The organism is Kineococcus terrestris, from assembly GCF_041020755.1.
Lineage (GTDB): Bacteria > Actinomycetota > Actinomycetes > Actinomycetales > Kineococcaceae > Kineococcus > Kineococcus terrestris.
Genome location: NZ_JBEUEI010000005.1, coordinates 1 through 113525, shown reverse-complemented (window position 1 = coordinate 113525; position 113525 = coordinate 1). Strand labels below are relative to the sequence as shown.

At 76.3% G+C, this 113525-nt stretch carries 117 protein-coding genes, 3 tRNA genes and 1 riboswitch (1 of these 121 running past the window's edge); of the genes, 45 read left to right on the top strand and 75 right to left on the bottom strand.

Annotation, left to right across the window (positions count from 1 at the left end; translation table 11 throughout):
- Nucleotides 1–20 carry the start of a DUF3159 domain-containing protein gene (locus tag AB8M62_RS05125; RefSeq protein WP_369068836.1) on the bottom strand. Its footprint begins 694 nt before the window's first position, so 20 of the gene's 714 nt are visible here — the first part of the coding sequence; it begins with the start codon at nt 18–20; its stop codon lies off the left edge, out of view.
- 190 nt (nt 21–210) lie between these two features.
- On the opposite strand from AB8M62_RS05125, the gene AB8M62_RS05120 reads away from it, so the two are divergent.
- Nucleotides 211–1050 carry a helix-turn-helix transcriptional regulator gene (locus AB8M62_RS05120; RefSeq protein ID WP_369054317.1) on the top strand — a complete coding sequence of 280 codons (840 nt, stop codon included), beginning with the start codon at nt 211–213 and terminating at the stop codon, nt 1048–1050.
- A 10-nt stretch (nt 1051–1060) separates the two neighbouring features.
- Here the strand turns inward: AB8M62_RS05120 and AB8M62_RS05115 are convergent, their stop codons facing one another.
- The 12 genes from AB8M62_RS05115 to AB8M62_RS05060 all read right to left on the bottom strand — a co-directional run bounded on the left by AB8M62_RS05115 (nt 1061) and on the right by AB8M62_RS05060 (nt 12681).
- Entirely contained in the window at nt 1061–1744 is a 684-nt protein-coding gene (locus AB8M62_RS05115; RefSeq protein ID WP_369068835.1) for a hypothetical protein, read from the bottom strand.
- Complete coding sequence (locus tag AB8M62_RS05110; RefSeq protein ID WP_369054314.1) at nt 1723–2070, bottom strand: VOC family protein; 348 nt, start codon at nt 2068–2070, stop codon at nt 1723–1725. The genes AB8M62_RS05115 and AB8M62_RS05110 overlap by 22 nt, the downstream gene beginning before the upstream one ends.
- 73 nt (nt 2071–2143) lie before the next feature.
- Nucleotides 2144–4582 carry an MMPL family transporter gene (locus AB8M62_RS05105; protein WP_369068834.1) on the bottom strand — a complete coding sequence of 813 codons (2439 nt, stop codon included), beginning with the start codon at nt 4580–4582 and terminating at the stop codon, nt 2144–2146.
- A 1-nt stretch (nt 4583) separates the two neighbouring features.
- Nucleotides 4584–5246: a TetR/AcrR family transcriptional regulator gene (locus AB8M62_RS05100; RefSeq protein WP_369068833.1), complete on the bottom strand. Its 663-nt coding sequence runs from the start codon at nt 5244–5246 to the stop codon at nt 4584–4586.
- Between the two features lie 61 nt (nt 5247–5307).
- A complete protein-coding gene (gene nadE / locus AB8M62_RS05095) occupies nt 5308–6129 on the bottom strand; it encodes an NAD(+) synthase (RefSeq protein WP_369068832.1) in 822 nt (273 codons plus the stop codon).
- A gap of 57 nt (nt 6130–6186) precedes the next feature.
- A complete protein-coding gene (locus tag AB8M62_RS05090; RefSeq protein WP_369054309.1) occupies nt 6187–7947 on the bottom strand; it encodes an acetyl/propionyl/methylcrotonyl-CoA carboxylase subunit alpha in 1761 nt (586 codons plus the stop codon).
- Nucleotides 7944–8168: an acyl-CoA carboxylase epsilon subunit gene (locus AB8M62_RS05085; RefSeq protein WP_369068831.1), complete on the bottom strand. Its 225-nt coding sequence runs from the start codon at nt 8166–8168 to the stop codon at nt 7944–7946. Before AB8M62_RS05085 ends, AB8M62_RS05090 begins: the two co-directional genes overlap by 4 nt.
- Nucleotides 8165–9514 carry a carboxyl transferase domain-containing protein gene (locus tag AB8M62_RS05080; RefSeq protein WP_369068830.1) on the bottom strand — a complete coding sequence of 450 codons (1350 nt, stop codon included), beginning with the start codon at nt 9512–9514 and terminating at the stop codon, nt 8165–8167. Before AB8M62_RS05080 ends, AB8M62_RS05085 begins: the two co-directional genes overlap by 4 nt.
- A complete protein-coding gene (locus tag AB8M62_RS05075) occupies nt 9511–10410 on the bottom strand; it encodes a 5-oxoprolinase subunit C family protein (protein ID WP_369068829.1) in 900 nt (299 codons plus the stop codon). Before AB8M62_RS05075 ends, AB8M62_RS05080 begins: the two co-directional genes overlap by 4 nt.
- A complete protein-coding gene (locus AB8M62_RS05070) occupies nt 10407–11069 on the bottom strand; it encodes a 5-oxoprolinase subunit B family protein (protein ID WP_369068827.1) in 663 nt (220 codons plus the stop codon). The genes AB8M62_RS05075 and AB8M62_RS05070 overlap by 4 nt, the downstream gene beginning before the upstream one ends.
- Nucleotides 11066–11875, bottom strand: a complete 810-nt coding sequence (locus AB8M62_RS05065) for a putative hydro-lyase (protein ID WP_369068826.1) — start codon at nt 11873–11875, stop codon at nt 11066–11068. The genes AB8M62_RS05070 and AB8M62_RS05065 overlap by 4 nt, the downstream gene beginning before the upstream one ends.
- Nucleotides 11876–11985: 110 nt before the next feature.
- Entirely contained in the window at nt 11986–12681 is a 696-nt protein-coding gene (locus AB8M62_RS05060; RefSeq protein ID WP_369054300.1) for a GntR family transcriptional regulator, read from the bottom strand.
- Between the two features lie 102 nt (nt 12682–12783).
- Here AB8M62_RS05060 and AB8M62_RS05055 point away from each other — a divergent pair, with 102 nt between their 5' ends.
- The 3 genes from AB8M62_RS05055 to AB8M62_RS05045 are packed head-to-tail and all read left to right on the top strand — an operon-like array spanning nt 12784 to nt 16174.
- Nucleotides 12784–14160, top strand: a complete 1377-nt coding sequence (locus AB8M62_RS05055) for a PA0049 C-terminal domain-containing protein (protein WP_369068824.1) — start codon at nt 12784–12786, stop codon at nt 14158–14160.
- Nucleotides 14157–15401, top strand: coding sequence for an NRAMP family divalent metal transporter (locus tag AB8M62_RS05050; RefSeq protein WP_373694851.1), 1245 nt, complete (start codon nt 14157–14159; stop codon nt 15399–15401). The genes AB8M62_RS05055 and AB8M62_RS05050 overlap by 4 nt, the downstream gene beginning before the upstream one ends.
- Before the next feature lie 2 nt (nt 15402–15403).
- Nucleotides 15404–16174: a LamB/YcsF family protein gene (locus tag AB8M62_RS05045; RefSeq protein ID WP_369068823.1), complete on the top strand. Its 771-nt coding sequence runs from the start codon at nt 15404–15406 to the stop codon at nt 16172–16174.
- Nucleotides 16175–16177: 3 nt separating this feature from the next.
- Here AB8M62_RS05045 and AB8M62_RS05040 read toward each other — a convergent pair whose 3' ends face one another.
- On the bottom strand, nt 16178–18874 hold the full coding sequence (locus tag AB8M62_RS05040; protein ID WP_369068822.1) for a putative bifunctional diguanylate cyclase/phosphodiesterase: 2697 nt from the start codon (nt 18872–18874) through the stop codon (nt 16178–16180).
- A gap of 67 nt (nt 18875–18941) precedes the next feature.
- The gene (locus AB8M62_RS05035) at nt 18942–19580 is read right to left on the bottom strand and encodes a CAP domain-containing protein (RefSeq protein ID WP_369068821.1); all 639 of its coding nucleotides are present in this window, start codon (nt 19578–19580) and stop codon (nt 18942–18944) included.
- Nucleotides 19581–19786: 206 nt separating this feature from the next.
- Here AB8M62_RS05035 and AB8M62_RS05030 point away from each other — a divergent pair, with 206 nt between their 5' ends.
- Nucleotides 19787–20971, top strand: a complete 1185-nt coding sequence (locus tag AB8M62_RS05030; RefSeq protein WP_369068820.1) for an asparaginase — start codon at nt 19787–19789, stop codon at nt 20969–20971.
- A 41-nt stretch (nt 20972–21012) separates the two neighbouring features.
- Here the strand turns inward: AB8M62_RS05030 and AB8M62_RS05025 are convergent, their stop codons facing one another.
- The 9 genes from AB8M62_RS05025 to AB8M62_RS04985 form a co-directional block, all read right to left on the bottom strand.
- Complete coding sequence (locus AB8M62_RS05025; RefSeq protein WP_369068818.1) at nt 21013–22014, bottom strand: acetylxylan esterase; 1002 nt, start codon at nt 22012–22014, stop codon at nt 21013–21015.
- On the bottom strand, nt 22014–24065 hold the full coding sequence (locus tag AB8M62_RS05020) for a beta-galactosidase (protein ID WP_369068817.1): 2052 nt from the start codon (nt 24063–24065) through the stop codon (nt 22014–22016). Before AB8M62_RS05020 ends, AB8M62_RS05025 begins: the two co-directional genes overlap by 1 nt.
- A 6-nt stretch (nt 24066–24071) precedes the next feature.
- A complete protein-coding gene (locus AB8M62_RS05015; protein ID WP_369068816.1) occupies nt 24072–24797 on the bottom strand; it encodes a hypothetical protein in 726 nt (241 codons plus the stop codon).
- Between the two features lies 1 nt (nt 24798).
- Nucleotides 24799–26424 carry an ABC transporter substrate-binding protein gene (locus AB8M62_RS05010; RefSeq protein WP_369068815.1) on the bottom strand — a complete coding sequence of 542 codons (1626 nt, stop codon included), beginning with the start codon at nt 26422–26424 and terminating at the stop codon, nt 24799–24801.
- 46 nt (nt 26425–26470) lie between these two features.
- Nucleotides 26471–27340 carry a carbohydrate ABC transporter permease gene (locus AB8M62_RS05005; protein ID WP_369068886.1) on the bottom strand — a complete coding sequence of 290 codons (870 nt, stop codon included), beginning with the start codon at nt 27338–27340 and terminating at the stop codon, nt 26471–26473.
- Nucleotides 27341–27390: 50 nt separating this feature from the next.
- Nucleotides 27391–28374, bottom strand: a complete 984-nt coding sequence (locus AB8M62_RS05000) for an ABC transporter permease (RefSeq protein ID WP_373694850.1) — start codon at nt 28372–28374, stop codon at nt 27391–27393.
- 240 nt (nt 28375–28614) lie between these two features.
- Nucleotides 28615–30582, bottom strand: coding sequence for an alpha-glucuronidase (locus tag AB8M62_RS04995; RefSeq protein WP_369068814.1), 1968 nt, complete (start codon nt 30580–30582; stop codon nt 28615–28617).
- Nucleotides 30583–30654: 72 nt separating this feature from the next.
- The gene (locus AB8M62_RS04990; RefSeq protein ID WP_373694855.1) at nt 30655–31647 is read right to left on the bottom strand and encodes a LacI family DNA-binding transcriptional regulator; all 993 of its coding nucleotides are present in this window, start codon (nt 31645–31647) and stop codon (nt 30655–30657) included.
- Between the two features lie 56 nt (nt 31648–31703).
- Complete coding sequence (locus AB8M62_RS04985) at nt 31704–34040, bottom strand: beta-xylosidase/alpha-l-arabinosidase (protein WP_369054283.1); 2337 nt, start codon at nt 34038–34040, stop codon at nt 31704–31706.
- A 252-nt stretch (nt 34041–34292) separates the two neighbouring features.
- Here AB8M62_RS04985 and AB8M62_RS04980 point away from each other — a divergent pair, with 252 nt between their 5' ends.
- A complete protein-coding gene (locus AB8M62_RS04980) occupies nt 34293–35015 on the top strand; it encodes a hypothetical protein (RefSeq protein WP_369068812.1) in 723 nt (240 codons plus the stop codon).
- 42 nt (nt 35016–35057) lie between these two features.
- Here AB8M62_RS04980 and AB8M62_RS04975 read toward each other — a convergent pair whose 3' ends face one another.
- Together AB8M62_RS04975 and AB8M62_RS04970 are read right to left on the bottom strand one after the other, a co-directional pair.
- Nucleotides 35058–35246, bottom strand: coding sequence for a hypothetical protein (locus AB8M62_RS04975; protein ID WP_369054280.1), 189 nt, complete (start codon nt 35244–35246; stop codon nt 35058–35060).
- A 109-nt stretch (nt 35247–35355) separates the two neighbouring features.
- Nucleotides 35356–35874, bottom strand: a complete 519-nt coding sequence (locus AB8M62_RS04970) for a GNAT family N-acetyltransferase (RefSeq protein WP_369054279.1) — start codon at nt 35872–35874, stop codon at nt 35356–35358.
- Nucleotides 35875–35990: 116 nt separating this feature from the next.
- Here AB8M62_RS04970 and AB8M62_RS04965 point away from each other — a divergent pair, with 116 nt between their 5' ends.
- The 3 genes from AB8M62_RS04965 to AB8M62_RS04955 all read left to right on the top strand — a co-directional run bounded on the left by AB8M62_RS04965 (nt 35991) and on the right by AB8M62_RS04955 (nt 38535).
- A complete protein-coding gene (locus AB8M62_RS04965) occupies nt 35991–37049 on the top strand; it encodes a dihydroxyacetone kinase subunit DhaK (protein ID WP_369054277.1) in 1059 nt (352 codons plus the stop codon).
- A gap of 5 nt (nt 37050–37054) precedes the next feature.
- Nucleotides 37055–37801: a DAK2 domain-containing protein gene (locus tag AB8M62_RS04960; protein WP_369054276.1), complete on the top strand. Its 747-nt coding sequence runs from the start codon at nt 37055–37057 to the stop codon at nt 37799–37801.
- 104 nt (nt 37802–37905) lie between these two features.
- Nucleotides 37906–38535, top strand: coding sequence for a YceI family protein (locus AB8M62_RS04955; protein WP_369054275.1), 630 nt, complete (start codon nt 37906–37908; stop codon nt 38533–38535).
- Here the strand turns inward: AB8M62_RS04955 and AB8M62_RS04950 are convergent.
- A complete protein-coding gene (locus AB8M62_RS04950; protein WP_369068811.1) occupies nt 38525–39697 on the bottom strand; it encodes a lycopene cyclase family protein in 1173 nt (390 codons plus the stop codon). The two genes, AB8M62_RS04955 and AB8M62_RS04950, sit on opposite strands and share 11 nt — an antisense overlap.
- Nucleotides 39698–39818: 121 nt before the next feature.
- Between AB8M62_RS04950 and mscL the strand changes: the two genes are divergently transcribed.
- The gene (gene mscL / locus AB8M62_RS04945) at nt 39819–40283 is read left to right on the top strand and encodes a large conductance mechanosensitive channel protein MscL (RefSeq protein WP_369054273.1); all 465 of its coding nucleotides are present in this window, start codon (nt 39819–39821) and stop codon (nt 40281–40283) included.
- On the opposite strand, the gene AB8M62_RS04940 is transcribed toward mscL, so the two are convergent.
- The 3 genes from AB8M62_RS04940 to AB8M62_RS04930 all read right to left on the bottom strand — a co-directional run bounded on the left by AB8M62_RS04940 (nt 40192) and on the right by AB8M62_RS04930 (nt 45229).
- Entirely contained in the window at nt 40192–42546 is a 2355-nt protein-coding gene (locus tag AB8M62_RS04940) for a putative bifunctional diguanylate cyclase/phosphodiesterase (RefSeq protein WP_369054272.1), read from the bottom strand. The two genes, mscL and AB8M62_RS04940, sit on opposite strands and share 92 nt — an antisense overlap.
- Before the next feature lie 114 nt (nt 42547–42660).
- On the bottom strand, nt 42661–44349 hold the full coding sequence (locus AB8M62_RS04935; protein WP_369054271.1) for a P-loop domain-containing protein: 1689 nt from the start codon (nt 44347–44349) through the stop codon (nt 42661–42663).
- A gap of 52 nt (nt 44350–44401) precedes the next feature.
- Nucleotides 44402–45229, bottom strand: coding sequence for an NAD(P)H-binding protein (locus AB8M62_RS04930; protein ID WP_369054269.1), 828 nt, complete (start codon nt 45227–45229; stop codon nt 44402–44404).
- A gap of 77 nt (nt 45230–45306) precedes the next feature.
- Between AB8M62_RS04930 and AB8M62_RS04925 the strand changes: the two genes are divergently transcribed.
- From AB8M62_RS04925 to AB8M62_RS04915, 3 genes are all read left to right on the top strand, one after another.
- Nucleotides 45307–46449 (top strand): alpha/beta fold hydrolase, encoded by a 1143-nt coding sequence (locus AB8M62_RS04925; protein WP_369054268.1) that lies wholly within the window; start codon nt 45307–45309, stop codon nt 46447–46449.
- Nucleotides 46450–46547: 98 nt separating this feature from the next.
- Nucleotides 46548–47207 carry a DUF305 domain-containing protein gene (locus tag AB8M62_RS04920; RefSeq protein ID WP_369054267.1) on the top strand — a complete coding sequence of 220 codons (660 nt, stop codon included), beginning with the start codon at nt 46548–46550 and terminating at the stop codon, nt 47205–47207.
- Between the two features lie 114 nt (nt 47208–47321).
- Nucleotides 47322–47903 (top strand): DUF4328 domain-containing protein, encoded by a 582-nt coding sequence (locus AB8M62_RS04915; protein WP_369054266.1) that lies wholly within the window; start codon nt 47322–47324, stop codon nt 47901–47903.
- Between the two features lie 24 nt (nt 47904–47927).
- Here AB8M62_RS04915 and AB8M62_RS04910 read toward each other — a convergent pair whose 3' ends face one another.
- The 5 genes from AB8M62_RS04910 to AB8M62_RS04890 form a co-directional block, all read right to left on the bottom strand.
- Nucleotides 47928–48899, bottom strand: a complete 972-nt coding sequence (locus AB8M62_RS04910; RefSeq protein ID WP_369068810.1) for an amidoligase family protein — start codon at nt 48897–48899, stop codon at nt 47928–47930.
- Nucleotides 48900–48913: 14 nt separating this feature from the next.
- Nucleotides 48914–49591, bottom strand: coding sequence for a hypothetical protein (locus tag AB8M62_RS04905; protein WP_369068809.1), 678 nt, complete (start codon nt 49589–49591; stop codon nt 48914–48916).
- 125 nt (nt 49592–49716) lie between these two features.
- On the bottom strand, nt 49717–50469 hold the full coding sequence (locus tag AB8M62_RS04900; protein WP_369054262.1) for a hypothetical protein: 753 nt from the start codon (nt 50467–50469) through the stop codon (nt 49717–49719).
- The gene (locus tag AB8M62_RS04895; protein WP_369068808.1) at nt 50466–50975 is read right to left on the bottom strand and encodes a SigE family RNA polymerase sigma factor; all 510 of its coding nucleotides are present in this window, start codon (nt 50973–50975) and stop codon (nt 50466–50468) included. Before AB8M62_RS04895 ends, AB8M62_RS04900 begins: the two co-directional genes overlap by 4 nt.
- 80 nt (nt 50976–51055) lie before the next feature.
- Complete coding sequence (locus AB8M62_RS04890) at nt 51056–51562, bottom strand: MarR family winged helix-turn-helix transcriptional regulator (RefSeq protein WP_369068807.1); 507 nt, start codon at nt 51560–51562, stop codon at nt 51056–51058.
- 69 nt (nt 51563–51631) lie between these two features.
- Between AB8M62_RS04890 and AB8M62_RS04885 the strand changes: the two genes are divergently transcribed.
- The gene (locus tag AB8M62_RS04885) at nt 51632–52384 is read left to right on the top strand and encodes an NAD(P)-dependent oxidoreductase (RefSeq protein ID WP_369068806.1); all 753 of its coding nucleotides are present in this window, start codon (nt 51632–51634) and stop codon (nt 52382–52384) included.
- Between the two features lie 124 nt (nt 52385–52508).
- A complete protein-coding gene (locus tag AB8M62_RS04880; protein ID WP_369068805.1) occupies nt 52509–53972 on the top strand; it encodes a protein adenylyltransferase SelO in 1464 nt (487 codons plus the stop codon).
- A gap of 7 nt (nt 53973–53979) precedes the next feature.
- On the opposite strand, the gene AB8M62_RS04875 is transcribed toward AB8M62_RS04880, so the two are convergent.
- The 5 genes from AB8M62_RS04875 to AB8M62_RS04855 form a co-directional block, all read right to left on the bottom strand.
- Complete coding sequence (locus tag AB8M62_RS04875) at nt 53980–54426, bottom strand: PPOX class F420-dependent oxidoreductase (RefSeq protein WP_373694849.1); 447 nt, start codon at nt 54424–54426, stop codon at nt 53980–53982.
- 122 nt (nt 54427–54548) lie between these two features.
- Nucleotides 54549–55307 (bottom strand): AAA family ATPase, encoded by a 759-nt coding sequence (locus tag AB8M62_RS04870; RefSeq protein WP_369068804.1) that lies wholly within the window; start codon nt 55305–55307, stop codon nt 54549–54551.
- Nucleotides 55308–55493: 186 nt separating this feature from the next.
- On the bottom strand, nt 55494–55913 hold the full coding sequence (locus AB8M62_RS04865) for an arsenate-mycothiol transferase ArsC (RefSeq protein WP_369054257.1): 420 nt from the start codon (nt 55911–55913) through the stop codon (nt 55494–55496).
- Between the two features lie 35 nt (nt 55914–55948).
- Complete coding sequence (locus tag AB8M62_RS04860) at nt 55949–56446, bottom strand: GNAT family N-acetyltransferase (protein ID WP_369054339.1); 498 nt, start codon at nt 56444–56446, stop codon at nt 55949–55951.
- Between the two features lie 29 nt (nt 56447–56475).
- Nucleotides 56476–56844, bottom strand: a complete 369-nt coding sequence (locus tag AB8M62_RS04855) for a metalloregulator ArsR/SmtB family transcription factor (RefSeq protein ID WP_369068803.1) — start codon at nt 56842–56844, stop codon at nt 56476–56478.
- A 103-nt stretch (nt 56845–56947) separates the two neighbouring features.
- On the opposite strand from AB8M62_RS04855, the gene arsB reads away from it, so the two are divergent.
- The 3 genes from arsB to AB8M62_RS04840 are packed head-to-tail and all read left to right on the top strand — an operon-like array spanning nt 56948 to nt 59917.
- Nucleotides 56948–58060 carry an ACR3 family arsenite efflux transporter gene (gene arsB, locus AB8M62_RS04850; RefSeq protein ID WP_369068802.1) on the top strand — a complete coding sequence of 371 codons (1113 nt, stop codon included), beginning with the start codon at nt 56948–56950 and terminating at the stop codon, nt 58058–58060.
- Nucleotides 58061–58074: 14 nt separating this feature from the next.
- Nucleotides 58075–59466: an FAD-dependent oxidoreductase gene (locus AB8M62_RS04845; protein WP_369068801.1), complete on the top strand. Its 1392-nt coding sequence runs from the start codon at nt 58075–58077 to the stop codon at nt 59464–59466.
- Between the two features lie 28 nt (nt 59467–59494).
- Entirely contained in the window at nt 59495–59917 is a 423-nt protein-coding gene (locus AB8M62_RS04840) for an arsenate reductase ArsC (RefSeq protein ID WP_369054251.1), read from the top strand.
- Nucleotides 59918–59998: 81 nt separating this feature from the next.
- Here AB8M62_RS04840 and AB8M62_RS04835 read toward each other — a convergent pair whose 3' ends face one another.
- Nucleotides 59999–60472, bottom strand: coding sequence for a hypothetical protein (locus tag AB8M62_RS04835; protein WP_369054250.1), 474 nt, complete (start codon nt 60470–60472; stop codon nt 59999–60001).
- Nucleotides 60469–61092 carry an RNA polymerase sigma factor gene (locus tag AB8M62_RS04830; RefSeq protein WP_369054249.1) on the bottom strand — a complete coding sequence of 208 codons (624 nt, stop codon included), beginning with the start codon at nt 61090–61092 and terminating at the stop codon, nt 60469–60471. The genes AB8M62_RS04835 and AB8M62_RS04830 overlap by 4 nt, the downstream gene beginning before the upstream one ends.
- Nucleotides 61093–61349: 257 nt before the next feature.
- Between AB8M62_RS04830 and AB8M62_RS04825 the strand changes: the two genes are divergently transcribed.
- From AB8M62_RS04825 to AB8M62_RS04800, 6 genes are all read left to right on the top strand, one after another.
- Entirely contained in the window at nt 61350–61835 is a 486-nt protein-coding gene (locus tag AB8M62_RS04825; protein WP_369054247.1) for an Asp23/Gls24 family envelope stress response protein, read from the top strand.
- Nucleotides 61832–62191, top strand: coding sequence for an Asp23/Gls24 family envelope stress response protein (locus tag AB8M62_RS04820; RefSeq protein ID WP_369068800.1), 360 nt, complete (start codon nt 61832–61834; stop codon nt 62189–62191). Before AB8M62_RS04825 ends, AB8M62_RS04820 begins: the two co-directional genes overlap by 4 nt.
- Before the next feature lie 67 nt (nt 62192–62258).
- A complete protein-coding gene (locus AB8M62_RS04815) occupies nt 62259–62438 on the top strand; it encodes a DUF2273 domain-containing protein (RefSeq protein ID WP_369054245.1) in 180 nt (59 codons plus the stop codon).
- Complete coding sequence (locus tag AB8M62_RS04810; protein ID WP_369054244.1) at nt 62431–62847, top strand: Asp23/Gls24 family envelope stress response protein; 417 nt, start codon at nt 62431–62433, stop codon at nt 62845–62847. The genes AB8M62_RS04815 and AB8M62_RS04810 overlap by 8 nt, the downstream gene beginning before the upstream one ends.
- Nucleotides 62844–63461: a DUF6286 domain-containing protein gene (locus AB8M62_RS04805; protein WP_369054243.1), complete on the top strand. Its 618-nt coding sequence runs from the start codon at nt 62844–62846 to the stop codon at nt 63459–63461. The genes AB8M62_RS04810 and AB8M62_RS04805 overlap by 4 nt, the downstream gene beginning before the upstream one ends.
- Complete coding sequence (locus tag AB8M62_RS04800; RefSeq protein ID WP_369054241.1) at nt 63458–64036, top strand: hypothetical protein; 579 nt, start codon at nt 63458–63460, stop codon at nt 64034–64036. Before AB8M62_RS04805 ends, AB8M62_RS04800 begins: the two co-directional genes overlap by 4 nt.
- Nucleotides 64037–64153: 117 nt before the next feature.
- Here AB8M62_RS04800 and AB8M62_RS04795 read toward each other — a convergent pair.
- Nucleotides 64154–64237 (bottom strand) — tRNA-Leu (locus AB8M62_RS04795).
- A gap of 142 nt (nt 64238–64379) precedes the next feature.
- On the opposite strand from AB8M62_RS04795, the gene AB8M62_RS04790 reads away from it, so the two are divergent.
- From AB8M62_RS04790 to pknB, 6 genes are read left to right on the top strand one after another with little or no spacing between them, the layout of a single operon-like run.
- A complete protein-coding gene (locus tag AB8M62_RS04790) occupies nt 64380–65084 on the top strand; it encodes an FHA domain-containing protein (RefSeq protein WP_369054239.1) in 705 nt (234 codons plus the stop codon).
- 7 nt (nt 65085–65091) lie between these two features.
- Entirely contained in the window at nt 65092–65583 is a 492-nt protein-coding gene (locus AB8M62_RS04785) for an FHA domain-containing protein FhaB/FipA (RefSeq protein WP_369054238.1), read from the top strand.
- 2 nt (nt 65584–65585) lie between these two features.
- Nucleotides 65586–66983, top strand: a complete 1398-nt coding sequence (locus AB8M62_RS04780; RefSeq protein WP_369068799.1) for a Stp1/IreP family PP2C-type Ser/Thr phosphatase — start codon at nt 65586–65588, stop codon at nt 66981–66983.
- Nucleotides 66983–68359 (top strand): FtsW/RodA/SpoVE family cell cycle protein, encoded by a 1377-nt coding sequence (locus AB8M62_RS04775; protein WP_369054235.1) that lies wholly within the window; start codon nt 66983–66985, stop codon nt 68357–68359. Before AB8M62_RS04780 ends, AB8M62_RS04775 begins: the two co-directional genes overlap by 1 nt.
- The gene (locus AB8M62_RS04770; RefSeq protein WP_369054234.1) at nt 68356–69816 is read left to right on the top strand and encodes a peptidoglycan D,D-transpeptidase FtsI family protein; all 1461 of its coding nucleotides are present in this window, start codon (nt 68356–68358) and stop codon (nt 69814–69816) included. Before AB8M62_RS04775 ends, AB8M62_RS04770 begins: the two co-directional genes overlap by 4 nt.
- A 19-nt stretch (nt 69817–69835) precedes the next feature.
- Nucleotides 69836–71884: a Stk1 family PASTA domain-containing Ser/Thr kinase gene (gene pknB, locus AB8M62_RS04765; protein WP_369054233.1), complete on the top strand. Its 2049-nt coding sequence runs from the start codon at nt 69836–69838 to the stop codon at nt 71882–71884.
- A 25-nt stretch (nt 71885–71909) separates the two neighbouring features.
- Here pknB and AB8M62_RS04760 read toward each other — a convergent pair whose 3' ends face one another.
- On the bottom strand, nt 71910–72119 hold the full coding sequence (locus AB8M62_RS04760; protein WP_369068798.1) for a hypothetical protein: 210 nt from the start codon (nt 72117–72119) through the stop codon (nt 71910–71912).
- A gap of 62 nt (nt 72120–72181) precedes the next feature.
- Between AB8M62_RS04760 and AB8M62_RS04755 the strand changes: the two genes are divergently transcribed.
- The 3 genes from AB8M62_RS04755 to AB8M62_RS04745 all read left to right on the top strand — a co-directional run bounded on the left by AB8M62_RS04755 (nt 72182) and on the right by AB8M62_RS04745 (nt 74222).
- A complete protein-coding gene (locus AB8M62_RS04755) occupies nt 72182–73039 on the top strand; it encodes a metallophosphoesterase family protein (protein ID WP_369054230.1) in 858 nt (285 codons plus the stop codon).
- 97 nt (nt 73040–73136) lie between these two features.
- Complete coding sequence (locus tag AB8M62_RS04750; RefSeq protein ID WP_369068797.1) at nt 73137–73541, top strand: hypothetical protein; 405 nt, start codon at nt 73137–73139, stop codon at nt 73539–73541.
- A gap of 87 nt (nt 73542–73628) precedes the next feature.
- Nucleotides 73629–74222, top strand: a complete 594-nt coding sequence (locus AB8M62_RS04745) for a GNAT family N-acetyltransferase (RefSeq protein ID WP_369068796.1) — start codon at nt 73629–73631, stop codon at nt 74220–74222.
- Between the two features lie 20 nt (nt 74223–74242).
- Here AB8M62_RS04745 and AB8M62_RS04740 read toward each other — a convergent pair whose 3' ends face one another.
- From AB8M62_RS04740 to AB8M62_RS04730, 3 genes are all read right to left on the bottom strand, one after another.
- Complete coding sequence (locus AB8M62_RS04740) at nt 74243–74791, bottom strand: GNAT family N-acetyltransferase (protein WP_369054226.1); 549 nt, start codon at nt 74789–74791, stop codon at nt 74243–74245.
- 61 nt (nt 74792–74852) lie between these two features.
- Nucleotides 74853–76706 carry a putative bifunctional diguanylate cyclase/phosphodiesterase gene (locus AB8M62_RS04735; RefSeq protein WP_369068795.1) on the bottom strand — a complete coding sequence of 618 codons (1854 nt, stop codon included), beginning with the start codon at nt 76704–76706 and terminating at the stop codon, nt 74853–74855.
- A gap of 146 nt (nt 76707–76852) precedes the next feature.
- Nucleotides 76853–77716: an NAD(P)H-binding protein gene (locus tag AB8M62_RS04730; RefSeq protein WP_369068794.1), complete on the bottom strand. Its 864-nt coding sequence runs from the start codon at nt 77714–77716 to the stop codon at nt 76853–76855.
- Between the two features lie 99 nt (nt 77717–77815).
- Here AB8M62_RS04730 and AB8M62_RS04725 point away from each other — a divergent pair, with 99 nt between their 5' ends.
- Nucleotides 77816–78556, top strand: coding sequence for a TetR/AcrR family transcriptional regulator (locus AB8M62_RS04725; protein WP_369068793.1), 741 nt, complete (start codon nt 77816–77818; stop codon nt 78554–78556).
- Between the two features lie 27 nt (nt 78557–78583).
- Here the strand turns inward: AB8M62_RS04725 and cut are convergent, their stop codons facing one another.
- The 6 genes from cut to AB8M62_RS04695 all read right to left on the bottom strand — a co-directional run bounded on the left by cut (nt 78584) and on the right by AB8M62_RS04695 (nt 83486).
- On the bottom strand, nt 78584–79495 hold the full coding sequence (gene cut / locus AB8M62_RS04720; protein WP_369068885.1) for a cutinase: 912 nt from the start codon (nt 79493–79495) through the stop codon (nt 78584–78586).
- Nucleotides 79496–79643: 148 nt separating this feature from the next.
- Nucleotides 79644–80084 carry a DoxX family protein gene (locus AB8M62_RS04715; protein ID WP_369068792.1) on the bottom strand — a complete coding sequence of 147 codons (441 nt, stop codon included), beginning with the start codon at nt 80082–80084 and terminating at the stop codon, nt 79644–79646.
- The gene (locus AB8M62_RS04710) at nt 80081–80503 is read right to left on the bottom strand and encodes an organic hydroperoxide resistance protein (RefSeq protein ID WP_369068791.1); all 423 of its coding nucleotides are present in this window, start codon (nt 80501–80503) and stop codon (nt 80081–80083) included. Before AB8M62_RS04710 ends, AB8M62_RS04715 begins: the two co-directional genes overlap by 4 nt.
- Before the next feature lie 127 nt (nt 80504–80630).
- A complete protein-coding gene (locus tag AB8M62_RS04705) occupies nt 80631–81947 on the bottom strand; it encodes an LLM class flavin-dependent oxidoreductase (RefSeq protein WP_369054218.1) in 1317 nt (438 codons plus the stop codon).
- Entirely contained in the window at nt 81947–83344 is a 1398-nt protein-coding gene (locus AB8M62_RS04700) for an O-acetylhomoserine aminocarboxypropyltransferase/cysteine synthase family protein (RefSeq protein ID WP_369068790.1), read from the bottom strand. Before AB8M62_RS04700 ends, AB8M62_RS04705 begins: the two co-directional genes overlap by 1 nt.
- Before the next feature lie 46 nt (nt 83345–83390).
- Complete coding sequence (locus AB8M62_RS04695) at nt 83391–83486, bottom strand: putative leader peptide (protein WP_369054215.1); 96 nt, start codon at nt 83484–83486, stop codon at nt 83391–83393.
- 5 nt (nt 83487–83491) lie between these two features.
- Nucleotides 83492–83581: riboswitch (SAM riboswitch) on the bottom strand.
- A 131-nt stretch (nt 83582–83712) separates the two neighbouring features.
- On the opposite strand from AB8M62_RS04695, the gene AB8M62_RS04690 reads away from it, so the two are divergent.
- Nucleotides 83713–84168, top strand: a complete 456-nt coding sequence (locus AB8M62_RS04690) for a hypothetical protein (RefSeq protein ID WP_369068789.1) — start codon at nt 83713–83715, stop codon at nt 84166–84168.
- Nucleotides 84165–84476 carry a MarR family winged helix-turn-helix transcriptional regulator gene (locus tag AB8M62_RS04685; protein WP_369054212.1) on the top strand — a complete coding sequence of 104 codons (312 nt, stop codon included), beginning with the start codon at nt 84165–84167 and terminating at the stop codon, nt 84474–84476. Before AB8M62_RS04690 ends, AB8M62_RS04685 begins: the two co-directional genes overlap by 4 nt.
- A 22-nt stretch (nt 84477–84498) precedes the next feature.
- Here AB8M62_RS04685 and AB8M62_RS04680 read toward each other — a convergent pair whose 3' ends face one another.
- The 4 genes from AB8M62_RS04680 to AB8M62_RS04665 form a co-directional block, all read right to left on the bottom strand.
- On the bottom strand, nt 84499–85131 hold the full coding sequence (locus AB8M62_RS04680) for an FMN-dependent NADH-azoreductase (protein WP_369068788.1): 633 nt from the start codon (nt 85129–85131) through the stop codon (nt 84499–84501).
- 56 nt (nt 85132–85187) lie between these two features.
- The gene (locus tag AB8M62_RS04675) at nt 85188–86345 is read right to left on the bottom strand and encodes a baeRF2 domain-containing protein (protein ID WP_369068787.1); all 1158 of its coding nucleotides are present in this window, start codon (nt 86343–86345) and stop codon (nt 85188–85190) included.
- A gap of 103 nt (nt 86346–86448) precedes the next feature.
- Nucleotides 86449–86847 (bottom strand): YchJ family protein, encoded by a 399-nt coding sequence (locus AB8M62_RS04670; RefSeq protein WP_369054207.1) that lies wholly within the window; start codon nt 86845–86847, stop codon nt 86449–86451.
- Nucleotides 86848–86867: 20 nt separating this feature from the next.
- Nucleotides 86868–87830 carry a LacI family DNA-binding transcriptional regulator gene (locus tag AB8M62_RS04665; RefSeq protein WP_369054206.1) on the bottom strand — a complete coding sequence of 321 codons (963 nt, stop codon included), beginning with the start codon at nt 87828–87830 and terminating at the stop codon, nt 86868–86870.
- A gap of 137 nt (nt 87831–87967) precedes the next feature.
- On the opposite strand from AB8M62_RS04665, the gene AB8M62_RS04660 reads away from it, so the two are divergent.
- Complete coding sequence (locus AB8M62_RS04660) at nt 87968–88975, top strand: Gfo/Idh/MocA family protein (protein ID WP_369068786.1); 1008 nt, start codon at nt 87968–87970, stop codon at nt 88973–88975.
- A 167-nt stretch (nt 88976–89142) separates the two neighbouring features.
- Here the strand turns inward: AB8M62_RS04660 and AB8M62_RS04655 are convergent, their stop codons facing one another.
- The 5 genes from AB8M62_RS04655 to AB8M62_RS04635 form a co-directional block, all read right to left on the bottom strand.
- A complete protein-coding gene (locus AB8M62_RS04655) occupies nt 89143–90684 on the bottom strand; it encodes an LCP family protein (protein ID WP_369054204.1) in 1542 nt (513 codons plus the stop codon).
- 101 nt (nt 90685–90785) lie between these two features.
- Nucleotides 90786–91358, bottom strand: a complete 573-nt coding sequence (locus AB8M62_RS04650; RefSeq protein ID WP_369068785.1) for a DUF4190 domain-containing protein — start codon at nt 91356–91358, stop codon at nt 90786–90788.
- A gap of 89 nt (nt 91359–91447) precedes the next feature.
- Nucleotides 91448–91609: a hypothetical protein gene (locus AB8M62_RS04645; RefSeq protein WP_369054201.1), complete on the bottom strand. Its 162-nt coding sequence runs from the start codon at nt 91607–91609 to the stop codon at nt 91448–91450.
- Nucleotides 91610–91620: 11 nt separating this feature from the next.
- Entirely contained in the window at nt 91621–92319 is a 699-nt protein-coding gene (locus AB8M62_RS04640) for a class E sortase (protein WP_369068784.1), read from the bottom strand.
- 11 nt (nt 92320–92330) lie between these two features.
- Nucleotides 92331–93080, bottom strand: coding sequence for a DUF881 domain-containing protein (locus AB8M62_RS04635; RefSeq protein WP_369054198.1), 750 nt, complete (start codon nt 93078–93080; stop codon nt 92331–92333).
- A gap of 190 nt (nt 93081–93270) precedes the next feature.
- Between AB8M62_RS04635 and AB8M62_RS04630 the strand changes: the two genes are divergently transcribed.
- Together AB8M62_RS04630 and AB8M62_RS04625 are read left to right on the top strand one after the other, a co-directional pair.
- Nucleotides 93271–93642, top strand: a complete 372-nt coding sequence (locus AB8M62_RS04630; protein ID WP_369054197.1) for a cell division protein CrgA — start codon at nt 93271–93273, stop codon at nt 93640–93642.
- Nucleotides 93643–93803: 161 nt separating this feature from the next.
- Entirely contained in the window at nt 93804–94781 is a 978-nt protein-coding gene (locus tag AB8M62_RS04625; RefSeq protein ID WP_369068783.1) for a hypothetical protein, read from the top strand.
- 126 nt (nt 94782–94907) lie between these two features.
- On the opposite strand, the gene AB8M62_RS04620 is transcribed toward AB8M62_RS04625, so the two are convergent.
- Nucleotides 94908–95624, bottom strand: coding sequence for a rhomboid family intramembrane serine protease (locus AB8M62_RS04620; RefSeq protein ID WP_369068782.1), 717 nt, complete (start codon nt 95622–95624; stop codon nt 94908–94910).
- 177 nt (nt 95625–95801) lie between these two features.
- Nucleotides 95802–96335 (bottom strand): peptidylprolyl isomerase, encoded by a 534-nt coding sequence (locus tag AB8M62_RS04615; RefSeq protein ID WP_369068781.1) that lies wholly within the window; start codon nt 96333–96335, stop codon nt 95802–95804.
- A 202-nt stretch (nt 96336–96537) separates the two neighbouring features.
- On the opposite strand from AB8M62_RS04615, the gene AB8M62_RS04610 reads away from it, so the two are divergent.
- Nucleotides 96538–97512 (top strand): hypothetical protein, encoded by a 975-nt coding sequence (locus tag AB8M62_RS04610; protein ID WP_369068780.1) that lies wholly within the window; start codon nt 96538–96540, stop codon nt 97510–97512.
- Nucleotides 97513–97577: 65 nt separating this feature from the next.
- On the opposite strand, the gene AB8M62_RS04605 is transcribed toward AB8M62_RS04610, so the two are convergent.
- From AB8M62_RS04605 to dnaA, 11 genes are all read right to left on the bottom strand, one after another.
- A tRNA-Ala gene (locus tag AB8M62_RS04605) sits at nt 97578–97650 on the bottom strand.
- A 42-nt stretch (nt 97651–97692) separates the two neighbouring features.
- A complete protein-coding gene (locus AB8M62_RS04600) occupies nt 97693–97809 on the bottom strand; it encodes a DLW-39 family protein (protein WP_369054191.1) in 117 nt (38 codons plus the stop codon).
- Nucleotides 97810–97833: 24 nt separating this feature from the next.
- Nucleotides 97834–97907 (bottom strand) — tRNA-Ile (locus tag AB8M62_RS04595).
- An 83-nt stretch (nt 97908–97990) separates the two neighbouring features.
- Nucleotides 97991–98473 carry a DUF3566 domain-containing protein gene (locus tag AB8M62_RS04590; RefSeq protein WP_369054190.1) on the bottom strand — a complete coding sequence of 161 codons (483 nt, stop codon included), beginning with the start codon at nt 98471–98473 and terminating at the stop codon, nt 97991–97993.
- Complete coding sequence (gene gyrA / locus AB8M62_RS04585) at nt 98470–101262, bottom strand: DNA gyrase subunit A (RefSeq protein WP_369068779.1); 2793 nt, start codon at nt 101260–101262, stop codon at nt 98470–98472. Before gyrA ends, AB8M62_RS04590 begins: the two co-directional genes overlap by 4 nt.
- Nucleotides 101263–101340: 78 nt before the next feature.
- Complete coding sequence (gene gyrB / locus AB8M62_RS04580; RefSeq protein WP_373694848.1) at nt 101341–103449, bottom strand: DNA topoisomerase (ATP-hydrolyzing) subunit B; 2109 nt, start codon at nt 103447–103449, stop codon at nt 101341–101343.
- Between the two features lie 261 nt (nt 103450–103710).
- Entirely contained in the window at nt 103711–104418 is a 708-nt protein-coding gene (locus AB8M62_RS04575) for a DciA family protein (protein WP_369068778.1), read from the bottom strand.
- Nucleotides 104408–105583 (bottom strand): DNA replication/repair protein RecF, encoded by a 1176-nt coding sequence (gene recF / locus AB8M62_RS04570; protein ID WP_369068777.1) that lies wholly within the window; start codon nt 105581–105583, stop codon nt 104408–104410. The genes AB8M62_RS04575 and recF overlap by 11 nt, the downstream gene beginning before the upstream one ends.
- 7 nt (nt 105584–105590) lie before the next feature.
- Nucleotides 105591–106502 (bottom strand): phosphogluconate dehydrogenase (NAD(+)-dependent, decarboxylating), encoded by a 912-nt coding sequence (gnd, locus tag AB8M62_RS04565; protein WP_369068776.1) that lies wholly within the window; start codon nt 106500–106502, stop codon nt 105591–105593.
- A gap of 119 nt (nt 106503–106621) precedes the next feature.
- Nucleotides 106622–107749 carry a DNA polymerase III subunit beta gene (gene dnaN, locus AB8M62_RS04560; RefSeq protein ID WP_369054184.1) on the bottom strand — a complete coding sequence of 376 codons (1128 nt, stop codon included), beginning with the start codon at nt 107747–107749 and terminating at the stop codon, nt 106622–106624.
- Between the two features lie 816 nt (nt 107750–108565).
- Nucleotides 108566–110146 carry a chromosomal replication initiator protein DnaA gene (gene dnaA / locus AB8M62_RS04555; RefSeq protein WP_369068775.1) on the bottom strand — a complete coding sequence of 527 codons (1581 nt, stop codon included), beginning with the start codon at nt 110144–110146 and terminating at the stop codon, nt 108566–108568.
- 331 nt (nt 110147–110477) lie between these two features.
- Here dnaA and rpmH point away from each other — a divergent pair, with 331 nt between their 5' ends.
- The 5 genes from rpmH (at nt 110478) to AB8M62_RS04530 (ending at nt 113207) form a co-directional block, all read left to right on the top strand.
- Complete coding sequence (rpmH, locus tag AB8M62_RS04550) at nt 110478–110615, top strand: 50S ribosomal protein L34 (RefSeq protein ID WP_369054182.1); 138 nt, start codon at nt 110478–110480, stop codon at nt 110613–110615.
- Between the two features lie 15 nt (nt 110616–110630).
- The gene (rnpA, locus tag AB8M62_RS04545; RefSeq protein ID WP_369068773.1) at nt 110631–111035 is read left to right on the top strand and encodes a ribonuclease P protein component; all 405 of its coding nucleotides are present in this window, start codon (nt 110631–110633) and stop codon (nt 111033–111035) included.
- Nucleotides 111032–111361 (top strand): membrane protein insertion efficiency factor YidD, encoded by a 330-nt coding sequence (yidD, locus tag AB8M62_RS04540; protein ID WP_369068772.1) that lies wholly within the window; start codon nt 111032–111034, stop codon nt 111359–111361. Before rnpA ends, yidD begins: the two co-directional genes overlap by 4 nt.
- A 153-nt stretch (nt 111362–111514) precedes the next feature.
- Entirely contained in the window at nt 111515–112510 is a 996-nt protein-coding gene (gene yidC, locus AB8M62_RS04535; RefSeq protein WP_369054176.1) for a membrane protein insertase YidC, read from the top strand.
- A 154-nt stretch (nt 112511–112664) separates the two neighbouring features.
- Nucleotides 112665–113207: a Jag family protein gene (locus AB8M62_RS04530; RefSeq protein ID WP_369054335.1), complete on the top strand. Its 543-nt coding sequence runs from the start codon at nt 112665–112667 to the stop codon at nt 113205–113207.
- The last annotated feature ends 318 nt before the right edge of the window (nt 113208–113525 follow it).

Sequence of the window (113525 nt, the reverse complement as noted above, 5' to 3'; positions counted from 1 at the left end):
GGGGGTGCGGGGTGGTTCACGGTTCCTCCTCGGTGGGGTCGTGCCACCACCCTCGGCCGGTCCGCCGGGCGCAACCAGGACCTGCCGGTCCGTGCCTGCGCGGTCCCCCCGTCGGGTTGCGCGCGCCCGGAAGGGGGGATCGACGGGCCGTGGCTCGCGGGCGCACCCGCGCGGTAGGAACGAGGGGACCGAGGGAGAGGGAGGGTTCCGGTGATCGACAGAGCGGGACTGGCGGGTTTCCTGCGCCACCGCCGGCAGTCCGTGCAGCCCGAGGACGTCGGCCTGCCGCGCGGGCAGCGGCGCCGCACCGCCGGGCTGCGCCGCGAGGAGGTCGCGGCGCTGTGCCACATGTCCACCGACTACTACGCGCGGCTGGAGCGCGAGCGCGGGCCGCAGCCGTCCGAGCAGATGGTCGCCTCCATCGCGCAGGGCCTGCACCTGTCGCTGGACGAGCGCGACCACCTGTTCCGCCTCGCCGGGCACCAGCCGCCGGCGCGCGGTGCGGCCAGCGAGCACGTCAGCCCCGGCCTGCTGCGGATCCTCGACCGGCTGACGGACACGCCCGCCGAGGTGGTCAGCGAACTGGGCGAGACGCTGCGGCAGACCCCGCTCGGGGTGGCGCTGACCGGGGACGCCACCCGGTGGACGGGCCCGGAGCGCAGCCTGGGCTACCGGTGGTTCACCGACCCGGCCAGCCGGGAGCGGTACCGGCCCGAGGACCACGCGTACCTGTCGCGCCTGTACGCCTCGCACCTGCGCCAGGTGGTCGCGCTGCGCGGGCCCGGTTCGCGCGCGGCGCGGCTGGCGGAACTGGCGCTGGCGCGCAGCGAGGAGCTGCGGCGCCTGTGGGAGACGCACGAGGTGGGCCTGCGACCCGGCGAGCTGAAGCACTTCGTGCACCCCGAGGTCGGGGCGCTGGAGCTGCACTGCCAGACGCTGCTGGACCCCGAGCAGTCGCACCGCCTGCTCGTCTACACCGCCGTCCCCGGCAGCGAGAGCCACGAGAAGCTGCAGCTGCTGTCCGTCGTGGGGGCCCAGGTCCTCGCCTGAGCGGGCGGGTTCACCGCGTCCCGGTGCCGCGCAGGCCGAGCGCGGCGGCGACCCGCTGCTCCAGGTCCTGCTCGCCCCGGTCCACGTCAACCTCGAGGGACTGCAGGCCGAGGCGCGCGACGTCCCCGCGCAGCAGGTCGGTGAACAGGCGGTCCCGCTCCAGCAGGTTCTCCAGGGCGCGCGGCGGGTCGGACGTCCGCCCCGCGATCTCCCACAGGCCGCCGCGGGAGGTGAACGCCGCCCGCCGGAACCGCGGGGTCGGCAGCAGCCACACCGCCTGCCGCGGACCGCTCAGCAGCGGTGCGACGAGGTCCGGGAGAACCCGGAAACCCTCCACCAGCACGGGCCGGTCCGCCGGCAGCGCCAGCAGGTCCTCCACCAGCAGGTCGAACGCCTCGCCGCGGAACCAGCCGAACGTCTCCAGCATCACCTCGGGGCTGCGGTGCACCCAGCGCTCGTCGCGGTCCACCGCCGCGAACGCGTGCAGCGCGGGACACCGCTGCGGCGGGCAGCGGCGGACGTGGTCGGCCATCGACTCGTCGGTGCTGTAGGTGCGCAGGCCGTACCGCGCGGCCAGGTGCCGGGCGGTGGTCGACTTCCCCGCGCCGCTGCCGCCGCCCAGCCAGCGGACGTGCCGCAGGGCAGCCGCTCCCCCGCGGTGGACGGCGGGACTCAGGCGGGCTTGACCACGCACCACTCGTTGCCCTCCGGGTCCAGCAGCACCTGGAAGGAGCCGGCCCGGTCGTGGTGCACCTCCCCCACCCGGCGCGCGCCCAGAGCTTCTGCCCGGACCGCGGCCGCCTCGACGTCCTGCACCCGCACGTCCAGGTGCACGCGGTTCTTCACCGTCTTGGCCTCCGGCACCCTCTGGAAGGACAGCTGCGTCCACCCCGGGGGCACGACGTACCACCACGCCTCATCACGCTCGACCGGCTCCCCGCCGAGGACCCGCGCCCAGAAGGCGGCCAGCACCGACGGCTGCGCGCAGTCGACGACGACCTCGTCGATGCTCCCGATCACGCGTCTGAAACTAGTCCGACGAGCACGCGGGAGCACAGCGGCACGGCGCTGCGTGGACACCGTGCTCGACGGGTCACCGGCTGCCGGTGACGACCTCCTCGTGCCCGTCGCCGTGCTCCGGCGAGGACGGCTCGCCCTGCGCGCCGGCGCGGGCGAGGGCGCGCTCCAGCGAGGCGCCCTCCACGTCCACGTCGGGCAGCAGCCGGTCCAGCCAGCGCGGCAGCCACCACGCGGAGCGGCCCAGCAGGTGCATCACCGCGGGGATCAGGAGCAGCCGGACGACGAAGGCGTCGGCGAGGACGCCGAACGCCAACCCGAAGCCCACGGAACGGATGATCACCGAGTTGGACCCGATGAAACCGCTGAACACCGAGACCATGATGATCGCGGCGGCGACGACGACGCGGCGCCCGGCCCGCAGCCCGGTGGTGACGGCCTGGCGCGCCGGTTCCCCGTGCGCGTACGCCTCGCGCATCCCCGAGACGAGGAACAGCTGGTAGTCCATCGCCAGGCCGAACAGGATCCCGACGACGATGGTGGGCAGGAAGCTCAGCACGGGGCCGGGCGTGCTGACGCCGAAGACGTCGCTGAGCCAGCCCCACTGGAACACCGCGGTGATGGCGCCGAAGGTGGCGAACAGCGACAGGACGAACCCGAGGGTCGCCGTCAGCGGCACCAGCAGCGAGCGGAACACCACCACGAGGATGAGCAGGGACAGGCCGACGACGAGGGCGAGGTAGCCCGGCAGGGCGTCGGCGAGCTGCTCGGAGACGTCGATGTTGCCGCTGGCGCTGCCGGCGACCCCGACGGTCGCCTCGCCGGTGGTGGTCGCCAGCGGGGTCAGATCGCGCAGGTCGCGGACGAGCTGCTCGGTGGAGACGCTGGTCGGTCCTTCCTCGGGCACCACCTGGAGGGCCAGCAGCCGCCCGTCGGCGGAGAAGCCGATCGGCGCGACGGCGGCGACGTCGGGCTGGGCGGCGACGGACTCGACGACGCTGACCTGCTCGGCCAGCTGCTCGGCCTCGGCCACCGGCTCGGCCAGGTCGGCGACCACCAGCAGCGGCCCGTTGGCGCCCTCCCCGAAGTACCGGGCGGTCAGGTCGAAGGCCTGGTACTGCGTGGACTCGCGCGCCTCGGCGGAACCGTCGGGCAGCCCGAGCCGCATGGACAGCGCCGGGACGGCGACGACACCGAGCACGACCACGCCCAGCACGAGGGTCAGCGCCGCGCGCGCGGTGCTCGTGGGCCCGGCGAGCAGCCCGGCACCGCGCGCCGCCGCGCCGGCCGGGACGGCCCGGTGCTTGGGCGGGCCGTCACGGTGCTCGCGCTCGCGCCGGTTCAGCACCCGCAGGCCGAGCACGGACAGCACGGCCGGGGTGAACGTCACGGCCATCGCGACGGCGACCAGGACGCAGAGGGCGCCGACGGTGCCCATGAGGCCGAGGAACCCGATGCCGGTGACGTTGAGCGCGGCGAGGGCGATGACCACGGTGAGGCCGGCGAAGACGACGGCGTTGCCCGAGGTGCCGGTGGCCAGGGCGATCGAGTCGACCAGGCCCGTCCCGCCGCGCAGCTGCGCCCGGTGCCGGTTGATGATGAAGAGGGAGTAGTCGATCCCGACGGCCAGGCCGAGCATGACGCCCAGCACCGGGGTGATCGAGAGCATGTCGACGACCCCGGACAGCGACAGCGCCGCGGTGACGCCGACACCGACGCCGACGACCGCCGAGACCAAGGGCACGACGGCGCCGAGCAGGGTGCGCAGGACGACCACCAGCGCGATCGCGGCGACCAGCAGGCCCAGCGCCTCCCCGGGACCGAAGATCTCCGGCGTCGTCTGCACGATCTCGTTGGACAGCTCCACCTGGACGCCGGGGATCGCGGCGTCCTCGAACTCGGCGGCCACGGCCTCCTTGACCTCGGCCGCCACCTCCTGGACCGGCTCGGTGAACTGCACGACGCCGAGGGCGGTGCTGCCGTCGGCCGAGACCTGGCGCACGCCCTCGGCGGCCTCCAGCAGCCGGGTGCCGAGGTCGACCTGCTCCGCCTGCGCCTCGAGCTGCGCGCGCTCGGCGACGAGCGCAACCGGCGCGGCGTCGAGCTGGGCGCGCGCGGCCTCGATCTGCTGCTGGGCGCCGGCGAGCTGGGCGGCCTGCTGCTCGCGCTGCGCCTCCGTCGCGAACGGGTCGACGGTGCCGCTGACGCCGTCCTGCTCGGCCACCCGGGCCAGCAGGTCGGTGACGGCGGCGCGCTGCTCGTCGGTCAGCGGGGCGCCGTCCTCGGCGTGGAAGACGACGGTGCCGCTGCCGCCGCTGGCGTCGGGGAACTCCTCGGACAGCTGGTCGGCGACGCGGGCGGTGGCGGTGCCGGGCAGGGACACCTGCGAGGACAGCGTGCCGCCGAGGGTGAGGAAGCCGGTGACGCCGAGGGCGAGCAGCAGCAGCCACACGCCGATCACGGAGCGCGGCCGGTGGGCCGCGGCCCGTCCGAGCCGGTGGAGGAATCGGGCCATCTCAGGCGCCTTCCGTCGAGGGGGAGGTCGTGCGGGCGGTGCGCTGCGGGGCCGCGAAACCGCGCCGCAGGCTGGTGAACAGGTGGTCCAGGAGCTCGTCCCAGCGCCGGCGCGCGGCGAGCCCGCGCCCGCCGCCGGTCTCCCGGAGCCAGGCGGCGGCGAGCACGGACAGGCCGTTGAGGACGGTGGTGGTCAGCAGCACGGCGTCGAGGTCGCCCAGCTCGGGGTGGCGCTCGCGCAGCTGGCGGGCCACCGGGTCGGCCACGTGCCGCATCGCCCGCTGCTGGAGCCGCTCCTGGTGGTCGGCCCCGTCCGGCCCCGTGGTCATGCGCGCGAAGCGCACGACCACCGCCAGGAGGTCGGCGCCCCGCAGGGAGGCCTCGAGGTCGTCCAGGGGGTCCCCGGCGGGGGCGGTGGTGCGCACGACGGCCTCGACGGAGGCGATGGCCGCGTGGAGCTCCGCCTCCAGGCAGGCCACCACGACCTCCTCGAGGGAGGAGAAGTGGTTGAACAGGGTGCGCCGGGCCACGTCGGCGCGCGCCGCGAGGTCGTCGGCGGACAGCCCGGCGGGGCCGCGCTCCTCCAGGAGGTCCTTGGCCGCGGCCAGGATCGCCGCGCGGTGCCGGGCCTTCGCCGCGGCACGGCGGTCAGGTGGATCGCTCACCCGACGAGTATGCACTCAGTGCAAGCTTGCCTCGAGTGCACGTAGTGCGGAGGGCGCCGGCCTACCGCCACCAGTCGTCGCGCACCGAGGCCGGGAGCCGGCGCTTGTGCGCCGTGGCCCGGTAGCGGGCCTCGATCGCCTCGGCGACCTCGTCGCTCACGTCGCCGCCCTCGAGGTAGGCGTCGATGTCGGCGTAGCGCAGGCCGAGGTTCGCCTCGTCGGTCTGACCGGGCTGGTCGTCGAGCAGGTCGGCGGTGGGCGCCTTCTCGTAGAGCCGGGCGGGCGCCCCGAGGTGCTCGAGGAGCTGCCGGCCCTGCCGCTTCGTCAGCCCGGCGAGGGGGACGAGGTCCACGCCGCCGTCACCGTGCTTGGTGAAGAACCCGGTGACCGCCTCGGCCGCGTGGTCGGTGCCGACCACCAGCAGGCCCTGCTCACCGGCCACGGCGTACTGCGCCACCATCCGCGCCCGCGCCTTGACGTTGCCCTTGGCGAAGTCGCTCAGCGGCTCCCCGGTGGCCGAGCTCACGTCGCGCACGACGCCGTCGACACCGTGCTCGACGTTCACGGTGAGCCCCTCGTCCGCGGCGATGAAGCGCAGCGCGAGCTGGGCGTCCTCCTCGTCGGCCTGGACGCGGTACGGCATCCGCACCGTGACGAACCGGGCGGGAGCGCCCTCCGCGCGCACCGCCTCCACCGCCAGCTGGCACAACCGCCCGGCGAGCGTGGAGTCCTGGCCGCCGCTGACGGCGAGCAGGTAGCCGGTCGCGCCCGTCGCCGCCAGGTAGTCGCGCAGGAACGTCACGCGCCGCGCGACCTCGGCCGCGGGGTCGATGACGGGGACGACGCCGAGCTCGTCGGCGATGGCTCGCTGCTGTGGACGCACGGCAGCAGCATCCCAGCCGTCACGTCCCGCACCACCGGGCGGGCCGGACCGCGGGGCTCACTCCAGCACGAGCAGCGGCGCGCCCTGGGCGACGGCGGCGCCGGCCTCCACCCGCACGGCGCGCACCGTCCCGGCGCGGGGGGCGGTGACGGGGTTCTCCATCTTCATCGCCTCCAGCACCACGAGCAGGTCCCCCTGCTCGACGGTGGAACCCTCCTCGACGGCGACGCGCACGACGGTGCCGTCCATCGGCGCGGGCACCGCACCGGGTTCCGCGTCCGGTGCGGCACCACCGGCCGATCGACGGCGTCCGCGCGCGCGGGCGGGTGCGGCGGGCGCCGTCAGCTCCTCGGCGGGCAGGGTGACGGTGACGCGGCGGCCGTCGACCTCCAGCACGAGGGTGCGCCGCTCCCCCGCCGGCCCGGGCGCGACGGGTTCCTGCGGCTCGCCGCCCCCGCGGCCGGACCACTCGGTCTCGATCCACCGCGTGTGGACGGTGAACTCCCCGTCCGCGGCGGTGAAGGCCGGGTCCTCGACGACGGCGCGGTGGAACGGCAGGACGGTGGGCACGCCCTCGACCTCGAACTCGGCCAGCGCCCGGCGCGCGCGGGCCAGCGCCTGCTCGCGGGTGGCGCCGGTGACGACGAGCTTGGCCAGCAGGGAGTCGAAACCCCCGCCGACGGGGTTGCCGCGCCGCACTCCGGAGTCCACCCGCACCCCCGGCCCACCGGGCGGGTCCCAGCGGGTGACGGTCCCGGGGGCGGGCAGGAAACCGCGCGCGGGGTCCTCGGCGTTGAGCCGGAACTCGACCGCGTGGGCGCGGGGTTCCGGGTCGTCGGCCACGGACAGCGGGTGCCCCTGGGCGATCCGGAACTGCTCGGCGACGAGGTCGACCCCGTAGGCCTCCTCGGTGACGGGGTGCTCGACCTGCAGGCGGGTGTTCACCTCCAGGAACGTCGTCGTGCCGTCCTCGCCGACGAGGAACTCCACCGTCCCGGCGCCGCGGTAGCCGGCGGCCCGGCACACGTCGCGGGCGGCGGTGGTGATGCGCTCGCGCTGCTCGTCGGACAGGAACGGGGCGGGGGCCTCCTCGACGAGCTTCTGGAACCGCCGCTGCAGCGAGCAGTCGCGGGTTCCGACGACGGCGACGGTCCCGTGGTCGTCGGCCAGGACCTGCGCCTCGACGTGCCGGGGGCGGTCCAGCCAGCGCTCCACGAAGCACTCCCCGCGCCCGAACGCGGCGACCGCCTCGCGGGTGGCGGAGGCGAACAGCTCGGGGACCTCCTCCAGGGTGCGGGCGACCTTCAAGCCGCGGCCGCCGCCGCCGTGGGCGGCCTTCACCGCGACGGGCAGGCCGTGCTCGCGGGCGAACTCCAGGACCTCCTCGACGTCGGCGACGGGTTCGGCGGTCCCGGGCACCAGCGGCGCACCGGCCTCGCGGGCCAGGCGGCGCGCGGACACCTTGTCGCCCAGCAGCCGGATCGCCTCCGGCGGCGGGCCGATCCACGTCAGCCCGGCGTCGAGGACGGCCTGCGCGAACTCGGCGTTCTCGGACAGGAACCCGTACCCGGGGTGCACGGCGTCCGCGCCGGCGCGGCGGGCGACGTCGAGGAGCTTGCCCGCGTCCAGGTACGTCTCGGCGGCCGTGCTGCCGCCGAGGGCGAACGCCTCGTCGGCGGCGGCCACGTGCGGGGAGTCCGCGTCGGGGTCGGCGTAGACGGCGACCCCGGCGATGCCGGCGTCGCGGGCGCCGCGCAGCACGCGCAGGGCGATCTCGCCGCGGTTGGCGACGAGCACCTTCTCGATGCGGGTGGTCACCGCGGGTCCTCCTCGGGGTCGGCGGACGGTGCGTCGGCGGGCGGTGCGTCGGCGGGCGGGAACGGGGCGCGCAGCAGGTCCGCCGGGGCGCCCCAGCCGTCGCGGTGCGCGGGGCGGGCCGGCGCGGGTGCGGGGGTCGCGGAACGCAGCGCGTCGACGGCCGCGACCACCGCGGCGAGCTCGGCGGGGGTCGGGTGCCCGGTGACGCGCCAGCCGCTCACAGCGGCAGGTTCCCGTGCCGGCGGGCCGGCTGCGAGCCGGTGACCCGTTCCAGCAGCCGCAGCGCCGCCGCCAGCCGGGCGCGGGTGGCGGCCGGCTCGACGACGCCGTCCAGCTCGCCGCGCCCGGCCGCGCGGGCCGGACCCGCCTCCTCGCGCGCGGCCCGCAGCGCAGCCAGCCACTCCTCGTCAACGGCGTCCTGGGGTGCGGCCGCGACCTCGTCGCGGTCGGCGACCAGCGCGCGCGGCCAGGCCAGCACGAGGTCGGCCCCGGCGTGCCGGGAGGCCAGCGCGACCCGGGCGGGCCCGGAGGCGCGGCCGGTGACGACGGTGAGCAGCGGGGTGGTGGCCTCCGCGCACGCGTACAGCAGCTGCGCCAGCGCGAGGGTCGGCGCCTGCGGGTCGTCCTCGCCGGCGGGCACGGCGCCGGCGGTGTCGACGAGCGTCAGCACGGGCAGCCCGAACGCGTCGCACCAGCGCACGAACCGGGCGGCCTTCGCGGCGGCCGCCGTGTCCAGGGCGCCGCCGCGCACGGCCGGCTGCGGGGCGACGACGCCGAGGCTGCGGCCGTCCAGGCGGGTCAGGCCCGTGACCAGGTGCGGGGCGTGGGCGGCGCGCAGCTCCAGCAACGCCGGCGCCCCCTCCTCCGGCTCGTCCGCCAGGCGGGCCACGACCTCGCGCACGTCGTACGGCGCCCCGGGCTCCTCCGGCAGCAGGGCCGCCAGGTCGGGGTCCTCCTCCGCGGGGTCGGGGACGGGGTCCGGCAGCCGGGGCGCGGTGGCGCGGTTGTTGCTCGGCAGGTGCGCCAGCAGGTCGCGGACGAACTCCCCCGCCGCGGCCGGGTCCTCGGCCACGTGCGCGAAGCGGCCCGTCACCTCCGCGTGCAGGCCGGTGCCGCCGAGCTCGTCCCCCTCCCGCGGCAGACCTGAGACCACCTGCACCGCAGCGGGTTCCGCGAGCGCCGACCGGGCGCCGCGGACGGCGACGACGACGTCGGCCAGCGGCAGCAGGAGCGCGGCGGCCCCGTCGGCGGCGCCGAGGACGACGGCGACCTGCGGCACGACCCCGGACAGGGCGACACCGGTGCGGGCGGCCTCCCCGAGCGCGCGCGCGTCGACGGCCGCGCCGTCGGGCACGACGGTGACCAGCGGCCGGCCGGTGCGGGCGGCCAGGGCGCGCACCCGCCCGCCGGGGTCCTCGCCCAGCACCGCGAGGCAGACGTCGCGGCCGTCGACGGCGCCCCACCCGCCCGCCGAGCCCTCGACGACGGGGGTGGCGGCGCCGTCGTCGAACAGGCCGGCCGCGAACCCGCGGACGGCGTCGGGGACGGGGTTCTCGGTCGTGCTCACGGCGCGGGCACCTCCGGGGCGGGGACGGGGCGGAAGCGCAGGGACTGCCCGGGGCGGACCTGCGCGAGGCGGTCGACGTCGGCGTCGCGCACGACCCCGACGACGGGGTAGCCGCCGGTGACGGGGTGGTCGGGACCGAACAGCACGGGCTGCCCGCTGGGCGGGACCTGCAGGGAGCCGACGGCGACGCCCTCGGAGGGCAGTTCCTCCTCGCGGCGCCGGCGCAGGCCGGGCTGGCCGTCGGGGCGCTCCAGGCGCAGGCCCACGCGGTCGGAGGCGGGGGTGACGGTCCACGTGCCGGTGAACAGGACGCCCGGGTCGGTGAACCAGTCGTGGCGGGGGCCGGGCACGACGCCCACGGCGACGGTGCCGGTGGCGGGCCCGGCCACGGGGGCGGTGCGCAGGCGGGGACGGCCGGCGGGGGCGGGGCCGACGGGCAGCCGGTCGCCGGCGGCGAGGGGGTCCGGTCCGAGGCCGGCGAGGGTGTCGCGGCTGCGCGAGCCGAGGACCGGCTCGACGGCGACCCCGCCGCGCACGGCGACGTAGGCGCGCAGGCCGGTCGGCGCCTGCCCCAGCTGCAGGACCTGCCCGGCGCCCAGGACCAGGACGGAGGCGTGCGGGGCGGGGCGCCCGTCGACGGTGACGGGGACGGGCGCTCCGGTCACCGCGACGACGAGGGGGCCCTCGGCGCGGACCTCCAGCCCGCCGAGGAGGACCTCCAGCCCGGCGCGCTCCGGCGGGTTCGCGACCAGGCGGTTCGCCAGCGCGAGCGCGGCGCGGTCGGCGGCGCCGGCGACGCCCACGCCGTAGCGGAACGCCCCGGCCCGGCCGCGGTCCTGCACGGTGGTCAGCGGGCCGGGCGCCAGCACCTCCAGCCCGGCCCCCAGGGCGCTCACGCGTCCTCCTCGCGGACGAACCGGACGCCGGTGCCCGGCCGCAGCAGCGCCGGGGGTTCGGCGTCGACGTCCCACAGGACGGCCGCGGTGGTGCCGATGACCTGCCAGCCGCCGGGCGAGCGGCGCGGGTAGACGGCGCTGTACCCGTCGGCGAGGGCGACGGCCCCGGCGGGCACGGCGGTGCGCGACTGCGCCCGGCGGGGCACGTTCAGGCGCCCGTCGGGGCTGCGCAGGTAGCCGAAACCCGGGGCGAACCCGACGAAGGCGCACTCCCACGTCGTCCCGGTGTGCTGGGCGACGACGTCCTCGGGGCTCGTGCCCAGCAGGGCGGCCACGTCGGCCAGGTCCTCGCCGTCGTAGCGCACCGGGACGGTGACGACGTCGGCGGACGCGGCGAACGCGGCCTCGTCGGCGGCGGGCGGGGAGGCCCAGCGGCGCAGCACCTCGCGGGCCACCGCGCTCGCGTCCGCGCCCGGCCGCAGGGTGACGAGCACGGTGCGGGCGGCGGGCAGGACGTCTTCGACGCCGGTGGGCGGGTCCTCGGTGAGCTCGCGCGCGAAGCGGGGCGCGCGCCGGGCACCGGCGTCGTCGGGCGCCTCCAGCAGCCAGGCGCGGTCGCCGGCGGGCAGCAGGCGGGGCGCACCCGCGGCGGGGCTCACGTGGGCGATCCGAGCTGGTGGGCGCTGTCGGGCACGTCGGTGACGAGCATGTGCCCGGGGGCGTGCGTGATGGCGAACGGCACCCCGGAGGCCGTCACGGCGGCCTGCGGCGTGACCCCGCACGCCCAGAACACCGGCACGTCGCCGGGTGCGAACTCGACCGCGTCGCCGAAGTCCGGCGCGTCCAGCGACCCGGCGAGCAGCGCGCCCGGATCGCCGACGTGGACGGGGGCGCCGTGCACGGCGGGCACCCGCGCGGTGACCTCGACGGCCGTGGCGACCAGGTGCGCGGGCACCGGGCGCATCGAGACCACGAGCGGGCCGTGCACGCGCCCGGCCGGGCGGCACGGGCGGTTCGTCACGTACATGGGCACGTTGCGGCCCTGCTCGACGTGCCGCAGCGGGACGCCCGCGGCGGCCAGCGCCGTCTCGAACGTGAAGCTGCACCCGATCGAGAAGGCCACCAGGTCGTCGCGCCAGTGCTCGCGCACGTCGGTGGGCTCACCGGCCAGCCGCCCGTCGCGCCACACGCGGTACCGGGGCAGGTCGGTGCGCAGGTCCGCGCCGGGGGCCAGCGCCGTCGTCGTCGCACCGGGTTCCGTGACGTCCAGGACGGGGCACGAGCGCGGGTTGCGCTGGGTGAACAGCAGGACGTCCCACGCCCACTCGCGGGGGACGGCGACGAGGTTCGTCTGCGTGAACCCCGGCGACCAACCGGCCGTGGGGACCGCCGTGCCGGCGCGGAAGGCCGCGCGGGCGGCGGCGGGCGGGGTGCCCGCGGGGGTCGTGCGCTGCGTGGCGGTCACGGGGCCTCCGTCGCTCCGGTCGTCTCGTTCCGGTCCACTGGTGCGCAGCACTGTAGAGATCGTTCAACGATCTGTCTGCCCCCGCGGGCCGGGGTCGCGGGCGCCGCCGGTCAGCCGTGCGCGGCGAGCAGCTGCGCCTCGGCCCGGTCCAGGTAGGCGGCCAGCAGCCGACCGGCCCGGCCGCGCTCACCCGCCTCCAGGTGCTCGGCCAGGCGCGCGTTGTCCTCCAGGTAGGGCTCGTGGAACGGGCGCGGGTCGCCCGCGGCGGCGAACGCCAGCCGCAGCTCGGCCAGCAGGTGGCGCATGCTCTCGTCCATCCGCGGGCTGCCCGCCAGCGCGACCACGGCGGAGTGGAAGCGGCTGTTGGCACCGGCCACACCGTGCCAGTCCCCCGCGGCCGCGGCGGCCCGACCCTCCTCGACGGCGGTGCGGACCCGTTGCAGCGCAGCGGGGTCGTGCGGTCCGTCGATCGCGGCGAACTCCAGCACGCGGCGGAAGCGGTACACGTCGGCCACGTCGGCGGCCGACAGGGTGCGCACCGACACCCCGCGGTGCAGCTCGTGCTGCAGCAGCCCCTCGCGGGCCAGCAGGCGGAACGCCTCGCGCAGCGTGTTGCGCGAGACGCCCAGGGAGGTGCTGGTCGCGTCCTCGGGCAGGCGCGTGCCGGGCACGAGCGCGCCGTCGGCGACCAGGTCGCGCAGCGCCTCGGCGACCCGGTCCGCGCCCCCGCCGCCGGCCAGCGCGCGGCCCGCGCGGCTCAGCGGCCCCTGCAACCGGTCGACGTCGTCTCGGGGTCGGGCGGTCACCGGCGAAACATAGCTGCAACGCCGGAACCGTTGCCAGGTCGTTCAACAACTGGCTAGCGTCGGCGCCCGTCCGCTCCCCCGAGACCCCTTGGTGAGGTCGTCGTGGCCCTTCCCCGCTCCCCCCGCCGTCGCGCCGCCGTCCTCGGCGCCTGCGCCACCGCCCTCGTCGCCGGGGGCCTGGCCACCCCCTCCGCCGCCGCACCCGGCGCCTCCACCGGGTCCCCGCCGGACCCGGCACCCGTCTCGCCGTGCGCGGACCCCGCCGCGGTCCTCACCGTCGAGGAGTCCCGGCTCGGCCTGCCGCTGCCCGGCGGCGGTGAACCGGCCTCCCAGCGGTTCGTCCGCGCCGCCGGGTTCGAGGGCCTCGTGGCGGACTTCACCGAGCGCCTGTGCGCCGCCGGCAGCGCGCAGGAGGCCGGCGACCTCGTCCGCGCCTCCGGGCAGGAGCTGTGGGACACCGCGGTCGCCCGCGCCCAGGGCCGCGTCGAGTCCGGCACGATCGACCGCTACGACGACCGGCCCCTGTACTGGGCCCGCACGGCCATGAGCGCCGCGGTGCGCTCGCTGGACGCCGGGTGGATCGAGAACCCCCTGCAGCGGCAGGGCCTGCTGCACCTGCTGGACCGCACCAGCCGCGGGATCTCCTCGGTGAGCTGGTCGGACGAGGAGCCGGACGCGACCCGCGTGGTGATCAGCGGTTTCGACACCTACAGCCTGGACTCCAGCCTGCGGAACTCCAACCCCTCCGGGGCCAGCGCGCTGCAGCTGGACGGGCGCACGGTCGACACCCCCGAGGGCCCGGTGACCGTCGAGGCCGTCGTCCTGCCCGTGAACTACACCGACTTCGACCAGGGCGTCGTCGAGGACGCGTTCGGCCCGGTGCTGCGCACCGGCGAGGAGCGCGCCGACATGATCATGACGATCAGCCAGACCGGCCGCGGGCGGATGGACGTGGAGCAGTGGGCCGCCAACGCCCGCGGCGGCTCACCCGACAACAACCGGAACCAGCAGTTCGGGCCCGTCTCGCGGCCCTCGCACTGGCCGCAGCCGTTCGACTCCCCCGAGTGGATCGAGACGACCCTGCCGTACGAGGCGATGATCGCCGCGGGCACCGGACCGTGGCCCGTGCAGCTGAACGACGGCATCTGCGAGTGGCCCGCCGGCACCTGGCCCGACCCGGCCGCGCTCGTGTGCGCGGACGACCCCTCGCCGGGCAGCACCGCCGGCTCCGGCCCCGGCGGCAGCTACCTGTCCAACGAGAGCATGTACCGCTCGAACCGGCTGCGGACCGGCCTGCAGGCGTGGGACGTGCCCGGCGGGCACCTGCACGTCTCGGCGCTGGAGTACCCCGCGGACGAGTCCGTCCTGACCGACCCGGCGTTCGAGGCCGACCGCGCCGCCGTCGTGGACCAGACCGTCGCGCTCGTCACCGCCGCCGGTGCCGCCGTGCGCGCCGACCGTCCCGGGAGCGCCTCGTGAGCACCCCGACCGGCCCGGCCGGCGCTGCCGCGGGCGCCGAGAGCGCCGTCGACCAGCGGCGCCGCACGCGCCGCACGCTGCTGGGCGCCATGTTCCTCATGGCGACCAGCGCCATCGGCCCGGGGTTCATCACCCAGACGACGACGTTCACCGCGCAGCTGGGCGCCGCGTTCGCCTTCGCGATCGTCGTCAGCATCCTCGTCGACATCGCGCTGCAGCTGAACGTGTGGCGCGTCATCGGCGTCTCGGGGATGCGCGCGCAGGAGCTCGGCAACCGGATCCTGCCCGGTGTCGGGTGGGCGCTGACGGCCCTCGTCGTCCTCGGCGGCCTGGTCTTCAACGTCGGGAACGTCGCCGGCGCCGGGCTGGGGCTGAACGCGATGGTCGGCCTGGACCCGCGCTGGGGCGCGGGGATCTCCGCCGTGCTGGCCATCGGCATCTTCCTCAGCCGCGCCGCGGGCGCCGCGCTGGACCGCATCGTCGTCGTGCTCGGCCTGGTGATGATCGCCATGACGACGTACGTGGCGGTCGTCTCCCGCCCGCCCGTGGGCGAGGCGCTGCGCAACGTCGTGCTGCCCGAGCAGATCGACGCCCTGGCCATCACCACCATCATCGGCGGCACCGTCGGCGGGTACATCACCTACGCCGGCGCGCACCGCCTGCTGGACTCCGGCACCACCGGCCCGGAGAACGTCGGCGCCATCACCCGCAGCTCCGTGACCGGCATCGTCATCACGGCCGTGATGCGCGCCGTGCTGTTCCTGGCGATCCTCGGGGTCGTCGCCGGCGGGGTGTCGCTGGCCACGGAGAACCCCGCGGCCACCGCGTTCGAGGCCGCGGCCGGCGAGGCGGGCCTGCGGGTGTTCGGCGTGGTGCTGTGGGCGGCGGCCCTCACCTCCGTCATCGGCGCCTCGTACACGTCGGTCAGCTTCCTCACCACCTCCCGCACGTCCGTGCGCACGCGGAACCTGCTGACGGTGGCGTTCATCGTCGTGTGCGCGGGGTTCTTCCTCGTCGCCGGCGCGGCCCCCGCGCAGCTGCTGGTGTTCGCCGGCGCGTTCAACGGCGTCGTCCTGCCGCTGGGCCTGGTGGTCGTCCTGTGGGTGGCGCTGCGCCGGCGCGACCTGCTGGGCGGGTACCGCTACCCGCGCTGGCTCGTCACCGCCGGTCTGCTGGCCTGGCTCGTCGCCCTGTTCCTGGCCTACCGCTCGCTGGCCACCCTGCCGACCCTGTGGAGCTGACCGTGACCACGACCGACGCCACCGTGGACCTGAACTCCGACCTCGGGGAGAGCTTCAGCCGCTGGACGCTCGGCGACGACGAGGCGCTGCTCGGCGTGGTCACCAGCGCCAACGTCGCCTGCGGGTTCCACGCCGGCGACCCGACGGTGCTGCGCCGCACGTGCGAGCTGGCCGCCGAGCGCGGTGTCGTCGTCGGCGCCCAGGTCGGCTACCGCGACCTGCCCGGCTTCGGGCGGCGGTTCATCGACGCCGACCCGGCCGAGCTGACCAACGACGTCCTGTACCAGCTGGGCGCCCTGGCGGCGTTCGCCCGCGTCGCCGGCACCCGCGTCGCCTACCTGAAGCCGCACGGCGCCCTCTACAACGCGATCGTGCACCACGAGGAGCAGGCCGCCGCCGTCGTCGAGGCCGTGCGCCTGTGGGACCCCGCGCTGCCCGTCCTGGGGCTGCCGGGCTCGCGGTTCCTCGCGCTGGCCGGCGAGGCGGGGCTGACCACGCGCACCGAGGCGTTCGCCGACCGCGCCTACACCCCGGCCGGGACCCTCGTGTCCCGCCGCGAACCCGGCGCGGTCCTGCACGACGCCGACGAGATCGCCCGCCGCTGCGTGCGGATGGCCACCGCCGGGGAGGTCGAGGCCGTCGACGGCGGCGTCGTCGCCGTCCACGCCGCCTCGATCTGCGTGCACGGCGACACCCCCGGCGCGGTCGCCATCGCCCGGCGGGTGCGCGAGGAGCTGACCGCGGCGGGCGTGCGGATCGCGCCGTTCGCCTGAGGATCAGCCGGCGGTGGAGGCGTGCCGGTCGCCCGCGGGCAGCGCGCCCGGCGCGGGCAGCGCCGCCACCTCCGCCGCCGGCAGCGGCCGGGAGAACAGGTACCCCTGCGCCGCGTCGCAGCCCAGCGAGCGCAGCCACACCAGCTGCTCCGGCTCCTCCACGCCCTCGGCGACCACGCGCAGCCCGAACGTGTGCGCGGCGTGCACGACGAGGGCCACCAGGTCGCGGCAGCCGGGGTCGTCGGAGGCCGTGAAGCTGCGGTCCACCTTCAGCGTGTCCGCCGGGGTCGTGGACAGCTGGCCGATCGACGTCCAGCCGGTGCCGAAGTCGTCGATCGACACCTCCACGCCCCGCGCGCGCAGCGCCCGCAGGTGCTCCAGCGCCAGCGGGCCGTCCACGAGCACCGTCTCGGTGATCTCCAGGACGAGCGCGGACGGCGGCAGGCCGGACGCGGCCAGCGCGGCGTCCACGTCGTCGAGCAGCCGCGGGTCCACCAGGTGGCGGCCGGAGACGTTGACCGCCACCGTCGGCTCGGCCGCGCCCCAGGAGGCCGGCCGGTCCGCGCGCCAGCGCGCCAGCTGCGCGGTCGCCTCCCGCAGCACCCACCGGCCCAGGTCGCACACCAGCGACGACGCCTCGGCGGCAGCCACGAACACGTCCGGCGGGACGCGCCCGACGCCGGGGCGGTCCCAGCGGGCGAGCGCCTCGTAGCCCAGCAGCCGCCCGTCGGCGACGGCGACGACCGGCTGGTAGTGCAGGGACAGCTCCCCGCGCGCCAGGCCCGCGCGCAGCGCGTCCTCCAGGTCGCTGCGGGCGGCCAGCTCCGCGCGCAGGTCGTCGTCGAAGACCTCCACGCGCCCGCGGCCGCGGGCCTTGGCCCGGTACACGGCGGTGTCGGCCTCGGCGAGCAGGACGTCGCCCGCGTCGTCGCCGGTACCGCCGTCGCGGCTGACGGCGACACCGACGGACGCGCCGACCCGGGCGGTACCCGGGCCCGCACCGGGCGGCAGGGGGACGGGGCGGCGGACGGCGTCGATGATCCGCTGCCCGAGGTCCACGAGCCCGCCGACGTCCCCGACGTCCTCGGCGACGACGACGAACTCGTCGCCGCCGAGGCGGCCGACCACGTCCCCGGCGCGCACGACCTCGCGCAGGCGGGCGGCCACCGCGCGCAGCACCTCGTCGCCGGCGGCGTGCCCGGAGGTGTCGTTGACGGCCTTGAACCCGTCGAGGTCGATGAAGAGCAGGCCGACCGCGGCGCCGCGGCGCGCCGAGCGGTGCAGCGCCGACTGCAGCAGCCGGACCGCCGCCGCCCGGTTCGGCAGACCCGTCAGGGCGTCGTGGGCGGCCTGGTGGGCGAGCTCGCCCTGCAGCTGCTCGCGCTGCTGCACCGCGCGCACGAGCTGCTGCACGGAGGTGTGGACGACCTCCCCGAGCGGGCCGGGAGCGGGTTCGTCGCGCACGGCGCCGGCCAGGTCGCCGCGGGCGAGGGCGTCGGCCTGCTCGCGCACCTGCTGCAGACCGGCCGCCGCCCCGGCCAGGGTGGCGGCCGCGGTCCGCACCTCGCGCGGGCCGCCGCGCGGCACGTCGACGAGCTGCCCCTCGCCGACCCGGCTGGCCGCGTCCGCCAGCCGCCGCAGCGAGCGGGACAGCCAGCGCCCCTGCGCCAGCGCCGCGGCCAGCGCGCCGGCGAGGACGAGCAGGCACAGCACGACGGTCGTGCTCACCCGGCGGGCGGCCTCGCGGCGCTCGGCCTCGATGGCGGCCTCGGCGGCGTCGACGGCCTCGCCCAGCAGGGCGGACAGGTCGCGGTCGCGCGCGCCGCTGGCGTTGCGCAGGCGCAGCAGCTCCGGGCCGCTCAGCGAGCCCGGCACGAGCGACTCCCGGTGCAGCGCCTCGGTGAGCTGACGCGCCTGCGGGCTGCTCGTGGCCTCGTACCAGGCGACCCGCTGCCGCGCCCCGGACAGGGGCGGAACACCGGTGATCATGCTCTCGTAGGCGCCGATGGCGTACTCGGCGCGGCGGCGCACCCGCACCTGCTCGTCACCGGTGAGCACGCGGGCCGTGAACGTCGTCGGCAGCGCGCGGCTGGCGTGCTGGGTGAGCCCGGCGACGACGACGACGTCGCTGACGGCCAGGGCGCTGTCCTCGCTGAGGCCCGCGGCGGTCGTGCGGGCCAGCAGCCGGTCCTCGACCTCCGAGAGCCACTCCGACAGTTCCAGGTAGCGGTCGGCCAGGGCCGCCGTGCTGGCGGTGCCCTGGTCGGCCGCCGAGCGGGCGGTCGCCAGCTTCACCTGCGTCAGGCGGGCCGTGACGGAGGCGGCCGAGGTGGCGGGCACGGCGGACAGGACCAGGTCGGTGGCCTCCCGCGTCGAGCGCACCTCCTTCTCGGCCTGCCGGTTCAGCGGCCCGCGCTCCTCGCCGAACGCGCCGATGTCGAAGGAGGAGGGGTCGCGGGTGGCGCTGCGCGTCAGCGTCGGCAGCAGCTCGCCGTCCACGGCGCGGCGCAGCTCGTCCAGCTCGGCGCCGGCGCGCATGAGCTCGACGGCCTCACCGGTGGCGTGCAGCTCCGCGACGCGGTCGGCGACGGTCGTGGTGGCGACGGCGCTGGTGGCGAGCAGGGGCACGACGACGAGGGCGGCCAGGTGCTGCCACACCGGGCGGCCCCCCAGGCGCCTCCACGCGCTCCCCGTCGTCACCGTGCGTTCATCGACGCAGGGGTGCAGGAGGTTGAGCGTCCACGGGGGTGATCCAGCGGCGCTGCCGTCAGCGGTCGGCGACCTCGCGGGTCGCGCGGCGCAGGGCGGGCGCGGGCGCCCAGGCGGTGGGAGCCGCGGCGGCGGCGGGCTCGGGTGCGGGGGCCGGGGCGGCGCCGCGCGGCGGGGCGACGGCACCGGCGGGGAGCTTGAACACCTGCACGACCCACAGGCGCCCGTCACCGCCGCGCACGGCGCCGACGCCGAGCTGGGTGACGTCCTCGCGCAGCAGGTTGGCGCGGTGGCCGGGCGAGGCGTGGAACGCGGCGTCGAGCTGCTCGGCGTCCGCGCCGACGCCGACGTTCTCGGCGACCAGCGACCAGCCGGTCAGCTGCCGGCCGAGGTCGGGGTTGTGCTCCAGCCGCCCGGCGGCGGCCATCCGGAACGCCCAGTCGGTCGCGACGCGGTCGGTCTCCGGCGACTGGCCCAGCGGTGCCAGGCCCTCGGCTGCGCGGGCGTCGTTGACGAGGTCGATCGTGCGGGCGGCGGCCGCGCCGTCACCGGTCAGCGCCGCCGGGGACGCCGCTGCGGGCCGCGCGTCGACGGCCGTGCCCGCACCGAGCGCTCCGGCGGCCGCGGCGACGAGCGCGGCGACGGCGAGCGCGCGGCGGGTGCGGGTGGGGCGGGCGGTGGGGCGGGCGGGGCTCATCGGGGCGGTCCTCGGGTCCGGGGGCGCTGACCCCCTGTCCCTCGGCCGCCTCCCCGGGCGCCTGTAGCCCATCCGGGTGAAGGAGTGCGCGCAGCGGTGCTTCACCCACAGCGGCGAATACCGCCCACGGTGGACGTCCGGGTTCTGAAACGCGCGGGAAACTCGGGCATCACACCGCTGTGACACTGAGTCGTTACACAGCTCCCATGCAGCGCAAGCACAAGACCACGGTCGCCGTCGCCGCCTCCCTCAGCGGTGTCCTGATCGCCGGTGGCCTGGCCGCCTCGTCCTCGGCAGCAACGGGCGCCAGCCCTGAACCGGTCGTCACGACGGCTCCCCCGCTCGCCGCCGACGGCGACCTGCCCAACGTGGTGGTCCTCGACGGTGGCGGGACCATCACCTCGACGGCGGTCGGCCGGGCCGAGTACACCGAGTACGGCGGGGACGGCCTGGAGAGCATCCAGGACGTCATCGACCGCATCGAGCCGGAGATCTCCCAGGTCGCCGACCTGCGGGTCGTCGACGGAGCCATCCCCGGTTCCTCGGCGTCCACCACGCAGCGGCAGCTGTACGACATGACGCTCCAGCTGGACGGGATCCTGGCCGACGACTCGGTCGACGCCGTCGTGGTGAACACCGGGACGAACATCATGGAGGAGATCGCCTACTGGGCCGATCTCACCGTCCAGAGCGAGAAGCCCGTCGTGTTCACCGGGTCGATGCGCCAGTCGAACACCTTCTCCTTCGACGGCGAGGCCAACCTCTTCAACGCGATCCGGGTCGCCGCCAGCGGGAAGACCACCTGCTTCGGCACCGTCGTGCACATGAACGACGAGTTCGTCGGCGCCCGCGAGATGACGAAGACGGACGCGTGGCGCACCGACACCTTCTCCGGCGGGCGGTACGGGGCGCTCGGCACCGTCGACGGCCGTCACATCCGCGCGGTCCACGCCCCGGCCCGGGTGCTCGACTGCGGCACCGACGAGTGGACCACGCCGTTCGACCTGTCCACCGTCGCCTTCGAGGACCTGGCGCAGGTCGAGATCGTAATGTCCTACGTCGAGGCGGACGCCACCCCCGTCACCGCTCTCGCCGAGGCGGGGGTCGACGGGATCGTCACGGCCGGGCACGGTGCCGGTGGCATCTCCACCGAGCAGTCGGCTGCGCGGTCCGCCGCCGTCGAGCAGGGCGTCGTCTTTGCGACGACCACCCGCACGGGTTCCGGTGCGATCTACCCGAGCGACCCTGCGACCCCCGGCGTGGTCGCCGCTTACGACCTGACGCCGCAGAAGGCCCGTGTCCTCCTGCAGCTGGCCCTCACCTTCACGGACGACCCGCAGCAGGTCCAGCAGTGGTTCGACACCATCGGTTCGCCCGAGTTCGGGGGCTGAGCGATCGGGTCCCCGCCGTCACAGACTTCGGGACCCGGCGCTCACCCCGCCCGCGGCGCCGGGACCGTCGTCCCCAGGCACTCGGCCAGCGCGGCCAGCGTGCGCGCGACGCCCTGGGTGCCGCCGCCCTCGTGCCCGTTGTACGGGTACACCTCGATCTGCTTGGGCCCGGCGTAGTGGTGGTGCGCGGCGAACACCGTGGACGGCGGGCAGACCGCGTCCATGAGCCCCGTGGTGAACCAGGCGGGGGCGCTGGCGCGCGCGGCGAAGTTCACGCCGTCGAAGTGCGACAGCGTGCGGAACACCTGCTCGACGTGCTCGCGGTTCCCCGACAGGTACCGGGCGATCTCGGCGTACGGCTGGGCGTCGGTGATCTCGCTGGCGCGCCGGTAGTGGCACAGGAAGGGCACGTCGGCGACGACGCCGGCCAGGTCGTCGGCCAGGCCGGCGACGGCGAGCGCGAGACCACCGCCCTGGCTGCCGCCGGTGACGGCCACGCGGGCGGGGTCCACGAGCGGGTGGGTGCGCACGGCGTCGACGGCGCGGACGGCGTCGGTGATGAGCCGCCGCAGGTAGTGCTTCTCCGGCGACTCGACGCCGCGGGTGAGGAAACCGGGCGTGGAGGGGCCGGTGCCGCCGGAGTCGAGGTCGGGGGTGACGGCCCGGTGCTGCCCACCGCCGCCCTGCCCGCGGCTGTCCATGACCAGGTGCACGTACCCGGCCGCGGAGGGCACCAGGTTGATCCACGGCTCGCCGCGCCCGCCGCCGTAGCCGATGTACTGCACGACGGCCGGGGCGGGTCCCCGCGTGCCGCGGGGCACGAGCAGCCAGCCGGCGATCGGCTGGCCGGCGAACCCGGGGAAGCGGACGTCGTGGACGTCGACGGTGCGCAGGCCGACGTCGACGCGCTCGCCGGTGAGCTCCGCGGGGCGGGTGCGGGCGTCGGCGAGGGTGGCGCGCCAGAACTCGTCGAAGCCGTCGGGTTCCTCCCGCGGCGGGGCGTACTCCCGCAGCCGGTCCAGCGGCCAGTCCACGAACGCCATCAGCGCACCTCTCCGTCCCGCGGGCGGGGTTCCGACCTCACGACGACCACGTCGGCCGGCGCGAGCGCGAGGACGCTACCGGCCCGCACGGCGCGGCCGTCCAGCAGGGACAGCCCGTCGCGGTCGGCGACGACCTCGACCGGCTCGCTGCCGTGGTGCAGCAGGAACAGGTAGCTGGCGTCGTCGCGGTGCCGCTCGACGGCCTCCAGGCCGGGCACCCCGCCGTACGGGGAGGAGATCCCCGCCTCGGCGAGCACCCGCGCGACGACCCAGGCGCAGCCGTCGGCGTCCAGGTCGGTGGCGACGTACCAGGCGGACCCGTCGCCGACGGCGTGGCGCGTCAGCGCGGGCGTGCCGGCGTAGAAGTCGGAGGTGTAGGTGCCGACGACCTCGGCGCCGCGCGCCTGCAGCACCTCGAACACCAGCGAGGAGTCCAGGGGCTCGCGGCCGTCGACGGCGATCCCGTTGCGCTCCTCGGCCGGCAGCGCGTCGGTCTCCAGGACCCGCACGCCCAGCAGGTCCGCGAGGAACCCGGGCACGTCGGCCAGCGGCGCGTTGTCGTCCTCGTCGTTGCGCCCGGCCAGGTAGCCGGTGAGCAGGCGGCCGCCGCGGCGGACGAACTCCTCCAGCCGCGCGGGCAGGTCGCCCTCGACGACGTGCAGCAGCGGGGCGACGACGACGTCGTAGCCGGCCAGGTCGGTGTCCACGGGCACGACGTCGACGCCCGCGCCGGCGGCCTGCAGCGCGGCGTACCAGCGGCGCACCACGTCGACGTACTTCACCAGGCGGGAGGGGCCGTCGGACATCTCCACGGCCCACCAGCTGTCCCAGTCGAACAGCAGGGCGACGCGGTGGTCGGCGCGGGCGCCGGTGATCTCCCCGCGCAGGGCCTCCAGCTCGGCGCCGAGGGCGGCGACCTCGCGGAAGACGCGGGTGTCGTCGCGGCCGGAGTGGTCCAGGACGGCGCCGTGGTACTTCTCCGAGGCGCCGCGGTTCTGCCGCCACTGGAAGAACAGGACGGCGTCGGCGCCGTGGGCGACGGCCTGCCAGCTCCACAGCCGCATCACACCGGGCCGCTTGACGGGGTTGACCCCGCGCGAGGCGGTGACGCTGGGGGTCTGCTCCATGACCCAGAACGGCTCGCCCCCCTTCAGGCCCCTCATCAGGTCGTGGGCCAGCGCCACGCGGTCCTGCGAGCGGGCGTCCGGCGGGTAGTTGTCCCACGAGGCGAAGTCCAGGTGCGGGGCCCAGCGGTGGTAGTCCAGCGGGCGGAACAGGCCCATCATGTTCGTGGTGACGGGCTTGCCGCTGCTGTACCGCTCGACGGCCTCCTTCTCGGCGAGGTAGGAGGCGATCATGCTGTCGGTGGTGAAGCGGCGGTAGTCCAGGGTGGTGCCCTGGAAGGCGGTGTGGTCGGGGCCGTTCCAGTGCTCGCTGATGGCGCTGGGCGGCACGACCTCCTCGAAGTCGGTGTAGGTGTGCGACCAGAACGTCGCGTTCCACGCCTCGTTCAGCCGCTCCAGCGTGCCGTACCGCTCGCGCAGCCAGACGCGGAACGCGGCGGCGCAGTGCTCGCAGTAGCAGGCGCCGCCCTCGCCGCCGTACTCGTTGCCCACGTGCCAGGCGACGACGTTGTCCCAGTCGCCGTAGCGCTGGGCGATCCGCTCGGCCAGCGCGACGGCGTGCCGGCGGAAGGACGGGGAGTTCGGGCAGTGGTTGTGCCGCTGCCCGTACAGGTGCCGCCGGCCGTGGAAGTCGACGCGGGTGACGTCCGGGTGGGCGCGCGCCAGCCACGGCGGCTGGGCACCGGTGGCGGTGGCCAGGACGACGTCCTTGCCGGCGTCGCGCAGCATCCCCATGATCCGGTCGAAGCGCTCGAAGTCGTAGCGGTCCGGCGCCGGCTGCAGCAGCGCCCAGTCGAAGACGCCGACGGTGAGGGTGTCGACACCGGCCCGGTCGAACAGGGCCAGGTCCTCCTCCCACACCTCCTCCGGCCACTGCTCCGGGTTGTAGTCGCCGCCGTAGCGGATCTTCGGGGCGGGGCGGGTCACGGTGGTTCAGGCTCCTGCGGGGACGGCGGGCTCGGCGCCCTCGGGGTTCTCGGTGTGCTCAGTGTGCCCGGTGTGCTCGGCGCGCACGGCCCGGCGGGCGGGCCCGGCGGCGGCCGCGACGACCTGCGCGGCGACCGCCAGCAGGCCGACCGCGGCCCACGAGCCCACGGTGACGCTGACCGCGACCAGGACGGCGCCGACGGCCAGCAGGACCAGGGTCAGGCCGGGGAAGCGGACGGCGACGTGGACGGCGAGGCGGGCCGCGTCGCGGGTGCGGAAGCTGAACGCGGTGACCAGCACGAGCATCACCGCCGCCCACAGGAGCACGCCCGCGGCGACGACGAGCCCGAGCGGGCCGGTGCCGCCGGTGGGGTCCAGCGCCCGCCCGGCCAGCAGGGCGGTGACGACGGCGACGGCCGGCACCCAGAAGGCGAGGACGTCGCGGGCGTCGGAGACCCAGCGGCGGCGGAACTCCCTCCCGACCGCCGGGTCGTCCCCGGCGGTCAGGAGGGTGCCGCAGTGCAGCGCGGCGGCCAGCGCCGGCCCCACGGGCAGGGCGGCCAGCGCGTACAGGGGCGCGTTGGAGACGTCCGGCACCAGCGCGGCGGCCACCAGCCCCGACGGGACCAGGGCGGCGGTCGTCCAGAACTGCAGGACGACCGTGGCCCAGACCCGCTCGCAGGCGCGGAACAGCCACCCGCTGCCGAACTCCCGGCGCGCGCCCCCGTTCACGTCAGACCCTCTCCGCGGCCTGGTTGACCATGTCCAGGTAGCGGCTCATGCCGCGACCCTCCAGCTCCTGGACGAAGGCGTCGTACTGCGCCACGTCGCGCTGGCCGAGGGCGAACTGCAGCTCGCCCTGCGCCACGTAGTCCTTCAGCGGGGTGGCCAGCAGGGTGACCTGCTCGCGCTCGACGGCGGTGTAGGGGTGCGGCGGGACCGGCTCGACCTGCTCCTTGGACGCCATCGCCTCCTGCCAGGCGACCTCCTCCTCGTTCATCATCGAGCGCAGCAGCTCGGTGGTGCCGCCGTAGGAGAAGTTGCCGCCCATGAACCCGTACTCGGTCTGCAGGTCCTTCGTGCCCTCGGGGTTGAGGTCGAGGTAGCTGACCTCGGGGGTCAGGCGGCGGGTGCCGTCGGCGTCCTTGGTGAAGGTGGTGCCCTCGACGCCCCACTTGGCGAACTCGCGGCCCTCGTCGCTGTACCAGAGCCAGTCGACGAACTGCACGAGCGCCTGGAAGTCGTCGCGCTCGGCGGCCGCCGCGGAGATCATGATGCCGTTCTCCAGGCGGGTGCCGCCCACGAGGTTGCCCGCCGGGCCGGCCGGGAGCACGATCTTGCGGATCTCGTAGGTGCCGGCGCCCAGGCTGGAGTCCATGGCCGCGCGGTGCTTGGGCGGGTCCTGGGAGTTGCCGCTGATGGCGAACGACTGGCCGGTGTAGAGCTTCTGCGTGGCCTGGTCGTCGGTCTGGGTGAAGCTCTCCGGGTCCATGAGCCCCTCGGCCACCAGGCCGTTGAGGTAGGCGACGAAGTCCTCGTGCTCGGGGGTCGCGGCGGCGAACTGGAAGGTGTCGCCGTCGTGGACGATGCCCTCGCCGTAGCCCCAGCCGGACACCGTGCCGTGGCCGGTGCCGACCTGGTTGAGGAAGTTCTGCCCCTCGTAGCGGTCGGAGAAGGGGATGACGTCCGGGTAGGCGGCCTTGAGGGCGCGCAGCGCGTCGGCGAACTCGTCCCACGTGGTGGGCTCGGGGATGCCGTTCTCCTCCAGCAGGTCGGTGCGCATGAGGATCGTGTAGTCGGGCCACAGGTTCTCGTGCAGGCCGGGCAGCACGTAGTACTTGCCGTCGTCCTGCAGGAGGGTCTCCAGCTCGGTCTCCATGCCCCACTCCTGCACCTTCTGCCGGTAGTGCGGCATGAGGTCGGTGTAGTCGCTGACCGCGAGCACCACGCCGGAGGCGACGAACGGGGCCTCCTCGCCCGGGTAGGTCTTGGGGATGATGACCGGGGCGTCGCCCGCGCTGACGACGAGGCTGCGCTTCTGCGGGTAGTCGCTCATCGGGACGATGGTGGCCTCGAGCGACACGTTGGTCGTCTCGGACAGCGCCGACCAGAACAGCCAGTCCGGGTTGAACGGGTAGTTCGGGTGGTCGCTGAACAGCGTGGTGAAGGTCAGCGGCTCGGTCGCGCGGAAGGTCTGGCCGACGTCGTAGCCCTCCATCGCGCCCTTGGTCTTGTCGCTGACGTCCTCGCCGGCGTCGCCGCCGCCGCAGGCCGCCAGGGCGCCGACGCTGCCGGCGGCGGCCAGGCCCAGCAGGGTCTGGCGGCGGGTGGGGCCGTGCACGGCGTGGTGGGTGCTCACGGGTGTCCTCCGGTTCGTCGTCGAACGGGTCGTGGGGGTGCTGGGGTCACTGCTTCACGGAGCCGAGCATCACGCCCGACACGAAGTACTTCTGGATGAAGGGGTAGACCATGACGATCGGCAGCACGGTGAGGACCATCGTCACCGACTGGATGTTCGCCGCGACCTGCCCGGCGCTCTCGGTGGTGGCCTGCATGGACGTCGACGTCGTGACGCCGGCGATCATGTTGCGCAGGTAGATCGTCACGGGGAACATGTCCGCGCGGTCCAGGTACAGGAACGCCTGGAACCAGGCGTTCCAGTGGGTCACCGCGTAGAAGAGCGTCATGGTGGCCAGGACGGCCTTGCTCAGCGGCAGGACGATGCGCAGCAGGATGCCGTAGGTGTTCAGGCCGTCCACCGCGGCGGCCTCCTCCAGCTCCTCGGGCATCGCCTCGAAGAACGTCTTCATCACCAGCAGGTTGAAGACGCTGACCGCGTTGGGCAGCACGATCGCCCAGATGGTGTTGTTCAGCCCCAGCGAGGTGACGAGCACGTAGTTGGGGATGAGCCCGCCGTTGAAGAACATCGTGAAGACGGCGAACGTGATGAAGAAGGTGCGGCCCTTGAGGTGCCGGCGGCTGACGGCGTAGGCGAAGCACGTCGTGAGGAACATCGAGATCGCCGTGCCGACGACGGTGTAGAGCACCGTGTTGGCGTAGCCGCGCCAGAAGGCGCGGTCGCCCATGACGACCTCGTAGGTCTGCAGGTTGAAGCCGCGCGGGACGACGTTGACCTGCCCGGCGTTGATCGCGGCCTCGCTGGACAGCGACTGGGCGAGGATGTTGACGAACGGGTACATCGTCACCACGACCACGAGGGACAGGACGACGACGTTGACCACCCGGAAGGCGCGGTAGCCGCGGGAGTCCTTGATGGTGGACGCCGGGACCGCGCGGACGTCGCTGAGGTCGACCGTCGGCGCGCTCACCACAGGCTCGATCCGACGATGCGGCGCGACAGGGCGTTCGCCGACAGGACGAGGAACAGACCGATCAGCGACTCGAACAGGCCGATGGCCGTGGCGTAGCTGAAGCTATTCGACTCCAGCCCGACCCGGTACAGGTAGGTGCTGATGACGTCCGCCGTGGGGTAGGTGAGGGGGTTGTAGAGGAGGAGGACCTTCTCGAACCCGATGGACAGGAACGTGCCGATGTTCAGGACGAGCAGCACGATGATCGTGGGCGCGAGGCCGGGCAGGGTGATGTGCCAGGTCTGCTTCCAGCGGTTGGCGCCGTCGATGCGCGCGGCCTCGTACAGCGACTCGTCGATGGTCGTCAGGGCGGCGAGGTAGAGGATCGCGCCCCAGCCCATCGTCTGCCACACGTCGGAGGCGACGTAGATGGTGCGGAACCAGTCCGGGTCCTGGATGAAGGGGATCGGGCCGGCGCCGAACAGGCCGATGACCTGGTTGGCGGTGCCGCGCAGGGAGACGAACTGCAGCACCATGCCGGCGATGATGACGATCGACATGAAGTGCGGCAGGTAGGACGCCGTCTGGACGAACTTCTTGAACTTCTTGCTGCGCAGCTCGTTGAGCAGCAGCGCGAAGACGATCGGCAGCGGGAAGCCGATGAGGAGCGTCAGGGTGCCGAGGACGAGCGTGTTCTGGAAGACGTTCCAGAAGGTCGGGTCGTCGATGAAGAGCTGGACGTAGTCCAGCCCGACCCACTCCTCGCCGAAGACGCTGCCGCCGGGCACGAACCGCCGGAAGGCGATGACGTTGCCGAGCATGGGCAGGTACTTGAAGACCACGAACCACGCCACGGGCAGCAGCAGCAGCGAGTACAGCCGCCAGTCCCGGGCGACGGCCCGCCGCCACGTGGGGCGCGGGGCTCCGGAGCCCTTGGGGGGTACGCCCACCGCGGGGACGGGCGCCTGGCCTGACGGCTGGCCGGTCGGGGCGTGCACCGCCAACGTCCTCACCTCCCTGTGAGTCGCTCGAAAGTTTCGGTGTCGGCATCGACACTTTCTAGGCGGGGACTCTAGGCACCTCCCCGCGGACACGTCAAGACACTGTCCAGCTCGCTGGACAGTGGTTGAGCGTCGGCACACCCAGCGCCGGGCGGACCGCCTCCCGGGGGCCGGACGCGCGACAGCGGGCCGTCCGTGCGTCCGGGCGGCCCGCTGCGGGCTGTCGGGGGTGGGCCGTCAGAAGATGCGGCGCCCGTGCGCGTCCGGCGCGCCGCTGGCGCGGTGGAAGTACGTCGTGATGCGGTCGCACCACTCCTGCGCCGAGCGCACCTGCTCGGCCAGCCGCGTCCGCACCTCCTGGGCCGTCCGCTCGTCCACGCGGTCGGCGACCTCCTCCCAGCGCGCCGCCCGCCGGCGCACGTCCTCCACCCCCGCGAAGTGCGTGTCGTAGATGCGCTGCACGAGCGTCTCGCCCGTGGACAGGCGGTGCCCGTAGCCGACGTGGTGGAAGAAGAGCAGCAGCTCCTCCGGGCACGTCGCGAGGTCCTCGTAGCGGGCCGCGTGGGCCGGCGGGTACTGCCCCGCGTACCCCGTGCCCGTGGCGACCGTGCGGTCCACGCCCACGCCGTCGCGGTCGGCGAAGTGGTAGGTGCCCCAAGCGGTGTACTCGTAGCCCTCCACGTCCGGGCCGTAGTGGTGGTGCGGGCTGACCATCCAGCCCACCCCCAGCGGGGCCGTGAGGTCCTCGTACGTGCGCCAGGAACCGGCCACGACGTCGTGGACGCCCGCCAGCAGCTCCTCGTCGTCGCCGAAGGTGGCGCGCGACCACTCGCCGAGCAGGGCGTCGGGGTCCAGCCGCGGGTCCCACGCCAGCCGGCCGAACGCGAACAGGTTCGCCTGCGCCAGCGGGTGGCCCGTCCAGCACCAGGAGTCGCCCACGTTGGAGACGGCCACCACGCCGCCGCGCGCGCAGTCGGCCACGGTGCGCGGCTCGCTCGTGCCCTCGCCGAAGTCGAAGCGCAGGACCTCCGACCACTGCGGCGCCAGGTAGCAGACGTGCTGCTGCTGGCCCGTGTACTCCTGCGTGACCTGGAACTCCACGGCCGTCGTGGTCTCCCGCAGCGCCCCCAGCAGCGGGGACACCGGCTCGCGCACCTGGAAGTCCATCGGGCCGTTCTTCACCTGCAGCACGACGTTGTCGTCGAAGCGGCCGTCGAGCGGGACGAAGTGGTCGTGGGCGGCGCGGGCGCGGTCGGTGCTGCGGTCGCGCCAGTCCTGGCGGTGGTCGTAGACGAAGCAGCGCCACAGCACCGTGCCGCTGTGCGGGGCCAGGGCGCGGGCCAGGACGTTCGCGCCGTCGGCGTGGTCGCGCCCGTACGCGTGCGGTCCGGGGCGGCCCTCGGAGTCGGCCTTGACGAGGAACCCGCCCAGGTCGGGCACCGCCCGGTACAGGCGGTCGGCGGTCTCGCGCCAGAACGCCGCGACGCGCTCGTCCAGCGGGTCGGCGACGTCCAGGCCGCCGAGGGAGATCGGGGAGCTGAAGTCGACGCTGAGCCACACCCGCACGCCGAAGGAGCGCGCCAGGTCCGCCACCCGCGCCACGTCGGGCAGGTGCTCGTCGACCAGCCCGCGCTCGGCGTCGTGCACGTTGACGTTGTTCAGGGCCCAGGCGTTCAGGCCGACGGAGGCCATCAGCCGCAGGAACCCCCGCACGCGCGTGAGGTCCTCCACGACGCGCCCGTCGCGGAACAGGACCGAGTCGCCCGCGTAGCCGCGCTCGACGCTGCCCATCACCCCGTCGGCGGTCATGTTGTCCCACGAGTCGAGCATCCGCAGGTCCACCGCGGGGTCCTCCACGGTGCCGTCCAGGACGTCGGGCACGACGAGCGCGCGGTAGAACCCGTGCAGCAGACCGGCTCCGTCCGGGGCGCGGACCACCCGGTCCGCGCCGTCGTGGTGGACGGCGAAACCCCCGGGGCGCAGACCGTCCGGGGCGCCGGCGGTGGTGAACAGCCAGCGCGGCGCGTCCGCGGCGGGCTCGCCCAGGCCGAGCTCGGCGCGCAGCGAGGCCACCTCGTCGAGCACCGTCGCGCCGGCCGGCCCGCCGCCGTCGACCTCGACGCGGGCGGCGGCCAGGTGCCGCCCGCGCGCGGCGGGCAGCCAGCAGGGGTGGGTGTCGGGGAACCAGGGCTGCGGGGTCGGCACGGGGTGACCTCCCGGTCGGGGTGGGTGGGTGTTCGGGGCGCGCGGGAGCCTCGGCGCGCCCGCGCGGGCGCGTCAGGGACGCGCGGGGGCGCTGGTGCTGCCGCGCACGACCAGGTGCACGGCCAGGTCCATCCGCAGGACGGGCGGCTGCTCGCCCTCGGCCAGGGCGAGGACGAGCTTGGTGGCGGCGTCGGCCATCTCCAGCAGCGGCTGGTGCACGGTCGTCAGGCCGGGGATGATCCAGTCGGCCACGGGCAGGTCGTCGTAGCCGACGACCGAGAGGTCGTGCGGCACCGACAGGCCCAGCTCGTGCGCGGCCCGGTACACGCCGATCGCCTGCAGGTCGTTGCCGGCGAACACGGCGCTCGGGCGGTCCGGGCGCGACAGCAGCTCGCGGCCGTGGGCGTGACCGCTCTCGACGGAGAAGTCGCCCCAGCGCACGAGGTCGGCGCCCAGCCCGGCGTGGGCCAGGGCGTCGCGGTGCCCGGCCACGCGGGCGCGGCTGGGCACCGTGTCCCGCGGGCCGCCGACCACGGCGATCCGCCGGTGCCCCAGCTCCACGAGGTGCCGGGTGGCCATGAGGCCGCCGTCGAAGTTCGCCGACCCGATCGAGGGGGCGCCCCCCTCGTCGTCGCCCGCGGGGTCCACGACGACGTAGGGGATGCCGCGGGCCTCCAGCTGCGTGCGCTGGTCGGGCTCCAGGTCGGAGAACACCATGATGACGCCGGTGGGCCGGCGGGCCAGGACGCTGTCCAGCCACTCCTGGCGCGGGGTGCGCCCGACGCTGCACTCGGACAGGACCACCTCGACGCCCTGCGCCGAGGCGGCCCCCTCCACCCCGCGCACCACCTGCAGCGCCCAGGGGTTGCCCAGGGAGTTGAACACCAGGTCCAGCAGCCGCGGCCCGGAGCGGGCCCCCGTGCGACGGCGCTGGTAGCCGTGCTCGGAGATCAGCTGCTCGATCCGGGCCCGCGTGCCGGGCGAGACGTCCTTGCGGCCGTTGAGGACCTTGCTGACGGTGGGCACCGACACGCCCGCGGCCTCGGCGAGCTGGGCGATCGTCATGCGCGGCACGGCGACCACCCCCTCCGGCGCGACGCGCTGGCCGAGGTGGCCAGCGGTCACGACACCTCCACGGGAGTGTCCATCACCCGCTCGTGCCCGACGACGCGGGCGGACCCGACGAGGGTGAAGGACGCGGTCAGCGGGGTGTCGCCCGCCGAGGCGCCCGCGTGGACGTCGATCCGGCCGGGCTCGACGACGCGGCGGTAGCGCGCGTCCACGAGCGCCGTGCGGTCGGCGTGCACGGTGAACGTCACGCGGCGCGACTGGCCGGGCTCGAGGTCGACGCGGGTGAACCCGGTCAGCCAGCGCACCGGGCGCACGACGGTCGCCACCGGGTCCGACAGGTACAGCTGGGGGACGGCGGTGCCGGCGCGCCCGCCGGTGTTCGTCACCGTGAGGGAGACGGTGACCGCCCCGTCGACGGGCACCTCCTCGGCGCCCAGCTGCAGGTCGCCGTAGGAGAACTCCGTGTAGGTCAGGCCGTGGCCGAAGCAGAACGCCGGCTCGCTGCGCAGCGAGCTGACGCCGGCGGCGTCCGTGCCGAGCTTGGGCTGCAGGTACGTGCCCGGGTGCGGGGCGTCCTGCGCGGGCACCTGCACGGGCAGGCGCCCGGAGGGGGCCACGCGACCGGACAGGACGCCGGCCAGCGCGGGCCCGCCCTCCTCGCCGGGCATGAACGCCTGCAGGACGGCGCCCGCGGCGTCGGCCGCTGCGCCCAGCGCGTAGGGGCGGCCGGAGACGACGACGAGGACGCTGGGCGTCCCGGCGCGCTGCGCGGCCTCCTGCACGGCCGCCACCAGGTCGGCCTGCACGCCGGGCAGGCGCAGGTCCTCCACGTCGCAGCCCTCGCCGGAGGTGCCGGCGCCGAACAGGCCCGCCTCGTCGCCGACGGCCAGCACGACGAGGTCGGCGCGCGCGGCGGCCTCCTGCGCGGCGGCGAAACCGCTGCGGTCGTCCCCGCGCACGGTGCAGCCGGCGACGTGCTCGACCTCGGCGCCCGGCAGCTCGGCGCGCAGCGCGTCCAGCAGCGTGGGCGCCTCGACGCCCAGGCCGAGCTCGGGGCGCTCCTTGAGCACGTGGTTGGGGAAGGAGTAGCAGCCGAAGAACGTCGAGGCGTCGTGCGCGGCGGGCCCGACGAGGGCGATGCGGCGCACGTCCTGCGCCAGCGGCAGCGTCCCGGACTCGTTGCGCAGCAGCACGACCGAGCGCTCGGCGATCCGGCGGGCGATGGCGCGGCGGTCGGGGGCGTCCAGGTCGGGCACGACGGCCGGGGGCTCCTCCTCCGCGTGCGCGTCGAGCAGGCCCAGCTCGCCCTTCTGCCGCAGGACGCGGCGCACCGCGCGGTCCACGAGCGCCTCGTCGACGGCGCCGGAGCGCACCAGCTCGGCCAGCGGCTCGCCGTAGGACTCCGTCTGCGGCAGCTCGACGTCCACGCCGGCGCGCAGCGCGAGCGCCGCGGCCTCGCCCTCGGTGGCGGCCACGCCGTGCGAGCGCTGCAGGAACGGCACGCCCCAGTAGTCGGAGACGACGACGCCCTCGAAGCCCCACTCCCCGCGCAGCAGCTCGGTCAGCAGCCACTCGTCGGCCGCGGAGGGCACGCCGTCCACGTCGGAGTAGGAGTGCATGACCGAGCGGGCGCCGCCGTCGCGCAGGGCGCGCTCGAACGGGGGCAGGACGACGTCGAGCAGTTCGCGCCGGCCCATCGAGACGGGGCCGTGGTTGCGGGCGCCGCGGGAGGCGGAGTACCCGGCGAAGTGCTTGAGGGTGGCGACGACCCCGGCGGACTCCAGCCCGGCGACGTAGGCGGTGGCCAGCTCGGCGACCAGGTGCGGGTCCTCGCCGAGGGTCTCCTCCACGCGGCCCCAGCGGTAGTCGCGCACGACGTCCAGGACGGGGGCCAGGCCCTGGTGCACGCCCAGGGCGGCCATGTCGGCGCCGACGGCGGCGGCCATCTCGCGCACCAGCTCGGCGTCGAAGGCGGCGGCCCAGGCCAGCGGCACGGGGTGGATGGTGGCCCGGAAGGCGGTCAGCCCGGCCAGGCACTCCTCGTGGGCGATGGCGGGCACGCCCAGGCGGGTGCGGGTGCGCAGGAAGCGCTGGTGCTCGCGCAGCAGGGCGACGCCCTCGGCGGGTTCGACCGGGCGCGTGCCGAAGGTGCGGGTCAGGTGGCCCAGGCCGTCGCGGGCGATGTTCTCGTAGGTGGCGCCGACGGTGAACTCGTCCTGGCCGGGGGCCACGTTGGCGCCGTCGGCGTCGCGCAGCCAGACGCTGCCGAGCTGGCCCAGCTTCTCCTCCAGCGTCATCGCCGCGAGCAGCTTCTCGACGCGCTCGGACAGCGGGAGGGCGGGGTCCTGCCACTCGTGGTCGTGCAGCGGCGGTGCGGGCAGGGACATCTGCGTCCTCCGGGTCGGCGGTCGGACCCGGCGGGGGCGTCGCGGTGAGGCGTGCCGGGCCCGGCCCACGCTAGGGGGTCCCGACATTTGCGGTCAACGACCCGAAAGTTTCGAGCAGGGGTCCGCGGTGGCCCCCGCGGCCGCCGCGGTCTCCCACCTGGCACCGGTGCTCACCACAGCCGCGGCACAGCCGGGTGGCCGAGACCTGGTGCCCGGTGCCGGCGAGGGTCCGGCGCGGGAGGAGGGACGGACGTGAGGACGAGGACGAGGCGCGTGGCGGCGGGGGCGACCGGGCTGGCGGCCGCCGGCGGGCTGGCCCTGCTGCTCAGCGGGCCCGTGGCCGCGGCCACGGAGGTGGACGACCGGGTCACGGAGCGGGTCGGCGCCATCAGGCAGGCGCTGACCGGGCTCGTGGACGAGGGGACGATCACCGATGAGCAGGCCGGCGAGGTGGCCGACGCGCTGGCCGGCTCGGACGCGCTGGGCCCGGGCGGGCACGGTGGGCACGGCGGCCCCGGCGGGTTCGGCGGGCCGGGCGGGTTCGGCGGTCCCGGCGGCCTGGACGCGGCGGCGGAGGCGCTCGGGCTGGACGCCGACGAGCTGCGCACGGCGCTGGCGCAGGACGGGGCGACCCTCGCGGGCGTGGCCGAGGCGCAGGGCGTGGACCGGCAGGAGCTGGTCGACGCCCTGGTGGCCGCCGGCCGCGAGCGCCTGCAGCGGGCGGTGGACGACGGCCGGCTGACGCAGGAGGAGGCCGACGAGCGCGCGGACGAGCTGGCGGAGCGGGTCGGCGAGCTCGTGGACCGCGAGCTGCCGGAGCGGCCCGGCGGTCGCGGCGGCCCGGGCGGATGGGGCGGTGGCCCAGTACCCGGCGACGCACCGGAGGAGGCACCGGAGGAGGCACCGGAGGACGCGTCCGTCGACGCACCGGCGGGCGCTCCGCAGGGGTCGGCGCAGACGTCCAGCGCCGCCTGAGACCGCGCGCGTCCCGGCCCGCGACGGGCCGGGACGGGCGCCTCAGCGCAGGTGGCCGGTGGTGGAGACGCGCAGGTGACCCGTGGTGGTCGTCGTCGTGGTGGTCGTCTTGACGACCTTCGTGGTGGTGCTGGTGGCCGCGGAGGCGGAGGCGGCGGGGGCGAGGGCGGCGGCGCCCGTGAGCAGGGCCCCGCTGACGATGAGGGCGGTGAGGGCGCGGGGCGTGGACACGGGGGACTCCTCCGGCGATCCGGTCGCTGTCTGCGACGCTGGGTGACTGACAACCCGAGCATCGGCGCAGGTCACAGCCGCCTTGAGGACGAAGTTCAAAGCTGAACGGTTACTGTGAGTGAAGGGCCAGGTCGAGGACCATCTCGACCTCCTCCCGCGAGGGGTCCAGCAGGTAGGGCACCCGCACGCCCGTCGCGGTGAAGCCGCGCCGGGCGTACCAGCGCCGCGCCCGCTCGTTGTCCTCGTGCACGTGCAGGTGCACCCGCGACCAGCCGCGCTCGCGGGCGCGCGCCAGCTCGGCGTCCAGGAGGGCGTCCGCGGTGCCCGCCGCGCGGCCGCGGTGGGCGGGGTCGACGAACACCGAGACCACGAACAGGCGGCCGTCGTCCTGGACGACGGTGCCGACCATCCCCACCCAGCGCCCCGTCGTCAGCTCCGTCGCGGCGGTCGCGTGGTTGCCCGGCGCCTGCCAGCGGGCGGCCCGGGCGCGCCACTCCGCGTCGCCGTAGGCGGCGGCGCGCTCGAGGCGGTCGCCGAAGGCGTGGGGGGTGTCGGCGAGCATCCGCAGGCGCAGGTCGCGCAGCTCGCGCCAGTGCTGCGCCCCGATCGTCACCAGCCGCACCGCCACCCCCGCGAGGCTACGCGGCGCGGTGCGCCGGTGGAGGTGCGGGCGCGGGCGCCGCGTGCCAGGCTCGGGGCGCTGCCCGAGGACGAGCAGCGCCCCGACCGCGAGGGGGTCCGCCCGTGAGCGTCACCAGCACGCACCGCAGCCCGCCGCGCGACGTGCCCGGTCGCCGGCAGTTCCTCAACGACCGCGACAGCTTCGTCCACGAGGCGCTGGAGGGCTTCGCCCTCGCCCACCGCGACCTCGTCTCCCTCAGCTCCGACCCGGACTTCCTGCTGCGCGCCCCGGCGGGACGCAGGCCCGGCAAGACGGCGCTCGTGGCCGGTGGCGGCGCCGGCCACGAACCCCTGCACACGGGTTTCGTCGGTGCCGGAATGCTCGACGCCGCGGTGCCGGGGCGGGTGTTCACGAGCCCCACGGCGCTGCAGGTCGCGGCGGCCACGCGCGCCGCGCACACCGGCGCCGGAGTCGTGCACGTGGTGAAGAACTACACCGGCGACGTCCTGAACTTCCGGATCGCCGCCGAGATCGCCCACGACGACGGCGTCGACGTCGAGCAGGTGCTCGTCGCCGACGACCTGGCCACCGACCCGGCGGTGACGGGGCTGGACTCCGGCCCCGGCCGGCGCGGCACGACGGCCGTCCTCGTCGTCGAGAAGGTCTGCGGCGCAGCGGCGGAGGCCGGCGCGCCGCTGGCCGACGTGGCCGCGCTGGGGCGGCGCGTCGCGGCCCGCGCGCGCAGCCTGTCCCTGGCGCTGAGCGCTCCCACGCACCCCGGGGAGCGCTGGCCGTCGTTCGACCTGCCGGCCGACGAGGTGGAGTTCGGCGTCGGCATCCACGGCGAGCGCGGCGTCGACCGGCGCCCGTTCGCGCCCGCCGCCGACCTCGTCGAGCAGTTGGTCGCACCCGTCGCGGACGCCGTGGAGGTCTCCCGCGGCGACGCGGTGCTGCTCGTCGTCGACGGCCTCGGTTCCACGCACCCCCTCGAACTGTCCCTCGCCTACCGGGAGGTGGTCCGCGTGCTCGACCGGCGCGGTGTCAGCGTCGCCCGCTCCTACCTGGGTTCCCCCGTCACGGCCCTCGACACGGCCGGGTTGTCGGTGGCCCTGGTACCGGCCGACGACGAGCTGGTGCGCCTGTGGGACGCCCCCGTGCGCACCCCGGCCTGGACGAGGTGAGGGCGGTGGACGAGCGGGGCGGGACCCCGGCGCGGACCCCTGCCGGCACCGCCGCGGGCACGACCGCGCGCGCGCCGGACGGGCTGGCGCTGCTGGAGGACGGCCGCGAGGTCGAGCCGCTGCGCGGGCCGCGCACGGCGGACCTGGACGGGCGGCGGACGCGGGCCTGGTGGCGGGGTTTCTCCGAGCAGGTGCGCTCGCGCGCCGACGAGCTGACGGAGCTGGACCGGCTGTCCGGCGACGGCGACTTCGGGCACAACCTCTCGGCGGCGGTGCGCAGCGCCGACGAGCGGATCCGCCAGGGCCGCCCGTACACCGCGGGCGGGGTGTTCGAGGCGGTGTCGCTGGGGTTCCTCGACACGGGCGGGACGAGCGGGCCGCTGCTGGGCATGTGGTTCCGCGAGTTCGCGCGCGAGTGCGGGGAGAGCGCGAGCGCGCAGGACCTGGCGCGCGCGGCCCGCGCGGGGCTGGACTGCGTGCAGCGCCTGGGCGGGGCGCAGCCGGGCGACAAGACGATGGTCGACGCGATGGACCCGGCGGCGCGGGCGCTGGAGGACGCGGCGCACGCGGGCGTGCCGGCGGTCTCGGCGCTGAGCGCGGCCTACCGGGCGGCGGCGGACGGGGTGCGCGGCACGCAGGCCTCGCGCGCGACGCGGGGCCGGGCCAGCTACGTGGGGGAGGCGGCCCGCGGGGTCGTGGACCCGGGCGCGCTGGTGGTGGCGTGGTTCTTCGAGCGGGGCACGGTGGTCTGACGCCGTCCGGGTGAGCCCCCGGGAATGCTTGCAGCTTCAAGTTGTTCACCTGTACCGTCAGGTCAGCACTTGAAGCTGCAAGCACTTCTCCCCGGAGGTCCCCCGTGTCCTGGTTCAGCCGCAGCAAGAGCTCCGCCCCCGCCGACGGCGCCACCGGCACCGCCGTGCTCGAGCGCACCGCGCCCGCCCTGCCCGCCGTCCCCGGCTGGCGCGCCGGCACGTGGACGATCGACGCCTCGCACTCGGAGGTGTCCTTCACCGTGCGGCACATGGCCGTCAGCAAGGTCCGCGGCCGCTTCGGCGCCGTGGCCGGCGAGCTCGTCACCGCCGAGGACGCGGCCGCCTCCACCGTGCGCGCCACCATCGACGTCACGAGCGTCACAACCTTCAACGAGCAGCGCGACGCCCACCTGCGCACGAACGACTTCTTCTCCGCCGAGGAGTTCCCCGAGGCCGTCTTCACCTCCACCGGCCTCACCCACGACGGCGAGGACTTCCGCCTGTCCGGCGACCTGACCCTCAAGGGCGTCACCCGCCCCGTCGTCCTGACCGTCGAGGTCTCCGGCCTCGGCCCCGACGCCTACGGCGGCACCCGGATCGGGTTCTCCGCCACCGGCCGGATCAACCGCCGCGACTTCGGCCTGGAGTTCGACGCCCGCCTGGACAACGGCGGGCTCGTCGTCGCCAACGAGGTCGACCTGCAGCTCGACGTCGAGGCCGTCCTCAGCGCCTGAGCGCGCGCCGGCGGCCCAGCTCGGCCACCGCCCCCAGCATCGGGACCCGCGGCGACGACGCCATGAGGCGCACGTCGTCCGCGGGTCCCGTCGCGCCGTCCAGGAACCCCAGCACCCGCTGCACCGGGTTGCGCTCGAACAGCCGCCACAGCACCGCCGCCCCGTCCAGGCGCCCCGAGGCGATCCCCGCCAGCAGCACCGCGTCCATCAGCAGGTGCCGGCGCCCGTGCGGGCGCGGCGGCACCGGCGGCGCCCCGGCCGCCACCCGGGCCGCCAACGCGTCGGCCTGCCGCTGCAGGACGCTGAACGCGTACCCCGTCGAGGGGCGCACCGCCCCCGCCGCCGCGCCGAAGCGCACCACCCCCGGCACGTCCGAGCCGGGGAACGAGGCGTCGGTCATCGGGATGACCCCGTGCTCGGTGCCCAGCACCTCCAGCGCGCCGAACCCCGCGCGCTCCGTCCACGCGTCCAGCCGCTCGCGGTACTGCGCGCCGGTCAGCAGGCCGGCGGAGAACTCCGTGTACTCCACCAGCGCCTCGCGCTCGGAGGTCGGCAGCACGTAGCCGAACGCCACCCCGCCCGCCGGCTGCGGGACGCGGAAGTCCATCAGCGTCACCGCGCCCGGGTCGAACACCGGCCGCGCCGCGCGCACCCGGTGCCCCAGGAAGTGCTGCAGCAGCGTCGTGGTGCCCGGCGCCCGCGGCAGCGGCACCGGCCGCGTGTCCAGCACCGCGCGCGCCAGCGGCCCACCGACCCCCACCCGCACCCCGCCCGGCGCGGGCACCAGCTCGTCCACGACGGCCTCCACGAGCGGCACCCCCGCCGCCGCCAGCCGCGCGCGGACCGCGCGCTCCACGTCGGTCGAGCGCAGCATCCGGTAGCGCCAGCCGCCCAGGTCCAGGTGCAGCACCGCCCCGCCGGGCGCGACGACCCGCAGCCGCGACCAGCGCGCCGCCACCAGCGGCCCGAACGGGCCCGGCCCGGCGTCCGGGCCCGCGCCCGGCCCCCACGTGCACCACGTGCGCTCCTGCGTGCGCGCCGCCGAGGACGCCGGGGCCTCCCACACCGCGAACCGGGCGCCGGTGCCCGCCAGCCGGTGCGCCAGCGACGCCCCCGCCGCCCCGAGGCCGACGACGGCGAGGTCCAGCGGCGCGTCGCTCACCCGGGCAGCATGCCCCGCCCGCACCGGCCCGGTGCGCGGCCCCCCGCGGGGGCTCTCCCCGCGGGCACCGCACCGCCCCTAGGCTCGCGATCACCACCGACCGCTCGAGCAGGGGGCCACCGTGTCGCTCGTCAAGGGTTTCCGGGACTTCGTCCTGCGGGGCAACGTCATCGACCTCGCCGTCGCCGTCGTCATCGGCACGGCGTTCACCGCCGTCGTCACCTCGGTCGTCGAGGGGCTGGTCAACCCGGTCATCGCCGCCGTCGGCGGCGCGCCCGACCTGGACGGCACGTGGGTGCTGACCCTGCGCACCCTGGAGGACGGCACCCGCGTCGGCCTGCAGCTCGGCACGGTCGTCGGCGCCGTCCTGAACTTCCTCGTCGTCGCCGCGGTCGTCTACTTCCTCATCGTCACGCCGGTGAACCGGCTCCTGTCGCTGCGCAAGGCCGGGGCGGTCGAGGAGCCGAAGGCCCCCGGCGAGGACGTCCTGCTGCTCACCGAGATCCGCGACCTGCTGGCCGAGCGGTCGGGACGCTCGACGCCGACGACGGGGACGCGGGCGCCGGATGACCCAGCAGCCGGCTGAACTCCGCCGCGGGCACCGGCCGCCCGTGCAGCCAGCCCTGCGACTCGTCGGCGCCCAGCACGTACAGGCGGTCGAACGTCGCCGCGTCCTCGGTGCCCTCCACCACCACGCGCAGGCCCAGCCGGTGCGCCAGCTCCACGGTGGCGTGCACCACCTGGGTGGTGCGCGGCTCCGAGAGCAGGCGCGTGGTGAACGCGCGGTCCAGCTTCAGCTCCGCCGCCGGCAGGTCCGTCAGGTACGCCAGCGAGGAGTAGCCCGTGCCGTAGTCGTCGATGCTCAGCTGCACCCCGCGCGCGGTCAGCGCGTGCGCGACGGCCAGCGCCACCCCGGGGTCGGCCATGAGGGCCGTCTCGGTCACCTCCAGCACCAGCCGGGACGGGTCGAAGCCCGAGGCGGCCAGCACCTCGTCGACGAGGTCCAGCAGCGCCGGCGAGGCCAGCGTGGACGCCGACAGGTTCACCGACACCCGCAGCGGCCGCCCCTCCACCGACCAGCCGGCGGCGTCGCGCACGGCCGTGGTCAGCACCACGCGGGTCAGGGCGTCCATCAGCCCGTGCTCCTCGACGAGGTCCAGGAACGCCGGCGGCGGCAGCGTCCCGCGCTCGGGGTGCCGCCAGCGCACCAGCGCCTCCGCGCCCACCACCACGCCGTCCGGGACGGTGACCTGCGGCTGGTGGACGACGACCAGCTCGCCCACGTCCCGCGCGCCCCGGCCCCCCGAGCCGGCCGGGTCGAGCAGCGCGCGCAGGTCGGCCAGCAGGGCCGCGCGGTCGCGCAGCCGCTCGTCCACGGCCCGGTCGAACACCTCCACACCGGTGGCCGCGGACGGGCCCGAGCGCGTCTTGACGCTGTACATGGCCGCGTCCGCGCGGCGCAGCAGGTCGTCGGCGTCCAGCGGCCCGGGGCCCGCGGTGGCGACGCCGACGCTCAGGCCGACGCCGGAGGCCACGTCGTAGCGGGCGCCGGCCACCGCCACCCGCGCGAGGACGGCCTCGCGCACGCGCCGCGCCACCGCGACGGCCGCCGCGTCGTCCAGGCCCGGCAGCAGGACCGCGAACTCGTCCCCGCCGAGGCGCGCCAGCAGCCCCCGGCGCGGCAGCGCCTCCCCCGCCGCGGCCACCACCAGGCGCAGCAGCTCGTCGCCGCGCTCGTGGCCCCAGCGGTCGTTGACCTCCTTGAAGCGGTCCACGTCCGCGACCAGCAGCGCGGCGCCCTCCCGGGCGTCCAGGTCCTCCAGGCGCTGCACGAGGGCGCGCCGGTTCGGCACGCCCGTCAGGTCGTCGGTCAGCGCTTGGTGGCGCGACTCGGCCAGCAGCGCCGTCTCGTGCACGAGGTGCCCCACGCGCAGCGCCACCCCCAGCACGGCCAGACCCGCCAGGACGGTGGGCGTCACGCCGCTGGAGGTGGTGAGGCCGGCCAGGACCAGGACCACGATCGCCGCGAACAGGACGGCGATGGCCCCGGCGGTGGGCACCTCCGCGCGCGCCGGCACCGGCACGACGCCCGGCGCGCTCGCGCCCGTCACCGCCAGCGCCAGCAGCGCCAGCGCCCACACCGCCTGCAGCGGCGTCCCGCCCACGGGGTCGCGCGAGCCCAGCAGCAGCACCGCGGCGGTCAGCGCCACCAGGACGGCCGTGACGGCCCACGTGCGCAGGTCGCGCTGCAGGCCGCCGATGACCGCGACCGTCACGGCGGTGCCCACGAGCACGACCAGCCCGCCGAGCAGCCCCGCCCACGCCAGGAGCTGCGGCAGCGACCAGGCGGCCTGCGCGGAGCCCGACCACCGCACGGCGAGCACGCCGACGGCGCTCAGGGTCAGCACGGCGCTCATCCCGTTGACCCAGTCACCGCTGTCGGAGGTGTACGTCCGCAACGGGTTCCAGCGCACCAGGCCCTGGTAGAGGAACGGCACGGCCGCCAGCGCCGACAGCCGCGGCGCCAGGTCCAGCCAGGTCGCGAGCGGACCCGCGGCGCCCGCGGCGCTCAGCAGGTCCCCGGTCAGGCCCAGCAGCGCGCCGGCGGCCAGGACGCCGGCGCCACCGGCGATCCAGCCCCACACGTGCCGCTCGGCGGGGCGCAGCAGCGCGGTGCGGCGCAGCTGCGCCCACGCCGTGCCCTGCACGACGAACAGCAGGGCACCGGCCGCGCGGGCGTCCAGGCCGGGCGCGAGGGCGCCGGCCGCGGCGAGGGCACCCGCCAGCAGCACCGCGGCCAGGGCGCGCGGCACCACGGGGGCGGGGGTCGCCGGGGGCCGCACGTGCACGTCACAGCTCTCGGCGCGCGGAGCAGCGGGGTGGAGGCGGCGCGCCGGCCGGGCGGGCGGTTTCACCCGCCCGCGCGCGGAGCGGGCCCGGCCCGGCCGCCGTTCGGGTGAGCGTCAGCCCACCGCGCGCACCCGCAGGGCCCGCAGCCGGTCCAGGGCGGCGGCGACCTCGTGCCGGCGGGGCACCGCCACGTCGGCGGTGGCGCCCTCCAGCCAGCCGAACGGCGGGTCGGCGGCCAGGTCGGCCTCCAGCAGGTCCAGCGCCCGGGCCAGGGTGCGCCGCCCGTCCAGGTGGCCGGCGGAGACCATCCGCGCCAGGGCGTGCCCGGCGCCGGTGACCTGCGCGGCGTCGGTGAACTGGCGCACCGCGCGCACGTCCACCTCGTGCTCGCCCAGCAGGAGGGTGTCGGTGCCGCGCGCGCCCACCCGGCGCCGGCCGCGGGCGGTGGCGTCCACCGAGCGCGGGTCGGGCACCCGGTGGCGCACGGCGGGGAACGACCCGGCCTCCGCGACGCGGCCCGTGGGCGTGCGCGCCACCTCGCGGGCGCGGTCGGTGACGTCGGCGCAGGTGAACTCCCGCATCGCCAGCACCCGGTCGGCCACGTCGAGGAAGTCGCCCGAGGCGCCCACGACGAGGACCGTCGAGACGCCGTGGTCGGCGTGCAGGGAGCGCACGAGGTCCACGAACGGGTTCAGCGGCTCGGCGGACTTGGCGACCAGGGCCTGCATGCGCGCGTCGCGGACCATGAGGTTCGTCGCCGCCGTGTCCTCGTCCACCAGCAGCAGCCGGCTGCCGGCCTCCAGCGCCTCGACGACGGCGGCGGCCTGCGACGTCGACCCGGAGGCGTCGGGGGTGCTGAAGTCGCGCGGGTCCAGCCCGCCGGGCAGGCCGGTGACGAAGGCGCCCACGTCCACGCGGGTCACCGCGCGCCCGTCCTCGGCGCGGACCGCCACCGCGTCGGCGCGGGTGACGACGAGCTCGCGCCCGTCGCCGGGCACGTGGTCGTGGACCCCGGCCTCCAGGGCGCGCAGCAGCGTGGACTTGCCGTGGAACCCGCCGCCGACGACGACCGTGACCCCCGCGGCGATCCCCGCGCCCGTGGTGCGGCCGCGGTGCGGCAGGTCGACGGCCACGCGCACGGAGTCCGGGGAGGCGAAGGGGACGGCGTCCAGGGCGGGCCGGTCGTCGACGCCGCTGCGGCGGGGCAGGACGGCGCCGTCGGCGACGAACGCGACCAGGCCCCTCGGCTCCAGGGCGGCGCGCAGGGCGCCGGCGTCCTCCACGGCGTCCGCGAACGCGGTCACCTCCGCGGCGTCGTGGGCGGCCAGCAGCAGGCGGGCGGCGACGAGGGCGGGCAGCTCGCCGGTCAGCTCGTGCGCGGCGGTGCGCCCGTCGATCCGCCGGCGCGGGCCCGGCAGGTGGTAGCCGCAGCGCAGGACGACGGCGCCGTCGGCGGCGACCTCGCAGCTGGTGCGCTGCAGCACCTCCTGGCCGCCGGCGTCGACGCGGAACGTGCGCCCGTGCCGGGCGGCGGCGCGCGCCAGGAAGGAGGCCGTGGCGCGCCGGCGCGGCTCGGTGCCCAGGCCCACCGCGGCCAGCCCGCTCGCGGCCGCGTCCACCCGCACCTCCAGGCGGCTCGGCGGGGCGAACGGGTCGGCCTGCGCGCGCAGCAGCCGGACGGTCGCGCCCGGCGCCAGCGGGTAGGTGGCGCTCAGCGACCGGTACCGCGCGTAGGGGGCGCCGTGCAGGCGGTGCAGGTCGTCGGCGAGGTCGCCGGCGGGGTGGGGGTCCGGGCGGGGCACGCGCCGACCCTACGAGCCGGGCGGGCGGGCGCGTGCCGGCAGCGGGCCGGTGTCAGCGGCGGGCCAGCAGCTCTCGCAGGCTCGTCGCCGGGCGGCCCGTCAGCCGCGGCACCACGTCCGAGACGGCCTCCAGCTCGCCGTTCGCGATCGCCGTGTACGTGCTCACCCAGCCGTCGACCTCCCAGCGCGGCGCGCCCGAGGACGCCCGCGAGGCGTACGCCTCCTCGACGGTCTCCTCCACGTACGTCACCTCCCCACCGGTGGCGCGGCCGATCTCGGCGGCCACCTCGGCGAGCGTCAGCGCCTGCGGGCCCGTCACGTCGTACGTGCGGCCGGAGTGCTCCTCGTCCAGCAGCGCCGCCACCGCCACGTCGGCCACGTCGTCGCGGGCGACCGCCGCGACCCGCCCCGAGCCCGCCGGCCCGCGCAGCGCGCCGTCCACGACGAACTCCGGCAGCACGTTCAGGTAGAAGGAGTTCCGCAGCACCGTCGTCTCCAGCCGGCTGGCCGCCAGCAGCTCCTCCGTGGCGGCGTGGTCGCGGCCGAAGGTGAACGTGCAGTCCGGCGCCGCCGACTGGAACGAGGTGTAGACGACGCGGCGCACCCCCGCCTCGGCCGCCGCCTCCACCGCGCTGCGGTGCAGCGCGACCCGGTCGGCGTCCTCGGAGGCCGAGACGAGCAGCAGCACGTCCACCCCGTCGAACGCGTGCCGCAGCGCCCCGCCGTCGCCGTACCGCGCCACCCGCACGTCCGCCGGCAGGTCCGGCGCCCGCGAGGGGTCGCGCACCACGAGGCGCTGCGCCACCCCGGCCGCGGCCAGCCGCCGCGCCACCCGCCCGCCGACCGCGCCCGTCGCACCCGTGATCCCGATGAGTCCCACCCGGCCACCCTGGCACCGCGGCGAGCACCCCGAAACCCGGTGGACCGCCCCGGGCGAGCGCTGCGAGGGTCGTCGCCGTGGCAACCGTGGAGCACGTCGTCCCCGTCGCCGAGGGCGTCGACCTGTGGGTCGAGGAGCGCGGCGACCCGGCCGCCCCCGTCGTCCTGCTGGTCATGGGCGCCAACGCCAGCGGCCTGACGTGGCCCGAGGAGCTCGTGGACCGCCTCGCCCGCCGGTACCGCGTCGTGCGCTACGACCACCGCGACACCGGCCGCTCCAGCCGCGCGTTCGACGAGCGCCCCTACGCGCTGCGCGACCTCGCCGGCGACGCCGTGCGGGTCCTGGACGCCCTCGGCGTCGAGCGCGCGCACGTCGTGGGCATGTCGATGGGCGGTGTCCTCGTGCAGCTGCTGCTGCTCGACGCGCCGCAGCGGCTGCGCAGCGCCACCGTGTTCGCCACCGCCGCCCTCGGCGCGGGCCTGGCGGACACCACCGGTGCCGGGGAGCTGCCCGGCCCCGCACCGGAACTGCTCCAGCTGTGGCAGGAGCTGGGCGCCGAGCGCGACGAGGACGCCGAGCTCGCGTGGCGGGTGGAGCACTGGCGCGTCCTCAACGGCCCGGACGCCCCGTTCGACCCCGAGGAGTTCCGCGAGCTGGAACGGCGGGTCGCCGCCCACAGCGGCACGTGGCGCTCGCCCACCGCGCACGCGCTCGCCGACCCGTCCGGTCTCGAGCGCGGCGCGGAACTGGCCGCCGTGGGCGTCCCGGTGCTCGTCGTCGAGGCGCCCGCCGACCCCGTCAACCCGCCCCCGCACGCCCGCCACCTGGCCGAGGTCGTCGGCTCCGCGCGGCTGGTGACGGTGCCCGGGATGGGCCACGCCCTGCCCCGCAGCGTCCTCGGGCCGCTGGCCGACGCGCTGGAGGAGCACGTCGACGCGGTGGAGGCGGGGGACCGTCCCGTCGCCAGCGCCGGCCCGTACCGCGACGTGTCGTCCGGGCCGCGAACCTTCGTCCCTGTGGAGGAGGTCGCCGGTGCCCTGCGCCCGCTGGGCGACGGGAAGGCCGACGAGCTGCGCCGCACGCTCGACGAGCACGTCGACACGGACGTCGAGGATCCGTTCGAGCGGCACGCCGCCCTGGAACGCGGAGGTCTTGGCGACGAGGGCGACGAGGGCGACGAGGCGGCAGCACCCGAGCCACCGCACCACCGCGCGCGCTGAGCGCCGGGGGCCTCGCGGCGCCGACGGGCGCCCGAGTTCGACCCGTGCCTACGGTGGGGCCACGAGCCGGACACCCGCGACGCACCACGGAGGCGCCCGTGCCCACCCGTCCCACCCCCGCCCGCCTGGCCGCCGTCGCCGCGGCCGCCGTCCTCGGCCTCGCCGCCTGCGGGGACGGCACCGCGGACACCGCGAGCACCCCGCCCCCGGCCGCGGCCCCGGCGGACAGCCCCACCGAGCAGCCCGGCGGCGGCGCGACCGTGGACGCCGAGCACGGCGACGCGGACGTCGAGTTCGCCCAGGCGATGCTGGTCCACCACGAGGGCGCGGTCGAGATGGCGCAACTGGCGCCCAGCCGCACCGAGGACCCCGAGGTCCTGGACCTCGCCTCCCGCATCGAGGCGGCGCAGCAGCCGGAGATGGAGCTGATGCGCGGCTGGCTGCAGGCCTGGGGCGCGGAGACGGGCGGCACCGACCCGCACGGCGCGCACGGGGGCGGCTCCTCGACGGACCACTCCTCGATGCCGGGGATGATGACGCCGGAGCAGATGACGCAGCTGCGCGAGGCCAGCGGCGCCGAGTTCGACCGGATGTTCCTGGAGATGATGGTCGAGCACCACGAGGGTGCGGTGGAGATGGCCGAGACCCAGCTGCGGGAGGGCACGAACCCGCAGGCGCTCGTGCTGGCCGAGGAGATCGGCACCTCGCAGACCGCCGAGATCGAGGAGATGCGGCAGCTGCTGGCGGCGCGGGGCTGACGGCCGGTGAGCGGAGCACCGCAGGACGACCCCTGGACCCTGCCCGCGGCACCGGGCGGACCCGGCGACCGGGGCCTCGGACCCCCTCCCGGGGAACGCCCGCCCCCGGCACCTGTGCGCCTGCGTCCCGTGCGGGCCCTCGGCACGGCCGCCGTCGCGGTGGCGGGGTTCGTCACCGTCGGCGAGGGGGCCTCGGCGCTGACCGCCGCCGGGTACGACGCGGCGCGGTTCCCCACCACCTACGACGTCGTCACCGGCCTGACGGGGCTCGCGTGGGTCGTCTCCTTCGTCGTGACGTGCTTGTGGCTGTCGCGGGTGCGCCGCAACGCGGAGGAACTGTCACCGACGCATCCCCACGTCCGCGCCCGCGCGTGGGTGTGGTGGGGGTGGCTGGTCCCCGTCGTCTCGTTCTGGTTCCCGTACCAGGTGGTGCGCGACGCCGCGGCCGCCTCTGCGGTCGGCTCGCCCGGACGCGCGGCGCCGCGTCCGCCGCTGACCGCCTGGTGGACGACGTGGCTGACCGGTTCCGTCCTGACGTACACCGCCTCGCAGATCACCGCTCCGCTCACCGGTACGGGGTCCTCGACCGCCGGGGCCGTCCTGCACCTGCTGGCGTTCGCCGCCTTCGCGGTGTCCCTCCTCGTCTGGGCCCGGGTGGTGCGCGCGGTGGTCGCCTCGCAGGAGGACACCCGCTGAGACCGCGGTGACATCCCGGCCGTCTCAGCCGGCCGGGAACTCCAGCAGCCGCACCAGGTCCGCGAACGCCTCCGCGATCGCGGCGCCGTCGGCGGAACCCGCCAGCACCCGCACCTCCAGCGTGTCCGGGCCGGGGCGCACGCCCAGCACCCGGGTGAGGTTCACGTCGCTGAACTTCGTCACCGCGGTGCGAGCGGCCGCCGCGCGCAGCGACGGCCAGTCCGGCCAGTCGCGGCGGGCGAGTTCCACCAGGTCCGGCGGCAGCGGGGCGAGCCGGCGGCAGCGCGGGTTCGTGCCGAACGCCCGCCGCAGCTCCTCGCGGTGCTCGTCGAACAACCGCACGACGCGGCGGAACGCGGCGACGTCGCGGAACGGTGCCGCGTCCAGGTGCACGTGGACGGCGGCCTCGGCGGGCACCGTGAAACCCGCCGCGCGGGCCGGGGCCAGCAGGGCCTCCAGCGCCGCGGCGTGGTCGGCGACCAGCGGCGGGGTGATGACCTCGCAGGGCCGTTCCCGCTCCCCCGGCAGCGGCGCGGCCATCGCCACGCTCGCCCCGGCCGCGTCGTCGAGGCGGTGCACGTCCCCGACCCGCCGCACCCGCGTCCCGAACAGCGCCGCGGCGCCGTCCAGCACCGACCCGATCCCCTCCGCCGGGTCGGCGTGGCGCTGCACCAGGCGCAGCAGGCGCGCGTCGTCGCTGACGACCCGGTACCAGCCCGGGCGCGGTGCGGCGGTGGCGTCCAGGTCGTCGACGATCGTGCTGTCGTCGACCAGCGTGCAGACGAGTTCCCCGGAACCCCCCCGCACCTCGAACCCCGGGGTGAGGTTCCAGAACGCCCGCACCCCGGGGACGGCGGAACCCTCGGTGTCGACGTGGAAGACGCGCTGGACGCCGCCGCCCGCGCGGGCGGCCAGCTCGCGGGCGAGGTCGAGCCGGCTGGACCCGCGGGGCGCCAGCAGCTCGACCTCGAAACCGGCGCGCGGCAACGGTTCCACCGGTGGCGGTCCCGTCAGGAGGTGGTCCCGGGAGCGGGCAGGCCGCCGCCGGAGAGCAGCCGCAGCCCCGCGGTGACCTTCGCCTCGTACGGCTCGACCTGCCACTCCGCGCCCAGCGCCACCGCGTCGTCGTACGTGTACCCGGCGGCGAAGAACGCGTCGACGGCGGCGGGCTCGTCCAGCGACGGAGCCGGCGCGGCGCTGCCCGGGGCGATCGGCGGCTCGTCCCCGGCGAGCAGCACCTGTCCCGCGGCGACCTTCGCCTCGTACGGCTCGACCTTCCACTCCGCGCCCAGCGCCACCGCGTCGTCGTACGTGTACCCGGCGGTGAAGAACGCGTCCACGGCCGCGTCCTCCCCCGTCAGCGCAGAACCCGGCGCCGGGGCGGCGCTGCCGGGGGCGATCGGCAGGGAACCGCCCGCCAGGAGGTCGCGCCCGCCCAGCACCTTGGCCTCGAAGCTGTCGACCTCCCAGGCCGCGGCCAGCGCGACCGCGTCGTCGTAGGTGTACCCGGCGCCGAAGAACGCGTCGAGCGCCGCGTCGTCGACCGTCACGGGTCCCGCGACGACGTCCCCGGCGGGTTCCACGGCCGGCGCGGGGACGGTGGCGGGGGTGCCGGCCGAGGCGGCCCAGGCGCTGCCGCCGGCCAGGACGGCGCCGCCCACCAGCAGGGTCGTGGTCAGGGCCCGCACGCGGCGCCCGGCCGTAGCCGGGGTCGGGCTCGGGGAGGAGTTCCGCGGTCGCTGATCGCTCATGCCCCGGGAGACGTCGCGGAGCCCGGTCGCGTTGCCCGGCGCGGCGACGGACCCGCGGGAGTTCACGAGCACGGGCGCGGAGGGACCACGGGCAGGACCTCCCCGGCCAGCAGCCGGCTGCCCGCCTCCACCTGCGCGTCCCACGTGTCGAGGTCCCACCGCGCGGCCAGGTCCTCCGCGTCGGCGGGCGAGTACCCGCACGCGGTGAACGCGTTGAGCTCCCAGCCGGGGGAGGTGCGCGGCAGTTCCGGGCTCGGGCTGACCGGCAGCGTGCGGCCGGCCAGCAGGTCCTCACCGCCGAGGACCTTGGCCTCGGCAGCGTCCACGTTCCAGACCTCCCCCAGCCGAACGGCGTCGTCGTAGACGTAGCCGGCGCCGAACCAGGCGGCCAGCTCGGGCGAGCCGCTCGCCGTCAGCTCCCGCACCGACTGCTCGCGCAGCTGGTCCTCCTGCTCCCGGGTCAGCCGTTCCGCGGCGGCCGCGACACCCGCCGCGCGCTCGGCGCGGTCACCGGGCGCCGGTTCCCGGGCGGGTCCCTCCGAGGGCGCCGGCGACGTCGACGACGTGGACGGCGCGGGCGCCGCCACCAGCCCGTCGCCGCGCCCGTCGCGGCCACCGCCCCAGCCGCCCGCGGCACCGGCGACCACCGCCCCCGCCGCGGCGACGGCGACGGGAGCGGTCACCAGCGCGCGCCGGCGCCGCAGCCGGCGGCGGCCGCCCCGCAGCACCGCGGGCGTCAGACCGTCCGGCGCCCGCACCTCCTCCACGGCCGCCGCCAGGTCCTGCCGCAACCGCTGCTCGAACGTCTCGTTCACCTGCTCATCTCCCCCTCGCGCCGCTGCCCGGCCTCGCGCTCCTCCACCAGCTCGCGCAGCCGCGCCAGCCCCTTGGACGCCTGGCTCTTGACGGTGCCGCGCGAGACGTCCAGCTCCTCCGCGATGCGCTCCTCCGACCAGTCCTCGTAGTAGCGCAGCACGATCACCGCGCGCTGCCGCGGCGGCAGCCGGCGCAGGTGCGCCAGCAGGTCCTCGCGCTGCGCCCGGTGGACGCTGCCGTCGCCGACGGCGACGTCGTGGTGGTCGGCCAGCGGCACCTGCCGCGGCCGGCGGCTGCGCCACCGCCACCGGTCGGTGACGGCCCGGGACATGGCGGTGCGCACGTACGCCGGCGGGTCCTGCACCGTCCGCCAGCGCGGGTACAGGCGCTCCAGGACGTCCTGCAGCAGGTCCTCGGCCTCGGCGCGGTCACCCGTCAGCAGCACCGCGGTCCGCAGGAGCCGCCCGCCCCAGGCGGTGACGAACTCCTCGAACGACCCCTCCACCGCTCCCCCTGTCGCCGGCTCCCCCCGGGAGACGTCGTGCGGCCCGTGCGGGTTGCCCCGTCCACCCGTCCGGCCGCGCCTCAGCGCTCGCGCCAGTCCCACGCGGACTCGTCGGTCAGCCGGCCCCGGCTCGCGCCGACGACCTTGAGCAGGAGGCCGTTCAGCTGGGCGCTCTCGGTGTCGCTGAGCCCCGCGTCCGCCAGGTCGTTGCTCCCGGTCGCCACCGCCCACGCCGCTCGCAGCGCGGCGCGACCGTCCTCGGTGATCCGCACCGGGTTGCGGCGCCCCCGCGCGCGGTCGCCGGTGCGGGCGAGCAGCCCGCGCCGCTCGAGCCCGTCGAGCAGGGCGGCGATGCTCTGCGGGCGCAGGTGCACCGCGCGGGCCAGGTCGGCCTGGGACATCTCCCCGGTGGTCTCGAGCTGGGCGAGCACCCCGAAGTTGACCGGGTTCAGCTCGTGGACGGCCAGGCGCTCGGACAGGCGCTGCCCCAGGAAGCGCGCCGCTCGCACGACGTTCCACGTCACGATCCGGTCCAGCTCGGCTCCCGTGAGCGCGGTGCGGTCCGTCGGGGCGGGGTGCTCGTCCACGCGGCCATGGTCCCAGCGAGGACCGCCGTGGGACTTGCAGAAAACTGTTGGTCGAGTGAGGGTGGTGGGGTGGCCACCACGCAGCACGACGCCCGCCCGGAGCCGCGCCACGACCGGTTGCTGGTCCTGGGCGCCAACGGCCCCACCGGCCGGCAGGTCGTGCGCCAGGCCCTGGCCCGCGGTCACCGCGTGCGGGCGCTGACCCGCCACCCCGGGACCTTCCCGCTGCGGCACGAGCGGCTCGACGTCCTCGCCGGCGACGCCACCGCCGAGGGCGTCCTCGACGCGGCCGTCGCCGGTGCCGACGCGGTGGTCTGCACCATCGGCACCTCCTTCACCCGCCGTCCGGTGAGCGTGTACTCGGCCAGCGCGCGCCTGCTCGTCCAGGCGATGCGCCAGTACCGCCGGCGGCGCCTGGTCGTGGTCACCTCCGCAGGACTGACCCCCTCGCGCCCCCCGGACCGCAGCACGGTGACCGGCGCCGCGCGGAGCGCGGCGGGCAAGGCGTTCCGTGCCGTGGTGCGCGACCACGTCGGCAGGACCGTCTACGACGACATGGCCGCGATGGAGGCGCGGGTGCGCGCCAGCGACCTGGACTGGACGATCGTGCGCCCGCCGGGCCTGACCGACCAGGCGGGCCTCGGGTACACGGTGCGGGAGGGCGAGGTCGAGGGCGCGCTGTGCTCGCGCGAGGACCTGGCGGCGATGCTGCTGGACCAGCTCGAGGACGACCGCTTCCTGCGGACGGTGGCCGCGGTCGCCACACCGGGCCTGCGGGTCAGCGCCCGGCACATGCTCTGGCACGAGGTGCTCAAGCGCTGAGCGTGCGCCGGCGCGACGCGCGGGACCGCGGCACGTCGAGCTCGTCGGTGACCCTGCGGTGCCGGGCACCCGGGCCGCGCTGGCGGGTTCGCCACCCGTCCACGCCCCGCCTAGCCTGGACGGGGTGAGCGTCGCCCCCGGTACGACCACCGCCTTCTCCGACCGGTTCGCCCGTGAGCTGCCGGAGATGGCGGTCCCCTGGCAGGGCGCCGAGGTCCCCGACCCGCGGCTGCTCGTCCTCGACGAGGACGTGGCCGCCGAGCTGGGCCTCGACCCCGCCTGGCTGCGCAGCCCCGAGGGTCTGCAGGTGCTCGTGGGCCGGGCGGTGCCCGAGGGCGCGACCCCCGTGGCGCAGGCCTACTCCGGGCACCAGTTCGGCGGGTTCTCCCCCCGCCTGGGCGACGGGCGCGCGCTGCTCGTCGGGGAGCTGACCGACGCCCGCGGCCGGCTGCGCGACCTGCACCTGAAGGGGTCCGGGCGCACGCCGTTCTCCCGCGGCGGGGACGGGCTGGCCGCCGTCGGGCCGATGCTGCGCGAGCACCTGGTCAGCCGCGCCGTGCACGCCCTCGGCATCCCCACCACCCGGTCGCTGGCCGTCGTCGCGACCGGCGCGACCGTGCAGCGGGAGGTGCCGCTGCCGGGCGCGGTCCTCGCCCGCACCGCCGCCTCGCACCTGCGGGTCGGCAGCGTCCAGTACGCGCGCGCCACGGGGGACGCCGGCCTGCTGCGGCGGGTCGCCGACCACGCGATCGCCCGCCACCACCCGGCCGCGGCCGGCGCCGAGCACCCGTACCTGGCGCTGTTCGGGGCGGTCGTGGCCGTCCAGGCGGAGCTGGTGGCGCGCTGGATGCTCGTCGGGTTCGTCCACGGGGTGCTCAACACGGACAACACGACGCTGTCCGGGGAGACGATCGACTACGGCCCCTGCGCGTTCCTCGACGCCTACGACCCCGCCACCGTCTACAGCTCCATCGACCACGGCGGCCGCTACGCCTACGGCAACCAGCCCGCCGCCGTGCAGTGGAACCTCGCCCGGCTGGCGGAGGCGCTGCTGCCGCTGTTCGCCGAGGACGAGGAGGAGGCCGTGCGGCTGGCCGTCGGCGTGCTCGACGGGTTCGGCGCGCGCTACGGCACCGCCTGGTCGAGCGGCGCGCGCACCAAGCTGGGGCTGCGCGCCGACGTGGACCTCGCCACCGCCGGGACGCTGGCCGCCGACCTGTTCGAGCTGCTGCGCGCCGCGAGCGCGGACCTCACCGGCAGCTTCCGGGCGCTGGGCCCCGCCGCCCGCGGCGACGAGAGCGCCCTGCGGCTGCTGGTGCCCGACGCGGCGGCCCTCGACGCCTGGCTGGCGCGCTGGCGGGCGCTGGGCCCGGACGCGGCCGCCGCCGAGCGCGCCAACCCCGTCTACGTGCCGCGCAACCACCTCGTCGAGGAGGCCCTGGACGCCGCGACCGCCGGGGACCTCGACCCGTTCGAGCGGCTGCTGGACGTGGTGAGCTCCCCGTTCACCGAGCGCCCCGGCCTGGAGCGCTACGCGCAGCCGGCGCCCGCCGGCGCCGGCCCGCACGTCACGTTCTGCGGGACGTGAGCCGCGCTCAGGCGGGCAGCTGCCCGTACACGTGGGCGACGGGCAGGCGCACCACGCGGCGGCGGTCGGCGACCATCGCGCGCCGGTAGTCGTCCCAGTCGGGGTGCTCGCCGGCGATCGCCCGGTACAGGTCCACGAGCTCGGCGACGGCCTCGTCGTCCTCGCGCTCGGCGACCGGCGACAGCTCGGCGTCGCCCTCCACGACCGTCCAGGACCAGAAGTCGCCGGACGTCACGTGCAGGCTGGCGCGCGGGTCGCGCTCGAGGTTGCGCGACTTGGCGCGGTCGGCCGTCACCGAGACCCGGACCAGCTCGCGCTCCGGGTCGAAGACGTACGTGATGTTCGACAGCTGGGGGCGGCCGTCGCGCTTGAGCGTGGTCAGCACCCCGTTCCGCGTCGTCGTCAGCAGGTGCAGCAGGCGGGTGCGGCGCTCGTCCGCCGTCGGCGTGTCCACGCCGGGAGCAACCCCGCGGTCGCCCGCTCGCTTCCCGCCCCTCCTCCTCCTGCCGTGATCATGGATGGTCGAGCTCTCACCCATCCGTGATCACCGTGATCCCGCGGGGTTTCCCAGCAGGATCACGACGGTGGCAGGACGCGGCGCAGGTACCGCTCGGGCGCGTCGAGGAAGAAGCGCCAGTGGTGCACGACGTCCAGGTCCTCCCACTCCGCGCGGTGGATCCCGTCCTCGTCGAGCTGCAGCACCAGCGCGCCGGGGAGCGCGGTCAGCAGCGGCGAGTGCGTCGCGCACAGCACCTGCGTCCCGCGCCGGGCCGTCGCGGCCAGCGTGCCCGCGAGCGCCAGGTGGTTGCGGAACGACATCGCCGACTCCGGCTCGTCCAGCAGGACGATCCCGGCCGAGCCCGTCCAACGCTGCGTGGCGAGGACCTCGGTGAACTGCTCGCCGTGGCTGAGGCGGTGCAGCGGGTGCGGGGCGGGCGGGCCGTCGCCGCGGGCGCCCGCGTCCTCCAGGTAGGTGACGAACCGGTGGGCGGTCTCGGCGCGCAGGAAGAACCCCTGCCGGCCGCGGCCACCGGCGCCGCGGACCACGCGCAGCACCTCCGCCAGGCCGGAGCGGTCGGACCCGCGACCGCGGTCGGCGCCGGCGCGGTGGGCGGTGGACCCGCCCTCGGGCGGGATGCCGAGCAGCTCGGCGACGGCCTCCACGAGGGTCGACTTGCCGGCACCGTTCTCCCCGACGAGGAACGTCACCCCGGCGGGCAGGTCGAGACCGTGCGCGAGCAGGTGCGCGACGGCCGGGACGGTGGCGGGCCAGACGTCCGGGTCGACGACCGCGTCCGGGCGCCGCTCGACGCGTCGCACCGCCCGCCCGTCCACGAGCCCAGTCTGCGGGTCCGGCCGGCGGACACGGTCCGGCGGGAGGCGGCCGGCGCTGGACGCCGGCGTCGTCACCGGCCGAGCACCCGCACCCCTCCCCCGTCGTGATCACGGAAGGTCGAGTCCTCGACCCTCCGTGATCAACGTGATCTTGCTGGTAGACCTTGCAAGATCACGGAGGGAGCGTCAGGAGGTCAGGCGCCCGTGCAGCTCCGCGACGCGGGCGGCGATGTCGTCGCGGACCAGGCGCATCCGCTCGACGCCCTCGATGCCGCGCGCGGACGGCTCGTCGGTCTCCCACACCTCCACGGGGGTGCCGTCGACGGGCTCGACGCGGGCCTCGTCGCCGAGGACGACGACGAGGTCGGCGGCGCGCACGTCGTCGTCGGTCAGCTGCCGGGTGCGCTCCTCGCCGATGTCGACGCCGACCTCGCGCAGCACGTCCACGGACAGCGCGTTGAGGGCGCTGCCGGCGCGGGTGCCGGCGGAGGACACCTCGACGGGGCGGTCGGGGTGGGCGGCGACGGCGGCGCGCATCAGGCCGGCGGCCATCTGGGACTTGCCGCCGTTCTTGACGCAGACGAACAGGACGCGGGGGGCGGTCATCAGGCTCCTCGGGATCTCGGGCGGGGGCAGGGGGTTCAGTTCCCGGCGACGCTGCTGCGCCGCTCGAGCAGGACGGTGTCGCGCCAGGTGCCGGCCAGGGGGCCGGCGCCCGCGCGGGCGACGCGCTCGCGGGTGCCGACGACGCGGAACCCGGCCGCGGCGTGCAGGGCGAGGCTGGCGGAGTTCTCGCGGAACACCGAGCACTGCAGCGTCCAGACACCGGCGGCCTCGGTGGAGGCGACGAGCGCGTCCAGGAGCAGGCGGCCGACGCCGCGACCGCGGGCGGCGGCCGCCACGTACACGGAGTGCTCGACGACCCCGGCGTAGACGGGGCGGGACGAGACCGGGGAGACGGCGGCCCAGCCCAGCAGCCCGCCGGCACCGGCCGCCCGGGCGACGAGGCGGTGCGCCGGCAGCTTGCCCGCGTCGAACTCCGCCCAGCTGGCGGCGGGCGCGGTCTCGAAGGTGGCGTGGCCGGTGGCGATGCCCTCGGCGTGCACGGCCCGCACGTCCGGCCAGTCGGCCGCGGTCATCGGCGCGACGACCACCGGCGCGGCGGGTTTCACCGCCGGACGGCGGCGGGGGTGGCGAGGACCGCCGCCAGGGCGTCGAGCGCCTGCGGCACCACGGCGTAGTACGCCCACACGCCGCGCTTGTCGCGGGTCAGCAGCCCGGCCTCGACGAGCACCTTCAGGTGGTGCGAGACGGTCGGCTGGCTCAGGCCGAGGGGTCCGGTCAGGTCGCACACGCACGCCTCGCCGCCCTCGTGCGCGGCGACCAGCGACAGCAGCCGCAGCCGGGCCGGGTCGGCGACGGCCTTGAGCGTGCGGGCCAGGCGCACCGCGTCCTCGGCGCCCAGCGGCTCGCGCGTCAGCGGCGCGCAGCAGGCGAGCTCCGCGGACGGGACGAGGGGGAGCGTCGAGGTGGGCACGCGACCAGTGTGCCCCAGGCATCGACCGGTGTCGATGTTGACAGCCGTCGACGCCTCCTGCCACGGTTGTCCATCGACAGTCGTCGATGAGAGGGAACACCCGATGAGCGACCTGGTCGCCGAGAACTCCCGTGGTGGTGCCGAGACCCCGGTGCTGGCGAGGCTGCCGGTGCTGGACCGGTTCCTGCCCGTGTGGATCGTCCTGGCGATGGTCGCCGGGCTCCTGCTGGGCCGGCTCGTGCCCGGCCTGGACGCGGCGCTCAGCGCCGTGGAGGTCGGGAACGTCAGCGTGCCCATCGCGGTCGGCCTGCTGCTGATGATGTACCCGGTGCTGGCGAAGGTCCGGTACTCCGAGACCGGCCGCGTGACCTCCGACCGCCGCCTGCTGGTCACCTCCCTCGTCCTGAACTGGGTGGCCGGGCCCGCGCTGATGTTCGCCCTGGCGTGGCTGCTGCTGCCCGACCAGCCCGAGCACCGCACCGGCCTGGTCATCGTCGGCCTGGCCCGCTGCATCGCCATGGTCCTCATCTGGAACGACCTGTCCTGCGGCGACCGGGAGGCCGCCGCCGTGCTGGTCGCCCTGAACTCGGTGTTCCAGGTGGTCGCGTTCGCCGCCCTCGGCTGGTTCTACCTGCAGGTCCTGCCCGCCTGGCTGGGGCTGCCCACCACCAGCGCCGACTTCTCGGTCGGCGCGATCGTCGTGTCCGTCCTGGTGTTCCTCGGGATCCCCCTGCTGGCGGGTTTCCTCACCCGCACGCTGGGCGAGCGCGCCAGGGGCCGCACCTGGTACGAGGAGCGGTTCCTGCCGAGGATCGGGCCGGTCGCCCTCTACGGGCTGCTGTTCACCGTCGTGCTGCTGTTCGCCCTGCAGGGCGACGCCATCACCTCCCAGCCGGGCGACGTCGCCCGCACCGCCCTGCCGCTGCTGGCCTACTTCGTCCTCGTGTTCGGCCTGTCGTTCGTCACGGGCCGCGCCCTCGGCATGACCTACGCGAAGACCGCGACGCTGTCGTTCACCGCGGCCGGCAACAACTTCGAGCTCGCGATCGCCGTGGCCATCGGCACCTTCGGCGTCACCTCCGGGCAGGCCCTGGCCGGGGTCGTCGGCCCCCTCATCGAGGTGCCCGTCCTCGTGGGGTTGGTCTACGTCTCCCTGTGGGCCGCCCGCCGGTTCTTCCCGGGCGACCCCACCGTCCCCGCCGGCCGCGTCCGCTGAACCAGGAGAACCCGATGACCACCTCCCACGACGGCCTGCCCGTCGTCGTCGTCGGCGCCGGGCCCGTCGGCCTGGCCGCCGCCGCGCACCTGCTCGAGCACGGCCTGGAACCCCTCGTGCTGGAGGCCGGCGACGAGGTCGGCGCCGCGGTGCGCGCCTGGGGGCACGTCCAGCTGTTCTCGCCGTGGCGCTACGACGTCGACGCCGCCGCCGCCCGGCTGCTGGCACCGACAGGCTGGGAGCACCCGAAGCCCACGGGTCTGCCCACCGGGGCCGAGCTGGTCGAGCGGTACCTGGCGCCGCTGGCCGCCACCGCGCAGCTCGCCCCGCGGATCCGCACCGGCGCCCGCGTCGTGGCGGTCAGCCGGGTCGGGTCGGACAAGACCCACGGACGAGGTCGCGGGGAGCGGCCGTTCCTCGTGCGGGTGCGGGACCGCGACGGCGGCGTGAGCGACCTTCACGCCCGCGCCGTCGTCGACGCCTCCGGGACGTGGGAGCAGCGCAACCCGCTGGGCGTCTCGGGCCTGCCGGCGGTCGGCGAGGCCGAGGCCGCGCCCTTCCTGGCCGGGCCGCTGCCCGACGTGCTGGGCGTCGACCGGGAGCGCTTCGCCGGGCGCCGCGTCCTCGTCGTCGGAGCCGGGCACTCGGCGACCAACACCCTGCTGCACCTGGTCGCCCTGGCCGACGAGGTGCCCGGCACCCGCGTCGTCTGGGCGGTGCGCGGCAGTTCCGCCGAGCGCAGCTTCGGCGGTGGGGACCGCGACGGCCTGCCCGCGCGCGGCGCGCTGGGAGCCCGGCTGCGCGAGGCGGTGGAGACCGGGCGCGTCGACCTGCGCACCGGGTCCGAGGTCGGCGCGCTGGAACCCGGCGACCGCGAGGTCACCGTGGTGGCCGCGACCCCCCGCGGTGAGGAGCGGCTCGTCGTGGACGTCGTCGTGGCCGCCACGGGTTTCCGGCCGGACCTCGGGGTGCTGCGGGAACTGCGGCTCGACCTGGACCCCGGCGTGGAGGCCCCCACCCGCCTGGCACCCCTGATCGACCCGGAGTTCCACTCCTGCGGCACCGTGCCCCCGCACGGCGCCGACGTCCTGGCGCACCCCGAGCCGGGGTTCTTCGTCGTGGGGATGAAGAGCTACGGCCGCGCCCCGACGTTCCTGCTGGCCACCGGCTACGAGCAGGTGCGCTCCGTCGCCGCCCACCTCGCCGGTGACGCCGAGGCCGCGGCCGACGTGCGCCTGGACCTGCCCGCGACCGGGGTGTGCGCCAGCGCGGCCCCCGCGGTCGCCGCCCACGGCAGCGCTGAGGTCGACCGCTCCGGCGACGGTTCCTGCTGCGGCGCCGGCGCTCCCCAGCCGGTCGGGTTCCCGACCGGCCTCCCGCACGGCCGCTATGGCGGCGGCCGGTGAACCCGTCCCGAAGCCCCAGGAGGACCCCGTGACCGAGACCAGCAAGCCCAGCGTCCTCTTCGTCTGCGTGCACAACGCCGGGCGCTCGCAGATGGCCGCCGGGTTCGCGACCGCCCTGTCCGGCGGCGCCGTGGAGGTCCGCTCCGCGGGCTCGCTGCCCGCCGAGGCGATCAACCCCGTCGCCGTGCAGGCCATGGCCGAGGTCGGCATCGACATCACCGGCCAGCAGCCGAAGGTCCTCACCCCCGAGGCGGTGCGGGCCTCCGACGCGGTCGTCACCATGGGTTGCGGCGACGCCTGCCCGTTCTACCCGGGCAAGCGCTACGAGGACTGGGCGCTGACCGATCCCGCCGGGCAGGGCATCGAGGTCGTCCGGCAGGTGCGCGACGAGGTCCGCGCACGCGTCGAGGCGCTGCTGGCCGACCTGCTGCTCGGCCCCCGGACGTCCTGACGCCTCCCGGAGTGGAGCGGGACCGTCCCCGCGCGGCCCGCGGACGACGGTTCGGCTCCACTCCCCGCGGCGGTCGGCGGCTCAGCGCAGGTCGCGCACGTCGGCGACGACGTCCCCGACGTGCACGTGCACGTCCACGGCGTCCGGGACGGGGCTCAGCTCGCCCAGCAGCTCCTCCAGGCGCCGCACGACGACGGCCCGCACGGTGCGCGCGGCCGTCGGCAGGTGCGCGCCGAACAGCACGGCCACCTCGACCGTCACCCCGTCGAGGGCGTCGGTGGCGTCGGTGGCGCAGGTGATGCGCCGCGCGGCCGTGTCGGGCAGCGCGTCCACCGCCTGCCGCAGCCGCAGGACGACGACGTCGGCGGCGACGACGAACTCACCGAGCTCGTGGCGCCCGCGCACCGGCGCGGAGGGCCGGAAGGCGCGGCGGGCGCGTTCCAGCACACCGGCGCGGGCCGTCGTCCAGCCGGCCGGGGTGTGCACGCGCAGGGAGCGGGCGGCGGCGGCCAGGACGTCCTCGCCCGGCAGCGCGCCCGCAGGTCGGTCGTTCACCGCCACTCCTCCAGTGCCTGCGCCAGGGTGGCCCGGCCCCGCTCCAGCAGCCCCCGCACGGAGGTCGTGGTCGTGCCGAGCACCCGGGCGATCTCGTCGTAGCGCAGCTCCTCCACCTCGCGCAGGAGCCAGGCCGCGCGCTGCCGCGGGGGCAGCAGCTGCAGGGCCAGGTCGAGCGCCTCGCGCAGCGCGACCTCGACGCTCTCGCGCTCGGGGTCGGCCCGCAGGTCGCGCACCCGGTCTACCACGTCGTCGAGGTCCACGTGGGGTCGAGAACCCGAGGCCGGCCACTTGCGCGAGCGCGCGTAGACGGCGTGCCGGGTGATGGTGAACAGCCAGGTCCGCAGGGAGGAGTCGCCGCGGAACGACGGCAACCCCTTCCACGCGGACAGGAACACGTCCTGCACGCAGTCGTCCACGTCGCCGGGGTCGTCCAGGAGCCGGTAGGCGTAGCGGTGCAGGGCCGGGCCGTGCCGGTCGACGACCGCCGCGAAGGCGTCGCGGTCGCCCAGGGCGGCGCGGCGGGCGAGGACCTCGTCGGTGGGCTCGTCGGAGGAGCCGGGGTGCGCCGGGGCGCGCTGCTGGTCGCCGACGTCGTCGTCGGTCACGGGGTCGGACATCGCGGGCTGCTCCACGGTGCGTGAGGACCTGCGCGGGCACCGCCGCGCGCCGGGCTCCGACCTGCTGATCGTGCCGGCCGATCGGACCACGGCGCCCGGTGCCCCGCACCCGGAGGGAGCGCTCTCTCACGTCACGGGAGTGTGATGAGCGTCACAGGGTCGCGGCCGTGACGAACCGGTGGTCACGCGCTCCACCACTTCAGCGAACGGAACACCAGCGGTCACCGACCGCACCGCTCGCACCGGACGGAGGAGCCATGACCGAGCAGAACACCACCACCCGGCCCACCACCGCGGGCACCAGCACGAGCACCGCCGTGGCCCGCACCGGCGCCACCCCGGGCTCGCTGAGCAGCGACCACGGCACCACCTCGATCGCCGACACCGTCGTCTCGAAGATCGCCGGCATCGCGGCGCGCGACGTCTCCGGCGTCTTCGCCCTCGGCGGCGGCGCCGCCCGCGCCGTCGGCGCCATCCGCGAGCGCATCCCCGGCGGCCGCGTCAACCACGCGCAGGGCGTCGCGGTCGAGGTCGGCGAGCGCCAGGCCGCCGTCGACGTCGAGCTGATCGCCGAGTACGGCGTCGCCATCGCCGACCTGGCCTCCTCGGTGCGCCGCAACATCATCACCAGCGTCGAGCGGATGACCGGGCTGGAGGTCACCGAGGTCAACATCGAGGTCTCGGACGTCCACCTGCCCGAGGACGACGCCGACGACGAGCCCAAGACCGTCCGGGTCCAGTGACCCCCCCTGCCGACGCGGACGCCGGCCGCGACGCCGGCGTCCTGGAGCGGCTGGCGGACGACCTGGCGGGAGCCGTCCTCGCCGTCCCCGGCGTCGTCCGGCTGCACGCCGGCGCGCTGGGGGAGGTGGCGACCTACCTGCCCGGGCGGCGCGTGACCGGCGTCCGCCTGCCCGACGCGGCCCTGCGCGGCGCGGGACCCGGTGGCCCGCCCGTGGAGGTGCACGTCGTCCTGGGGCTGGACGCCCCGGTGCGCGAGGTGGCCCGCGACGTCCACGCGGCGGCGGCCGCCGTGCTCGCCGCCGCCGCCGTGCCCGCCCCCGTGGCCGTCCACGTCGAGGACGTCGCCGCCGCTTGACCCGCGCCCCTCCCGGGCGCACCCACGGCGCCCGCACCGGGCGCCCCGGACGGAAGGACCAGAGGACATGTCCTCCTCGACCGCCGGCCTGCTGGCCGGCCTGCTCCTCGCCCTCGTGGCCGCCGTCGGCGGCTTCGGCTGGCTGCTGCTGGCGCTGCTGTTCGGCGCCGTCGGCTACGCCGTGGGCGCCCACCTGGAGGGCCGCGTCGACCTCGCGGCGCTCGTGCCCGGCCGCGGCCGTGGCTGAGACCGCGGTCGCGACGGCGCCGGAGCAGCGCGGCCGGCTCGTCGTCCACGACCGCGTCGTGCAGCGCATCGCCGAGGCCGCCGCGGCCGGCGTGCCCGGCACCACCCGCACCGGCGGCACCGGCTCCGGCGGTGCCGGGGCCCGCGTCGCCGGGGCCCTGGACACCGTGCTCGGGCGCGCATACCCGTCCGTGGACTGCACGGTCGCCGGGCACCGGGCCCGGCTGCGGGTGCAGGTGGCGGCCGTGTGGCCGCACCCCGCGGCGCAGGTCGCCGCCGCCGTGCGCGACGCCGTGCGCGACGCCGTCACCGCCCTCGCCGCCACGACCGTCGACGCCGTCGAGGTGACCGTCGCGACGTACGTGACCGCCGAGCGGGCGGGCACGACCGGCACGAGGAGGGTCCAGTGAGCCAGCTCGACAGCACCAGCACCACCACCGGTGCCGCCGGTCGCGGCGAGCGCCTGCAGGACGCCGGCCGGCCCACCGGGGCCGGGCGGATCGGGGTCCTCGGGCCCGTCCTGGCGCTCCTCCTGCTCGCCGTCGCGGCCGTCCTGGCCCGCGAGGCGCTCGTGACCTGGGGCACCGTCGGCGGGCAGCCGTGGGTCCCCGCGGCCGTGGACGCCGCCGACGGCCTGGCGCCCAGCCCGGCCCTGGCCGCCGTCGGGGTCGTCCTCGTCCTGGTGGGGCTGTGGGTCCTGGCGACGGGCTTCGCCCGCCGCTCCCGCAAGGCGGTCGCGGTCACCTCCGCGCCCGGCGTGCACGTCACCACCCGCGACGTCGCCCGCCTGGCCTCCGGCGCCGCCCGCTCCGTCGACGGCGTCCTGTCCGCCAGCTCCTCCGCGAGCCGGCGCGCCGTCACCGTGACGGTCGACGCCACCAGCGAGGACGTGCGCACCCGCGTCGAGGACGCCGTGCGCACCGGGCTGCGCTCCCTCGACCCCCAGCCGCGGGTGCGGGTCGCCGTCCGCGCCCCCGCCACCGACCGCTCCGCCCAGGAGCCCAGCCAGGAGGTGCCCGCGTGAGCCGCAAGGTCCTCGGCCTGGACCGCCTCGTCGCGGTCCTGCTCGGCCTCGTCCTCGTCGCCGCCGGCGCCGCGGCCGTCGCCTGGTACGCCGGGTGGCTGGCGCAGCTGCTGCCCGGCACGCCCGAGCGCCTCAGCACCGGCCCGGTCGCCGACGCCGTGGCCGCCGGCTGGTTCGCCGGCGCCTGCGCCGCCGCCGCCGTCGTCCTCGCGCTCCTGGCGCTGTGGTGGCTGATCGCCCACGTGCCGCGCCGCGGCGCGCCGGCGGTGTCCCTGCCCGGCTCGCGCGACGGCGACCGGCTCGTGCTGGAGGCCGACGCCCCCGCCGACGCGGCCGCCGAGGCGCTGGCCGCCGCCCCCGGCGTGCGCTCCGCCTCCGGCCGCACGGTCGTCGACCGCGGCCGCCTGGTCGTGGAGCTGCGCGCCGTCGTCGAGCCCAGCGCCGACCTGGAGGAGGTCGGCCGCGCCGCCGACGAGGTCAGCCGCCAGCTGCGCACCGTCGTCGGCCGCGGCGACGTGGCCGGGCGGGTGCGCCTGTCGGTGGCCCGCGGCGACCGCACCGCCCGCGTGCGCTGAGGCCCCGGCCCGCAGCGCCCCCGCGCGCTGTGGAGGTCCGGCGCGAACCCCTCCCCCGGACCTCCACAGCTCCAGCACGACGAAGGCCCCGGTCGACTCGACCGGGGCCTTCTCCTGTGCGCGAGGGGGGAGTTGAACCCCCACGCCCTTTCGGGCACACGGACCTGAACCGTGCGCGTCTGCCTATTCCGCCACTCGCGCAGACATCGAGAACCGTACCAGGCCCGCGGGGCTGCCCGTGACGCGCCCGGTCGCGCACGGCGGGCGGGCGGCGAGGGCGCCGATACGATGCCGTGGCCGGGACCGCCGGTACCGCAGGGACGACCGCACGGGGGGAGGCGGCGTGGGAGTGCTCGACCGCTTCGAGCGGGGCGTCGAACGCGCCGTCAACGGCGTCTTCGCGCGCGCCTTCCGCAGCGAGGTCCAGCCCGTCGAGGTCGCCAGCGCCCTGCGCCGGGAGCTGGACGACCGCGCGGCCGTCCTGGCCCGCGGGCGCACCCTGGTCCCCAACAGCTTCGTCGTGGAGCTCGGCCCCACCGACCACGAGAAGATCGCCAGCTGGCAGGACACCCTGGCCGACGAGCTCGTCGTCGCCGTCACCCAGCACGCCGAGAAGCAGCGCTACTCCTTCGTCGGCCCCGTGCGGGTCTCCTTCCACGAGGCCGAGGACCTGGAGACCGGCGTCTTCCGCGTCCTCAGCTCCACCGTCAAGGGCCGCGTCGCGCCCGCCTCCCCGCGCACCACCCCGGCCGGGCGCCCGCGCCTGGAGGTCGACGGCCGCAGCTACGTCCTCAACGAGGCCGTCACCGTCGTCGGCCGCGGCTCCGACGCCGACGTCGTCGTCGACGACCCGGGCGTCTCCCGCCGGCACGCCGAGGTCCGCGTCAGCGCCCAGGGCGCCCGCCTGGTCGACCTCGGCTCCACCAACGGCAGCTTCGTCGACGGCGAGCGCGTCTCCTCCACCGACCTGCACGACGGCGCGAGCGTGACCGTCGGGCGCACGCGGCTCGTCTTCCGCTCCGGCCGCCACGACGAGAGCTGGACCTGACCGGCCCGTGAGCGAACTCACCCTCACCGCGCTGCGGCTCGGCCTGCTGGTCGCGCTGTGGGTCTTCGTGCTCGCCGTGGTCGGCGTCCTGCGCACCGACCTGCTCGGCACCCGCGTCACCGCCCGCCGGACCTCCCGGCCCCGCCCCGCGGCCGCTCGCGCCCCCGCCGAGGCGGCGCCCGAGCCCGCCGAGCCGCCGCGCCCGCGCGCGACCCTCGTCGTCGTCGAGGGCTCCCTGCGCGGCACGAGCATCACGCTGGGCGCGGCCCCCGTCCTCATCGGGCGCGGCGCCGACTGCACCCTCGTCCTCGACGACGAGTACGCCTCCACCCGCCACGTGCGGATCACCGCCGACCCCACCGCGGGCGGCTTCGTCGTGGAGGACCTGCAGTCCACCAACGGCAGCTACCTCGGCCGCGCGCGGCTGACCACCCCGACCCCCTTCGAGCCCGGCACGCCGCTGCGCATCGGCAAGACCGTGCTCGAGCTGCGGAGGTAGCCGTGGCGATCGCCCTGCGCTACGCCGCCCGCTCCGACGTCGGCCTCGTGCGCACCACCAACCAGGACTCCGGCTACGCCGGCCCCCACCTGCTCGTCGTCGCCGACGGCATGGGCGGGCACGCCGGCGGCGACGTCGCCTCCTCCCTGGCCGTGGGCGAGCTGGCCGTCCTCGACGGGGAGTCGCACGGCAGCGACGACGCCGCCGACCACCTGCACGAGGCGCTGGAGGCCGCCAACGAGCAGCTGCGCCGCCGGGTGGAGTCCGAGCCGGAGCTGGCCGGGATGGGCACGACCGTCACCGCGGTCCTGCGGGCCGGCAACCGCCTCGTCCTGGCCCACATCGGCGACTCGCGCGGCTACATGCTGCGCGACGGGCGGCTGGTGCAGCTGACCCGCGACCACAGCTACGTGCAGACGCTCGTCGACGAGGGCCGCATCACGCCCGAGGAGGCCGAGCACCACCCCCAGCGCTCGATGATCATGCGGGTGCTCACCGGCCGCGCCGACGACGAGGCCGACGTGTCCGTGCGCGAGGCCCGCCCCGGCGACCGCTACCTGCTGTGCTCGGACGGCCTGTCCGGCGTCGTCAGCCACGACACCCTCACCGCCACCCTCGCCGCCGGCGACACCCCCGAGGCCACCTGCGAGCGCCTCGTGGACCTGGCCCTGCGCGGCGGCGGCCCCGACAACGTCTCCTGCGTCGTCGCCGACGTCGTCGAGCTCGGCGGCGGCACCCCGCCCTCGACGACCCCGCAGGTGGTGGGCGCGGCCGCGTTCCACCGCCCGCGCCGATCCAGCGCCACCGGCACCCCCGCCGCCCGCGCCGCCGCCCTGCGCGGCGAGCAGGGCGACGGCGCCGACGACGAGGAGGACGACGCAGCCCGCGCCGCCGAGGGGGCCGGTTCGCGACGGCGCCGGCGACGGCGCTGGATCGCCGGCCCGCTCGTGCTGCTCCTGCTGCTGGGCGCGGGCGCGTACGGGGTGTGGGACTGGAGCCAGCGGCAGTGGTTCGTCGGCGCCGACGCCGGGCAGGTGGCGCTGTACCGGGGGCTGACGCAGGACGTGGGCCCGGTGACGACGTCGTCGGTGGTGGAGCTGACCGGCGTCGCGCTGGCCGACCTGCCGCCCACCTACCGCCGGCAGGTGCAGAACCGGATCAGCGCCGTGGACCGGGCGGGCGCCGAGCGCACCGTGGCGAACCTGCGCGAGATCGCGGTCGCGTGCCGGGCGGCGGCCGCCCGGGTGGCGACCCCCGCGCCCACGGCCTCCCCGGCGGCCGGCGCCGCGACGGACCCGGCGCCGGCCGCGTCGCCCGGCGGGTCCCCCACCACCTCGCCCACCGCCCCACCCACGTCCACCACCGACGAGCCGACCGCCGAGTGCGGGGGGAGCAGCTGATGGCGACCGTGCTGCCCGTGTACCCGCGCACCCGGCGCGGCGCCGAGCTGGTGCTCGTGCTGCTGGCGCTGGCGATCTCCACCGGCGCGTGGGCCGTCGTCGGCCTGACCGCCGACGGCGCGCTGCCGCCGAACATGCTCGTGCACGCCGGGGTGCTCGGCGGCCTGGCCGTCGGCCTGCACCTGGTCCTGCGCTGGCGGGCCAAGTACGCCGACCCGGTGCTGCTGCCGGTGGCCACGCTGCTCAACGGCCTGGGCCTGGTGATGATCCACCGCCTGGACGGGGCGACGTCGGGCGCCGCGCAGGCGCCGCGGCAGTTCGTCTGGTCCGCGCTGGGCGTGCTCGCGGCCGCGGCCGTCCTGGTGCTGGTGCGCGACCACCGGGTGCTGCGCCGCTACACGTTCACCGCGATGGTCGCCGGCCTCGTCCTGCTGCTGCTGCCGCTGCTGCCGGGCCTGGGGCGCACCATCAACGGCGCCCGGATCTGGGTGGGGATCGGCCCGCTGTCCTTCCAGCCCGGTGAGCTGGCCAAGATCGTGCTGGCGGTGTTCTTCGCCGGGTACCTCGTCGTGCACCGCGACGCGCTGTCCCTGACCGGCCCGAAGCTGCTGTTCCTGCGGCTGCCGCGCGCCCGCGACCTCGGCCCGATCCTGCTGGCCTGGCTGGCCAGCGTCGGCGTCCTGGTCCTGCAGCGCGACCTGGGCACCTCGCTGCTGTTCTTCGGGCTGTTCGTCGCCGTCCTCTACGTCGCCACCGAGCGGGTCAGCTGGATCGTGCTGGGCCTGGGCCTGTTCGCCGCCGGCGCGCTGTTCGCCGCCTCGGCGTTCTCCCACGTGCAGCAGCGCGTGGACATCTGGCTGCACCCCTTCGACCCGGACAACACCGACCGCAGCTACCAGCTCGTGCAGGGCCTGTACGGGATGGCCAACGGCGGGCTGACGGGCACCGGCCTGGACCGCGGGCGCCCCGACATCGTGCCGTTCGCCAACTCCGACTTCATCTACTCCTCCTTCGGCGAGGAGCTGGGCCTGGTGGGCCTGTTCGCGGTGCTGCTGCTGTACGCGGTGCTGGTGCAGCGCGGGCTGCGCTCGGCGATCGGCGTGCGCGACGGGTTCGGCAAGCTGCTGGCCGCGGGCCTGTCGTTCTCGGTGGCGCTGCAGGTCTTCGTCGTCGTCGGCGGCGTCACCCGCGTCATCCCGCTGACGGGCCTGACGATGCCGTTCCTGGCCGCCGGCGGGTCCTCCCTGGTGTCCAACTGGATCGTCGTGGCGCTGCTGCTGCGGGTCTCCGACCTGGCCCGCCGCCCCGCCGAGGAGGTCCGCAACGGCCCCGAGGCCGGGGACACCGGCGTCACCCAGGTGGTGAGGCTCGGGTGAACCGCCCCCTGCGCCGCCTGTCGGCCGTCGTCGCGTTCCTCTTCTTCGCGCTGTTCGCCTCCACGACGTGGATCCAGTTCGTGCGCGCCGACGAGCTGAACGCCATGCCCGGCAACTCCCGGCAGCTGTACGCGGAGTTCGGCCGCGAGCGCGGCGCGATCCTCGTCGGGGAGAACCAGCCGATCGCCACGAGCACCGAGGTCGACGACGCGTACGAGTTCCAGCGCGAGTACTCCGACGGGGAGCTGTACGCGCACGCCGCCGGGTACTACTCCGTCGTGTACGGCACCTCCGGCATCGAGCGCGCCGCCAACGACGTGCTCTCCGGCACGGCCGACCGGCTCTTCTACCGCAACATGGCCGACCTGCTGACCGGCGCCGAGCCGGTCGGGGCGAACGTGCGGCTGACGCTGGACCCGGCCGTGCAGCGCGCCGCGTACGACGCCCTCGACGGCCGGCGCGGCGCGGTCGTCGCGCTGGAGCCGTCCACCGGCGACGTGCTGGCGATGGTCTCCAGCCCCAGCTACGACCCCAACCGGCTGGCCACCCACGACGGCGCCGCGGCCCGCGAGGCGTGGACCTCGCTGCTGGCCGACGAGGCCGACCCGCTGGTCAACCGCGCCATCGCCGGCGACCTGTACCCGCCGGGCTCGACGTTCAAGGTCGTCACCGCCGCCGCGGCCCTGGAGAGCGGCGACTACGACACCGCCTCCCAGCTGACCGGCAGCGCCCGCCTGGAGCTGCCGCAGACCAGCGCGACCATCGGCAACTCCGACGGCGGCGCGTGCGGGGCCGGGGACGTCGTCTCGCTCGCCGACGCCATGCGGATCTCCTGCAACACGGCCTTCGCCCAGCTGGGCCTGGACCTGGGCCAGGACGCGCTGCGCGAGCAGGCCGAGGCGTTCGGCTTCGGGCAGGACCTGTCGATCCCGCTGGGGGTCACCCCCAGCAGCTTCCCCGCCGACCTGAACCCCCCGCAGCTCGCGCAGTCCGCCATCGGCCAGTTCGAGGTGCGCGTCACGCCGCTGCAGGTGGCGATGGTCTCCGCCGCGATCGCCAACGACGGGGTGCTCGTGCAGCCCAACCTCGTCGCCGAGGTGCGCGCCGGGGACGGCACGTTCGACGTCATCGACGCCCCCTCCCCCCGCGAGCTCGGCCGCGCGGTCAGCTCCGAGACGGCGCGGGAGCTGACGGAGGTCATGCGCGGTGTCGTGGAGAGCGGGACGGGCACGCGGGCGCAGATCCCCGGCGTGGACGTGGCCGGCAAGACCGGCACCGCGCAGGCCGGCGAGGGCGCCGCGCCCTACGCCTGGTTCACCTCCTTCGCCTCGGCCGGGGACCGCGAGGTGGCCGTCGCCGTGGTGATCGACAACGGCGGGTCCTCCGAGAGCGCCTACGGTGGACGGCTGGCGGCCCCGGTGGCGCAGCAGGTGATGAGGGCGGCACTGGGTGTCTGAGGGACGGGGAGAGGACGACGTGACCGACGGCAACGGCCTGGACGGCCCGCAGGACGCGCCGCGCGTGCTCGGCGGGCGCTACGAGGTGGGCAGCCTCCTGGGCCGCGGCGGCATGGCCGAGGTGCACGTGGCCCACGACCGGCGCCTCGGGCGGACGGTCGCGGTCAAGCTGCTGCGCGCCGACCTGGCCCGCGACCCGTCCTTCCAGGCGCGCTTCCGCCGCGAGGCGCAGTCCGCGGCGTCGCTGAACCACTCCTCGATCGTCGCCGTGTACGACACGGGCGCCGACGCGGCCGTCCAGCCCGGCGGCGGCGAGCTGCAGCTGCCGTGGATCGTCATGGAGTACGTCGAGGGCCGCACGCTGCGCGACGTGCTGCGCACCGACCACCCGCTGCCGCTGACCGACGCCCTGTCGGTCACCGAGGGCGTGCTCGGGGCGCTGGAGTACAGCCACCGGATGGGCATCGTCCACCGCGACATCAAGCCCGCCAACGTGATGATCACCCCGGCGGGCGAGGTGAAGGTCATGGACTTCGGCATCGCCCGCGCCGTGTCCGACTCCTCCGCCACGCTGACGCAGACGTCGGCGGTCATGGGCACCGCCCAGTACCTGTCGCCCGAGCAGGCGCGCGGGGAGCAGGTCGACGCCCGCAGCGACCTGTACTCCACCGGCTGCATGCTCTACGAGGTCCTCACCGGCCGGCCCCCCTTCACCGGCGACGCCCCCGTCGCCGTGGCCTACCAGCACGTCAGCGAGCAGCCGAAGCCGCCGAGCGCGCTGGAGCCGTCGGTTCCGCCGGCCGTGGACGCCGTCGTGCTGATGGCGCTGTCCAAGGAGCGCGACAACCGCTACCAGACGGCCGCCGACTTCGCCGACGACCTGCGCCGGGCCGTGGAGGGGCGCCCGCTGCGCGGGGCCTCGATCGCCGCCGGGGCCGCGGGCGCCGCGGGGCTGGCCGCGCCGACCGTCGCCACCCAGGTCGTGCCGCCCGCCCCCGCGCCCAGCACCCCCACCTCCGCGATGCCGGTCGTCACGGGCGCGAGCGCCGACCCGGCCCCGCGCGGCGGCGCCGCGGTCGCCACCGACCCCGACGACGAGGACGAGCGCCGCCGGCGCTGGCCGTGGGTGCTGCTCGTCCTCGCCCTCGTCCTCGGGGTGGGCGCGGCGGGCTGGTCGCTGCTGGGCGACGGCTCCGGCGGGAACGAGCCGACGGCCACGCAGTCGCCCACGACGGCCGACGTGCCGGTGCTCGTGGGGCAGAGCCGCGAGGAGGCCGAGGCCGCGCTGGACGAGGCCGGGCTCGTGGGCGAGTTCCGCGACGTCGCCGACGACGCCGTGCCCGCCGGGCAGGTGCAGTCCACCAACCCGGAGGCCGGGACCCCCGTCGAGCTCGGCGGCACCGTCGTCGTCAACGTCTCCACCGGGCCGGCCGCCGTGGAGGTGCCCGACGTCACCGGGCAGACGCAGTCGGAGGCGCGGGCGACGCTGGCCGCGGCCGGCCTCAGCGGCGGTGACGCGGAGCAGACCGACGAGTCGCCCTCGGCGAGCGCGGGCACCGTCGTGCGCACCGACCCGGCCGTCGGGGCGTCCGTGGCGCGCGGGACGGCCGTGGACCTGTTCGTCGCCAGCGGCCAGGTGACCGTGCCGGACGTGGCGGGCCAGACCGAGGACGCGGCCACCGCGGCCCTCAACGACCTCGGCCTGCAGGCGAACGTCGAGCGCGCGACGACCGGCGGCGCCGAGCCGGGCACCGTCGTCAGCCAGAGCGTGTCCGCGGGCAGCTCCGTGGACGTGGGCAGCCGCGTCGACCTCGTCGTGGAGGCGGAGCCGGAGCCGGAGCCCACCCAGACCGAGACGTCCAGCCCGACGTCCTCGCCCACGTCGTCGCCCACCGCGACCGGCGGGAACGGCGGCGGGGACGGCGGGGACGGCGGTGACGGCGGCGGGGACGGCGACACCGCCGCGGCCGGCAGCGGGGGCAGCGGTGCCGGGAACGGGAACGGCGGCGGCAACGGGAACGGCCGCGGGAACGGGGCGTCGAACGGCGGGGGCCGCGGGGACGGCTGAGCCGTCCCCGGCGCGCCCCGGGCCGTCAGTCGGTGGCCGGGGGCACGTCGCCGCCCCCGTCGCCACCCCCGTCGCCGCCCAGGCCGACCTCGCGGCGCTCGTGCTCGACGCGCTGCTCCAGCTCGTCGTCGCTGGGCCGGGCGGGGGCCTTCGCGTGCTCCTGGCGGTCGCGCGGGGCGGCGATCTCCGGGTCGATGACGTCGTCGAGGGTCGGCTGGTCGGGCTGCTCGCTCATGCGCCCACGCTAGGCACCGGCAACTCCGGGCGCAGGTCGGCGGCCTCGGGCACGATCACCGCGTGAGCGCGCGCCTGCTGCACCTGTCCGACACCCACCTGCTCGCCGACGCGGGACTGCACCAGGGGGCCGTCGACACGACGGCGGCCCTGGGCGACGTCCTCGCCGGGCTGGCCGGGCTGGGCGACCTGGACGCCGTCGTCGTCTCCGGCGACGTCTCCGAGGACGGCACGCCCGCCTCCTACGCGGCCGTGCGCGCCCTGGTGGAGGGCTTCGCGCGCCCGCGCGGTGCGGCCGTGGTGTGGGCGGTCGGCAACCACGACGTGCGCGCGCCGTTCGCCGCCGGGCTGCTGGACCGGCCCGGGCACGACCCGGACGAGCCGGTGGACGTCGTCGTGGACGCGGGCGGGCTGCGCGTGGTGTCGCTGGACACCTCGGTGCCCGGTGCCGGGTACGGCGAGCTGCGGCCCGCCCAGCTGGAGCGCCTCGCGGACCTGCTGCGCGGGGCCGCCCCGCGCGGGACGGTCGTCGTGCACCACCACCCGGTGCTGCCGGCCCCGACGGTGCTGCACGAGGCGCTGCGCCTGCAGCGCCCGCACGAGCTGCTGGACGTCGTGCGGGGCACGGACGTGCGGGTGCTGCTCAGCGGGCACTACCACCACCCGTACGTCGCCGCGCTGGACGGCGTGACGGCCGTGGTCGCGCCGGCGGTCGCCAACCGCACCGACGTCCTCGTGACGGCGGGGCGGGAGCGGGCCGTGCGCGGCAGCGGCGCCTGCGTGGTGGACCTCGCCGACGACGGGACCGTGCGGGTGACCGTGCTGACGGTGCCGCGGCCGGGGGACGGGGAGGTCGTCGTGGACCTCGACGAGGAGGCGGTGCGCGGCATCGCGGCCGCCGCGGGGGTCCCGGCGCGCTGAGCGCCGGCGGGTCCACACCCGCACCCGCCGCGCGCGGCGCGGCCGGGGTGTGGACGGGCGGGCCGCCGGGTCGGGCCCGGCCACCAGGGTCGGCGTCGTGACGAGCTCCCCGCTGACCCCCGCCCCGATCCGCGCCGCCACCGCCGCGCGCTGGCGCGCCCTGCTGGCCGACGCCGACCCGCCCGCCGGGTACGAGTTGTGGCTGGTGCTGCCGGACGCCGACGGCCACCCGTCACCCGTGGTCCTCGCGCTGGAGGGCCTGCCGGACGCCCACGACGACCGGTTCCTGGACCAGGTGGCGCAGCTGGCCGCGCGGGTGGTGGCCGAGGAGGGGACCGGGACCGGCCGCTGCGCGGCGGCGCTCGTGCGGCCCGCCCCGGCCGGGGTGCGGGCGGCCGACGTCGGGTGGGCGGACGGGCTGCTGCGGGCCGCGCGGCGCCACGGGCTGCGCCTGGCCGGGGTGGACCTGGTCGCGGGGCGCGCGGTCGTCCCGCTCGTGTGAGCCACCTCTGTCCACAGGTGTCGTCCACAAGCGGTGGACAACGCCTGTGGGCGCCGGGTGTCCGGGCCGTCGGGCAGGCTGCCCGCCGTGACGAGCCCTCCCGCCGGCGCTCCCGCCGGGTCCCCCGCCGGTCCGCCCGCCCGCGTCGAGACGGAGCGGCTGCTGCTGACGGCCCCCGTCGAGGCCGACCTGGCGGAGCTGCACGCCCTGCACGCCGACCCGGGGGTGTGGCGGCACCTGCCCTCGGGCCGGCACACGACGCCGGAGCAGACGCGGGCGCTGGTGGACGGCTACCGCGCCGACTGGGCCGCGCACGGCCTGGGGCCGTGGACGGTCCGCCCCCGCGGCGGCGGGCCGGTGCTCGGGATGGGCGGGTGCTCGCTGCGGCACGGCCTGGCGTGGAACGTGTACTACCGCCTGGCGCCGGCCGCGTGGGGCCGCGGCTACGCCCAGGAGGTCGTGGCGCAGGCGCGGCGGTGGGCGGCGCGGCTGCGTCCGGAGCTGCCCGTCGTGGCGTACCTGCTGGAGCACAACGAGGGGTCCCGGCGCGCCGCCGAGCGCGCCGGCCTGGTCCTGGTGCACCGCGGTCCGGACGCCGGCAACCCCGACCCGGCCGCGGTGCGTCTCGTGTACGCCGACCGGCCGGTGGACGCGGCGCTGCTGGCCGCCTTCACCGCGTAGACCGCGGCGCGAGCGCGGGATCAGCGCACCAGCTCGCCCGCCAGCACGGAGCCGATCCACCCGTCGCGGCGCTCGCCGCGGTGGTCCAGCAGGCCGCGCACGGTGCCCTCCACCCGCACCCCGCACGCCCGCGCCGTCCGGCGCGAGGCCTCGTTGCCGACCAGGGCGCGCCAGTGCACGCCCGTCAACCCGGCCTCGTCGAACGCCCACACCAGCAGCAGGCGCAGCGCGCGGACGCCGACGCCCCGCCCGCGCGCCCACGGGGCGAGGCCGTAGCCGACCTCCGCCCACCCGGCGCCCTCCAGGCGCAGGTCCACCGACCCGGCGAAGCGGCCGCCCACCTCGACGGCCAGGGCCAGCGCCCGGCCCGCGCCGTGGTCGGCGCGCACGGCCGCCAGGTAGTCGCGGGCCTGCTGCGGGCCGTAGGGGACCGGGACGGGCACCCAGCGCTGCGTGACCGGGTCGCTCCCCTGCGCCAGGACGCCGTCCAGGTCGGCGTCGCGGTGCCGGCGCAGCAGCACGTCCCCGTCGGTCAGGAGCGGGTCGGCGGGCAGCGGCGGGGTGTCCACCGGCCCAGTCCACCGGGGCGGGCGGGCGCCGTCCACCGGGTTCCCGGCCGCGCCGCCGCGCTCACCCGCGCCAGCGCGCGGTGAGCTCCTCGCCCGGCTGCGGCCGCCCGCAGTGGAAGCCCTGCAGGTAGTGGCAGCCGGCCTCGGCGGCCCCGCGCGCCTGCTCGGGGGTCTCCACGCCCTCGGCGATGACGCGCAGGTCCAGGCTGTCGGCGACGGTCACCACGGCCTCGACGAGGGCGCGGCGGCGCGGGTCGTGGCCGATGCCGGCGACGAGGCTCTTGTCGATCTTGGCCATCCGCACCGGCAGCTCCACCAGCCGGGACAGGGACGACCAGCCGGTGCCGAAGTCGTCCACCGACAGCGGGTGCCCGCGGTGCTGCTGCTCGTGCAGGCTGGGCAGGACGTCCGGGTCGATGAAGCTGGACTCCAGCAGCTCCAGGCCCAGGTGCTGCGGCTGCAGGCCGTGCGCGCGCACCGCCGCGGCCAGGGAGGACGTCAGGCCCGGGTCGGCCAGCTCGCGCGCGGTGAGGTTGACGTAGGCCGTCCCCGGCGCCCGCGCCCCCAGCTCGTCGCGCCAGCGGGCCATCTGGGCGCAGGTCCGCTCGACGACCCAGCGCCCGATGCCCACGACCAGGCCGCTGCCGACGGCCAGGTCGACGAACTCCGCGGCGGGCAGCAGCCCGTACCGGGGGTGCTGCCAGCGCAGCAGCGCCTCGACGGCGTGCACGGTGCCGTCGGGGGCGGTGATGGGCTGGAAGTGCACCCGCAGCTGCTCATGCGGCAGCGCCTGCGCCAGCTGGCGCTCCAGCTGCCGGGCCGAGCGCGCCGGGCGCGGGGCGCCCGGGCCGCCGGTCGCGGGACCGGTGGCGCGCGGGTCGAGCGCGACGTCCCCGCCGCGCTGCTGCTTGACCCGGTACATGGCGCTGTCGGCGTCGGCGAGCAGGTCGTCGGCGCTGACGTGGTCGCCGGTGACGGCCACGCCGATGCTGGCGGAGACCACCAGGTCCAGCTCGCCCAGGCGCACCGGCCGGGACAGGGCGCGGCGCAGCCGGGTGACGACCGCCCGCACCTGCTCGCCGGCGCCGCCGTCCTCCTCGCGGGGCAGGTCCTCGCAGACGACGACGAACTCGTCGCCGGCCAGGCGCGCGAGGGTGTCCTGCGCGCGCAGCGCGGCGCCCATGCGGGTGGCGAGCGTGGCCAGCACCCGGTCGCCCGCGGCGTGGCCGAAGGTGTCGTTGACGGCCTTGAAGCGGTCGAGGTCGACGAACAGGACGGCCACGGCCCGCCGGTGGCGGCGGGCCGCGCACAGGGCGTGCTCGAGGCGGTCGAAGAGCAGGACGCGGTTGGGCAGCCCCGTCAGCGCGTCGTGGGTGCTGCGGTGCTCCAGCTCGGCCCGCGCGCGGCGGGCCTCGTCGCGGTCGGCGGCCATGACGACGTAGGAGACGGCCAGGTGCGCGAGCAGCCGCACCCACTGCAGCTCCTCGGTCCGCCAGGTGCCGGCCTCGCGCCGGTACAGGTCCAGCGCGCCCCACACCCGCCCGCGGCTGACGAGGGGGACGGCGACCACGGAGCGGAACCCCGCCTCCAGCGCGCGCTCGACGAACTCCGGCCACGCGGTCTGCACGGGGTCGCGCAGGTCGTCGACGACGACCTCCACCTCGAACAGCAGCGAGTCGTGGCAGGGGCCCTCCTGCATCAGCTCCTGCAGGCGCTCGGCCCGCTCGACCGCGGCGCGGCTGCCGTGGACGAAGCGCAGCAGCCCGCCGTCGTTGACCATCACGCCGACGCCGTCGCCGGCCAGGTGCTCGGCGGTGACGTCGACGAGGCGGGCCAGCAGCTGCTCGGGTCCGAGGTCCCCGCTGGCCGACCGCGCGAGCGCGGCCACGGCGCTGACGAGCGCCTCGTGCCTCACCGGCGCACCGCGCGCGGTGGCCGGGAGGGGTGTCGACGTGTCACCGGGTGCTCCCGCCGTCGGGGAGGCCACCGCTTGGACCTGCGGCGAGGTTAGGGGACGGCGCGTCCGCGCGCAGCGGAACGGTGGGCGGGCGCGGGGCCCGCTCAGCCGGCGGGGACGGGCGTCCCGGCCAGCTGCTCGCGCGCGGTGCGGGGCTCGCGGCCCAGCAGCTCGCCCAGGGCCGGGTCGACGCCGGCGAAGAAGCCCCGCTCGGCGGCCAGGTAGAGGCCGAGGGTGAACCGGGCGACGGGCTCGGGGCGGCCGGCGGCCACCTGGTCGGCGACCCAGCGCCCGGGCTCGACGACCTCCAGCTCGACGTCGCGGCCGGACAGCTCGGCGGCGGTCGCCGCGAGCTGGGCGAACGTGGGCGCCTCGCGGGCGGTGAGGGTGAGCGGGCCGTCGGGGGCGGCGCCGGAGGCGAGGAGGAGCGCGGCGGCCTCGGCGGCGTCCTCGCGCGCGGTCCAGGAGACCGGCCCGTCGGCGGGGACGACGATCCGGCCGCTCTCGCGCCAGGGACCCAGCAGCCAGCCGAGGCTGTGGGCGTAGAAGCCGTTGCGCAGGGACGTCCACGGCAGGCCGGAGGCGGCGAGCAGCTCCTCGGTGGCGGCGTGGTCGCGGCCGGGGCCGAAGGGCGTGCCCGGGTGGGCGCCCTGGTGGCTGGTGTAGAGGACCCGGCCGACGCCCGCGGCGGTGGCCGCCTCGACGGCGGCGCGGTGCAGGGCGACGGCGTCGGCGGCCGGGTCGCTGGCGGAGACGAGCAGCAGCTGCTCGGCGCCGGCGAAGGCCGCGGGCAGGGAGGCGGGGTCGGCGTAGTCGGCGCGGCGGACCCGCACGCCCCGGTCGGCGAGGTGCTGCGCCCGGGCGGGGTCGCGCACGGCGACCGCGAGGCGCTCGGCGGGCAGGCGCTGGAGCAGGTGCTCGGTGGTGGCCCCGTTGAGGGCCCCGGTGGCCCCGGTGATGACGATCACGGTCGTCCCTCCGTCGTCGTGGTACCAGCGTTATCGCTGGTGTGGTTTCGACGGTAACGGTGTGAACCACTGGTAGCAAGAGCGAGGTACCGTTGGAACGTGACGAGCGCACCGGACCGCGGCGACCACCGGACGGCGATCGTGGAGTCGGCATCGCACCTGCTGCGCGACGGAGGACCGGCCGCCGTCACCACCCGCGCGGTCGCGGAGGCCGCCGGGGTGCAGCCACCGGCGATCTACCGCCTGTTCGGGGACAAGGACGGCCTGCTGGAGGCGGTGGCCGAGCACGTGACGGCCGCCCACGCCGCCGCCAAGGCCGAGGTCGTGCGCGGGGCCGCCGCCGCGGACGTCGACCCCGTCGACGACCTGCGCGCCGGCTGGCGGGCCCAGGTCGAGTTCGGCCTGGCCAACCCCAGCGTCTTCCTGCTGCTCAGCCACCCCGAGCGGGCGCACCGCTCCCCCGCCGCGCGCCGCGGGCTGGACGTGCTGCGCGCGCGCGTGCACCGGCTGGCCGCGGCCGGGCGGCTGCGGGTGGGCGAGGCGCGCGCCGTCGCCCTCGTGCACGCCGCCGGCACCGGCACCGTCCTGACCCTGCTGGCCGCGCCCGCCGGCGAGCGCGACCCCGCGCTGGCCGAGGACGCCCTGGAGGCGGTGCTGCGCCAGGTCCTCGCCGACGCGCCCGCGGACGCCGGCGCGGACAGCGGCGCGGGCGGTGGCCCGGACGCGGTGACGACGGCGGCGGTCGCCCTGCGCGCGGCGGCGCCCGGCCTGGCGGCGCTCACCGCCGGTGAGCGCCACCTGCTCGGCGAGTGGCTGGACCGGGTCGTCGACGCCCGGTGAGGCCGCTCCGGACCGGCCGCCCGCGCCTCAGCAGCTGAGGACGCGCTCCCAGCCGCCCTCGACCTGGCGCAGCGAGACGACGTTGAAGCTGCTGGTGTAGCCGAGGCTGTCGCGCGTGCCGCGGGCGTAGGCGCGGCCGAGGACGTCCACGGCCCGGTCGGCGGCGACGTGGTCGCGGGTGCTGTCGCGCACGCAGGTGGGCGCCGGCGTGGGCGTCGGCGTCGGGCCGGGCGTCGGGGTGGTGGGGGTGCCGGCGGCGCGCACCAGGCCGGCGGCGAAGCGCGCGCCGTCGGTCGTGGAGCCGTTGCTGGCGTAGCTGAGGTGCCCGCCGGTGCCGGTCTTGGGGGCGCTGCCGCACACGCTGTCGCTGCTGTTGCAGTAGTCCTTCGACTTCGGCCCGTAGGTGGCGCTGGCGGTGGCGATGGTGCGCCCGCCGATGCCCAGGGGGTTGCCGAAGACGACGACGGCGGCCACGCGGCCGGACAGCTCCGCGGGCACCGGGGTGCCGGTGGTGGTGCCGGTGCGGATGCCGACGGCGATGTCGGTGACGGTGGCGCCCTGGGAGTAGCCGCCGAGGACGAAGACGGTGGACGGGCAGGCCGCGGCGACCTCGCGCACGCGCGCGCTCATCGCGGTGGCGCCGGGCCCGGCGCTGGTCTGGGAGGAGTTGGCGGCGTAGTCCACGGCGTGCGAGGTGACGGTCCGGTCGGACAGCTCGCTGGTCAGCGCCCGCACGAACGGCCCGCCCGTGATGCCCAGGCCGGGCGTCTCGCCGGTGCCGCGGGCGAAGACGACCTCGACGTCCGAGCACGCGGTCGGGGCCGCGGCGGCCGGTGCGGCGGCGGCCAGCAGAGCACCGCCGGTGACGGCGGCGGCCAGGCCGGCCGCGAGCGCGGGCAGGCGGCGGGACGGGCGGGCAGGACGGGACGGGGCACGCAGCACGGGGTCACCCTCTCGACGGCGAGCGGTGACGACGGGCGTCCCGGTGGGAGCCGTGCCGCTCGGGCGGCGCTCATCGTGCCGACCGCCGCGCCCGCGGCGCAACCACTCCGCGTGACTCGCCGGTGACGAGCGGGTGACGGGAGCGTCAGCGCTCGCGGGCCGCGCGCCGCTCGCGCCAGGTGCCCCACGCGCGCGTCGACCACAGCGCCCACAGCACGAGGACGGGCTGCCCGGCCAGCCGCACGGCGCGGGCCGTGTCGGTGTCCAGGCCGAAGGCGTCGGTGCCGGTGAGGTACTGCGAGACGTTGCCGGGGAAGACCGCGACGAAGAACGCGGCCACGACGGCGCCGGTGACGGCGCGCGCGGGCTGGCGGTGGACGAGGAGCAGGGCCGCGCCGAGGGCGATCTCGACGACCCCGGAGGCGACGACGACGAGGTCGGCGTCCAGCGGCAGCCACGGCGGCACCTGCGCCTGGAACTCCTCGCGCAGGGTCGTCAGGTGGCCGGTGCCCGCGCCGAGCAGGGCGACGCCGAGGGCGACCTGCGCCACGCGGCGCAGGGCACCGCCGAGCGTCCGGCCGCTCACGCCGTGACCGTCTCCAGCACCACCGGCACGTTGCCGCGGGTGGCGTTCGAGTAGGGGCACACCTGGTGCGCGGCCTCGACGAGCTGCTCGGCCTCGGCCTGGCCGATCCCGCCGAGCTCGACGTGCAGGGCGGCCTGCAGGCCGTAGCCGCCGTCGCCGTCGGGACCGATGCCGACCTCGGCGGTGACGGCGGAGTCGGTGAACGTCACGCCCCGCCGGCGGGCGACGCCCTTGAGAGCGCTGTGGAAGCAGGCGGCCCAGCCGGCGGCGAACAGCTGCTCGGGGTTGGTCGCGCCGCCGGGGCCGCCCATCTCGCGCGGGACGGCGAGGTCGACCTCGAGCAGGCCGTCGGAGCTGCGGGCGCGGCCGTCGCGGCCCTCCCCGGTGGCGGTGGCGACGGCGGTGTAGACGGCGGGCACGGGAGGACCTCCGGACGTGGGGGACGGAACCGTCGTCGTACCACCGGGGCCGCGGCGGCGCGAGGCGGTCGCCGGGGCGTCCCCGCGCGGGCGACCCGTGCCGGTGCGGGGTCCCGGCGGCCGCTCCTCAGAAGTCGAAGAGGTTCTCCCGCAGCCCCCCGCGCCCGAACGACGTGCGCAGCAGCCCGCGCCGGCGCAGGACGGGCACGAGGTCGTCGAGGAAGCGGTGCACGGTCACCGGGTGCAGGTCCCCGGACAGCAGGAACCCGTCGTTGTCCGCGTCCTCGCCGAACTCCTCCACGAGGTCGGCGAACTCCTCGGCCGTGCCGACCAGGCCGGAGCGGTCGGCGAGCCGGCCCTTGCGGGCCTTGCGGGCCAGCAGCTCGCGCAGGGGCGCGTCCGGGTCGGCGCCCGCGCGCAGCCCCGCGATCGTGCCGCGCGAGACGTGGTCGGCGAAGACGTCGTCGCGCAGCGGCTCGTCCAGCGGCAGCGCCGTCAGGTCCGTCTCCAGGTCGCTGGACCAGGCCAGCGCCACCGCGCGCAGGACGTCCTCGCCTGGCGCGCGGGAGGCCGCCACGACCCGGTCGGCCTCCTCGGCGCTGGCGACCAGCTCAGGTTTCACGACGAACAGGACCCGCACGTCGCCGGCCTTGCGCCCGGCCTCGGCGGCTGCGGCCAGCACGCGGGCGCGGTAGGCGCGCACGCTCGCCACGTCCAGGGGCGCGAGCGCCAGCTGCACGTCCGAGCGGGACCCGGCGAACGCCAGCCCGCGCGGTGAGCCGCCCGGGGAGACGACGACGGGCTCGCCCAGCGACTCGAACGGCAGCGCGTTGAGGGGCCCGTCGAGGCGGAAGTGCTCCCCGCGGTGCTCCAGGGCGCGGATGCGGCCGCCGTCGGCGAAGCGGCCCGTGGCGGCGTCGGCGACGAGGGCGCCGTCGTCCCAGCTGCGCCACAGCTCGCGGACCACGTCGATCCACTCGGTCGCGCGGTCGTAGGCGACGCCGTGCGGGACGGGTTCCAGGCCGACGTGGCGGGCCGAGCCGGAGTCGGTGACGAGGTTGATCCCGAACCGGCCCGCGGACAGGTGCTGGAGGGTGGCGGCCTGCCGGGCCGCCAGGTACGGCGGGGTGATCCCGGCGTTGACGGTCGGGACGACGCCGATGTGCCGGGTCGCGGCGAACAGGTACGGCGCCAGCAGCAGCGGGTCGTGCTTGGGACCGCCGTAGGCGGCGCGCACCCGCAGGTCGAGCGTGCGCGGGTCGCCCAGCGAGACGGCGTCCTCGCACACGACGAGGTCCAGACCGGCCTGCTCCAGCTCCTGCACGGCCCGCACGTACAGGTCCGGGCGCGTCCAGTCGTCGCCCCAGCCGTGGTGGGGGTGGCCCCAGCCCTGCGGGCCGAAGCCGCGGGAGAAGAACCAGCCCAGGTGCTGCAGCCGCGCCATCAGAGGACCCCCGCCGCCACGAGGGCGGGCACCGCGGCGCCCACCGGCCCCGGCGTCGGCGCCACCTCGGAACCGGCCACCGCGTTCCGCACCGCGTCCAGCGCCAGGCGCAGGTCCGCCAGCAGGTCCTCCGGCTCCTCCAGCCCGATCGACAGGCGCAGCAGGCCCGGCCAGATGCCGGCGGCCGCGCGCTCGGCCGGGCTGCGGTGCGCGTGCGAGGTCGAGGCCGGGTGCAGGACGAGGGAGCGCACGTCGCCCAGGTGCGACATGCGGGTGAACAGCCGCACGGCGTCGACGAAGGCGCGCGCGCCGGCCTCCCCGCCGGCCACCGTCACGCCGAACACCGACCCGGCGCCGCGCGGCAGGTAGCGCTGCGCGAGCGCGTGGGAGGGGCTGGAGGCCAGGCCGGCGTGGTCGACGGCGACGACCTCCGGCTGCTGCTCCAGCCAGCGCGCCAGCGTCAGCGCGGTGGCCACGTGCCGGGACACCCGCAGCGACAGCGTCTCCAGGCCCTGCTGGAGCAGGAACGCGTTGACGGGCGACAGCGTCGGGCCCAGCCGGGCGGCGACGACCTGCCGCACGTGCTCGGCGTAGGCGCGCGGGCCGTACCGGTCCACCCAGCTGCGCCCGGACGAGCGGTCCACCAGGTGCGGGTAGCGCCCGCCGGCCGCCCAGTCGAAGCCCTCCCCCACCACGACGGCGCCGCCGAGGGCGGCGCCGTGCCCGGCGAGGAACTTGCTGGCCGAGTGCACGACGACGTCCGCGCCGTGCTCCAGCGGGCGCAGCAGGTACGGGGTGGCCAGCGTGTTGTCGACGACGACGGGGATCCCGTGCGCGTGGGCGAGGTCGGCCACCGCGCGCAGGTCGGGCACGTCGTTCTTGGGGTTGGGGATCGACTCCAGGAACACCGCGCGCGTCGTGGGCCGCAGCAGGCGGCGCCAGGCGTCCAGGTCGGTGCCGCCGTCGGCGGCGGTCGGCACGAAGTCGACCGCGACGCCCATCCGCGCGAAGTTCTCGCGGAACAGCCCGCGCGAGCCCTCGTAGACGCTGGCCGCGGACAGCAGGTGGTCGCCGGCGCCGAGCAGGCCCAGCAGGGCGACGGTGACGGCGGCCTGGCCGCTGCCGACGAGCAGCGCGTCGCGCCCGCCCTCCAGGCGGGCGACCCGCCGCTCGACCGCGGTCAGGGTCGGGTTGGCCAGGCGCGAGTAGACGTAGCCGTCGTCGTCACCGGCGAAGCGGGCGCGGGCGTCCTCGAAGTCGCGGAAGACGAACCCGGCGGTCAGGTGGACGGGCGGGATCCGGGCGCCGTGGACGTCGTCGGGCTCGGCACCGGCGTGGACCTGCTCGGTGGCGAAGCCCCACGGGCGCGGAGCGGGCTGGTCGGGGCGTGCGGGCATGACGAGACCTCTCGGGGTGCGCGGCGGGGACGGGACGGGGGCCTGGTCAGGCCCGACAGGTCCCGCCGGCCGTGCGCACGAGGTCGACGTGCCGGCGCCGCGTCAGGGGCGCGCCGGTGGCCGGGGGCGTGGTGCTCTCCACGGTGTCCTCCATCGGTCTTGGCGGAAGCACCGGTCCCCGGGGGGCGGTTGCTGCGGCGTCGTCGAGCCAAGTCTCTCGGCCGCTCTGGATGGGAACGTCCAGGAGACGACGTGGCGTCACCGCTTGTCAACCGCTTCACGCGGACTCACCCGGACGGCGCAGCACCCGGTGGTTTCCACCTGCTCAACGGTTGCCACCGCGGAAAACACCTGCGATGGTTGCCAGCATGGAAAGCATCGACCGCACCCCCGACGCCGCCGAGGCCCGCGCCGCGCTCGCCGACGTCCAGCGGGCCCAGCGCGCCGTGCGCGACACCCCCTGGCCCACGTGGATCTACCCCGTCAACGCGCTGCTGCTCGGGGCCATGGCGGCGACCGCGCTGCTCCGGGACGACCGCAACCCCGTCTTCCTGGCGATCGGCCTCACCGTGCTGGGCGTCAACGTCGCCGCCGGGTACCGGATGGGCACCCCCTGGACCGTGCCCACCAGCCGGCTGTTCGTCGCCCTCGTCCTCGCCTCCGGCGCGTGCGTCCTGGCCGCCCTCGTCGTCGCCGACGCGACCACCGCGGCCTGGCCCGTCCTCGCCCTCGCCGTCGCGGCCGCCGCCTGCTACCTCGTCGCCGGTGTCGTGCACCGCCGCACCACCGGGCGCCCCCGCGCGAGCACGGGCGGGACCGCGTGAGCGCGGCGCTGGACCCCGTCATCCACCCCGCGCACCGCCTGCGCATCTGCGCCCTGCTCGCGGCCGGCACCACGCTGGAGCTGTCGGTGGTCAAGGAGCACCTCGACCTCAGCCCGTCGGCGCTGAGCAAGCAGGTCGCCGCCCTCGTCGAGGCCGGGTACGTCGGCCAGAGCCGGCACGGCGGCGACTCGCGGCGGGTCTGGCTGTCCCTGACCCGCCGGGGCCAGCGGGCCTACCGCGACCACGTCGCCGCGCTGCAGGAGATCGTCGCCGCGAGCGCGGTCGACGTCCCCGCCGAGCCGCGCTGACGCCGCCGGCCCGGCGGCCGCCTCAGAGGGTCGCGCCCAGCTCCGCCAGGCGCTCGCGGGCCGCCGCGAACTCCCCGTCGCTGCGCTCGGCGTGGGCGGCCAGGTCCGGCACCCGGTGGGCCAGCGTGATGCTCGTCTGCACCACCTCCACGTCCATCCCGAACGCCTCGCCCAGGATGATCCGCAGGACGGGCACGCCGTGGTCCCACGTCTCGGTGGGCGTGCCCGCGTCGTAGACGGCGCCGCGGCTGCTGACCACGACGGCCCTGCGGCCCGCCAGCGGCTGCGTGCCCGCCCCCGTCAGCAGGCCCGGCACGTGGACGTTGTCCAACCAGACCTTCAGCGTCGAGGGGACCGTGTAGTTGTACAGCGGCGCCCCCACCAGCAGGACGTCCGCGGCCAGCAGCTCCTCGACGATCGTGCGCTGCAGCGCCTCGGCGTCCGCGGGGACCTGCGCGCCCGGGCGGCGGTCCGCCGGCGTCCAGTGCAGCTCGGAGTCCGCCAGGTGCGGCAGCGGGTCGCGGTGCAGGTCCCGGTACGTCGTCGTGAACCCCTCCCCGCGCGCCGCCCAGGCGCGGGCGAACTCCGCGGTCAGCGCCCGCGAGCGCGAGGAGGTCAGGTCGGCGGAGGAGTCGAGGTGCAGCAGGTGCGGCATGCGCGCACGCTACCGACCGCCCCCGCCCCCTCCGCCGGGGCGCTCGGCCCGCCCGCTCAGCCGGCCGTCGACGGGTCGGCGTAGCGCAGGACCGCGCCGACGCCGCCGTCCATGACCGGGCGCTCGGCGACCAGCTCGATCTCGGCGTCCGTGGCGGCCAGCGCGCGCAGCAGGGCCGCGTCCGCGCGCACCTCCAGCGGGTCGCCCACGCCCATCGCCCGCAGGTCCTCGGCGGTCGTGGCGACCTGCGTCGGGTCGTCGCCGATCCACAGCCGCAGGTCCGAGGACGGGTCGTCGCGCAGCAGCAGGGTGCGCACCTGCCCGCGGCTCAGCGCCCCGACCACCGCGCGCATCCCCTCCACCGCGCGGCCCGCGCCGCCGGTGCCGTCCGGGCCCTGCCCGGAGCGGGTGCGGCCGATCTCCTGCTCGAACTCGTCGACGAGCGCGTCGCGGCGGCGGCGGCGGACCACCTCCAGCGCCTGCGCGACCGCGGCCGCGAACGCGTCCTCCTTCGCGCCCGCGTGCCGGCTGCCGCCCGGGACCTCGGCCAGCAGCTCCAGCACCGGCTTGGCCGCCTTGTCGCGCAGCGCCGCCGCGGCCTTGACGTCCCCGGTGAGCAGGACGACCTCGGGGTGCTCGGTGCGCACCAGGTCCGCCAGCGCGTCGGCGACCGCGCCGGCGTTGTGGTCCCAGCTGTCCTCCACGCGGCGCTGGTAGCGCAGCGCCGACCACCCCCCGCCGGGGACCTTGTGCAGGACGTCGTGGCCGCCCTCCACCGTGCGCTTCTCCCCGCCGCGCGGGCTGTCGGAGCGGCTGACGGTGATGTCGGCGCCGGCGCGGTCCAGCTCGACGAGCACGTAGCGCACGTCGTCGGCCAGCGAGCGCACCAGCGGCATGAGGTGCGCGACCGGGCCGGTGGTGGCCTCGTCGCGCAGCGGCGGGTCCGGCAGCAGGACGTCAAGCTCCACCCCCTGCGCGGAGGCGACCAGCGCCCGGCCCACGCGCCCGCCCACCTCGACCGGCTCCCCGGCCACCTCGTCCAGGGCCTCCAGCGCGGCGGACGGGGCGCCCTGGGCGCTCAGCCCGTCGCGCGCGTCGCGCCAGCGCAGGTCGATCTCGTGCGCGCCCGTCTCGTTGTTGCGCGAGACGTCGGCGTAGACGGCGACGTGGGGTCCGGGGTCGACGGCGACGGGCTTGAGCCAGTCCAGCTTCACGGTGGTGCCTCCCTCGCGAGATCACGGTGGGTCACCAGGGACCTACCCATCGGCGAGGAGCTTCACGCCTCGTCGTCGGGGCAGCACCTGGTCCCCCGATCGTTCACCGCGGGCCGACGTAGCGCCAGACCCGGCCGTGTCGCGGGTCGCGCGCCCGCCGGAACTCCGAGTCCTCGCGCAGCACCGCGCGCTCGCCGCCGCGGCGGTGGTGCGCCTCGAACGCGACGGTCCCCTCGTCGTCGAACGGGCCGCCGCCCGTGGTGCCCAGCACGAGCAGGCGCAGCCAGCGCACGTCGTCGTCCAGCTCCAGGTCGTCCGGGCGGGTCGCCGGGTCCCACGTCGTGAGCAGGTACGACGCGTCGCGCAGGACGAACGCCGTGTACCGCGAGCGCATCAGGGCCTCCGCGGTGGGCGCGGGCTCACCGGCGTGCCAGCGGCCGCAGCAGGCGGGGTACGCCTCGCCGGAGGAGCACGGGCAGGGACCGCTCGGGGCGTCGGGCACCCGCCCATCCTCCCGGTCCGTCAGCGCGCGGGCGGGGGCGCGGTGCTGCGGCGCACCACCAGCCGCGGCGGCACCAGCCGGGTGGAGGACGGGCGCGCCGGGTCCGCCGTGCGGGCCAGCAGCAGCTCCCCGGCCAGGGCGCCGACCGTGCGGGCGGCGTTGTCCACGCTGGTCAGCGACACCGCCCGCAGCCGGGCCAGCGAGGTGTCGTCGTAGCCGGCGACCGACACGTCGCCGGGCACGGACAGCCCCGCCGCGTCGGCGGCCGCGAGCACGCCCACGGCCGACAGGTCGTTGGCGGCCAGGACGGCGGTGGGCCGCTCGGCGCGCGCGAGGAGCTCGCGCCCGGCGCGGTAGCCGGCCTCCTCGGTCATGTCGGCCTCGACGACGTCGGCGCGCGCACCGGCCGCGCGCACCCGCGCGGTGAAGGCGTCGCGGCGCAGCCGGCCGACGGCCCCGGAGCCCGCGACGTGCCCGAGGTGGCGGTGGCCCAGCGCCAGCAGGTGGTCCACGGCGGCGGCGACCCCGGCCTCCCCGTCGTCGGCGACGAGGTCGGCGGGGGCGGTGACCACCTCGCGGGTGCCGGCCAGGACGGTCGGCACGCTGGCGGCGACCTCGTCGACGGCCGCGGGGTCCGAGGGCGTGCCGACGACGACGAGGCCGTCCACGCGCAGCAGCGCCAGGGTGCGGGCGGCGTCCGGCTCGCGGTGGCTGTCGGCGAGGACGGGGCGCAGGTCGGCGGCGGCCAGCACGGGGCGCAGACCGTCGAGCAGGTCGACGAACCACGGGTTGCGCAGGTCGTCGACGACGAGGCCGACGGTGCGGGTGCGGCGCTCGGCGAGGCTGCGGGCGGCCGGGTCGGGGCGGTAGCCGAGGTCCTCGACGGCCCGCAGGACGGCGCGGCGGCGCTCCTCGCTGACGCGCGGGGAGCCCTGCAGCACGAGCGAGACGAGCGACTTGGACACCCCGGCGCGAGCTGCCACGCTGCGGATCGTCGGACGGCCCACCCGCTCACCTCCTCCACCTCGTCCGCGGCACCGGCTTGACACCGGGGCCTCCCGGACCGGACCGTACCTGCGTTGGACCGGTCCAACGACTCGACGACGACTCAGGAGGATCCGTGTCCGACCTGCACCTCGGCCTCGCCGGTGTCGGCCGCATCGGCGTGATGCACGCGCGCAACCTCGTCACCACGCCCGGCGTGGGGCGCCTGACGGTGGCCGACGTGGACGCCGACCGGGCCCGCGCGGTGGCCGACGAGCTCGGCTGCGACGCCGCGCCCGACGCCGCCGCCCTGCTCGCCGCGGGGATCGACGGGCTGGTCGTGGCCACCGGCACCGCCCAGCACCCCGAGCTGATCCTCGCCGGCGTCGACGCCGGCGTGCCCGTGCTGTGCGAGAAGCCCGTCGCGCCCGACGTCGCCCTGTCCCTGCCGGTCCTGGAGCGGGTCGCCGCCCGCGGCGGCGTCGTGCGCATCGGCCACCAGCGCCGCTACGACGCCGGGTACCTGGAGGCCAAGCGCGCCCACGCCGCCGGGGAGCTCGGCTGGCTGCACGCCGTCCGGGCCGTGACCTGCGACGTCACCCCGCCGCCGGTCGCCTTCATCGCCACCTCCGGCGGGCTGTTCCGCGACTGCAGCGTCCACGACTTCGACGTCATCCGCTGGATCACCGGCCGCGAGGTCGTCGAGGTGTCCGCGCGCGGCAGCAACAACGGCGACCCGGCCATCGGCGCCGTCGGCGACGTGGACTCCGCCCTGGCCGTGTGCACGCTCGACGACGGCACGCTCGCCGTCGTCAGCGCCTCCCGCTACAACGGCGGCGGCCACGACGTGCGCCTGGAGCTGCAGGGCTCGCGCGCCACCCTGCTCGTCGGCCTGGACGAGCGGGCCGCGCTGCGCTCGGCCGAGCCGGGCGTGACCTTCCCCGCCGGCCCGCCCCACCTGACGTTCGCCGAGCGCTTCGCCGACGCCTACCGCGCCGAGGTCGCCGCCTTCGCCGACCTCGTGCGCGGGGTCGAGGGCGAGCTGTGCACGCCCGAGGACGCCGTGGCCGCCTCGCGGGTGGCCGACGCTGCCCAGGAGTCCCTGGCCACCGGCGTCCCCGTCCGCGTCGAGCCCCTCCCCTGACCCCCACCCCCGACCCCCGACCTCCTTCCGTGATCTTGCAGGGTCTCCCAGCGAGATCACGGTGATCATGGATGGGTGAGCGCTGGACCATCCATGATCACCGAGAGGGCGGGTGGAGCGACGGGCACGGGGAGCAGCCGAGAGCCGGGCCGGGGTCGGGGTCGGGGTCAGGCGCAGATGTCGTCGGTGGCGACGCGGCCGGTGAACGTCTCCTCCGGCGCGGGCACCGCCGGGGCCGCCGTCGCCCCGCCCGTGACCCGGGCGCGCACGTCCGTCACGGGCACCGCGGCGCGCAGCTCCACGACCAGCGAGCGGCCCAGGCCCGCGTCCAGCTGCGTCCTCGCCCCGCCGAGGGCCGCGGCCAGCGTCGCCGCGCTGTCCTGGCGGTCCGCGCCGTGGCGCACGAGGACGTCCCCGGCCGCCGACGTCGCCTCCGCGTCGCCCGTGCCGGTGACCTGGAAGCCCTGCGCCGCGAGCGCCTCGGCCACCGCGCCGGCCGACCCCGCCGGGGCACCCACGTTGAGCACCTGCACGGCGATCCGGTCCGGCGGGACCGTCAGCGCCGAGGACTCCGAGGGCTCCGCGGTGGGGGTGGCCGTCGGCTCGTCCTGCTCCGTGGTCACGCCGATCGTGTCGGTGCGCACGCGCTCCCACAGCTCGTCGGCCGCGGCCGTCCACTGCACGCGCGCCGGGTTCGCCGGGTACGGCTCGTTGGGCACGGTGAGGAACTGCACCCCGCCCGGCGGCATCTTCTGCAGGCTCTGCGCCAGCCCCACGACCTCCGAGAGCCTCGACAGCTCCCGGTCGGTGGTCACCGACTTCGTCGCCGCGTCGAGGAAGGAGTACAGGCGGTCCGGGCGCAGCAGCATCTGCGAGCTCGTCACCTCCTGCACCATCGACGACATCAGCGCCTGCTGGCGGTTGATGCGCGACAGGTCCGAGCCGTCGCCGATGTGCCGCACCCGCGCGTAGGCCAGCGCCGTCTCCCCGTCGACGTGGTGGGTGCCCGCGGTCAGCGTCAGCGCGGAGTCGGGGTCGTCGATGTCGCGCGGCGTGCACACCGTCACCCCGCCCAGCGCGTCGACCATCGAGCGGAAGCCGCCGAAGTCGACGACGGCGTAGTGGTCGACGTACACGCCGGTCAGCGACTCGACGGTCCTCACGGTGCAGGCGGCGCCGCCACGGGTGAACGCGGCGTTGAACATGCCCCGCTCGGCGGGCACGGTCGTGCCGTCGTCGCCCTCGCACGGGGGGATCTGCACCACCGAGTCGCGGGGGATGCTCACCAGGGTGGCGCTGCGGCGGTCGGCGGCCAGGTGCACGAGGACGGTGGTGTCCGAGCGGGCCCCCTCGACGTCGCCGTCCCCGGCGTAGCGGTCGCCGGTGCCGTCGGCGAGCTCGCGGGTGTCGCTGCCCATGACGAGGATGTTCACGGCGTCGTTGCCGGTCGTCGGGTCCGCCGTCGACTCGTCGGCGGGGCGCTCGCCGAGGGCGCCGGTGATGTCCTGGGCGGTGATGTTGCCCTGCAGCCGGTACCAGGCGAACACGCCGCCGCCGACGGCGACGAGGCTGAGCGCCAGGACGCCGATGCCCAGGACCCGCAGGACGCGGAACGCCGTGCCGTGCTGGTGGCTGGCGTGCCGGCCGCGGGGGGTCAGACCGGCGCCGGGCAGGTCGGGCCGCTGCCGGGGGCCGGTGGAGGTGGGCACTCCGCGACGATACGAGACCGCGCGCGTCCCGCCGGTGCCGAGGCGTCAGCTCCGGCCGGGTGCGCGCGAGGTCTTCACAGGCCGCTCAGCGCGGGCCCACCTCAGCTGAGGCGGTCCTCGATCGAGTCCTGCAGCAGCTGCTGGCAGGCGTTGACCTCCTCCTGCGTCTGCGCCTGCTCGACGCACGCCTGGTAGTCACCGGTGTTGTTGACCAGCCAGTTGCCCAGGAAGACGTACGCGATGGCGATGCCCACGCACAGCACCGTGCCGATGACACCGGTGATCAGCCCGGCCCGGGCGACCCCGCGGTTGGTGGCCTGCCCGGCCCGCACCCGGCGGGTGGCGACGACGCCCGTGACGATCGCCGCGATCCCCAGGAGGATGCCGACGAAGTTCAGCAGCGGGACCCAGCACAGCAGGATCGCCAGCACGCCCAGGACGAGCGCGGCGACGCCCAGGCCGTTGCGCGGCGGGGCGCCGTACGTCTCGTTGCCGTACCCCCCGGGCTGGCCGCCGTACTGCTGGCCGTACTGCTGGCCGTAGCCCTGCTGGCCGTACCCGGGCTGCCCCTGCTGCCCGTAGCCGGGCTGCTGCCCGTACCCGCCCTGCTGGCCGTACCCGCCCTGCTGGCCGTACCCGTCCCGCGGGTCCTGGTCGTTCGACGGCGTCGACATCGCGTCCTCCGGTCGCTCGGCTGACCCTGATCGTCGCAGCCGCGGCCGCGCGCGGCCCGCCGGGACGGTCCGCGGCTCACCCGGGCGGGTCAGGGACCGTCGACGGTGCCGTCGTTGATCGCCAGGCGGTCGGCGACGAGCGGGAAGACCACGGTGAAGCAGAGCGCGACCACGGCGGCCGCCACGAGCAGGCTGACCAGCGCCCGCAGCCACCACGGCCCGGGCAGGAGGCGCCACCACCACGCGTACACGTCCGCCCCCCTCAGCCCGCCGCCAGCGCCGGCGGGTCGCCCGCCGAGCGGTCCCGCACCGACTCCAGCAGCGCGTGCACGACGTACCGCTCGCGCGCGGAGTGCATGGGGTGGCAGGCCGTCATCGTCAGCCACGCCTGCGTGGGCTCCTCGCCGGGCCGGTCGGGCACGGGGGCGATGACGGACACCTGCTGGGGCCGCACCACGTCCCACGAGCGCACCCGGTAGGTGAACCACTGGGTCGCGGTGCCCACGACGACGGCGTCGCCCTCCTGCAGGTCGGCGACGAGGTGGAACGGCTTGCCGTAGGTGACGCGGTGCCCGGCCAGGGCGAAGTTGCCGACCACGCCGGGCATGGCGGTCTCCTCGTAGTGGCCGACGCCGTCCTTCAGCTCCTCGGTGCCGGTGCCCTCGACGACAGGCACGGCGTAGTCGGCGCCGAAGCGCGGCACGTACAGGACGGCGAAGGCCTCCCCCGCCGGCGGCGCCACGACGAGGTCGGGCGCCGGGTCGGGCTCGGGCTGGGCGGGCTGCGCCGGCGCGGGGGCGTCGCCGGCGGTCCAGCGCTCCTCCAGGGAGGCGACCGTGGCGGCCTGCGCGCGGCCGCTGGACAGGTCGGTCCACCACAGCTGCCAGGCGACGAACAGCAGCGTGAGCACACCGGCGGTCACGAGCAGCTCCCCGACGACCCCGGTCGTCCGGCGCAGCACCTCGCGCCCCCTCACGCGGTGGCCCGGGCGTGCTCGAGGCCCAGCGGGCCGTCGTAGGCCTCGAAGCGCAGCGCGCCGTCGGTGCTGACCTCGTAGCCGAGGCCGTAGGCGGCGACGTACTGCCGGTACACGGCGACGGCGGGGCTGGTCTCCAGCGCCGCGCTCAGCGCGGCCGGGTCGCCGATCGCGGCGATGCGGTAGGGCGGGGAGTAGGTGCGGCCCTGCAGGACGAGGACGCTGCCCACGCACCGGACCGCCGAGGTGGACACGAGCCGCTGGTCCATCACCTGCACGGCCTCCGCGCCCGCGGACCACAGCGCGTTGACGACGGCCTCGACGTCCTGCTGGTGCACGACGAGGTCGTCGGGGGCGGCGCCGGCCGGGCGCGGCACGGTGGTCGGGGCGTCGTCGAGGACGACCGCGACGCCCGGTCCCTCGACGGGCAGCGCGCCGGAGGCGGCGCCGAGGGCGGGGTCGGCCAGCGGGTCGGTGAGCGCTTCACCGGCGGGGGCCGCGCCGGCGCCGGCGCTGAGCCGCTCCACCTCCGCGCGCAGCCGCGCCACCTGCGCCGAGCCGTCCTCCACCGCCCGCGAGCGCTCGCGCACGAGGGCGCCGAGGTCCTGGGTGTCCGAGCGCAGGTCGTCCCCGCCGGAGGTGACGGCGCTGGTGGCGAACAGCAGACCGGCGGCCGCGAAGACGGCGCCGACCGCGAGGCGGCTGCCGGCGCGCCTGCGCGGGGGACGCGGGGACGGTCGCCGCACCAGGTCCTCCTCCCGCCCGTCCCCCCGGGGACTCGTCGCGCTCGTCCAGGTCGTTGCTCGGCGTCACCGCCGGTCGGCGCAGCGTCCACCGCACGACCGGTGACCGACCGCCCTCCGACTACGCTAACCAGTGTCGACGACCCGGCCGACCAGACGGGCCGGCGAGACGAGCCGACCCCGGAGGTGCCCCGTGCCCGACTCCCCGCTGCGCCGCAGGAAGCAGCGCGACGCGACGACGGACGGGGCGGACGCGGCCACGACCCCGGCGGGCGGGGCCTCCCCCGCCGCGGCGGACGGGGCGAGGAAGCCCTCCCGGCGCGAGCGGCGCCGCGAGGAGGTCGTCGACGACGGCAGCGACCGCGCCCTCGCGGCCCGCAACCGGCTGACCCCGCGCTGGTGGATCTGGGTGATGCTCGGGCTGATGCTGCTGGGCCTGGTGTGGATCGTCGTCTTCTACCTGACGCAGGCGCAGTACCCGGTCCCGGACATCGGCAACTGGAACCTCGTCGCCGGCTTCGGCCTCGTGCTGGTCGGCTTCGCGATGACCACGCGCTGGCGCTGACGCGACGCCGCCCGTGCCGGTCGTCCGCGACCGGGTGGGCCCGTCCCCCGGCGGGGGCCGTCCGGGTGACGCGAGCGCCCTCCCCTGACGTCACGTCAGGGTAGTGTCGGGTCCCGTCCCCGGTCACCGAGCGTGACCTGTCACGACAGGCGGGAGTCCCGGTGGAGCTGCACGTCGTCTACCGCTCGCACGGCGGGGAGAACGCCAAGGGCCGGCCGGACTGGTACTCCAAGCGCCTCGCGCTGGCCTCCTTCGTCCGCGCCGTCGAGGAGGCCGGCGTCCCCGTGGACGTGGTCCACCTCAGCGACGGCGAGCCGACCCCGGACCGGCTGGACCTGATGCGCGCCGGCGGGCGCGTCGTCACCTTCCGCGGCGGCAGCAACCGCCGCAGCTACCTGCGGGCCCTGGACCTGGCCCGCCGCTCGGACTGGGACGACGACGACGTCGTGCTGCTGGCCGAGGACGACTACCTGTGGCGCCCGGACGCGCTGCGCTCGCTGGTCGCGGCCGCGGAGCGGCGCCGCAGCGAGTACTGGGCGCCCTACGGCACCGGCACCCACGACGACCTCGACGGCCGCCGCCCGCCGCGCGCGAACCGCGGGGAGTCGCACGTGCCGGAGTCCGTGGTGCGCTGGGTGCCGCACGAGAGCACCACCAGCACGTTCGCCGCGCGCCTGGGCGCGCTGCGCCAGGACCACCGGCTGATGGTGCTGTGCTGCCTGTCGGGCGGGGACTTCGACCTCACGACGTGCCTGACGCTGCAGGGCGTGCCCCGCTTCTCGCTGCGCGACCTGGTGGTGCACCACCCCGTGCCCGGCTCCCCGCTGCCGAAGCGCGCGGCGCGCTGGGCCTACCTGGCGGTCCTGCGCGCGGCGGTGGACCTGCGGGCGCTGCGCCGGCCCTCGCGGCGCCGCGTCCTGACGGCGGCCGACCCCGCGGTGTGCACGCACGCGGAGACCGGCTGGCTGGCGCCGCACCCGGCGGGCCGCCCGGACTACTGGGAGGCCGTCGCCGAGGACACCCGCCGCTGGCTGGCCGAGCGCGAGCCCGCCACGACGGGGACGACGGGGACGACGGAGCCGGCGGCCGGTGTCGAGCGCGACGGCCTCGGCGAGCCGGCGGGCGCCGGCCGCCCCTGACCGGGCCGCCCGTCCACAGGAGTTGTCCACCAGTCCGTCCACACCCTGTGGACGGCTGTGGGCAACGCGCTCGCGCCGTCCACAGGACGTGGGACGAGCGGTGGACAGCGGTCCGCGCGAGCCCCGTCAGAGGGTGAAGCGCGCCGCCGCGTACGCCAGCAGCGCCACGACGACGAGCGCCGCGGCGCCCAGCCCCGCCACCTGGACCAGCCGCGGCGAGCGCCGCGTGCGGGCCAGGACCGCGGCGACCGCGGCCCCGGTGACCAGCCCGCCCAGGTGCGCCTGCCAGGAGATGCCGGGCACGAACACCCCGATGGCGAAGTTGATGGCGACCAGCGCCAGGACCTGACCTGACTGCCGCCCCAGGTGCCGGTTGACGACGAACAGGGCGCCGAAGAGGCCGAAGACCGCGCCGGAGGCGCCGACCGTGCTGACCCCGGCCGTCATGGGCAGCAGCGTCGCGCCGGCCGCCCCGCCCAGGGCGGACAGCAGGTACAGCGCCGCGAAGCGGGCCCGGCCCAGCAGCGGCTCCAGGTACTGCCCCACCAGCCACAGCGCGTACATGTTGAACAGCACGTGGATCGGGGTCGGGGCGTGCAGGAACGCCGACGTCAGCGGCTGCCAGTAGTTGCCGGCGGAGAACGCCCACGGGTACGTCGACACCTGGTTGCTCAGGACCAGGTACGCGTACACGCGCGGGTCGACGACGAACTGCGCCAGGTACATCAGCGCGCACACCACGACCACCGTCTTGGTGACCGCGGTGTCCCGGCCGCGCACCGCGCCGCCGAAGGTGGTGCGCGGGGCGCGCACGCCCCTGTTGGCCTCCGCGACGCAGTCCACGCAGTGGAAGCCCACCGCGGCCGGGCGCTGGCAGTCCGGGCACGCGGGGCGCTCGCACCGCTGGCAGCGGACGTAGCTCTCCCGGTCGGGGTGGCGCGGGCAGACCGAGACCCCACCGGGCGGGGGCGTCGGTGGGGTCCCGGGGACGCTCACGTCAGGTCGCGGTCCGCGACGGCCTCAGGAGCGCTCGACGTCGACGCTCTCGATGACGACGGGCTCGCGGGGGGCGTCCCCGGGGCCGGTCGCCACCGTGGCGATCGCGTCGACGACCCGGCGGCTGGCGTCGTCGGCGACCTCGCCGAAGATCGTGTGCTTGCCGTTGAGGTGCGGGGTCTCGGTGACGGTGATGAAGAACTGCGAGCCGTTGGTGCCGCGGCCGCCGACCTTGCCGGCGTTCGCCATGGCGAACAGGTACTTGCGGTCGAAGCGCAGCTCGGGGTGGATCTCGTCGTCGAACTGGTAGCCGGGGCCGCCGCGGCCGTCGCCGCGCGGGCAGCCGCCCTGGACCATGAAGCCGTCGATGATGCGGTGGAAGGTGAGGCCGTCGTAGAACGGGTCGGTCCGCGTGTCACCGCTGACCGGGTCCTGCCACTCCTTGGTGCCCTCCGCCAGCCCGACGAAGTTGGCCACCGTCTTGGGGGCGTGGTTCTCGAACAGCTCCAGGCGGATGTCGCCGTGGTTGGTGTGCAGCGTCGCGTGCATGGCCGCCATCCTCCCACGGGCCCCGCGGGCGGCCTCCCGGACGTCGGCCGGGCCGGTCCGCTCGTGGGGGTCTCGTGGTGATCTCCGCTGGCCGTGCGGCCCGGGGCACGACAGGCTGGGGGTCGTCGTTGACCCGGACCAGTCCCCGGACCGCCACCGACGAGCAGACGGCGGCGGCGGGACGGGCGGAGCGCACGAGGAGGAGGAACGGATGTCGCACAGGAAGACCCGCGCGGAGGTCCTGCAGGCCCAGGTCAAGGACCACGGGACCGCGCTGGCCGAGAAGGTCAACCCGACCGTCGAGGTGGCCGTCGAGCGCGCGAAGGAGGCCGCCACGGCGGCCCGCACCTGGGCCGGTCCGCACGTCGGGCACGCCGCCGAGTGGGCCGGGCCCCGCGCGGCCGCCGCGCGCGACTGGGCCGCCCCGCACGCCACCGCCGCGCGCGACTGGGCCGCCCCGCACGTCAAGGACGGCTGGGAGAAGTCCGTGGCCGTGGCCACCCCGGCCGCCGCCGCGGCCGCCGCGAAGGTGACGCCCGCCGTGGACGCCACCCGCGACAAGCTCGTCGACGACCTGCTGCCCCGCGTGCGCGAGGCCGTGCAGTCCGCGTCGGCCAGCGCCCAGCACGCGGCCGCGCCCGCGCTGGCCGCGACGGCCGGTGCCGCCACGGCGGGCAAGGCCGCCGCCGGGGTCGCGGGCAAGCGCTCCAGCGACGCGCTGGCCGTGCTGCGCGGCGAGGCGACCGTGAAGGCGAGGAAGAAGAAGGGCCGCGGGCGCAAGGTCCTGCTCGTGGCGCTCGTGCTCGGCGTCGGCGCGGCCGCGTTCTCGGCCGTCAAGCGCCGCGGCGAGGAGGACCCGTGGGCCACCCCGGGCACCGCGTGGTCCCCGGCGACCGGGCCCGCCCCGGCGCCGAGCCCCTCCCCCACGGCTCCCGACACCTCTGCCGCGTCGACCCCGCCGGTCTCCGAGGTCGCCACCGAGATCCCCGCGGAGTCCTCCGCCGGCTCGGACACGGGCTCGGCGACGGGCAGCACCACCGGCTCGGCGGCGGGATCGACGACGCCGCCCGTGACGGCGCCCCCCGGTGCCGCCGTGGAGACCGAGCTGGACACCGAGGGCGGCACGCCCGCCGAGGACGCGCAGGTGCGGCCGGCGCCCGAGGAGGGCGAGGAGGAGAAGTCCTGACGCGCTCCGGGACGACGACGGGCCCCGCTCACCGGCTGGTGAGCGGGGCCCGTCGTTCGTGAGGGTGGAGACGAGGGGACTCGAACCCCTAACCCCCTGCTTGCAAAGCAGGTGCGCTACCAGTTGCGCCACGCCCCCGGGACCGCCGTCCCGCGCCGACCCGTCGCCGGGTCGTCGTCGTCAGCGGACGGTGTCGGTGGCCTCGGCCCACAGGTCGCGCTCGGCCTTCGTGGAGGCCCGGCGGCGCCACGCGAACGCCGCGCCTGCGACGGCCGCCACCACGAGCAGCTTCTTCACCGGGACCTCCGCGGGGTTCGGGGGTGGGCCTAGGAGGACTTGAACCTCCGACCTCTTCCTTATCAGGGAAGCGCTCTAACCGACTGAGCTATAGGCCCGGAGCCACGCGTGCGCGGCGGGACACCACCTTACCGGACACCCGCGGGTGCCTCGACCGGGTGCCCGGTGCGCAGCGCGCGGGTCAGTCGTCGGACAGCGTCACGTGCAGGCCGCCGACCAGCGCGGCGCACACGTTGTAGAGGAACGCCGCCAGCGTCGACAGGGCCGTCAGGAGCACCACGTCGACGACCGCGATGACCGTCGCCAGCGAGATGACCCGGCCGAACCCGACGTAGTCGAGCAGGTTGAGGTCCACCTCGTCGCCCACGACGTCGCGCAGCAGGCCGTCCAGGTCGGAGAAGACGCCCATGCCGTCCAGGACGGCCCACACGACGCCGGTCGCCACGACCAGCGCGATGCCGACCGCCACGGACAGCAGGAACGACAGCTTGGTCACCGACCAGGGGTCGACGCGCGCCAGCGTCAGCCGCACGCGGCGGGGGACGCTGTCGACGCCCTGGCGCTGCGGCCGGCCCGCCCCGTCCGCCGCGCGCCCGGCGGCCGCCTTCGCGGACCCGGACGCCTTCGGGGACGTGGACGGCGCCGTGCGTTCCGCAGGGGTCACTGGTCGCCTCCGGTGTCGGTGTCGGTCGCGCCGCCGGTGCCGCCCGGCTCACCGGGGCCGCCCGCGCGCGGGTCCTGCGACGGTACGCCATCGCCGGACCCGGGTGCAGCGTCCTCGACGAGCGCGGCGTCCGCCACCGGGGCCTCCGCCTCGCCGCGCGCGGCCGCCGCGTCGTCGCCGGGACCGGCCACGTCCTCGTCGGCACCCACGTCCGCCGGGTCCACCGGGACCGCGCCGCCACCGCCCTCGACGCCCGCCGCGTCCTCCACGGCGTCGGCGACCTGCTCGACCTCCTCCTCGGCGGCCCGCTCGACGTTGCGCGCCACCGCGATGATCCGGTCGCCGTCCTCCGGCTTGGCGAAGGTGACGCCCATCGTGTCGCGGCCCTTGGAGGGCACCTCGTCCACCCGCGAGCGCACCACGCGCCCGCCCTGCATGACGACGAGGACCTCGTCCTCGCCGCTGACGGTGAGCGCGCCCACGAGGTCGCCGCGCGCCTCGGCGACCTTGGCGACCTTGATCCCCAGGCCGCCGCGGCCCTGGCGCCGGTACTCGGCGATGCGGGTGCGCTTGGCGTAGCCGAGCTCGGTGACCACGAAGACGTCCAGGTCGTCGGAGGCCACGGCCATCGCCAGCAGCTCGTCACCGTCGCGGAACTTCATGCCCGTGACCCCCGAGGTGGCGCGGCCCATCGGGCGCAGCGTCGCGTCGTCGGCGGTGAAGCGCACGCTCATGCCCTTGCGGGAGACGAGGAACAGGTCCTCCCCCTCCCCCACGAGGGCCGCGGCGAACAGCTCGTCGTCGACCTCCTCGCCGTCCTCGGCGGTCCGCTGGCGCAGGTTGATCGCGATGAGGCCGCCGGAGCGGTTGGAGTCGTACTCCGACAGCCGCGTCTTCTTCACCAGCCCCGCGCGGGTGGCCAGCACCAGGTACGGCGCCTGCTCGTAGTCCTCGATGTCGAGGACGGCGACGATGCGCTCGCCCGGCTGGAAGGCCAGCAGGTTGGCCACGTGCTGGCCGCGCCCGTCGCGGCCGGCCTCCGGCAGCTCGTACCCCTTGGCCCGGTAGACACGGCCCAGGTTGGTGAAGAACAGCAGCCAGTGGTGGGTCGTCGTGGTGAAGAAGTGCTCCACCACGTCGTCCTCGCGCAGGCTCGCCCCCCGCACGCCGCGCCCGCCGCGCCGCTGCGCGCGGTACAGGTCGGTGCGGGTGCGCTTGGTGTAGCCGCCGCGGGTGACGGTGACGACGACGTCCTCGACGGGGATGAGGTCCTCGACGCTCATGTCGCCCTCGAAGGGCAGCACGGTCGTCTTGCGCTCGTCGCCGTACTTGGTGACGATCTCGCCGAGCTCGTCGCCGACGATCCGCCGCTGCCGCTCGGGGCGGGCGAGGATGTCGTTGAAGTCGGCGATGCGCCGCTCCAGCTCGTCGTGCTCGTCGGTCAGCTTCTGCCGCTCCAGGGCGGCCAGGCGGCGCAGCTGCATGTCGAGGATGGCGCGCGCCTGCTCCTCGTCGATCTCCAGCAGCCCCATGAGGCCGTCGCGCGCGGTGTCCACGGTGGCGGAGGCGCGGATGAGGGAGATGACCTCGTCGAGGGCGTCCAGGGCCTTCATCAGCGCGCGCACGATGTGGGCGCGGGCCTCGGCCTGGCGCAGCCGGTAGCGGGTGCGCCGCTGCACGACCTCGAGCTGGTGGGCGATCCAGTGCTTGAGGAACGCGTGGATCGGCAGGGTGCGCGGCACCCCGTCGACCAGGGCCAGCATGTTCGCGCCGAACGTCTGCTGCAGCTGGGTGTGCTTGTACAGGTTGTTCAGCACGACCTTGGCGACGGCGTCGCGGCGCAGCACGACCACCAGGCGCTGGCCCGTCTTGCCGGAGGTGTGGTCCTGCACGTCGGCGATGCCGGCCAGGCGGCCCTCGCGGGCCAGGGTGGCGATCGAGTCGGCGAGGTTGTCCGGGTTGACCTGGTAGGGCAGCTCGCTGATGACCAGGCAGGTGCGGCCCTGGATCTCCTCGACCTCCACGACGGCGCGCATCGTGATGGCGCCGCGGCCGGTGCGGTAGGCGTCGTCGATGCCGCGGTAGCCGAGGATCTGCGCGCCCGTGGGGAAGTCGGGCCCCTTGATGCGCTGGAGCATCGCGGCGAGCTGCTCCTCGTCGCTCGCCTCCGGGTGCTGCAGCAGCCACTGCACGCCGTCGGCGACCTCGCGCAGGTTGTGCGGCGGGATGTTCGTGGCCATCCCGACGGCGATGCCGGCCGAGCCGTTGACCAGCAGGTTCGGGAACCGGCTGGGCAGGACGTCCGGCTCCTGCGAGCGCCCGTCGTAGTTCGCGGAGAAGTCGACGGTGTCCTCGTCGATGTCCCGCACGACCTCCATGGCCAGCGGCGCCAGGCGGCACTCGGTGTACCGGTAGGCGGCGGCCGGGTCGTTGCCGGGCGAGCCGAAGTTGCCCTGCCCGTCGACCAGCGGGTAGCGCAGCGACCAGTCCTGCGCCAGGCGCACGAGGGCGTCGTAGATGGAGCTGTCGCCGTGCGGGTGGTAGTTCGACATCACGTCGCCGACGACGCGGGCGCACTTGTAGTAGCCGCGGTCGGGGCGGTACCCGCCGTCGTACATCGCGTACAGCACGCGCCGGTGGACCGGCTTGAGGCCGTCGCGCACGTCGGGCAGGGCCCGGGACACGATGACGCTCATCGCGTAGTCCAGGTACGAGCGCTGCATCTCCAGCTGCAGGTCGACCTGCTCGACGCGGTTGCCGACGGGGGGTTCGGTGGTGCTCTCGCTCACGGCGTGGTGCCCTTCTGGCGGGGTGGCGGCGGTCGTCGGACGGGGCGGCGGGGCCGGGCGGGGGCCCGGCGCGGCCGGCTACACGTCGAGGAACCGCACGTCGCGGGCGTTGCGCTGGATGAAGCCGCGGCGGGACTCCACGTCCTCGCCCATGAGCACGGCGAAGATGGCGTCGGCCGCGGCCGCGTCCTCGAGGGTGACCTGCAGCAGGGTGCGGTGCGCCGGGTCCATCGTCGTCTCCGACAGCTCGTCCCAGTTCATCTCGCCCAGCCCCTTGTAGCGCTGGACGGCGTTCTCCTTGGGCAGCTTCCTGCCGGCCTCGCGGCCGGCCGCGATGAGCGCGTCGCGCTCGCGGTCGGAGTAGGCGAACTCGTGCGCCTGCCCGCCCGTCCACTTGATCCGGTACAGCGGCGGCTGCGCCAGGTAGACGTGGCCGTTCTCCACCAGCGGCTTCATGTACCGGAACAGCAGCGTCAGCAGCAGCGTGCGGATGTGCTGCCCGTCGACGTCCGCGTCGGCCATGATGATGATCTTGTGGTACCTCAGCTTGTCGAGGCTGAAGTCCTCGCCGATGCCGGTGCCGAACGCCGTGATGAGCGACTGCACCTCCTGGTTGCCCAGGGCGCGGTCCAGGCGCGCCTTCTCGACGTTGAGGATCTTGCCGCGGATGGCGAGGATCGCCTGGGTGCGCGGGTCGCGGCCGCGGGTGGCCGAACCGCCCGCGGAGTCGCCCTCGACGATGAACACCTCGCACTCGGCGGGGTTGCGCGACTGGCAGTCCTTGAGCTTGCTGGGCATGGAGTTGCGCTCCATGAGGCTCTTGCGGCTGGTGTCGCGCGCCTTGCGGGCCGCCATGCGGGCCACGGCCGCGCCGACCGCCTTCTGCGCGATGACCCGCGCCTCCTTGGGGTTGGCGGCGAACCAGTGCCCCAGGTGCTCGCGCACCTGCTGCTGCACGAACGTGCGGGCGATCGTGTTGCCCAGCTTCGTCTTCGTCTGCCCCTCGAACTGCGGCTCGCCGAGCTTGACCGAGATCACCGCGGTCAGGCCCTCGCGGATGTCGGCGCCCTCGACGGCCGTCTTGTCCTTGAGGACGTCGCGCACGTAGTCGCCGACCAGCGTCGTCAGCGCGCCGCGGAACCCGGCCTCGTGGGTGCCGCCCTCGGAGGTGTTGATGGTGTTCGCGTAGGTGAACACCGACTCCGTGTACGCCGTCGTCCACTGCAGGGCCAGCTCGACGGAGATGCCGCGCTCGGTGTCCTCGGCCTCCAGCGCGATGACCGACTCGTGCAGCGGGTCGTTCTTCTTCAGCGAGTTCACGTGGGTGACGTAGTCGACGAGCCCGCCGTCGTAGCGGAAGGTGACCTCGCGCTCGGTCTTGACGTCGGTCGACTCCGCCTCCCCCTCGTCCTCGGGGTGCGCGCGCTCGTCGACCAGGCAGATGGTCAGGCCCTTGTTGAGGAAGGCCATCTGCTGGAAGCGGGTGCGCAGGGTGTCGAAGGAGAACTCGGTCGTCTCGAACGTCTCGGCGCTGGGCCAGAACGTGACGGTCGTGCCGGTCTCGTCGGTGTCCTCGCCCTGCTCCAGCGGCGCCACCGGCACGCCGTCGGCGTACGACTGGCGCCACACCGAGCCCTGCCGGCGGATCTCGACCCGCAGCTTCGAGGAGAGCGCGTTGACGACGGAGATGCCCACGCCGTGCAGACCGCCGGAGACGGAGTACCCGCCGCCGCCGAACTTGCCGCCCGCGTGCAGGACCGTGAGGACGACCTCGACGGCGGGACGGCCCTCGCCGGCCATGACGTCGACGGGGATGCCGCGGCCGTTGTCCTCCACCCGCACCCCGCCGTCGGCGGTCAGGGTGACGCGGATGGTGTCGCAGTGCCCGGCCAGGGCCTCGTCGACGGAGTTGTCGACGACCTCGTAGACGAGGTGGTGCAGGCCGCGCTCACCGGTGGAGCCGATGTACATGCCGGGGCGCTTGCGCACCGCCTCCAGGCCCTCGAGGACGGTGATCGCGTCGGCGCCGTACTCGCCGCCCACGGCCCCGTCGGCGTTCACCGTGCCGTCGGGCGCCACGGCGTCCGCGAGGGAGGGGACCTGCGAGGGGAGCTGGTCGGGCGTCCCGGCGGAGGCGTCCGCGGGGGTGGGCTGGGGGGTGTCCTCGGGACGGTCCTCGTTCGGCACGGTGATGCGAGCTCCCTCCGGTGGGGCGGCCGTGCGGGACCGGCGCGGAGGACCTCGCGGGCCCCGTGACGCCAGAGGCCCGTCGACCGCCAGGTTCCCCCCGATCCTACCCCGCCGGAGGTCCGCCCCTCGCGTCCGCAGGCCCTGTGGCGCCCCCTGCGCGGCGCGACCCCCCGCGCGCGTGGTCCCCCACACGAGCGGGGGGCCGTCCGTGCCGCGGCGCGTCCGCGGCCCGCGACCCGTCGGCGGGTGGAGCTCCGGTCAGCCGTAGGTGTCGCGCGGGCCCCGCCCGCCCGGCGCCGAGCGCCCGCCCTTGCGCCAGGACGGGCTGCGCGGCCCGCGCACGACGACCTTGGTGACGACCCCGTGCCCCAGCTCCTCGTCGAGCCGGCGCACCAGGTGGCTGGTCAGCAGCCGCACCTGGGTGGCCCAGGCCGTGGACTCCGCCCGCACGACGAGCGTGCCGTCGGTCAGCGACTCCGGCTCGCAGTGCCCGGCCAGGTCCGGGCCCACCACGACGTCCCAGCGCCCGAACGCCCCGCCCACGGCGACCGGCTGCTCCCAGCCGCGCTCGCCCACCAGCCGCGACAGCGTCGAGTCGAGCGTCTGGGGGTCGCGGGCGTCGGGGTGGGCGCCCGAGCGCACCGAGGCGTCGCCGCGGCGGGGGCGGCCGGTGACCGGTCCGCCGGCGACGTGCTCGGCGAACGTGCGGGCGGTGGTCCGCCCGCCCAGCGGCTGCACGCCCGGGCGCAGCCCCTTCGCCGCGGCCGCCGCCCGCGCCCGGCCCAGCGCCGTGCGGGCCAGGTCCGCGCCCGTGGGCTCGTCCTCGCCCGGCGGCGGGCCGGTGGCCGCCTCCGGCAGCAGCGGCGCGTCCCCGTCCGGCTCCTGCCCCGGTCCCTCTCCGGGCGGCTCGCCGGGTCCGTCCGGCTCGTCCGGCTGCTCCGGCCCGTCCGGCTCCTCAGGCGGCACGGACGGCGCTCCCGCTCGTGACGTCGACCCGGTCGGCGCCGCCGCCGCGCAGCGCGGGCGGCACGTCCTCGGGCACGGCCGCGGTCACCAGCACCTGCTCGGCGCCGGCGACCACCTCGGCCAGCCGCGCGCGCCGGCCGGCGTCCAGCTCGGCGAACACGTCGTCGAGGACGAGGACGGGCCCGCCGGGGTCGTCCAGCTCGTCGTCGGCCAGCAGCAGCCGGTAGCTGGCCAGCCGCAGCCCCAGGGCCACCGACCAGCTCTCGCCGTGGCTGGCGTACCCCTTGGCGGGCATGCCGCCCAGGGTGAGGACGAGGTCGTCGCGGTGCGGGCCGACCAGGCACACCCCGCGGTCCAGCTCGGCGGAGCGCTGCTCGGCGGCCTGCGCCAGCAGCGCGTCGCGCAGCTCCCCCCGGCCCGGCACGGCCCCGCCGGGGGTGGTCGCCACCCCCCCGGCCAGCAGCGGCAGCGCGCTGCGGTAGCCCAGCTCCAGCTCGCCCTGGCCCGCGCTGAGGACCCGGTAGGCCTCGGGGGCGGGCCCGCGCAGGTCCTCCAGCAGCCGCAGCCGCGCCGCCAGCAGCTCCGCGCCGAGCTCCGCGAGCTGGGCGTCCCACACGTCGAGGGTGCCGGGGTCCGCGCGGCCCGAGCGCAGCGCGGAGCCGGCCGACTTCAGCAGCGCCGTGCGCTGGCGCACGACGCGGTCGTAGTCGGCGCGCAGGCCCGCCACCCGCGGCCAGCGCGTCACCAGCAGGTCGTCCAGGTAGCGCCGGCGCCCGTCGGGGTCGCCCTTGACCAGCGCCAGGTCCTCGGGGGCGAACAGGACGCTGCGCAGCGTGCCCAGCACCTCCCGCGGGCGGCGCACCGGGGCGCCGTTCAGCCGTGCCCGGTTGGCGCGCCCCGGGGTGATCTCCAGCTCGACCAGGGCCCGCCGGCCGCCGCGGGCCAGCTCGGCGCGCACCACGGCCCGGGAGGCGCCCCGCCGCACGAGCGGTGCGTCCCCGGACACGCGGTGGCTGCCGAGCGTGGCCACGTAGCCGACGGCCTCGACGAGGTTGGTCTTGCCCTGCCCGTTCAGGCCCACGAACGTCGTCGTGCCGGGCCGCAGGTCGAGCTCGAGCCGCTCGTAGGAGCGGAAGTCGGCCAGCGACAGGTGCGCGACGTGCACGCGGGACCTAGTGGGTGGAGCCGGTACCGGAGGTCGGCCCGGCGTCCGTGACGGCGTGCCCGCCGAACTGGTTGCGCAGCGCCGCGACGGCCTTGATCGACGGGGAGTCCTCCTGGCGGGAGGAGAAGCGCGCGAACAGCGCGGCCGCGAGGACCGGCATGGGCACGGCGTTCTCCACGGCCTGCTCCAGCGTCCAGCGGCCCTCGCCGGAGTCCTGCGCGTACCCGCGCAGGTTCGCCAGCTTCGGGTCCTCCTCCAGGGCGCGCACCAGCAGGTCCAGCAGCCAGGAGCGCACGACCGTGCCGCGGGTCCACGCCTTGAAGACCGCGGGGACGTCCTTGATGATCCCCTTGGCCTCGAGCAGCTCGTAGCCCTCGGCGTAGGCGTGCATCAGCCCGTACTCGATGCCGTTGTGGACCATCTTCGAGTAGTGGCCCGCGCCGACGCCGCCGGCGTGGACGAAGCCCTCCTCGCGCGGGCCCTCGGGGCGCAGCGCGTCGAAGACGGGCATGGCGGCCTGCACGTGGGCGGTGGAGCCGCCGCACATGAGCCCGTAGCCGTTGTCCTTGCCCCACACGCCGCCGGAGACGCCGCAGTCGACGTAGCCGGTGCCGCGCTCGGCCAGGAGCGTGGCGTTGACCTCGTCGTCGGTCCACTTGGAGTTGCCGCCGTCGATGACCAGGTCCCCGTCGCCCAGCAGCGGCGCCAGGGCGGCCACCGTGTCCCGGGTGATCTTCCCCGAGGGGACCATGACCCAGACGACCTTCGGCGAGGGCAGGGCCTCCACGAGCGCGGCCAGGCTGGGCACGTCGGTGACGGCGGGGTTCGGGTCGTACCCGGTCACCTCGACGCCCTTGTCGCGCAGGCGGGCGCGCATGTTGCCGCCCATCTTCCCGAGACCGACGAGGCCGATGTGCATGAGCGGGGTCCCTCCGTCTGCCGGCGTCCGCCGGCGGTGCTGTTCGCGGGTCGTGCTGTTCACGTCTGGTGGGCCCGCGGGCCGCGGGGGCTGCGCGGGCGAGCTTCGCGGGCGGCCGGTCAGCCGGCCAGCCGGACCGGCATCAGCAGGTACCGGTAGCCGGTGTCGTCCTCCCCGTCCTGCTCGTCCTGCCCGGTGATGACGGCCGGGCGGGTCGGCTGGGTGAACGACAGGCGGGCCCAGGCGGCGCCGAGCGCGCCCAGCCCGTCGAGCAGGAACTGCGGGTTGAAGGCGATGGAGATCTCCTCGCCGACCAGGGTGGCCTCCAGGGCCTCCGAGGCCTGCGCGTCGTCGCCCTGGCCCGCCTCCAAGGACAGCACGCCGTCGGTGAAGCGCAAGCGCACCGGGGTGTTGCGCTCGGCGACCAGCGCGACGCGCTTGACGGCCTCGGTGAGCGCCGCCGTGGACACGACGGCGTGGGTGGGCGACTCGGCCGGGAACAGCGAGCGCACCTTGGGGTACTCCCCGTCCACCAGCAGCGAGGTGGCGTGCCGGCCGGCGGCCTGGAAGCCGATGAGGTCGCTGCCGCCGTCGGCCAGGGCCATCGTGATCGCCCCCGTCGCGCCCAGCGAGCGCGCCACCTCCGACAGCGTGCGGGCGCGCACGAGGGCCACGGCCTCCATGTCCGGCGACGCCGGGTTCCAGCGCAGCTCGCGCACCGCCAGCCGGTACCGGTCGGTGGCCAGCAGGCTGAGCCGGTCCCCCTCGATCTCCATCCGCACGCCCGTGAGGATCGGCAGCGTCTCGTCGCGGCTCGCGGCCACGGTGACCTGGCCGACGGCCTCGGTGAAGGCGTCGCCCGGCAGGGTGCCGGAGGACTCGGGCAGGCCCGGCAGGGACGGGTACTCGTCCACCGGCATCGTCAGCAGCGAGAAGCGGCTGCTGCCGCACGTCACGGTGACCTTGGAGCCCTCGGTGACCATGCTCACCGGCCGGCCCGGCAGGCTGCGGGAGATGTCGGCCAGCAGCCGGCCCGAGACGAGGACCGTGCCCGCGGTGCGCACGTCGGCCGGCACCTCCACGCGCGCCGACACCTCGTAGTCGAAGGTCGACAGCGTCAGGGTGCCCTCGTCGGAGGCCTCCATGAGGACACCGGCCAGGACCGGGACGGGCGGCCGGGCCGGCAGCGCGCGGGCCGCCCACGCGACGGCGTCGGCCAGCACGTCGCGCTCGACCTGCAACTCCACCAGGAACCGCCCCCTCACCCGTGCCGGACCCGCCTGCTGCGGGTCCGCTGCGTGCGCGTCCCGCGGCGACGGCTGCGCTCGCGGGCGGCTTCCGACAGTAGTGGAGAGCACCGACCGGGGGGACCCGGGGCGGGGCGGGCGTCCCGCGGGGGGCCGGTGGGGGGCCGGTGGGCACCCGGTCGGTACGTCCCGCTCGGTGCGTCCCGGTCGGTGCCACCGCTATCGAGCGCTATCGACCGCTACCGCGGCTGTTCGAACACCGCCCGGGAGGTCGTCACTCTCCGCGACCACTATCGGTGCTCCTCCGTCGTCCGGGCCGGCCCCGCCAGGGGCCGTCTCCCCCTCCACCGGCTCGACGCCCGCGCCGTCCACCGCCACCTGTCCACACCTCTCGTGGGTGACCTCTTCGTCATGGGGAGGGGTCCATCGTCGTAGTCGCCCGTGTGGAGGCTGTGGACAACCCGGTGTCGTCGCAGGTCAGCGGTCGATCCACCCCCTCCTGTGGATGGGGACCGCCTGCGGACGGCGACCCCGTCGTGTCCACAGGCCCGTGGACGGCGCCGCGGCCGTCCACGGCCGCGCACACCCGGCACGGGGTCCGTCCACCGCTCGTCCACGGGGTTGTCCACCGGCTGTGGCTCCGCCGTCCACAGGTCTGTCCCCAGGGTGTGGACGACTGTGGACGACCCGGTGCGGGGAGGCCACGACGGGCCGCGGACGCGCAGGAGCCCCGCACGCGGTGCGCGCGGGGCTCCTGGGGCTGCGGGGGCCTGTTGAGGCGTCGGCGGGGCTCGGGTCACCGCCGGACGCGGTGGCTCAGGCGCCGGCCTGCTTCTTGATGCGGTTGGTCAGCTCCGTGACCTGGTTGTACGTGCTGCGGCGCTCGGCCATCTGCTGCTTGATCTTGCGCTCGGCGTGCATGACCGTCGTGTGGTCGCGGCCGCCGAAGTGCTGGCCGATCTTCGGCAGCGACAGCTCCGTCAGCTCCCGGCACAGGTACATGGCGATCTGCCGGGCCGTCACCAGGGTGCGCGAGCGCGACGTCCCGCACAGGTCCTCCAGCGTCACGCTGAAGTACGACGCCGTCTGACCCATGATCGCCGCCGCGGTGATCTCGGGCGTCTCGTCGTTGGGGATCAGGTCGCGCAGCACGATCTCCGCCAGCTGCATGTCCACGGCCTGCCGGTTCAGGCTCGCGAACGCCGTCACGCGGATCAGCGCGCCCTCCAGCTCCCGGATGTTCGAGGAGATCTTGGAGGCGATGTACTCCTTGACGTCGTCGGGCACCTCCAGGCGCTCGCCGATCGCCTTCTTGCGCAGGATGGCGATGCGCGTCTCGAGGTCCGGGGGCTGGACGTCGGTGATCAGCCCCCACTCGAAGCGGCTGCGCATGCGCTCCTCGAAGCCCGACAGCTGCTTGGGCGGCAGGTCGGAGGTGATCACGACCTGCTTGCTGGCGTTGTGCAGCGTGTTGAAGGTGTGGAAGAACTCCTCCTGCGTCTGCACCTTGTTCGACAGGAACTGGATGTCGTCGATGAGGAGGACGTCCACGTCGCGGTAGCGGCGCTGGAAGGCCTGCGCCTTGTCGTCGCGGATGCTGTTGATGAAGTCGTTGGTGAACTCCTCGGAGTTCACGTACCGCACCTGCACCCCCGGGTACAGATTCTGGGCGTAGTGCCCGATCGCGTGCAGCAGGTGGGTCTTGCCCAGCCCGGACTCGCCGTAGATGAACAGCGGGTTGTACGCCTTGGCCGGCGCCTCGGCCACCGCCACCGCGGCCGCGTGCGCGAAGCGGTTGCTGGCGCCGATGACGAAGCTCTCGAAGATGTACTTCGGGTTCAGCCGGGCGTTCTCGACCTTCTGCGTCGCCCGCGCCCGCGGCGCCTGCCGGCCCGTGCCCGGCCCGCGCTCGACCTTGTAGCCGGTGAACAGCAGGTCCGGGTCGGAGTCGTCCAGCGGCGAGCCGGTGCCGTACTCGTCCTCGGGGGCGCCGTCCAAGCCGCTGTCCCCCGGGTGCGTGCCCGGCGCCTCGGCCTCCAGCGTCCCGACCACCGCGACGCGCTCGCGCTCCAGCGTCGAGGCACCGGACGCGGAGGACTCCCCCGTCAGCTCCGGGGCCAGGGTCGCGCCGATCGAGGGGTCCACCGTGACCGCCAGCCGCACCGCCGAACCCAGCTCGTCGCCCAGGGCGCGGGTCAGCGGCTCGCGGACCTTCTGCTCGATGACCTCCTTGGTGAGGTCGTTGGGCACCGCGAGCAGCGCGGTCCCGTCCAGCAGGCCCAGGGGGCGGGTCAGCCGCACGAAGGCGCGCTGGTGGGGGGTGACCCCGCCCTCGTCCAGTCGCGCGACCGCGCGCTGCCAGACGCTGGGGAAGTCGCCGCCGCCGTCGCTGTCCACTCGAGCTCTCTCCCGTCGTGACGGAACCGTTCGACGGGCTTCGTCCACACCTGAGTCCACAGCTTGTGCACGACGCCCGGAGCAGGGGTGACCGGCCCCGTGGGGGACCTGCCGTAGGCCTCCCCGCGCGGACGTCGGCGCGTCGACCCGGGACGGTAACAACGCCGACGGGCGGCGTTCAAGTGGCGGCCACCGCCGGCCGCGCCCGCGAGCGGCCCGCGCTTTGACCCGGGCGGCACCGCCCCCGTACTCTGACGGAGATTGTGCTCCGAGCCGGTAGTGCCCCACGGCCGCGGCGGGAGCCCGGACCTGGCGAGCATGGAGAACTGACGTGAGCAAGCGCACCTTCCAGCCGAACAACCGTCGGCGGGCCAAGACGCACGGCTTCCGCCTGCGCATGCGCACCCGTGCCGGGCGCGCCATCCTCTCCGCGCGCCGCCTGAAGGGGCGCGCGAACCTCTCCGCCTGATCCCGGGGCGACCGCGTGCTGCCCGCGGCGCACCGCCTGCGGCGGCGGGACGAGTTCTCCGCCGCCTTCCGCGGTGCCCGCGCCGGCACGCGCCGCCTCGTCGTCCACTTCTCCCCCGCGGGTGAGCCGGTGGACGGCGCGGACGCCTCCACGGCACCGGCCCACCCCCTGCGGGTGGGCTTCGTCGTGTCCAAGGCCGTCGGCGGGTCCGTCGTGCGGCACCGCGTGCAGCGCCGGCTGCGGCACCTGGCCGCCGCCGCGCTGCCCGGCCTGCCCCCCGGCGGCCTGCTCGTCGTGCGGGCCCTGCCCGCGGCCGCCGACGCCACCTCCGCCGAGCTGGGCTCCGACCTCGACCGCGGGCTGCGCCGCCTGGGTCTGGGGACGCCGCGTCCCGCGGCGCAGCGCCCGGGGACCTCGTGAACGGGGACGGCTCCACCGCTGACCCGGTGGTCGCCGACCGCGCCCAGGACCCGGCGCGCCCCTGGTGGCACCCGGTGCGCTGGCCGTCCGGGCTGCTCGTGCTCCTCGTGCGCGCCTACCAGCTGCTCGTGTCCCCCCTGCTGGGGCCGACCTGCCGCTTCTACCCCTCCTGCTCCGCGTACGCCGTCGAGGCGCTGCGCACCCGCGGGCTCGTCGTGGGCACCTGGCTCACCGTGCGGCGCCTGCTGCGCTGCCACCCGTGGAACCCTGGGGGGGTGGACCACGTTCCGCGGAGAGGCTCGCCGCGGACCAGGTCGGGCCGGTGACCGGCCCGACCGCACCACAGACGGTGCAGGCGGAGCCCCGGCCCCGCCTGCCAGCGCACGGCGACACGTGTGCGCGGTGAGGGGGCCCCGTCCCGGAGGGCCTCGCACACGACCCGCCGCTCAGCCGGCGAGTGAGGGAGAGGACCTGCCCGGATGATCGATTTCTTCTTCGACCTGCTCTACCCCATCCAGTGGGTGGTGGCGTGGATCATGGTCCGCTTCCACGACCTGTTCACGTTCATCGGCCTCGACGCCGAGGGCGGCGCAGCGTGGTCGCTGTCGATCGTCGGCCTCGTCGTCGTCATCCGGACGCTCCTCATCCCGCTCTTCGTCAAGCAGATCAAGGCGATGCGCGGGATGCAGGTCATCCAGCCGGAGATGCGCAAGATCCAGCAGAAGTACAAGGGCAAGTCGGACCCTGCCAGCCGCCAGGCGATGCAGCAGGAGATGATGTCGCTCTACCGGACCTCGGGCACCAACCCGATGGCCAGCTGCCTGCCGATCCTGCTGCAGTCGCCCATCTTCTTCGCCCTCTTCCACACCCTCAACGGCATCGGGCAGGGGCGCTCGATCGGCGCGCTCACCCCTGACCTGGTGGAGCAGGCCGACAACGCCACCCTGTTCGGCTCCCAGCTGTCGAGCATCTTCTGGAACTCCTGGGGCACCGGGGACTGGAACACGATCGTCCTCACCGCGGTCATGATCGTGCTGATGTCGGCGTCTCAGTTCATCACGCAGAAGCAGCTGATGGCGAAGAACACGTCCTCCGCCTCGATGGAGAACAACCCCTTCGCGCAGCAGCAGAAGCTGATGCTCTACATCCTGCCGATCATCTTCGCCGTCTCCGGCGTCCACTTCCCCATCGGTGTGCTCCTGTACTGGCTGACCACCAACGTGTGGTCCATGGGCCAGCAGTTCGTCGTCATCCGGCGCATGCCGAACCCCGGCTCGCTGGCGGAGAAGGAGCTGGCCGAGCGCCGCGCCCGCCGCGCCGCCCGCCGCGGCGAGGTGCTGCCCGAGGCCCCGGCGGGCTCGGAGCACACGGCGACGGCCGCCGCGCCGCCGCGCCGCCAGCGTCAGCAGCCCCGCAAGGGCGGTAGCCGCGAGCAGCGCCAGAAGCGGCCCGGCACCAAGCCGCAGCAGCGCTGAGGACGACCCAGACCCAGGGACCGCGGCCCGCGCCGCGGGCCGGTACCAGCCAGCCACCGGGCGGTGGCGCGCGAGGAGGACGAAGCACGTGAACGGCACGACGGGCGCCGTCGAGGCGCAGGACGACCAGCGGGACGAGCGGGGCGAGGAGGACGTGGCGACCACGTCGGCCGCTGCGCCGGCACCGCGCACCGCGCAGTCGCGGCTCGAGGAGGAGGGGGACGTCGCGGCCGACTACCTCGAGGAGCTGCTCGACATCGCCGACCTCGACGGGGACATCGACATCGACATCGAGAACGGCCGCGCCTCGGTCGCGATCGTCGCCGACGAGGCCGGTACCCCGGCTCTGCGGCGGCTCGTCGGCCGGGACGGCGAGGTCCTCGAGGCCCTGCAGGAGCTGACGCGGCTGGCCGTCCAGGCCTCCACCGGCGACCGCACGCGGCTGCTGCTCGACGTGGCCGGGCACCGCGCCGCCAAGCGGACCTCCCTGGTCGCCCAGGCGCAGGAGGTCGTCGACCGGGTCCGGGCGTCGGGCGAGGCCGAGCGGATGGAGCCCATGTCGGCGTTCGAGCGCAAGGTCGTCCACGACGCCGTGGCCGCCGCAGGCCTGCACAGCGAGTCCGAGGGGGAGGACCCGCAGCGCCGGGTCGTCGTCCTGCCGCGCGAGGTCGCCGGTGGTGACGCAGCGGACGGCTGAGCCGGTCGGCACGACGTCCCCGGTAGGGTGACGGGGTGTCTGACGAGCTCCCCGAGGGGGGGGGGGGGGGGGGGGGGGGGGGGGCCGCCCCCCCCCCCCACCCGGCCCCGCCCCCCCCCCCCCCCCCCCCCCCCCCCACCCCCCCCCCCCCCCCCCCCCCCCCCCCGGGGGCTGGACCCCCCCGCAAAACTCCCCCCCCGGGCGCCCCCCCCCCCCCCCCCCCCGCGACGGCCAGTCCGGCCAGTCGCGGCGGGCGAGTTCCACCAGGTCCGGCGGCAGCGGGGCGAGCCGGCGGCAGCGCGGGTTCGTGCCGAACGC

Excerpts from the sequence above, each read along its gene's own strand:
- AB8M62_RS05105 (WP_369068834.1), bottom strand. The coding sequence starts at position 4,582 with ATGGCCCGATTCCTCCACCGGCTCGGACGGGCCGCGGCCCACCGGCCG.
- AB8M62_RS05035 (WP_369068821.1), bottom strand. The coding sequence starts at position 19,580 with ATGAGCCCCGCCCGCCCCACCGCCCGCCCCACCCGCACCCGCCGCGCG.
- AB8M62_RS05030 (WP_369068820.1), top strand. The coding sequence starts at position 19,787 with ATGCAGCGCAAGCACAAGACCACGGTCGCCGTCGCCGCCTCCCTCAGC.
- AB8M62_RS05025 (WP_369068818.1), bottom strand. The coding sequence starts at position 22,014 with ATGGCGTTCGTGGACTGGCCGCTGGACCGGCTGCGGGAGTACGCCCCG.
- AB8M62_RS04990 (WP_373694855.1), bottom strand. The coding sequence starts at position 31,647 with ATGACGATCGCCCAGCTCGCCGAGGCCGCGGGCGTGTCGGTGCCCACC.
- AB8M62_RS04985 (WP_369054283.1), bottom strand. The coding sequence starts at position 34,040 with ATGTCCCTGCCCGCACCGCCGCTGCACGACCACGAGTGGCAGGACCCC.
- AB8M62_RS04865 (WP_369054257.1), bottom strand. The coding sequence starts at position 55,913 with ATGACCGCCCCCCGCGTCCTGTTCGTCTGCGTCAAGAACGGCGGCAAG.
- AB8M62_RS04860 (WP_369054339.1), bottom strand. The coding sequence starts at position 56,446 with ATGACCGCGGCCGACTGGCCGGACGTGCGGGCCGTGCACGCCGAGGGC.
- arsB (WP_369068802.1), top strand. The coding sequence starts at position 56,948 with ATGAGCGACCTGGTCGCCGAGAACTCCCGTGGTGGTGCCGAGACCCCG.
- AB8M62_RS04845 (WP_369068801.1), top strand. The coding sequence starts at position 58,075 with ATGACCACCTCCCACGACGGCCTGCCCGTCGTCGTCGTCGGCGCCGGG.
- AB8M62_RS04830 (WP_369054249.1), bottom strand. The coding sequence starts at position 61,092 with ATGTCCGACCCCGTGACCGACGACGACGTCGGCGACCAGCAGCGCGCC.
- AB8M62_RS04825 (WP_369054247.1), top strand. The coding sequence starts at position 61,350 with ATGACCGAGCAGAACACCACCACCCGGCCCACCACCGCGGGCACCAGC.
- AB8M62_RS04815 (WP_369054245.1), top strand. The coding sequence starts at position 62,259 with ATGTCCTCCTCGACCGCCGGCCTGCTGGCCGGCCTGCTCCTCGCCCTC.
- AB8M62_RS04775 (WP_369054235.1), top strand. The coding sequence starts at position 66,983 with ATGGCGACCGTGCTGCCCGTGTACCCGCGCACCCGGCGCGGCGCCGAG.
- AB8M62_RS04760 (WP_369068798.1), bottom strand. The coding sequence starts at position 72,119 with ATGAGCGAGCAGCCCGACCAGCCGACCCTCGACGACGTCATCGACCCG.
- AB8M62_RS04705 (WP_369054218.1), bottom strand. The coding sequence starts at position 81,947 with ATGGCGCGGCTGCAGCACCTGGGCTGGTTCTTCTCCCGCGGCTTCGGC.
- AB8M62_RS04700 (WP_369068790.1), bottom strand. The coding sequence starts at position 83,344 with ATGCCCGCACGCCCCGACCAGCCCGCTCCGCGCCCGTGGGGCTTCGCC.
- AB8M62_RS04690 (WP_369068789.1), top strand. The coding sequence starts at position 83,713 with ATGGAAAGCATCGACCGCACCCCCGACGCCGCCGAGGCCCGCGCCGCG.
- AB8M62_RS04680 (WP_369068788.1), bottom strand. The coding sequence starts at position 85,131 with ATGCCGCACCTGCTGCACCTCGACTCCTCCGCCGACCTGACCTCCTCG.
- AB8M62_RS04650 (WP_369068785.1), bottom strand. The coding sequence starts at position 91,358 with ATGTCGACGCCGTCGAACGACCAGGACCCGCGGGACGGGTACGGCCAG.
- AB8M62_RS04615 (WP_369068781.1), bottom strand. The coding sequence starts at position 96,335 with ATGGCGGCCATGCACGCGACGCTGCACACCAACCACGGCGACATCCGC.
- AB8M62_RS04610 (WP_369068780.1), top strand. The coding sequence starts at position 96,538 with ATGTCGCACAGGAAGACCCGCGCGGAGGTCCTGCAGGCCCAGGTCAAG.
- gnd (WP_369068776.1), bottom strand. The coding sequence starts at position 106,502 with ATGCACATCGGCCTCGTCGGTCTCGGGAAGATGGGCGGCAACATGCGC.
- yidC (WP_369054176.1), top strand. The coding sequence starts at position 111,515 with ATGATCGATTTCTTCTTCGACCTGCTCTACCCCATCCAGTGGGTGGTG.